This is a genomic window from Arenibaculum sp., assembly GCF_035998295.1.
In the GTDB taxonomy this organism is placed as follows: domain Bacteria; phylum Pseudomonadota; class Alphaproteobacteria; order Azospirillales; family Azospirillaceae; genus DASYHS01.
This window is the reverse complement of record NZ_DASYHS010000083.1, coordinates 1-113315: the sequence shown is the minus strand read 5'-3', so window position 1 is coordinate 113315 and position 113315 is coordinate 1. Positions and strand designations below refer to the sequence as shown.

103 protein-coding genes and 1 other RNA gene (1 of these 104 running past the window's edge) are annotated in these 113315 nt (G+C 71.4%); 52 read left to right on the top strand and 52 right to left on the bottom strand.

Going from position 1 to position 113315, the window contains the following annotated elements:
• Nucleotides 1-2699, bottom strand: partial view of an AsmA family protein gene (locus tag VGO20_RS09650; protein ID WP_327502115.1) — the 5' portion only. Its footprint begins 715 nt before the window's first position; the window shows 2699 of its 3414 coding nt (coding positions 1-2699); the start codon lies at nucleotides 2697-2699; its stop codon lies off the left edge, out of view.
• Between the two features lie 194 nt (nucleotides 2700-2893).
• Between VGO20_RS09650 and VGO20_RS09645 the strand changes: the two genes are divergently transcribed.
• On the top strand, nucleotides 2894-3076 hold the full coding sequence (locus tag VGO20_RS09645) for a DUF4169 family protein (protein WP_327502114.1): 183 nt from the start codon (nucleotides 2894-2896) through the stop codon (nucleotides 3074-3076).
• Between the two features lie 82 nt (nucleotides 3077-3158).
• Entirely contained in the window at nucleotides 3159-3971 is an 813-nt protein-coding gene (locus tag VGO20_RS09640; RefSeq protein ID WP_327502113.1) for a DUF2189 domain-containing protein, read from the top strand.
• 40 nt (nucleotides 3972-4011) lie between these two features.
• Here VGO20_RS09640 and VGO20_RS09635 read toward each other — a convergent pair whose 3' ends face one another.
• From VGO20_RS09635 to VGO20_RS09610, 6 genes are all read right to left on the bottom strand, one after another.
• Nucleotides 4012-4665: a glutathione S-transferase family protein gene (locus tag VGO20_RS09635; protein ID WP_327502112.1), complete on the bottom strand. Its 654-nt coding sequence runs from the start codon at nucleotides 4663-4665 to the stop codon at nucleotides 4012-4014.
• Between the two features lie 66 nt (nucleotides 4666-4731).
• The gene (locus tag VGO20_RS09630) at nucleotides 4732-5646 is read right to left on the bottom strand and encodes an alpha/beta fold hydrolase (protein WP_327502111.1); all 915 of its coding nucleotides are present in this window, start codon (nucleotides 5644-5646) and stop codon (nucleotides 4732-4734) included.
• Between the two features lie 131 nt (nucleotides 5647-5777).
• Nucleotides 5778-6332: a VOC family protein gene (locus VGO20_RS09625; RefSeq protein WP_327502110.1), complete on the bottom strand. Its 555-nt coding sequence runs from the start codon at nucleotides 6330-6332 to the stop codon at nucleotides 5778-5780.
• 150 nt (nucleotides 6333-6482) lie between these two features.
• Nucleotides 6483-7577, bottom strand: coding sequence for a 5-(carboxyamino)imidazole ribonucleotide synthase (locus VGO20_RS09620; protein WP_327502109.1), 1095 nt, complete (start codon nucleotides 7575-7577; stop codon nucleotides 6483-6485).
• On the bottom strand, nucleotides 7574-8038 hold the full coding sequence (gene purE / locus VGO20_RS09615; RefSeq protein ID WP_327502137.1) for a 5-(carboxyamino)imidazole ribonucleotide mutase: 465 nt from the start codon (nucleotides 8036-8038) through the stop codon (nucleotides 7574-7576). The genes VGO20_RS09620 and purE overlap by 4 nt, the downstream gene beginning before the upstream one ends.
• Before the next feature lie 156 nt (nucleotides 8039-8194).
• Nucleotides 8195-8395, bottom strand: a complete 201-nt coding sequence (locus VGO20_RS09610) for a YdcH family protein (RefSeq protein ID WP_327502108.1) — start codon at nucleotides 8393-8395, stop codon at nucleotides 8195-8197.
• 154 nt (nucleotides 8396-8549) lie between these two features.
• Between VGO20_RS09610 and VGO20_RS09605 the strand changes: the two genes are divergently transcribed.
• Nucleotides 8550-9635, top strand: coding sequence for an ATP-dependent 6-phosphofructokinase (locus VGO20_RS09605; protein ID WP_327502107.1), 1086 nt, complete (start codon nucleotides 8550-8552; stop codon nucleotides 9633-9635).
• Between the two features lie 9 nt (nucleotides 9636-9644).
• Nucleotides 9645-10163 (top strand): TIGR02444 family protein, encoded by a 519-nt coding sequence (locus VGO20_RS09600; protein ID WP_327502106.1) that lies wholly within the window; start codon nucleotides 9645-9647, stop codon nucleotides 10161-10163.
• Nucleotides 10164-10170: 7 nt separating this feature from the next.
• Here VGO20_RS09600 and VGO20_RS09595 read toward each other — a convergent pair whose 3' ends face one another.
• Together VGO20_RS09595 and VGO20_RS09590 are read right to left on the bottom strand one after the other, a co-directional pair.
• Nucleotides 10171-12714 carry a PAS domain S-box protein gene (locus tag VGO20_RS09595; RefSeq protein WP_327502105.1) on the bottom strand — a complete coding sequence of 848 codons (2544 nt, stop codon included), beginning with the start codon at nucleotides 12712-12714 and terminating at the stop codon, nucleotides 10171-10173.
• 3 nt (nucleotides 12715-12717) lie between these two features.
• Complete coding sequence (locus VGO20_RS09590; protein ID WP_327502104.1) at nucleotides 12718-12840, bottom strand: hypothetical protein; 123 nt, start codon at nucleotides 12838-12840, stop codon at nucleotides 12718-12720.
• A 52-nt stretch (nucleotides 12841-12892) separates the two neighbouring features.
• Here VGO20_RS09590 and VGO20_RS09585 point away from each other — a divergent pair, with 52 nt between their 5' ends.
• Nucleotides 12893-13081: a YdcH family protein gene (locus VGO20_RS09585; RefSeq protein ID WP_327502103.1), complete on the top strand. Its 189-nt coding sequence runs from the start codon at nucleotides 12893-12895 to the stop codon at nucleotides 13079-13081.
• Nucleotides 13082-13159: 78 nt separating this feature from the next.
• Here VGO20_RS09585 and VGO20_RS09580 read toward each other — a convergent pair whose 3' ends face one another.
• Entirely contained in the window at nucleotides 13160-13738 is a 579-nt protein-coding gene (locus VGO20_RS09580; protein ID WP_327502102.1) for a DUF1013 domain-containing protein, read from the bottom strand.
• A 131-nt stretch (nucleotides 13739-13869) separates the two neighbouring features.
• Nucleotides 13870-14889, bottom strand: a complete 1020-nt coding sequence (locus VGO20_RS09575; RefSeq protein WP_327502101.1) for an NAD(P)H-quinone oxidoreductase — start codon at nucleotides 14887-14889, stop codon at nucleotides 13870-13872.
• 93 nt (nucleotides 14890-14982) lie between these two features.
• Here VGO20_RS09575 and VGO20_RS09570 point away from each other — a divergent pair, with 93 nt between their 5' ends.
• Nucleotides 14983-15168, top strand: a complete 186-nt coding sequence (locus tag VGO20_RS09570; RefSeq protein WP_327502100.1) for a DUF1192 domain-containing protein — start codon at nucleotides 14983-14985, stop codon at nucleotides 15166-15168.
• Between the two features lie 117 nt (nucleotides 15169-15285).
• Here the strand turns inward: VGO20_RS09570 and VGO20_RS09565 are convergent, their stop codons facing one another.
• From VGO20_RS09565 to VGO20_RS09545, 5 genes are all read right to left on the bottom strand, one after another.
• Nucleotides 15286-16938 carry an isovaleryl-CoA dehydrogenase gene (locus VGO20_RS09565; protein WP_327502099.1) on the bottom strand — a complete coding sequence of 551 codons (1653 nt, stop codon included), beginning with the start codon at nucleotides 16936-16938 and terminating at the stop codon, nucleotides 15286-15288.
• Between the two features lie 12 nt (nucleotides 16939-16950).
• A complete protein-coding gene (locus VGO20_RS09560; protein ID WP_327502098.1) occupies nucleotides 16951-17688 on the bottom strand; it encodes a DUF599 domain-containing protein in 738 nt (245 codons plus the stop codon).
• A complete protein-coding gene (locus tag VGO20_RS09555; protein WP_327502097.1) occupies nucleotides 17685-17882 on the bottom strand; it encodes a ribbon-helix-helix domain-containing protein in 198 nt (65 codons plus the stop codon). The genes VGO20_RS09560 and VGO20_RS09555 overlap by 4 nt, the downstream gene beginning before the upstream one ends.
• 65 nt (nucleotides 17883-17947) lie before the next feature.
• Nucleotides 17948-19345, bottom strand: coding sequence for a class II fumarate hydratase (fumC, locus tag VGO20_RS09550; protein WP_327502096.1), 1398 nt, complete (start codon nucleotides 19343-19345; stop codon nucleotides 17948-17950).
• A gap of 143 nt (nucleotides 19346-19488) precedes the next feature.
• Nucleotides 19489-20454, bottom strand: a complete 966-nt coding sequence (locus VGO20_RS09545) for a chlorinating enzyme (protein ID WP_327502095.1) — start codon at nucleotides 20452-20454, stop codon at nucleotides 19489-19491.
• Between the two features lie 327 nt (nucleotides 20455-20781).
• On the opposite strand from VGO20_RS09545, the gene VGO20_RS09540 reads away from it, so the two are divergent.
• Nucleotides 20782-22149 carry a cation:proton antiporter gene (locus VGO20_RS09540; protein WP_327502094.1) on the top strand — a complete coding sequence of 456 codons (1368 nt, stop codon included), beginning with the start codon at nucleotides 20782-20784 and terminating at the stop codon, nucleotides 22147-22149.
• On the opposite strand, the gene VGO20_RS09535 is transcribed toward VGO20_RS09540, so the two are convergent.
• The 9 genes from VGO20_RS09535 to VGO20_RS09495 form a co-directional block, all read right to left on the bottom strand.
• The gene (locus VGO20_RS09535) at nucleotides 22094-23377 is read right to left on the bottom strand and encodes an alpha/beta hydrolase (protein ID WP_327502093.1); all 1284 of its coding nucleotides are present in this window, start codon (nucleotides 23375-23377) and stop codon (nucleotides 22094-22096) included. The two genes, VGO20_RS09540 and VGO20_RS09535, sit on opposite strands and share 56 nt — an antisense overlap.
• Before the next feature lie 86 nt (nucleotides 23378-23463).
• Nucleotides 23464-24438 (bottom strand): chlorinating enzyme, encoded by a 975-nt coding sequence (locus VGO20_RS09530; protein ID WP_327502092.1) that lies wholly within the window; start codon nucleotides 24436-24438, stop codon nucleotides 23464-23466.
• A gap of 53 nt (nucleotides 24439-24491) precedes the next feature.
• The gene (locus VGO20_RS09525; RefSeq protein ID WP_327502091.1) at nucleotides 24492-24776 is read right to left on the bottom strand and encodes a phosphopantetheine-binding protein; all 285 of its coding nucleotides are present in this window, start codon (nucleotides 24774-24776) and stop codon (nucleotides 24492-24494) included.
• Nucleotides 24769-26634: an amino acid adenylation domain-containing protein gene (locus VGO20_RS09520; protein ID WP_327502090.1), complete on the bottom strand. Its 1866-nt coding sequence runs from the start codon at nucleotides 26632-26634 to the stop codon at nucleotides 24769-24771. Before VGO20_RS09520 ends, VGO20_RS09525 begins: the two co-directional genes overlap by 8 nt.
• A gap of 295 nt (nucleotides 26635-26929) precedes the next feature.
• Nucleotides 26930-27538: a GNAT family protein gene (locus VGO20_RS09515; protein WP_327502089.1), complete on the bottom strand. Its 609-nt coding sequence runs from the start codon at nucleotides 27536-27538 to the stop codon at nucleotides 26930-26932.
• Nucleotides 27535-28347: a thioesterase II family protein gene (locus tag VGO20_RS09510; RefSeq protein WP_327502088.1), complete on the bottom strand. Its 813-nt coding sequence runs from the start codon at nucleotides 28345-28347 to the stop codon at nucleotides 27535-27537. Before VGO20_RS09510 ends, VGO20_RS09515 begins: the two co-directional genes overlap by 4 nt.
• A 4-nt stretch (nucleotides 28348-28351) precedes the next feature.
• Nucleotides 28352-28612: an acyl carrier protein gene (locus tag VGO20_RS09505; RefSeq protein WP_327502087.1), complete on the bottom strand. Its 261-nt coding sequence runs from the start codon at nucleotides 28610-28612 to the stop codon at nucleotides 28352-28354.
• Nucleotides 28613-28623: 11 nt separating this feature from the next.
• Nucleotides 28624-29445 carry a hypothetical protein gene (locus VGO20_RS09500; protein WP_327502086.1) on the bottom strand — a complete coding sequence of 274 codons (822 nt, stop codon included), beginning with the start codon at nucleotides 29443-29445 and terminating at the stop codon, nucleotides 28624-28626.
• A 10-nt stretch (nucleotides 29446-29455) separates the two neighbouring features.
• Nucleotides 29456-30928: an amidohydrolase family protein gene (locus VGO20_RS09495; protein ID WP_327502085.1), complete on the bottom strand. Its 1473-nt coding sequence runs from the start codon at nucleotides 30926-30928 to the stop codon at nucleotides 29456-29458.
• 328 nt (nucleotides 30929-31256) lie between these two features.
• On the opposite strand from VGO20_RS09495, the gene VGO20_RS09490 reads away from it, so the two are divergent.
• Complete coding sequence (locus VGO20_RS09490; protein ID WP_327502084.1) at nucleotides 31257-32018, top strand: HpcH/HpaI aldolase family protein; 762 nt, start codon at nucleotides 31257-31259, stop codon at nucleotides 32016-32018.
• Here the strand turns inward: VGO20_RS09490 and VGO20_RS09485 are convergent.
• The 4 genes from VGO20_RS09485 to VGO20_RS09470 all read right to left on the bottom strand — a co-directional run bounded on the left by VGO20_RS09485 (nucleotide 32008) and on the right by VGO20_RS09470 (nucleotide 37840).
• Nucleotides 32008-33417 (bottom strand): FAD-binding oxidoreductase, encoded by a 1410-nt coding sequence (locus VGO20_RS09485; RefSeq protein WP_327502083.1) that lies wholly within the window; start codon nucleotides 33415-33417, stop codon nucleotides 32008-32010. The two genes, VGO20_RS09490 and VGO20_RS09485, sit on opposite strands and share 11 nt — an antisense overlap.
• A gap of 67 nt (nucleotides 33418-33484) precedes the next feature.
• On the bottom strand, nucleotides 33485-33991 hold the full coding sequence (locus VGO20_RS09480; protein WP_327502082.1) for a winged helix DNA-binding protein: 507 nt from the start codon (nucleotides 33989-33991) through the stop codon (nucleotides 33485-33487).
• On the bottom strand, nucleotides 33988-34152 hold the full coding sequence (locus VGO20_RS09475) for a hypothetical protein (RefSeq protein ID WP_327502081.1): 165 nt from the start codon (nucleotides 34150-34152) through the stop codon (nucleotides 33988-33990). The genes VGO20_RS09480 and VGO20_RS09475 overlap by 4 nt, the downstream gene beginning before the upstream one ends.
• Nucleotides 34153-34192: 40 nt before the next feature.
• A complete protein-coding gene (locus VGO20_RS09470; protein WP_327502080.1) occupies nucleotides 34193-37840 on the bottom strand; it encodes a hydantoinase B/oxoprolinase family protein in 3648 nt (1215 codons plus the stop codon).
• A 156-nt stretch (nucleotides 37841-37996) separates the two neighbouring features.
• Between VGO20_RS09470 and VGO20_RS09465 the strand changes: the two genes are divergently transcribed.
• The 32 genes from VGO20_RS09465 (at nucleotide 37997) to ligA (ending at nucleotide 76591) form a co-directional block, all read left to right on the top strand.
• Nucleotides 37997-39229 carry a winged helix-turn-helix domain-containing protein gene (locus tag VGO20_RS09465; protein ID WP_327502079.1) on the top strand — a complete coding sequence of 411 codons (1233 nt, stop codon included), beginning with the start codon at nucleotides 37997-37999 and terminating at the stop codon, nucleotides 39227-39229.
• A gap of 104 nt (nucleotides 39230-39333) precedes the next feature.
• Nucleotides 39334-40113: a DUF3750 domain-containing protein gene (locus VGO20_RS09460; RefSeq protein WP_327502078.1), complete on the top strand. Its 780-nt coding sequence runs from the start codon at nucleotides 39334-39336 to the stop codon at nucleotides 40111-40113.
• A 78-nt stretch (nucleotides 40114-40191) separates the two neighbouring features.
• Entirely contained in the window at nucleotides 40192-40947 is a 756-nt protein-coding gene (locus tag VGO20_RS09455) for a TerB family tellurite resistance protein (protein WP_327502077.1), read from the top strand.
• A 30-nt stretch (nucleotides 40948-40977) separates the two neighbouring features.
• The gene (locus VGO20_RS09450; protein ID WP_327502076.1) at nucleotides 40978-42807 is read left to right on the top strand and encodes an ABC-F family ATP-binding cassette domain-containing protein; all 1830 of its coding nucleotides are present in this window, start codon (nucleotides 40978-40980) and stop codon (nucleotides 42805-42807) included.
• Nucleotides 42804-43682, top strand: coding sequence for a DMT family transporter (locus VGO20_RS09445; RefSeq protein WP_327502075.1), 879 nt, complete (start codon nucleotides 42804-42806; stop codon nucleotides 43680-43682). The genes VGO20_RS09450 and VGO20_RS09445 overlap by 4 nt, the downstream gene beginning before the upstream one ends.
• Nucleotides 43683-43709: 27 nt before the next feature.
• Entirely contained in the window at nucleotides 43710-44393 is a 684-nt protein-coding gene (locus VGO20_RS09440) for an N-acetylmuramoyl-L-alanine amidase (RefSeq protein WP_327502074.1), read from the top strand.
• A 69-nt stretch (nucleotides 44394-44462) separates the two neighbouring features.
• An RNA gene (rnpB, locus tag VGO20_RS09435) (RNase P RNA component class A) lies at nucleotides 44463-44871 on the top strand.
• A gap of 721 nt (nucleotides 44872-45592) precedes the next feature.
• The gene (locus VGO20_RS09430) at nucleotides 45593-45910 is read left to right on the top strand and encodes a division/cell wall cluster transcriptional repressor MraZ (protein WP_327502073.1); all 318 of its coding nucleotides are present in this window, start codon (nucleotides 45593-45595) and stop codon (nucleotides 45908-45910) included.
• 10 nt (nucleotides 45911-45920) lie between these two features.
• Nucleotides 45921-46892, top strand: coding sequence for a 16S rRNA (cytosine(1402)-N(4))-methyltransferase RsmH (gene rsmH / locus VGO20_RS09425; RefSeq protein ID WP_327502072.1), 972 nt, complete (start codon nucleotides 45921-45923; stop codon nucleotides 46890-46892).
• Nucleotides 46889-47422, top strand: coding sequence for a cell division protein FtsL (gene ftsL, locus VGO20_RS09420; RefSeq protein ID WP_327502071.1), 534 nt, complete (start codon nucleotides 46889-46891; stop codon nucleotides 47420-47422). Before rsmH ends, ftsL begins: the two co-directional genes overlap by 4 nt.
• The gene (locus VGO20_RS09415; RefSeq protein ID WP_327502070.1) at nucleotides 47419-49179 is read left to right on the top strand and encodes a peptidoglycan D,D-transpeptidase FtsI family protein; all 1761 of its coding nucleotides are present in this window, start codon (nucleotides 47419-47421) and stop codon (nucleotides 49177-49179) included. The genes ftsL and VGO20_RS09415 overlap by 4 nt, the downstream gene beginning before the upstream one ends.
• Nucleotides 49166-50638, top strand: a complete 1473-nt coding sequence (locus tag VGO20_RS09410; RefSeq protein WP_327502069.1) for a UDP-N-acetylmuramoyl-L-alanyl-D-glutamate--2,6-diaminopimelate ligase — start codon at nucleotides 49166-49168, stop codon at nucleotides 50636-50638. The genes VGO20_RS09415 and VGO20_RS09410 overlap by 14 nt, the downstream gene beginning before the upstream one ends.
• Nucleotides 50635-52098: a Mur ligase family protein gene (locus tag VGO20_RS09405; protein ID WP_327502068.1), complete on the top strand. Its 1464-nt coding sequence runs from the start codon at nucleotides 50635-50637 to the stop codon at nucleotides 52096-52098. Before VGO20_RS09410 ends, VGO20_RS09405 begins: the two co-directional genes overlap by 4 nt.
• A 7-nt stretch (nucleotides 52099-52105) precedes the next feature.
• Entirely contained in the window at nucleotides 52106-53191 is a 1086-nt protein-coding gene (gene mraY, locus VGO20_RS09400; protein WP_327502067.1) for a phospho-N-acetylmuramoyl-pentapeptide-transferase, read from the top strand.
• Nucleotides 53192-53196: 5 nt separating this feature from the next.
• Nucleotides 53197-54591: a UDP-N-acetylmuramoyl-L-alanine--D-glutamate ligase gene (gene murD / locus VGO20_RS09395; RefSeq protein WP_327502066.1), complete on the top strand. Its 1395-nt coding sequence runs from the start codon at nucleotides 53197-53199 to the stop codon at nucleotides 54589-54591.
• Nucleotides 54588-55712 (top strand): putative lipid II flippase FtsW, encoded by a 1125-nt coding sequence (gene ftsW / locus VGO20_RS09390; protein WP_327502065.1) that lies wholly within the window; start codon nucleotides 54588-54590, stop codon nucleotides 55710-55712. Before murD ends, ftsW begins: the two co-directional genes overlap by 4 nt.
• A complete protein-coding gene (gene murG, locus VGO20_RS09385) occupies nucleotides 55709-56839 on the top strand; it encodes an undecaprenyldiphospho-muramoylpentapeptide beta-N-acetylglucosaminyltransferase (RefSeq protein WP_327502064.1) in 1131 nt (376 codons plus the stop codon). The genes ftsW and murG overlap by 4 nt, the downstream gene beginning before the upstream one ends.
• Nucleotides 56836-58254: a UDP-N-acetylmuramate--L-alanine ligase gene (gene murC / locus VGO20_RS09380; RefSeq protein ID WP_327502063.1), complete on the top strand. Its 1419-nt coding sequence runs from the start codon at nucleotides 56836-56838 to the stop codon at nucleotides 58252-58254. The genes murG and murC overlap by 4 nt, the downstream gene beginning before the upstream one ends.
• Entirely contained in the window at nucleotides 58254-59195 is a 942-nt protein-coding gene (murB, locus tag VGO20_RS09375) for a UDP-N-acetylmuramate dehydrogenase (protein ID WP_327502136.1), read from the top strand. The genes murC and murB overlap by 1 nt, the downstream gene beginning before the upstream one ends.
• Complete coding sequence (locus tag VGO20_RS09370; RefSeq protein ID WP_327502062.1) at nucleotides 59192-60091, top strand: cell division protein FtsQ/DivIB; 900 nt, start codon at nucleotides 59192-59194, stop codon at nucleotides 60089-60091. Before murB ends, VGO20_RS09370 begins: the two co-directional genes overlap by 4 nt.
• 120 nt (nucleotides 60092-60211) lie before the next feature.
• Nucleotides 60212-61480: a cell division protein FtsA gene (gene ftsA, locus VGO20_RS09365; protein WP_327502061.1), complete on the top strand. Its 1269-nt coding sequence runs from the start codon at nucleotides 60212-60214 to the stop codon at nucleotides 61478-61480.
• 142 nt (nucleotides 61481-61622) lie between these two features.
• Nucleotides 61623-63314, top strand: coding sequence for a cell division protein FtsZ (gene ftsZ, locus VGO20_RS09360; protein WP_327502060.1), 1692 nt, complete (start codon nucleotides 61623-61625; stop codon nucleotides 63312-63314).
• A 379-nt stretch (nucleotides 63315-63693) separates the two neighbouring features.
• On the top strand, nucleotides 63694-64509 hold the full coding sequence (locus VGO20_RS09355) for a 2OG-Fe dioxygenase family protein (protein WP_327502059.1): 816 nt from the start codon (nucleotides 63694-63696) through the stop codon (nucleotides 64507-64509).
• A gap of 71 nt (nucleotides 64510-64580) precedes the next feature.
• Nucleotides 64581-65954, top strand: a complete 1374-nt coding sequence (locus VGO20_RS09350) for a diaminopimelate decarboxylase family protein (protein ID WP_327502058.1) — start codon at nucleotides 64581-64583, stop codon at nucleotides 65952-65954.
• Nucleotides 65944-67269: a glutamine synthetase family protein gene (locus tag VGO20_RS09345; protein WP_327502057.1), complete on the top strand. Its 1326-nt coding sequence runs from the start codon at nucleotides 65944-65946 to the stop codon at nucleotides 67267-67269. Before VGO20_RS09350 ends, VGO20_RS09345 begins: the two co-directional genes overlap by 11 nt.
• Nucleotides 67253-68071 (top strand): sulfotransferase-like domain-containing protein, encoded by an 819-nt coding sequence (locus VGO20_RS09340; RefSeq protein ID WP_327502056.1) that lies wholly within the window; start codon nucleotides 67253-67255, stop codon nucleotides 68069-68071. Before VGO20_RS09345 ends, VGO20_RS09340 begins: the two co-directional genes overlap by 17 nt.
• Nucleotides 68061-69296, top strand: a complete 1236-nt coding sequence (locus VGO20_RS09335; RefSeq protein ID WP_327502055.1) for an MFS transporter — start codon at nucleotides 68061-68063, stop codon at nucleotides 69294-69296. Before VGO20_RS09340 ends, VGO20_RS09335 begins: the two co-directional genes overlap by 11 nt.
• A 22-nt stretch (nucleotides 69297-69318) precedes the next feature.
• Entirely contained in the window at nucleotides 69319-70602 is a 1284-nt protein-coding gene (locus VGO20_RS09330) for an ATP-grasp domain-containing protein (RefSeq protein WP_327502054.1), read from the top strand.
• A gap of 218 nt (nucleotides 70603-70820) precedes the next feature.
• Nucleotides 70821-71765 carry a UDP-3-O-acyl-N-acetylglucosamine deacetylase gene (lpxC, locus tag VGO20_RS09325; RefSeq protein WP_327502053.1) on the top strand — a complete coding sequence of 315 codons (945 nt, stop codon included), beginning with the start codon at nucleotides 70821-70823 and terminating at the stop codon, nucleotides 71763-71765.
• Nucleotides 71766-71876: 111 nt separating this feature from the next.
• Entirely contained in the window at nucleotides 71877-72713 is an 837-nt protein-coding gene (locus tag VGO20_RS09320; RefSeq protein ID WP_327502052.1) for an outer membrane protein assembly factor BamD, read from the top strand.
• A 7-nt stretch (nucleotides 72714-72720) separates the two neighbouring features.
• Nucleotides 72721-74391, top strand: a complete 1671-nt coding sequence (gene recN / locus VGO20_RS09315; protein ID WP_327502051.1) for a DNA repair protein RecN — start codon at nucleotides 72721-72723, stop codon at nucleotides 74389-74391.
• A gap of 97 nt (nucleotides 74392-74488) precedes the next feature.
• A complete protein-coding gene (ligA, locus tag VGO20_RS09310; protein WP_327502050.1) occupies nucleotides 74489-76591 on the top strand; it encodes an NAD-dependent DNA ligase LigA in 2103 nt (700 codons plus the stop codon).
• Nucleotides 76592-76633: 42 nt separating this feature from the next.
• On the opposite strand, the gene VGO20_RS09305 is transcribed toward ligA, so the two are convergent.
• From VGO20_RS09305 to VGO20_RS09280, 6 genes are all read right to left on the bottom strand, one after another.
• Complete coding sequence (locus tag VGO20_RS09305; protein ID WP_327502049.1) at nucleotides 76634-77404, bottom strand: hypothetical protein; 771 nt, start codon at nucleotides 77402-77404, stop codon at nucleotides 76634-76636.
• 142 nt (nucleotides 77405-77546) lie between these two features.
• Nucleotides 77547-78470 (bottom strand): hypothetical protein, encoded by a 924-nt coding sequence (locus VGO20_RS09300; RefSeq protein ID WP_327502048.1) that lies wholly within the window; start codon nucleotides 78468-78470, stop codon nucleotides 77547-77549.
• 4 nt (nucleotides 78471-78474) lie between these two features.
• Nucleotides 78475-78840, bottom strand: coding sequence for a chemotaxis response regulator CheY (locus VGO20_RS09295; RefSeq protein ID WP_327502047.1), 366 nt, complete (start codon nucleotides 78838-78840; stop codon nucleotides 78475-78477).
• Nucleotides 78841-78980: 140 nt separating this feature from the next.
• Entirely contained in the window at nucleotides 78981-81032 is a 2052-nt protein-coding gene (locus VGO20_RS09290) for an aminopeptidase P family protein (RefSeq protein WP_327502046.1), read from the bottom strand.
• Between the two features lie 215 nt (nucleotides 81033-81247).
• Nucleotides 81248-82135 (bottom strand): 50S ribosomal protein L11 methyltransferase, encoded by an 888-nt coding sequence (locus VGO20_RS09285; RefSeq protein ID WP_327502045.1) that lies wholly within the window; start codon nucleotides 82133-82135, stop codon nucleotides 81248-81250.
• 85 nt (nucleotides 82136-82220) lie between these two features.
• Nucleotides 82221-83441: a hypothetical protein gene (locus tag VGO20_RS09280; RefSeq protein WP_327502044.1), complete on the bottom strand. Its 1221-nt coding sequence runs from the start codon at nucleotides 83439-83441 to the stop codon at nucleotides 82221-82223.
• A 364-nt stretch (nucleotides 83442-83805) separates the two neighbouring features.
• On the opposite strand from VGO20_RS09280, the gene VGO20_RS09275 reads away from it, so the two are divergent.
• The 6 genes from VGO20_RS09275 (at nucleotide 83806) to VGO20_RS09250 (ending at nucleotide 91531) form a co-directional block, all read left to right on the top strand.
• Entirely contained in the window at nucleotides 83806-85197 is a 1392-nt protein-coding gene (locus VGO20_RS09275) for a citrate/2-methylcitrate synthase (protein ID WP_327502043.1), read from the top strand.
• Nucleotides 85194-86783, top strand: a complete 1590-nt coding sequence (locus VGO20_RS09270; protein WP_327502042.1) for an amino acid adenylation domain-containing protein — start codon at nucleotides 85194-85196, stop codon at nucleotides 86781-86783. Before VGO20_RS09275 ends, VGO20_RS09270 begins: the two co-directional genes overlap by 4 nt.
• The gene (locus VGO20_RS09265; protein WP_327502041.1) at nucleotides 86773-88281 is read left to right on the top strand and encodes an FAD/NAD(P)-binding protein; all 1509 of its coding nucleotides are present in this window, start codon (nucleotides 86773-86775) and stop codon (nucleotides 88279-88281) included. The genes VGO20_RS09270 and VGO20_RS09265 overlap by 11 nt, the downstream gene beginning before the upstream one ends.
• Nucleotides 88282-88359: 78 nt before the next feature.
• Nucleotides 88360-89808 carry an L-lactate permease gene (locus tag VGO20_RS09260; RefSeq protein ID WP_327502040.1) on the top strand — a complete coding sequence of 483 codons (1449 nt, stop codon included), beginning with the start codon at nucleotides 88360-88362 and terminating at the stop codon, nucleotides 89806-89808.
• A 72-nt stretch (nucleotides 89809-89880) separates the two neighbouring features.
• A complete protein-coding gene (locus VGO20_RS09255) occupies nucleotides 89881-90609 on the top strand; it encodes an HAD family hydrolase (RefSeq protein ID WP_327502039.1) in 729 nt (242 codons plus the stop codon).
• Between the two features lie 82 nt (nucleotides 90610-90691).
• The gene (locus tag VGO20_RS09250; protein WP_327502038.1) at nucleotides 90692-91531 is read left to right on the top strand and encodes a hypothetical protein; all 840 of its coding nucleotides are present in this window, start codon (nucleotides 90692-90694) and stop codon (nucleotides 91529-91531) included.
• Nucleotides 91532-91543: 12 nt separating this feature from the next.
• Here VGO20_RS09250 and VGO20_RS09245 read toward each other — a convergent pair whose 3' ends face one another.
• The gene (locus VGO20_RS09245) at nucleotides 91544-93880 is read right to left on the bottom strand and encodes an ATP-dependent helicase (protein ID WP_327502037.1); all 2337 of its coding nucleotides are present in this window, start codon (nucleotides 93878-93880) and stop codon (nucleotides 91544-91546) included.
• A 76-nt stretch (nucleotides 93881-93956) separates the two neighbouring features.
• The gene (locus VGO20_RS09240; protein WP_327502036.1) at nucleotides 93957-94733 is read right to left on the bottom strand and encodes an ion transporter; all 777 of its coding nucleotides are present in this window, start codon (nucleotides 94731-94733) and stop codon (nucleotides 93957-93959) included.
• Between the two features lie 141 nt (nucleotides 94734-94874).
• Between VGO20_RS09240 and VGO20_RS09235 the strand changes: the two genes are divergently transcribed.
• On the top strand, nucleotides 94875-95132 hold the full coding sequence (locus tag VGO20_RS09235) for a type II toxin-antitoxin system ParD family antitoxin (RefSeq protein ID WP_327502035.1): 258 nt from the start codon (nucleotides 94875-94877) through the stop codon (nucleotides 95130-95132).
• Nucleotides 95122-95409 (top strand): type II toxin-antitoxin system RelE/ParE family toxin, encoded by a 288-nt coding sequence (locus VGO20_RS09230; protein ID WP_327502034.1) that lies wholly within the window; start codon nucleotides 95122-95124, stop codon nucleotides 95407-95409. Before VGO20_RS09235 ends, VGO20_RS09230 begins: the two co-directional genes overlap by 11 nt.
• Nucleotides 95410-95504: 95 nt before the next feature.
• Here the strand turns inward: VGO20_RS09230 and VGO20_RS09225 are convergent, their stop codons facing one another.
• From VGO20_RS09225 to dctP, 13 genes are all read right to left on the bottom strand, one after another.
• A complete protein-coding gene (locus tag VGO20_RS09225) occupies nucleotides 95505-95633 on the bottom strand; it encodes a hypothetical protein (protein WP_327502033.1) in 129 nt (42 codons plus the stop codon).
• The gene (locus VGO20_RS09220; RefSeq protein WP_327502032.1) at nucleotides 95630-96832 is read right to left on the bottom strand and encodes an MFS transporter; all 1203 of its coding nucleotides are present in this window, start codon (nucleotides 96830-96832) and stop codon (nucleotides 95630-95632) included. Before VGO20_RS09220 ends, VGO20_RS09225 begins: the two co-directional genes overlap by 4 nt.
• Before the next feature lie 67 nt (nucleotides 96833-96899).
• A complete protein-coding gene (locus tag VGO20_RS09215) occupies nucleotides 96900-98195 on the bottom strand; it encodes a glycosyltransferase (protein WP_327502031.1) in 1296 nt (431 codons plus the stop codon).
• A 16-nt stretch (nucleotides 98196-98211) separates the two neighbouring features.
• Nucleotides 98212-99342 carry a zinc-dependent alcohol dehydrogenase family protein gene (locus tag VGO20_RS09210; RefSeq protein ID WP_327502030.1) on the bottom strand — a complete coding sequence of 377 codons (1131 nt, stop codon included), beginning with the start codon at nucleotides 99340-99342 and terminating at the stop codon, nucleotides 98212-98214.
• Nucleotides 99339-100085 carry a histidine phosphatase family protein gene (locus VGO20_RS09205; protein ID WP_327502029.1) on the bottom strand — a complete coding sequence of 249 codons (747 nt, stop codon included), beginning with the start codon at nucleotides 100083-100085 and terminating at the stop codon, nucleotides 99339-99341. The genes VGO20_RS09210 and VGO20_RS09205 overlap by 4 nt, the downstream gene beginning before the upstream one ends.
• Before the next feature lie 22 nt (nucleotides 100086-100107).
• Nucleotides 100108-101292 carry a thiolase family protein gene (locus VGO20_RS09200; RefSeq protein ID WP_327502028.1) on the bottom strand — a complete coding sequence of 395 codons (1185 nt, stop codon included), beginning with the start codon at nucleotides 101290-101292 and terminating at the stop codon, nucleotides 100108-100110.
• Nucleotides 101293-101407: 115 nt separating this feature from the next.
• The gene (locus tag VGO20_RS09195; protein WP_327502027.1) at nucleotides 101408-101842 is read right to left on the bottom strand and encodes an acyl-CoA thioesterase; all 435 of its coding nucleotides are present in this window, start codon (nucleotides 101840-101842) and stop codon (nucleotides 101408-101410) included.
• A gap of 2 nt (nucleotides 101843-101844) precedes the next feature.
• Entirely contained in the window at nucleotides 101845-102309 is a 465-nt protein-coding gene (locus VGO20_RS09190; protein WP_327502026.1) for a MaoC family dehydratase, read from the bottom strand.
• Between the two features lie 13 nt (nucleotides 102310-102322).
• The gene (locus VGO20_RS09185; protein WP_327502025.1) at nucleotides 102323-103531 is read right to left on the bottom strand and encodes an MFS transporter; all 1209 of its coding nucleotides are present in this window, start codon (nucleotides 103529-103531) and stop codon (nucleotides 102323-102325) included.
• Complete coding sequence (locus VGO20_RS09180) at nucleotides 103528-104091, bottom strand: MarR family winged helix-turn-helix transcriptional regulator (RefSeq protein ID WP_327502024.1); 564 nt, start codon at nucleotides 104089-104091, stop codon at nucleotides 103528-103530. The genes VGO20_RS09185 and VGO20_RS09180 overlap by 4 nt, the downstream gene beginning before the upstream one ends.
• Before the next feature lie 7 nt (nucleotides 104092-104098).
• Nucleotides 104099-105421, bottom strand: coding sequence for a TRAP transporter large permease (locus VGO20_RS09175; RefSeq protein ID WP_327502023.1), 1323 nt, complete (start codon nucleotides 105419-105421; stop codon nucleotides 104099-104101).
• A complete protein-coding gene (locus tag VGO20_RS09170) occupies nucleotides 105421-105939 on the bottom strand; it encodes a TRAP transporter small permease (RefSeq protein WP_327502022.1) in 519 nt (172 codons plus the stop codon). Before VGO20_RS09170 ends, VGO20_RS09175 begins: the two co-directional genes overlap by 1 nt.
• Nucleotides 105940-105946: 7 nt before the next feature.
• On the bottom strand, nucleotides 105947-106924 hold the full coding sequence (dctP, locus tag VGO20_RS09165) for a TRAP transporter substrate-binding protein DctP (protein WP_327502021.1): 978 nt from the start codon (nucleotides 106922-106924) through the stop codon (nucleotides 105947-105949).
• Between the two features lie 316 nt (nucleotides 106925-107240).
• On the opposite strand from dctP, the gene VGO20_RS09160 reads away from it, so the two are divergent.
• On the top strand, nucleotides 107241-108875 hold the full coding sequence (locus VGO20_RS09160; RefSeq protein ID WP_327502020.1) for a fumarate hydratase: 1635 nt from the start codon (nucleotides 107241-107243) through the stop codon (nucleotides 108873-108875).
• A gap of 4 nt (nucleotides 108876-108879) precedes the next feature.
• Here VGO20_RS09160 and VGO20_RS09155 read toward each other — a convergent pair whose 3' ends face one another.
• Nucleotides 108880-109779 (bottom strand): DMT family transporter, encoded by a 900-nt coding sequence (locus VGO20_RS09155; RefSeq protein WP_327502019.1) that lies wholly within the window; start codon nucleotides 109777-109779, stop codon nucleotides 108880-108882.
• A 269-nt stretch (nucleotides 109780-110048) separates the two neighbouring features.
• Here VGO20_RS09155 and VGO20_RS09150 point away from each other — a divergent pair, with 269 nt between their 5' ends.
• The 3 genes from VGO20_RS09150 to VGO20_RS09140 all read left to right on the top strand — a co-directional run bounded on the left by VGO20_RS09150 (nucleotide 110049) and on the right by VGO20_RS09140 (nucleotide 113187).
• Nucleotides 110049-111110 carry a TRAP transporter substrate-binding protein gene (locus VGO20_RS09150; protein WP_327502018.1) on the top strand — a complete coding sequence of 354 codons (1062 nt, stop codon included), beginning with the start codon at nucleotides 110049-110051 and terminating at the stop codon, nucleotides 111108-111110.
• 81 nt (nucleotides 111111-111191) lie between these two features.
• Entirely contained in the window at nucleotides 111192-111794 is a 603-nt protein-coding gene (locus tag VGO20_RS09145) for a TRAP transporter small permease subunit (protein ID WP_327502017.1), read from the top strand.
• 13 nt (nucleotides 111795-111807) lie between these two features.
• Nucleotides 111808-113187, top strand: coding sequence for a TRAP transporter large permease (locus VGO20_RS09140; protein ID WP_327502016.1), 1380 nt, complete (start codon nucleotides 111808-111810; stop codon nucleotides 113185-113187).
• Here the strand turns inward: VGO20_RS09140 and VGO20_RS28615 are convergent.
• On the bottom strand, nucleotides 113082-113315 hold a 234-nt coding region (locus VGO20_RS28615), incomplete at its 5' end, for an alpha-hydroxy-acid oxidizing protein (protein ID WP_414639789.1). The two genes, VGO20_RS09140 and VGO20_RS28615, sit on opposite strands and share 106 nt — an antisense overlap.

Here is a 113315-nt window from a genome sequence, read left to right as displayed (position 1 = left end):
CCGTCCAGGGAGCGGACGAGGTCGGCCTCGCTCGCCCCGGCGGCCTGCAGCGCAAGCTCCAGGTCGAGGACGCCGGTGACGTCGACCCTGGCGTCCGCGGCACCGCCGGCGATGCCCTCGTCGATGGAAGCCCCGGCGAGCGCCAGGCGCAGCTCGATGCCGGCCCCGCCGTCCTCGCGCCCGGCCAGGGCGCCGGACAGGCTGAGCCGCCCGCCCTCGTACCCCGCCTCCAGGTCCTCGACCGCGAGCACGCCGTCGGACAGGTCGGCGCGCAGGGCCGCGTCCTCGATCCGCCGGCCGCCATGCTCGACCGAGCGCGCCTCGATCCCGAACCGGCCGTCGAGCGACCGGAGCCATCCGAGCGCGACCGGCTCGTCGGACCATGCCGCCTCCCCGCTCGCGATCGCCTGGGAGATCGGCAGCGGGATCTGCGGCAGCCGCGCGGTCGTCGACGGCGGCAGGAACCGGTCCAGCACGAGGTCGCCGACCTCCAGCTCGGCCATCACCGAGGGCCGCGCGTCCGCGAGGTCGACCGTCGCCTCACCGGCCAGCGACGTGGCGCCGACGCCGCCCTGGATCGCGGACAGGCTCAGCACCGTGTCGGAGCCCTGCACCTCGGCGTAGAGGTCGAAGGTGCCGGGATCGGCCGGGCGCCAGTCCGGGAACAGCGCCCGCGCGAGGTCGCGGGCGTCCTTCCAGGTTCCGCGCACCTTGAGGTCGTAGTTCGGCACCTGCGTCAGGCCCGAGACGGTGCCGCCCGCCTGGACCGTGCCGTTCGCGGCCCGCGTCTCGACCTCGACCGCCAGCCGGTCCGGGTTGCCGGCCACCCGGCCGGCCAGCCCGACCGCGCCGACCAGCTCGGCCGGCAGGACCGGATCGATGTCGAGGCCGCGATAGACCGGCGCCAGCGACGCCGCCGACATGTCGAAGGCGAGGTCGATGCCGTCGAGCTCCGCCAGGTCGGCGACCGAGCCGGAAAGCCCGACCGCCACCCCGGACAGGTCGGTGGCCGACAGCTCGCGCAGGGTCAGCGCGCCCTCGTTCAGCGTCGCGTCGACGCGCAGGCCCCTGGCCGGGACGCCGCCCAGGGTCAGATCCTCGGCCCGGGCGTCGAGATTGGCGTCGAACGCGCCGAGCGCGCCGCCGCGCAGCCCCGCCAGGACCGGCCGGTAGGCGTCGAGGTTCATCCGGTCGACGTCGAGCCTTATGCCGAAGCCGGGCCGGCCGCGGTCGGCATAGGCGACGGCGCCGGTCATCACGGTCGTGTCCACGCGCAGGTCCAGCCCGGAGACCTGGAAGGCGTCCGGCTGCCCCGATACCCGCCCCGCCAGCGAGAACTTGCGCAGCCGGTCCTCCGGCACGGCGCCGACTTCGAAGCGGAGCCATTCCAGGACGGCGCGCAGGTTCTCGGAGTTCGCTTCCGCCTGGAAGTCGAACACCGGCCGCCCGCCGTCTTCGGCGAGCGTCCCGGCCAGCGCCAGGTCGGACGCGCCCGGCAGCAGCGCCGCGGCCCGGTGCACCGTCAGGACGCCGTCGGCGAGGTTCGCCTCGACGCGGCCCTGGCGGATGATCCCGCCGCCGTAGTTGAGGGCGTCGACCGACAGCGCGAGCGTCGCCTCCACGCCCTGCGGCAGCGTCAGCTCGAACGGCCCGCCGCCTTCGGCGGTCGAGGCGGCCACGGCCGCCCAGGCGTCGAGGTCGAACCGGTTGAAGCCCAGCGAGATCTCGGCGCGGTCAGGCTCTCCGGGATGGATGCGGACGGTGCCGGTCCCGTGGGTGTCGCCGACCCGGCCCTCGATCGCGTTCAGCTCGACGAGCTGCATCGAGGCGTTGACGGCGGTGCGCAGGTTGAAGGGCTGGCCGACCAGCGCCGGCATCGCGTCGGCCGGGATCTGGCCGGCCGCCGTCAGCAGGGCGGCGGCCGGGCCGCGCAGGTCCGTCCCCTCCGCCTTGAGGTCGCCCTGCAGCCTGGGCGCCGATCCCGTGGTGACGATCCCCGCGAAGCGCAGCGCCGCGTCGGTGCCGGACAGGCCGACGGTGGTCCGCAGCGGCAAGGCGCCGCCCTCGCCGATCCGTCCGGCCGACATCTCGACCGCGAGCGGCACGCCGCGCGCGCTCAAGGTGCCCTGGATCTGGAACGGGCCGGCCAAGCTGCCGGCGACGACCGTCGCGTCGACGGATTCGAAGCGCTCCAGCGTGCCGGTCACCGCGTTGCGGTAGACGACCGTGCCGTCCTCGATCGAGACGCGGTCGAGGCTGACCGAGTCGAGCAGGCCGCGCTCGGCCATGCGGCGCGGCGCGGCCTCGGGGCCGGTCGCGAAATCCCAGTTGCGCCGCCCGTCCTCGAGCACTTCGAGCACGATCTCGGGCTGGACCAGAGTGATGCTGCGGACCTGGACCGTGCCGGACAGCAGCGGCATCAGCGCGACGCGCACGTCGAGCTGGCGCAGGCGCGCCATCTCGGCCTCCTGCGCGCCGGGGACGTTCGAGATGCGCGCGCCGGTCACCTTCAGGGTCGGCCGCGGCAGCAGCGCCAGGTCGATCTCGCCGTCCAGCGTCAACTGGCGGCCGGTCGCCTCGGTGACCCGCGCCGCGATCTCGTCGCGGTACCGGTTCCAGTCGACCAGGCTGGGCACCACGAGCACGGCGGCGACCGCGGCCACGAGGAGCACCGCCAATCCGATGAACAACTTCTTCACGCGACCTGCCGACTTCCAACCACCATGGTCCGATCCCCGTTCGAGCCGTTTGCGGCCCGGCCCGCCTGCGCTAAGCTAGAGAAGCAGAAAACGTTAATCAAACCACCATTGCTTCCGGCCCTATTTCCGGCGCGGCTGCGGCGAATTTGCGGCAGCGACACCGGCCGGTCGCACGAAAACCTGGAAGAGGCGCCATGGGCGACGTGATCAACCTGAACCGCTTCCGCAAGCAGCGCGCGAAAACCGAGCGCGAGGAGGAGGCCGCGCGCAACCGCGCGCGCTTCGGCCGAACCAAGGAAGAGAAGAAAAAGGAAAAGGATGAGCTCGCCCGGAAGAACCGCGACCTGGAAGGAAAGAAACTAGACGATTCAGTCTAGAGATATCCGGCGGAGCGCGATTTATTTTCAAGAGCGGGGCCTCTATACTGCCGGAACGAAATGCTCCGGCAGGGAGGCACCGATGGACGTTGCAGACGAAGCCGGCATGCCGGCCCGCGCGGGAGCGGGCGTGACGCCGGACGGCCTGCGCCTGGGCCGGGTCGGGCTCGACCGGCCCTGGGCCTGGCTGGCGGCGGGGTGGAAGGATTTCGCCCGCGCGCCGGGGATCAGCCTCGCCTATGGCGCGGCCCTGTCGGCGGCCGGCCTGCTGATGGCGTGGGCCCTGGCGGTGGCGGGGATGTTCTACCTGATCCTGCCGCTCGCCTGCGGCTTCATGCTCGTCGGCCCGCTGGTCGCCGTCGGCCTCTATGAGGTCAGCCGGCGGCTGGAGAACGGGTACCCGGTCTCCCTCGGCGCGGCGCTCGGGGCCTATGGCCGCAACGCGACCCAGATCGCGGCGATCGGGCTGGTGCTGATGCTGTTCCTGATGTTCTGGGTGCGGGTGGCGCTGCTGCTGTTCGCGCTGTTCTTCTCGCAGCAGCCGCCGGCGGACCTGCACATGTTCGTGGAGATGGTGTTCTTCTCCGCCTCCGGTCTGCCCTTCCTCGTCACCGGCACGCTGGTCGGCGCGGGCTTCGCCGCCGTCGCCTTCGCGATCGGCGCGGTGTCCCTGCCGATGCTGCTGGACCGGGACACGAACGTGGTCGAGGCGGTGGCCGTCAGCGTCGCCGCGGTGCTGCGCAACTGGCAGGCCATGGCCGGCTGGACCGGGCTGATCGTGCTGTTCACCGCGGCCGGGCTGGCGACGGGCTTCCTCGGCCTCGCGGTCGCGCTGCCGCTGGTGGCGCATGCCTCCTGGCACGCGTACCGCGACCTCGTGCCCCGGGGGAGCTGAACGGGCCCGGCGCGCCCATCCAGCCCTGGGCGAACCTTCGTCAGCCGGTCGGCTGCCTGCCGGTGAAGACCGCCAGTTGAGCGGCGAAGGCGCGCCTGTAGGCGGGCCGTGCCTCGCCGCGCGCGACATAGGCGCAGAGGGACGGATAGTCCTCGAGTATGCCCGTGCCCTCCAGCCTGCGCAGCACCGTCACCATCAGCAGGTCGGCGGCGCTGAACGCGCCGTCGAGCCAGTCGGCATCGCCGAGGCGGGCGGAGAGATCGTCCAGCCGCACGCGGATGCGCTCGTCGAGGATGGGCAGGCGCTCCTGGTACCAGGCCCTGTCGTTCTCCATCAGCATGGCGGCTTCGAGTTCGACGATCGGCGGCTCCACCGTGTTGAGCGCGGTGAACATCCAGGTGATCGCGCGCGCCCGGGCATTCGCATCGTCCGGCAGCAGGCCGGCGTGGCGCTGCGCGACGTGGAGTATGATCGCCCCCGATTCGAACAGGACGAGATCGCCCTCCTCATAGGTCGGGATCTGCCCGAAGGGATGAAGCGCGCGATGCGCGGGCTCCTTCATCTCCTTGAACGAGACGAGACGGACGTCGTAGCGCTGGCCGACTTCCTCGAACGCCCAGCGGACGCGCATGTCGCGCGCCTGTCCCGTGCCGTGGTCGGGTGACTCTTCGAAGGCGGTGATGGTGGGGATCATCGCAAAGCTCCTGGTGACTGCATGGCGCATCGAGCGCCGCGTCGTTGATTGCCGGTCCCGGCGGACCTACTCGCCCTTCACGGTCTCCGCCCAGCTCTTCGTGCCGCTCTCGCCGTCGAGGAAGGGCAAGGCCGTGCGAAAGACCTCGGGCGCCATGAAGGTCTCGTAGTGGGTCAGATCGGGCAGGATCGCGAGGCGGTTGCGGGACATGTGCTCACGCTGCCAGCCGGCATCCTTCAAGCCGCCGCCGAGCATCCGGTAGAACTCGACGACGTGCTCGGGCCGGACCATGTCGCCGTCGCCGTAGATCAGCATCACCGGCATCGAGAGCTTCCGGACCTGGGCCGAGTAGTCGTAGGGCTCGGCCATCAGCCGGCCCATCTCGTCGAGCAGCCTCGGGAACTCCCCGGGGTCGGGCGCCACGGCCACGTAGGAGCGGTACATCGGCGTGTCCTTCATGAACTCGGCCGCGGCGCCCGAAAGCTGTGCCTGCTGGGGAAGCATCTCGGGAAAGAAGCCGTCGCGGGCATAGGGCATGGAGACCAGCACCAGCCGGCGCACCTTCTCGGGCGCGCCCGCGGCCATGTGGAGCCCGGCCCAGGCACCGAAGGAATATCCCAGCACGTCCACCTGGTCGTAGCCGAGAGCCGCCGTCAACGCGGCCAGGTCGGCGCCGATGTCGGCCATCGCGATCGGGCGGTCGCCGAGCGGCGTGCGCCCGTGGCCGTGGAGGTCGACGGCGATCACCTCGCGGCCCTCGGTCAGCATCGGCAGGACCGGCGCGTACATGCCGGTCGAGCCGAGCCCGCCATGGAGCAGCAGGAGCGGTTCGCCCTCGCCGTGGATCTCGTAGTAGTAGTCGACGCCGCGGATCTCGTGACGGCCGGTCTTCCCGGCCTCGGCCTGCGCGGCGGCCTGCGTGGCGGCGGTCGCGCAAAGCGCGACGGCGGCAAGCGTCGCGCAAAGCATCGATTTCAGCATGGTGTCCCCTCGCCGCTCGCGCGGCTGCGTCGTCTCGTGGCAGGTCGGTCGATCCAAGGACGGTCGGGGATGCGCGCATCCGACCGTGCCTGCGAAAAAATTTCCCGGAGGGACGGCGCGCCGTGCTCCGGCTACCGGGCGGGCGCGGGGTAGCGCTTCCAGAAGCCCGGCCGGGGCTCGATCTGCTGGACGACGTCGACCAGCACTCCCGCCGGGTCGCGCGTCATGAAGCGGCGCTGCCCCCAGGCCTCGTCGGTCAGCCGATGCACCATCGGGGCACCCTCCGCGACGAGGCGGTCGAACATGGCGCGGGCATCGGCCACCTCGACCGTCAGGATCATGCCGCGGCCGTCGAAGGTCTCCGGGCCGGGAGGGTTCGACGGGTGGTCCGGATGCATGAAGGCCAGCGTCGCTCCCCGCGTGTCGCCGTCGGCAGGGCCGGACAGGTAGACGAACCAGCCCGCTTCGAACAGGACCTCGAATCCGAAATGCTTCACGTAGAAGTCGCGCGCCTCGAACAGGGCGGGCGTGGTGATCAGGGGGTAGAGGTCGCGTACGCGCACGCGTTCCTCGCTGCCCGGCGGCGCGGTCGGGTCGGCCGCGAAGGCGCTTGCGGCCGGGACCGCCGCCGAAAGCGACAGGGCGAGGACAAGCCTGCCGAGACGCGGGAAAGGTGAGTCGACCACGAGCTTATCCTCCATCTGCTTGGCGGAACGGGCACGCCGCCTCGGCGCGAACGCTGGCGTCGCGGCCGGGGACGGCGTGGGTTCCGGAAGTGGGGGGACGCTATTGCCGGCGGGCTCCGGCCCGCAACTACCTGGGAGGTAAGGGGTAGGCTAGCGGCCGGCCTGCCCCTTGGGGAACAGCCGGGTGACGTGGCCCATCTTGCGGCCGGGGCGCGCCTGCGCCTTGCCGTAGAGGTGCAGGCAGGCGCCCGGGGAGGCGGCCAGTTCGGGCCAGCGCTCGGCCTCCAGGCCGATCAGGTTGTCCATCACGGCGTCGCTGTGCGCCTCGGGCGCGCCGAGCGGCAGGCCGCAGACCGCGCGCACGAGCTGCTCGAACTGGCTGGTGGCGCAGGCGTCGATGGTCCAATGCCCGGAATTGTGCGGGCGGGGCGCCAGCTCGTTGACGAGGACCCTGCCGCCGCGCGTCACGAACATCTCGACCGCGAGCACGCCGACGAGGTCCAGCGCCTCGACCAGGCGGCGCGCGACCGCCTCCGCCTCGGCGAGGAGCGCCGGATCGAGCGAGGCCGGGGCGAGCGTCCGGGCGAGGATGCCGTCGCGGTGGCGGTTCTCGACGGCGGGATAGGCCGCGAGCGCCCCGTCCTGGCCGCGCGCGACGACGACGGACACCTCGCAGGCGAAGTCGACGAAGCCTTCCAGGACGCAGTCGACCCCGCCCAGCGCCGACCAGGCCGCGGCGACGTCGTCGCCGGGCGCCAGCCTGACCTGGCCCTTGCCGTCATAGCCCAGGCGCGCGGTCTTCAAGATTGCGGGCAGCCCCAGCTCGGACGCGGCGGCGACGGCCTCCGCGGCGCTGCCGGCCGGGCGCCAGGGCGCGGTCGCGACGCCCTGGCGGTTGACGAAGCCCTTCTCCAGCGCCCTGTCCTGGGTGACGGCGAGCACGCCGGCGCCGGGATGGACCGGGACCAGCCCGGCGAGGAAGGCGACGGTGTCGACGGGGATGTTCTCCCATTCCAGGGTGACGACGTCGCAGGCCTGCGCGAAGCGGGCCAGCGCGTCGCGGTCGTCGTAGCCGGCCACGGTCTGCGCCGCCGACACCTGGGCGCAGGGGCTGTCGGCCTCCGGCGTGAAGACATGGGTGCGGTAGCCGAGCCGGGCGGCGGCCATCGCCGTCATCCGGCCGAGCTGGCCGCCGCCGAGCATGCCGATGGTGCCGCCGGAGGCGACGGTGCGCCGCGCGCTCACGGTCCGTCCGCCGGCAGGAGTGCCACGGCGTCGGTCTGGCGCGCCCGCCAGGCATCGAGCCGGGCCGCGAGCGCCTCGTCGCCGAGCGCCAGCACCGCGGCGGCGAGCAGCGCCGCGTTGATCGCGCCCGGCTTGCCGATCGCGAGCGTGCCGACCGGTATCCCGCCCGGCATCTGGACGATCGACAGCAGGCTGTCCATCCCCTTGAGCGCCTTGCTTTCGACCGGGACGCCGAATACCGGCAGCGGCGTCATCGCCGCCGCCATCCCGGGCAGGTGCGCGGCACCGCCGGCGCCGGCGACGATCACCTTCAGGCCGCGCCCGCGGGCCGCGGCCGCGTAGTCGTACAGGCGGTGCGGCGTCCGGTGGGCGGAGACGATGCGCGCCTCGAAGGGGACGGCCAGTTCCGCGAGCACCTCGGCCGCGTGCCGCATGGTCTCCCAGTCGGACTGGCTGCCCATGATGATGCCGACGAGCGGCGATGGGGCGTCGGGGTCGTTGCTGGTAACGGCGCTGGTCACGGCGGGGCACCCGGTCGCGAGGAAAGCGCGGATTATAGGAATCCGCCCGCAGGGTTCAAGATCGGCGTCGGCCCGATTCGGGAATGCCGGCGGCGTTCACGCGATGATGTCCGGGAGCAGGCGGCTCTCGACGCGGGCGATCAGGTCCTTCAGCGCGAGCTTGCGCTTCTTCAGCCGCTGGAGCTGAAGCTGGTCGGATGCCGGCTGGTCGCCGAGCCGGGCGATGACGTCGTCGAGGTCGCGGTGCTCGCTTTTCAGCTCCGCTAGCTTCTGGCGAAGCAGGTCCTGTTCGTTCATTACCTCATGCGTCCTCGAGCACGATCACGGGGACTCGTTACCCGTGCGGGCGGTCTTATATCAGAAAACCGATGGTCCGGTGAGAGATTAGCTGCCCGGTTTCGGCGGGTACGCGTATTTTGGGTAGCGGACCGAAGGCGAACAGGAAGGCATCATGAGTAGCGAGAAGCGCATCGGCATCCTGACCAGCGGCGGCGACTGCGCCGGGCTCAACGCGGTGATCCGGGCCGCGGTGCACCGGGCGACCCTGACCTATGGCTGGCAGGTGGTCGGCATCCGCGAGGGCACGATGGGCCTGCTCGCGCGGCCGGTGCGCTACGACGTCCTCGACCTCGGCATGGTCAGCGGGACGATGATGCGCCTCGGCGGCACGATCCTGGGCACGACCAACAAGGGCGACCCCTTCGCCTTCCCGATGGCCGACGGCACCGTCAGGGACCGCAGCGTCGAGATCATCGGCGGCTACCGCGAGCTGGGCCTGGACGCGCTGATCGGCATCGGCGGCGACGGCAGCTTCGCGATCCTGCGCCGCCTCGCAGCACAGGGCGGCATCAACCTGGTCGGCATCCCCAAGACGATCGACAACGACGTGGGGCTGACGGAGACGGCGATCGGCTTCGACACCGCGGTCGCCGTCGCGACCGAGGCGCTGGACCGCCTGCAGCCGACCGCGGCCAGCCACGCCCGCGTCATGGTGCTGGAGGTGATGGGCCGGGACGCCGGCCACATCGCGGTCGCGGCCGGCATCGCCGGCGGCGCCGACGTGATCCTGATCCCGGAGATCCCGTACCGGATCGAGTCCGTCGCCGACAAGATCCGCCAGGTCCGCCAGCAGGGCCGCAACTTCGCGCTGGTCGTCGTCTCGGAGGCGGTGCGCACGGCCGACGGCAAGGAGCTGCAGCGCGAGTTCACCGGCGGCCAGAAGCGCTTCGGCGGGATCGGCGACTACATCGGCGAGCAGATCGCCGCCGCGACCGGGGCCGAGACCCGGGTCACCGTGCTCGGCCACGTGCAGCGCGGCAGCATGCCGAGCCCGCGCGACCGGCTGATCGCCTCGGCGTTCGGAGTGCATGCCGTCGACCTGATCGCCGCCGGCAAGTTCGACCGCATGGTCGCGTGGCAGAACCGGCAGGTGGTGGACGTGCCGCTGGAGGACGCGATCGCCGACTACAACGAGGTCGAGCTGGACGGCGCGCTGGTCCGCACCGCCCGCGGCCTCGGCATCTGCCTCGGCGACTGAGCCGTCGCGATGGACCGCGCCGGCGCGGATGCGGAGGGGCCCTGGCGCTTCGCGCTCGCGGTCTATGGCCGGCCGGGGGCCGCGCCGGCCTGCCTCGACCTGCAGAACCGCCGCGGCGCCGACGTGGTCCTGGTGCTGTTCGCGCTGTGGGCGGGAGCCGCCTGCGCGACCCGGCTGGACCCGGGCCGGCTCTCGGCGCTGCGGTCGCTGGCCGGGCCCTGGGCGGCCGAGGTGGTCGAGCCGCTGAGGACCGTCCGCCGGCGCCTGAAGGAGGGCCCGCCCCCGGCCCCGGGCGCCGCGAGCGCCGCGCTGCGCCGGCGCCTGCAGGAAATCGAGATCGAGGCCGAGCGGATCGAGCTGGACGCGCTGCACCAGCGCTGTCCGCTGGACCGCGCCGCCCGGCCGGACGGCGACGCCGCCCGCGCCAACCTGGAAGCCCTGTGCGCGCCGCACGCGGACGCGGACCGTGCCGCCATCGACCTGCTGGTCGAGGCGGCGCTCGCCGCGGCGCAGGAAGGTGCTGCCTGAGCCCGGGTCAGCGCCCCTGGTCGGGCTGCCCCTGGTCGGGCTGCCCCTGGTCCAGTTGGAAGAGGGCGCGCGCGAGGTCGTCGTGCTGGAAGGGCTTGCGCAGGATCGGCGTCTGGCCGCTTTCCCAGTCGACCTGGCCGTAGCCGGTCGCGAACAGGAAGGGAATGCCGCGCTCGCGCAGGACCTCGGCGACCGGCTGCACCGACCGGCCGCGCAGGTTGACGTCCAGTATGGCCATGTCGATGTCTTCGGAACTGGCGAGCCGGATCGCGTCGGTGAGCGTCGTCGCGACGCCGACCGGCACGCAGCCGAGATCGGCCAGGATGCGCTCGGCCATCAGGGCCAGCGTCGTCTCGTCCTCGACGACGAGGACCCGCCGGCCGTCGAGCCGCCGGGCGGCGGGCACGGCCGGCCGGGGCTCGGCCGGGGCGACGTCGCGCGGGAAGGTCAGCAGCCGGGCCGGCAGGCGCAGGGTCAGGCGCAGGCCCTCCGGCCGCCACTCGGTCTCGATCCGGCCGCCGAGATGGCGCACGTTGCGCTCCACCAGCGTGCTGCCGAAGCCGTGGCGGGCCGGAGCGGCGCAGTCCGGCCCGCCGCTCTCGTCCCAGGACAGCTCGAGCCCGGAGGTGGTGGGATCGCGCTTCCAGGAGATGCGGACCTTTCCGGTCGCCGCCGCCAGCGCGCCGTACTTGGCCGCGTTGGTCGCGAGCTCGTGGAAGATCATGCCGAGGGGCTGGACCGCGTCCGGCACCAGCCAGGCCGCAGGCCCGTCCAGGGCGACGCTCTCCCGCTCGCCCGAGCCGTAGGGGGCCAGTTCCGTCTCCAGCAGCGAGGTCAGCTCGACCCCGCTCCACTGGGCCTTGGCGAGCAGCGTGTGGGTCCGGGCCAGCGCCGCGACCCGCCCCTCCACCGCGCTCACGAACCCTTCCTGCGTCTCGGCCCGCGTGAGGCGGACCAGTGCCTGCACCACCGCCAGCGCGTTCTTCGCCCTGTGGTCGACCTCGCGCATCAGCAGGCGCTGGCGCTCGTCCGCCGCCCGGCGCTCCGAGACGTCCAGGCAGACCGCGACGATGCCCCTGGGCTCGCCGTCGCCCCCGCGGACGATGGTCACGTTGTTGTGGACCCACACGATCCTGCCGTCCGGCCGGACGTAGCGCTTCTCGATCGCGAAGGGGGCGCCGGTCTCCACCGACCTGGCGATCATCTCCACGTTGCGGGGCACGTCGTCGGGATGGGTGACGTCCTGCACGCCCAGGCCGATCAGCTCCGCGCGCGAGCGGCCCACCAGCTCGCAGTAGCGGTCGTTCACGAGGACGAACCTGCCGTCGAGATCGGTCTGGGCGAGGCCGACCGTCGCCTGCTCGAAGATGGCGGAAAGCTGGGCTTCCCGCTCGCTGAGCGAGCGCTCGGCGCGCTTGCGCTCCGTCACGTCCTCGACGATCGAGATGCGGTGCAGCCCCGCGTCGTTGCCCGCGAGCGACGAGGTCACGCGGATCCAGACCGGGCTGCCGTCCTTGCGCAGGTACCGCTTGTCGATCGCGTAGCTGTCGATCTCGCCCGTCAGCAGGCGCGCCAGCAGCCGGTCCAGCTCGCCGCGGTCGTCGGGATGGGTCAGGTCGCGCGAGGCCCGGCCGATGATCTCGTCCCGCTCGTAGCCCAGCATCGCGCAGAGGCGGCCGTTCGCGTCGATGATCCGGCCGTCGAGCGACAGCCACTCGACGCCGACGGCGGCCTGCTCGAAGACGGCGCGGTAGCGCGCCTCGCTCTTGCGCAGCGCCGCTTCCGAACGCCGGCGCTCGGTCAGGTCGAGGATGACGCAGATGAAGCGCTCGCCCCGGCCGGGGAGCGGCGTGAACGCGATCTGAACCGGGACGACGCTTCCGTCCGCGTGCAGGTACTCCTTCTCGAACGGCCGGCACGCACCCTGCCGCAGCGCGTCGGCGATCGCGGCGTCGTCCCGGTCCAGGAGATGGGGCGGCGTCAGTTCCCGCCAGTTCAGCCGGCCGGCATCCAGGTCGCGGCGGTCGCGGCCGATGAGGGACAGGAACGCCTCGTTCGCTTCGAGGATCCCGCCGGCGGCATCCGAGACCATGATGCCGACGATGTTCGATTCGACCAGCCGGCGCAGGCCGGTCTCGCTGTGGCGCAGGGCCGCCTCGAGCGCCCTGTCGCGGGTCAGGTCGTGGATCACGGCGCCGATGCCGTCGCCCAGCGGGAAGAGGCGCGCGCTCACCCGGATCGAGGGGTCGACGCGCGAGTCGAACTCGATCTCGAGCTCGCGGCGCTCCTGCATGGCCTTGCGGTACTCGCGCTCCAGCTCCCCGTCCAGGACGCCCGGCAGCGCGTCGCGGATGTCGCGGCCCAGCACCTCGGCCCGGCCGACGCCGAAATGGCGCTCGCAGGCGGCGTTGAACGCGACGAAGCGCCAGTTCGCGTCGAGCGCGTAGGCCGCGTCGCGCATCCGGTCGAGCAGCGCCTGCGCGAAGTCGCTGCCGGCCGCCTGGGGGGCTGCCTGCGTTTCCGGCGACAGGATGGAGGAGCCAGTGGTCATGCCTCAGCCTATAGCACCGACGGCCGGAGGGCCACCGTCCGGCCGGCCGCCCGCGCGGATGCGGACGCCGTGGATGGTGCCGGAGGTGCCGCCGATGCCGACCATGAAGCGCCGAGGGTGGCTCATGTCAGAACATCTAGTACGATGGGGGTCCGACGTCCACGCACGGAGGAAGGCTATGCCGTTTGCGGAGCGCATCTTCTCGCTGAAGACCAGGCACGCGGAGCTCGAAAGCGAGCTGAAGGCCGAAGCCCGCCGACCGCAGCCCGATGCGGCCAGCGTCGCCAGGATCAAGCGGGAGAAGCTCCGGCTGAAGGACGAGATCGAGCGTCTCGCCCATCGCGGGCAGGCCGCCGGGCCGCACTGAGCGGCCGTCCCCGGACGCGGCCGAACCGGCTGAGCGGCCGAACCGGGACGGCCTAACCGGCGCCCCGGGCCGCGGACGTCACTCCGCGTTCTCGCCGACCTCCTCGGAGCTGTCCTCGGATGGCCGCGCCGGCATGCGCGACCGGGGCACGCTGGACAGGGCCTCGTCGAGCTCGCGCTGCGTGCACAGGCCGAGCTGGACCGGATGGCGCGGCTTGATGTTCTGCGCGTTCCAATGCGTCTTGTCGCGCACGGCCTGGATGGTCGGCTTGGTCGTCCCGATCAGGCGGCAGACCTGGGCGTCGGAAAGCTCGGGATGGGTCTTCAGCAGCCAGGCGATGGCGTCGGGCTTGTCGCCGCGCTTGGTGACGGGCGTGTAGCGCGGCCCCTTGGAGCGCGGCACCGGCTGCGGCAGGTCCTGGAGGAGGAGGCGCAGGCGCGCGGCCGGGTCCTGCTCGCAGCGCTCGATCTCCTCCTTCGTGAGCTGGCCGTTGGCGACCGGGTCGAGGCCGACCATGCCGACCGCGACCTCGCCATCGGCGATGGCCTGAACCTCGAGCTTGTGCAGCCCGCAGAAGGCGGCGATCTGGTCGAAGCTCAGCGCGGTGTTCTCGACCAGCCACACGGCGGTCGCCTTCGGCATCAATGGCAGTGGCATCGGTCCTCCAACGAACGATAGTTTCCCAGTGCGCGGCGCGCCGGAGCGCGCCCGCCGCAATCGATCCCGACTTCGGCTGTGCGATTCCCCCAAATATATGGGATCACCGACGTATATCGACGATTCTTTGGTCAGAGGCCAGAGGAGAGGACGATTTTCCCGATGTGCCCGCTCGATTCCATCAGCGCGTGCGCCTTCGCCGCGTCGGCGAGCGGGAAGGTCGAATGGACCACCGGGCCGAGCTTTCCCGATTCGAACAGCGGCCAGACCTTCTCGCGCAGCGCCGCCGCGATCGCGCCCTTCTGCTCGACCGAACGCGGCCTGAGCGTCGAGCCGGTCAGCGTCAGGCGCTTGGTCATCAGCGGATAGAGGTTCAGCGTCACCTTGGGGCCGCCGAGGAACGCGATGCTGACGTGCCGGCCCTCGACCGCCATGCAGTCGATGTCGCGCTGGACGTAGTCGCCGCCGACCATGTCGAGCACGACGTCGACGCCCCTGCCCCCGGTCAGCTCCTTCACGACCGCGCCGTAGTCCTCGGTCCGGTAGTCGATCGCGCGCTCGGCGCCGAGCGCCTCGCAGGCGCGGCATTTCTCGGCCGTGCCCGCGGTCGCGAACACGCGCGCGCCGAAGGCGACCGCGAGCTGGATCGCCGTGGTCCCGATGCCGCTCGACCCGCCATGGACCAGGAGGCTTTCGCCCGCGGCGAGGCGGCCGCGCTCGAAGACGTTGGTCCAGACCGTGAAGTAGGTCTCCGGCACGGCGGCGGCGCGCACCATGTCGAAGCCGGCCGGCACCGGCAGGACCTGCGGGACCGGTGCTACGCAGTACTCGGCATAGCCGCCGCCCGCGACCAGCGCGCAGACGCGGTCCCCGAGCGAGACCGAGCCGACGCCCTCGCCCAGCGCCACGACGGTGCCCGCGACCTCGAGGCCCGGCAGGTCGGACGAGCCCGGGGGCGGATCGTACCGCCCCTCGCGCTGCATCACGTCGGGCCGGTTCACGCCCGCGGCCGCGACCCGGATCAGCACCTCGCCCGGGCCCGGCCGGGGCACGGGCCGCGTCGCGGGCCGCAGCACCTCGGGGCCGCCGGGCCGGGCGATCTCGACCGCGGTCATGGTCTCGGGCAGGGTTTCGATTTGCGGTCCGGTCATGCGCGCGCCTCCTTCACGCAAGTTTCTTGCCTTGCACACATAGCCGGAGAGGGGTTCACTTACAAGCCAGCCACCGAGCCGGAGGACCATGCGATGAGCTTCTTCGACGACCCGGAACCCCGCACCCAGAAGCCGAAGCCGAAGGACCTGAGCGGCATGTCGATCGCCGAACTCGGTGATTACGTCGCGGCGCTGAGGGCGGAAATCACGCGGGCCGAGGAGGCGGTCGCCGCGAAGCGCCGCGCAGCCGAGGGGGCGCAGTCGGTCTTCAAGAGCTGAGCGGTGGAGTAAAGCCGTTCTCCGTTACTGGGAGGCCGGCGTCCCTCACCCTTCCCATGCTTCGCATGGGCCCCTTCCCTCTCCCGGAGGGAGAGGGAATATCCGATCGGGTGAGCTTCATGCGCCCAAGGCGCGGGCGATGATGGCGTCGAAGTCGGTGTCGGGGGGCAGCGTGCCGAAGCAGCGGCCCCAGTCGCCGCCCAGGCGCGAGGCGCAGAAGGCGTCGGCGACCGCGGTCGGCGCGTGGCGGACCAGCAGGGACGCCTGGAGCGCCAGGGCCAGGTGCTCGACCAGCAGGCGCGCCCGCACCTCCAGCCCGGCGCGGTCGGCGAGCAGGTCCTTCAGCCGGTGGACCCAGCGGTCCAGCCGGGCATCGGCGCCGCGGGCCGCGTCCAGCTCGTCGAACAGGGCGGCCGTGGCCTCCGGCTCGCGGTCCATGGTCCGCAGGACGTCGAGGCAGATCACGTTGCCCGACCCCTCCCAGATGCCGTTGAGGGGCGCTTCGCGGTAGAGCCTCGGCAGGGGCGACTCCTCGACGTAGCCGGCCCCGCCGTGGCATTCCAGCGCCTCGCAGACGAAGGCCGGGCACCGCTTGTTGAGCCAGTACTTCGCCACGGCCACCGCCAGGCGCGAGAAGGGGGGCGCCTCCCCTTCCCGGCCGAAGGCGCGCGCGACGCGCAGCGACAGCGCGGTCGCGGCTTCCGATTCGATCGCGAGGTCGGCCAGGACGCTGCGCATCAACGGCTGGCGGACCAGGAGCCGGCCGAAGCCGGTACGGTGGCTGGTGTGGTGGAGTGCCTGGGCCAGCGCCATGCGCATCAGCCCGGCGGCGGCGAAGGTGGTACCGAGACGCGTCTCGTGGACCATCTCGATGATGGTGGGGACGCCGCGCCCCTCCTCGCCGACCATCACGGCCCAGGTGTCGTTGTACTCGATCTCCGCCGAGGCGTTGGAGCGGTTGCCGAGCTTGTCCTTCAGGCGCTGGATGAGGAAGGGGTTGCGGCTGCCGTCCGGCTGCCAGCGCGGCACGAGGAAGCAGGACAGGCCGCCGTCGGCCTGGGCGAGCGTCAGGAACGCGTCCGACATCGGCGCGGAGCAGAACCATTTGTGCCCGGTCAGCAGGTATTCCCGCCCGGCGCCGGCGCCGTCGATCGGCCAGGCGCGGGTCGCGTTGGCGCGCAGGTCCGAACCGCCCTGCTTCTCGGTCATCGCCATGCCGAAGGTCGCGCCGGCCTTCTCCTCGGCCGGGACCGCGCGGGGATCGTAGCGGTCCGAGAGCACGCGCGGCAGCCAGGCCTCCAGCTCCGGCTGGCGGCGCAGCACCGGCACCACGGCATGGGTCATCACGACCGGGCACAGGACGCCGGCCTCCGCCTGCGCCAGGAGATAGCCCTTCGCGGCATGGGCGACGTGCCCGCCCGGCCGCCCCGCGGTCCAGGCGACGGAATGGATGCCGTGGCCGACCGCCAGCGACATCAGCTCGTGATAGGCTGGATGGAAGCGCACCTCGTCGACGCGGCGGCCGAAGCGGTCGAAGGCGCGCAGCTCCGGCGGGCAGCGGTTCGCGAGGTCGCCCAGCTCGAGCACCCGCTCGCCGCCGGCCTCCTCGCCGAGCGATGCCAGGTCGTGCTCCGCCCAGCCCGCCCCTTCCCTGTGGACCGCCTCGCGCAGCGCGAGGTCGGTCAGGTACAGGTTGCGCCCGGCGAAGTCCGGGGGCTGGTTGGCCACCTCGTGCGTGGCGAGTTCCACCATGGGGTCGCGGCTGGGCATCGCGGGCTCCCTTCAGGAACGGTCGGCGTCTCCCCGATCCGGTCCCACCAGCATGCCGTGGCGCTTCACGGCATGGAAGAACTTCGACGCGAGCTGGCGGTACAGCAGCAGGCCCACGACCCAGGCCGTGGCCGCCATGAACGCCCAGGGCTGGATGAACCAGGTGAGCGCCGCCAGCGCGAAGTAGTAGGAGCGCAGCCCGCCGTTGAAGGCGCCGATCGACGCCGAGATGGCGTCCGAGAGGGTGCCGGCGACGGCGCGGCGCGTCGCCTCGTCCAGCGGCCCGAGCGGGGCGCTGCCGAGCAGCGCGCAGGTATAGTTGTACTGCCTGAGCGCCCAGGTGAACTTGAAGAACGCGTAGGCGAGGATCGCGACCAGCAGCAGGAGCTTCAGCTCGAAGAACGCCTTCGAGGTCCGCGCCGTGAAGCCCAGATGCATCACGACCTCGTAGGCGGCGTCCACCGCGCCCAGGACGCCGACGATGCCGGCGACGACCAGCATCGTCGTCGAGGCGAAGAAGGTGACGCTGCCGATCGTGTGGCCGAGGAGCTGGCCGTCCATGATGCGGTTGTCGCGGTCGAGGAACCGCTCCATCCAGACCCGGCGCACCAGGGCCATCTGACGGTTCATCACCGGCAGGCGGGACAGGAACCGGTCCATCACGACGTTGTAGGTCCCCCACAGCGCGACGAACCAGACGAAGGCGACGGCGTCGAGGAGGGTCGCGTCGGCGGGGAGCCAGGCGGTCACGGGGCCGGGTCCCGACGGCGCAGCCGCTCCAGGACGAACACGCGGATCGCGCTGGACAGGTTGCCCGTCCGCGCCTCGTCGATGCGCTCCACCATCGCGTTGACCGAGACCCCTTCCCCGGCCGCGACCTCCCTCAGCCCCTCCCAGAACGCCTCCTCCAGCGAGATGCTGGTCTGGTGGCCGGAGACGGTCACCGAGCGCTTGCGGACGGAAGCATTAGAGGGGGCGGGGGCGGGCACGGGCGGTCCGGAACGGGCGTTCAGCGCGGGCCGATCATGTCGCGGGGGCGGACCCACTGGTCGAACTGCTCGCCCGTCAGCAGGCCGAGCGCCACGCCCGCCTCCTTCAGGGTCGTGCCCTCGGCATGGGCCTTCTTCGCGATCTTCGCCGCGGCGTCGTAGCCGATATGGGGGTTGAGGGCGGTCACCAGCATCAGCGATTCCTCCAGGAAACGGGCGATGCGGTCCTCGTTGGCCTCGATGCCGACGACGGCGTTGTCGGCGAAGCTGCGGCAGGCGTCCGCCAGGAGGCGCACCGACTGCAGGAACGCGTTGATGATGACGGGCTTGAAGACGTTCAGCTCCAGATGGCCGGACGCGCCGGCGACCGTGATCGTGGTCTGGTTGCCCAGCACCTGGGCGCAGACCATGGTCATGGCCTCGGACTGGGTCGGGTTGACCTTGCCGGGCATGATCGAGGAGCCGGGCTCGTTCTCGGGCAGCGAGATCTCGCCGATGCCGCAGCGCGGGCCCGAGCCGAGCAGGCGGAGGTCGTTCGCGATCTTCATCAAGGAGGCGGCGACGGTCGCGAGCTGCCCATGCGCCTCGACCAGCGCGTCGTGGGCGGCGAGCGCTTCGAACTTGTTCTCCGCGGTCACGAAGGGCAGGCCCGTCACGTGCTCGGCCTGGCGCGCGAACTCCTCGGCGAAGCCCTTGCGCGCGTTGAGGCCGGTGCCGACCGCCGTTCCGCCCTGTGCTAGCTGCAGGAGGCGGGGCAGCGCCGACTGCACCCGCTGGACCGCGTAGCGGAGCTGGGTCGCGTAGCCGGAGAACTCCTGGCCGAGCGTGAGCGGTGTCGCGTCCTGGAGATGCGTGCGGCCGATCTTCACGATCCCGGCGAACTGGCCGGCCTTCGCCTGCATCGCGGCGTGCAGGTGCTCCAGCGAGGGGACCAGCTCGTGGTGGATCTGCTCGACCGCGGCGATGTGCATGGCGGTGGGGAAGCTGTCGTTCGACGACTGCCCCATGTTGACGTGGTCGTTGGGATGGACCGGCGTCTTGCTGCCCAGCTCGCCGCCGAGGATCTCGATCGCGCGGTTCGCGATCACCTCGTTGGCGTTCATGTTGGTCTGGGTGCCGGAGCCGGTCTGCCAGACCACGAGCGGGAAATGGTCGATCAGGGTGCCGTCGACGACCTCCTCGGCCGCATCGACGATCGCCTGGCCCAGGCGGGGGTCGAGCGCGCCGAGCGCCATGTTGGCCAGGGCGGACGCCTTCTTCTGGATGCCGAGCGCGCGCACGAGGGGTGCGGGCATGCGCTCGGTCCCGATCTTGAAGTTCCGCAGCGAGCGCTGGGTCTGGGCGCCCCAGTAGCGGTCGGCCGGTACGTCGATGGGCCCGAAGGAATCCGTCTCGGTGCGAACGGCGTTGGCGGTCATGGGCGTGATCCCCCGGAAGGAACGGTCCGAACCGCGTTGTACCACAGCACGGCGGGGGAACAAGGCATCCGTGGGCGCATTCCGGGACCGCCGACGGGGGGAACACCTCCTCTCCCGCACACGCGGGAGAGGAGGTGTCCGTGTCAGCGCGGGTTGGCGTTGGAGAAGGGCTTGCCGCGGGTGGTCTCGGTGCGCATGCGGTTGTGGCCGTACTCGTCGCGTCCCGAGACGAGCACCGTGCCGAAATTGTCGAGCGAGAAGCTGCCGCCCAGCTCGGTGACGACGTTGCTCTCCTTCATCGCCTCGTAGACCGTGACCGAGGTCGGGACGTAGCGCGCGGCGAAGCCGAGGCGCATCTCCTTCGACTTGCCGAGATGGGGCAGCGAGGCGTGCATCAGCGTCGACCAGAAGATGATGAACTGGCCCGCCCGGCACGGCACCGACACCGCCTTGGACTCGTCCGGCTCCCAGTTCGGGTCGACCTGGATCTCCCGCCAGTCGTACCCGAAGAAGCCGCGGAGCACGCCGTTCACCTCCTTCTGGTTGACCCGGCTGGGGTCGTAGTGCATGCCCTTGCTCTCGTCGTAGTACATGGTGCGCTGCGTGCCGGGGATGAACTGCATGCAGGCGGTCTCCTCGGTGGCGTCGGTCATCGCCATCCAGATCGTGAGCGCGCCGCCGAAATCCGATCCGTCGGGCCAGACGATGTGGGGCACGCCGTCGCCGCCGCCGAAGGTGTCGGCCTGGTGCCAGTCCGTCCCCTCATCGCCGGGGTATTTCGGGAAGAACTCCGAGCGCCAGCAGATCACGTCGGGGCCGAGGATGCTGGACATCCTGTGCACGATCTCCGGCCGGCAGACGACGTCGGCCAGGAAGCCGTTGTCGAGATGGCGGTCGTAGTCGTAGACGCCGGTGCCCGGCTTGGCGTCGGGATAGGGCACCTTGCTGCGGTCGAAGAGCTGCAGGCGCTCGCGCTTCCAGTTGGCCTTCATCTCCTCGGGCTCGAAGAGCGTGAACGGGCCGAGGAAACCCCGGGTGTGGAAATCGGCCAACTCGTCCCTGGTCAGGAAGAACGAGCCCGGGGATACCTGCTGTGCCTGAATCGTCATTGCACCCTCTTCTGTTTTCCCTGGTTTCAGGAGACCGCCTCCGGCCGGCCGGTGGACGCCGCGTCACGAATACAGAATTGAAATCCGCGCGGTGCCGCGGCGCGAACATCGGTTCAGGGATCGTTCCGCGGCTTGATGGCTAACTTTCAACATTGATGCAGACCTTGCCGACGTGCGTCAAGGCTGTTATCAAACACGAGCAACAGAATGTCGCGTCGTAACGTGTTTATATCCCTAAAGCCCGTATAAAGTTTCCAATTCGGAGCCGTGGGGCGGGACCGTTTCGCGCATGACATGGACGGCCCCGCTCCGGGAGACGACGCGCCGATGACTGGCGGACTGCTCACCAACCCGCTGATGCTGTTCATCGCCCAGGCCGTCGCGATCATCGGGGCGTCGCAGGCGATCGGCCTGCTCACCCGCAGGATCGGCCAGCCGATGGTGATCGCGGAGGTGGTCGCCGGCATCATGCTGGGGCCGTCGCTGCTCGGCGCCGCGTTCCCCGAGGCGCAGGCCGCGCTGTTCCCTTCCGAATCGATGCCGCTGCTGCACCTGTTCAGCCAGATCGGGCTGATCTTCTTCATGTTCCTGATCGGCCTCGAACTCGACCCCGACCTGCTGCGCGGACGGCGCCGGAGCTCCGCCCTGATCAGCGGCTCCAGCATCGTCGTCCCGTTCGCGCTGGGCGCGCTGCTGGCCCTGTACCTGTATCCGCGCCTGTCCGACGGCCGCGTCGGCGAGGGCTCGTTCATGCTGTTCATGGGCGTGGCGATGAGCATCACCGCGTTCCCGGTGCTCGCCCGCATCCTGACCGAGCGCGGGATGCTGCGCTCGAAGATCGGATCCATCACGATCGCCTGCGCCGCCGTCGGCGACGTCGCCGCCTGGTGCATCCTGGCCTTCGTGGTCTCGTTCGTGCGGGTTTCCGGCGTGGCGGACGCGGCCTGGACGACGCTGTTCGCGGGCGTCTTCATCGGCGTGATGGTGCTGGTGGTCAGGCCGGTGCTGGCCCGGCTCGGCCGGCACGCCGCCAGCCATGGCGGGCCGACCCGCGGCGTCGTCGCCTCGGTCTTCCTGCTGGTGCTCGCCTCGGCCTGGACGACGGAGCTGATCGGCATCCACGCGCTGTTCGGGGCCTTCCTGCTCGGCGCCGTCATGCCGCGGGACGGCGGCTGGCCCGAAGCGCTGATCGGCAGGATCGAGGACATGGCGGTGGTGTTCCTGCTGCCGCTGTTCTTCGCCCATAGCGGCCTGCACACGCAGTTCGGGCTGCTCGGCTCGCTCCATGACTGGATCACGTGCGCGCTGATCGTCGCCGTCGCCTGCGCGGCGAAGTTCGGCGCCACGGCCGCCGCGGCCCGCCTCACCGGCCTCACCTGGCGCGAATCCTCGGCCGTCGGCATCCTCATGAACACCCGCGGCCTGATCGAACTGATCGTCCTCAACCTCGGGCTCGACCTCGGCATCATCTCGCCGCTGCTGTTCACGATGATGGTGATCATGGTCCTGGTCACGACCTTCATGACCACGCCGCTGCTCGGCTGGGCCTACCCGCCGAGCGAGGTGGAGAAGGAACGGCGGCGGACGGCCCTCGGCAGGCCCGCGCTCGTCGGCGGCGGCGGCGGGGTCCAGCGCCCGGCTAATCCAGGGCGCGAAACCTCGCGGTCGGCGGAGGCGGCCGCCTCCGATCGATGAAGTGGGACAGGGCGCGGCGCAGGTAGCGGTACTGCAGGTCGTGGATGTCGTGGCCGGCGCCGAGGAGCATGAACCCGGCATGCGGGCGGCCCGCCCGGCCGAGGGTGTCCAGGGTGTTGCGGTTGCTGACGATGTTGTCGTGGCTGCCGAGCACCAGCATCAGCGGGACGGCCAGGGCCGAGAGCCGCTCCAGGGTCGGGTGGGTCTCGTCGCTCGCGACCCGCCGCGCCACGTTGGCCAGCGAGTCCGCCGTCAGGAGGGGCCGGAGCAGGGCCTCGATGTTCCGGCGGTTCGGCAGCCGGAAGATCTCCTCGGCCTTCTTCACGTCGTCGCGCGGGACGCGGCTCCAGTCCATCGGGCTCGCCGTCTCGGCCAGCTTCCTGGTGAACACCGCAGCCATCCGCGGGTCCTTGCGCACGAGGTCCAGGATCATCTGCAGGTCGCGCGCGTAGGGGGTCGGCGCGGCCGGGATGCCGGCGATCCCCTTGAGCATGGGCGTGACCAGCGTCAGCGACGCGGCGCGGCCCGCGAGCAGGCCCACCAGCTCCACCGACAGCCGCGCGCCGTTGCACCATCCGAGCACGTGGACGCCGTCCAGGCCCTCGCCCTCGACGATGGCGGCGATCTCCCCCGCCTCGCGCTGGAGGGTGACGTCGTGCTGGATCCCGCCCGCGAACAGGTCGCCGTGCGGGCGCACCGGCACGATCAGCGCGTAGTCGTGGTCCTCGTCCGCCAGCAGGCCGTGCCAGGTCCCGATCGGCAGCCCGGTCGCGTTGACCAGGATGACCGGGATCGTGCCCGTCCTCCTGACGTAGTAGGCGCCGCCGCCCGGGGCCGTTCGGCGCTCGTACCGGGTCTCCAGCAGGTCGGCGACGGTCTCGGGTGCCCGGGGCGCCGGGCCGGAACCGGGGCCGCCCTGCGCGGCCAGATAGGCGTCGACGAGGACGGCCCCGACCCAGTCCGCGAAGAAGGAGCCCTCCCCCGCGGCCGTGTCGCAGCGCCCGCGCACATGCGCGATGCCCTCGGCGAGGACGGCGGCGGCGGTGCCCGGGTCGACGCCGCAGCGCGACAGCGCCTTCCCGTTCCTGAGGAGGAAGCCGTCGGGCTCGGGCAGCAGGACCGGGAAGCGCTTCAGGTAGTCCGCATCGCGGCTCGGGATCTCGGACAGGCCGTCCTCGACGCCGGCGAGGAATGCCGCCGCGTCCGTTCTCGAAAAGACCGCGTCCACCAGTTCGCCCTCCGAGACGCCCGCAGATGCCGCGAAGCGGCGGGATGCCGGAACGGGTCCCGGCGCCCCGCCGCGGGGAGCGCGGGTCAGCCGGCCAGGCCGACGCCGCGCGGCGCCGGGAACGGCCGGCCCTGCGCCATGGTCGTGGCGACCTTGTTGTGGGGGTTGTGGTTCTCCCCCGACACGACCACGACGCCGTACTGGTCGAGGTCGGCCGTGCCGCCGAACTCGCTGAGCGAGGTGCGGTCGGGATAGACCTTGACCGTCGTCGGCACGTACCGGGCCGCGAAGCCGAGGCGCATGTTGCTGGTCGTCCCGCTGTGCGGATGGGACGCGTGCAGCAGCGTGGACCAGAAGATGATGAACTGGCCGGGGCGCATCACCATCGAGACGGCCTTGCTCTCGTCCGGGCGCCAGTCGGGATCGACCTGGAGCTGCCGGTAGTCGTAGCCGAAGAAGCCGCGCCGCGTGCCGCCCTTGTCCATCTGGTTGATGCGGGAGGCGTCGTATTCCATCTTCTTCGACTCGTCGTAGTAGATGGTGCGGTGGGTCCCGGGGATCACCTGCATGCAGCCGTTCTCGATCGTGGACTCGGTGAAGGCCGTCCACACGGTGATGGTCCCGCGCCCGCCCGAGCCCTCGGGCCACTCGATCTGCGGCTTCTTCGCGCTGTCGACGTTGGCGAAGGTGCCGGCCTGGTGCCAGTCGGTCCCCTCGTCGCCGGGATATTTGGGGAAGAACTCCGTCCGCCAGCACAGGACGTCGGGGCCCAGGATGCTGACGAGGCGGTCGACGATCTCCGGCCGGCCGATGTGGTCGGCCAGGAACGGCACGTCGAAATGCCGGTCGTAGTTCGACAGGTTCGTGACGCCGGAGATCGCGCCGTCGCTCTTGTAGATGGCCTTGCGGGCGTCCAGGAGCTGCAGGCGCAGCCCCTTGAAGGCCCGCTCCATCTCTTCCGGCTCGTAGAGCGTGAAGGGGCCCGCGTAGCCTCGCTCGTGGAAGCCCTGCAATTCCTCCGGGCTCAACGCGAACTGTCCAACCGATTGTGCAAGCTGCATCGACTGTTCTCCCGGGGCAGCGGGTTGCGTGTGAGGGAAGCGGACGGGACGGGTCAGGCGCTGGCCGAGGAAAGCTCTTCCAGGGCGCTGCGCGCCAGCGCGTCGATCGTGGCGCCGTTCACGACGATGCCGGTCGGCAGGTCGGTGCCGAAGCGCTCGGACATCTTGGCGACGACCGTGACGAGCGAGAGGGAGGTCCCGCCGATCTCGAAGAAGTCGTCCTCGAGCCCGATCCGGTCCGGAGCCTCGTCGCCCAGGACGTCCTTCCAGATATCGTGGACGGCATCCTGCGCTTCGGTCAGGCTCATCGCGGTCCCGCCGGCGGCGGTCTTAGCCATGTACGCGTTCATAAGCGTTCTCCTTCGTTGCAGCGTTTGAAAGCTCTCGCCTGAGCGAGTTCACCAGGACCGCGACGGTCGCCGCCGCCGGGTCCGGGACGCCGTCCAGGCGGACCGCGTACCGGTCGCGGATTTTCGCGGCGATTTCCGCCAGCTCCGCGGCACCGCCGCCGGCCTCGGCGACGCCGGCGCCGATCCGGCCGCCGGCGCCCGGGCCCAGCACCTCGGCCCAGATCGCCGCGACCTCCCGCTCGAGGGGTGTGCGCGGCGTGTCGGCGGTGCTCGACGACAGGGGCTTCCACTGCGGGGCCGGCAGCCGGTCGCGGTCGACCTTGCCGTTGGTGGTCAGCGGGATCGCGTCGAGGCAGACGAAGGTCGCTGGGACCATGTAGGCCGGCAGGGCCTTGCGGAGCGCATCGCGCAGCGCGGCCGACCCGGGCAGCTCGCCGCTCGGCCCGACGACGTAGGCGACGAGGCGCTTGTCGCCCCGCCTGTCGTCGATCCCGACGACGACGGCCTGGGCGACCGCCGGCCCGCAGCACGTCAGGAGGGCGGCCTCGATCTCCGCCGGCTCGACCCGGTAGCCGCGGATCTTGAGCTGCCGGTCGGCGCGTCCCAGGAAATAGATGTTGGCGTCCTCGCCGAGGCGGACCAGGTCGCCGGTCCGGTATACCCGCCGGGCCTCGCCGCCCTGGACGATGCTGACGAATTTCCGGGCGGTCAGTTCCGGCGCCCCGATATAGCCGCGCGACACGCCCTCGCCGCCGATATGCAGCTCCCCGACCTCGCCGGGCGGGACCGGGCGCAGCGCCTCGTCCAGGATGTAGGCCTGGGTGTTGGCGATCGGCCGCCCGATCGGCAGCGACGGGCCGCCCAAGCTCTCGCGGGTGACCCTGAAGCAGACGCTGAACGTCGTGCATTCCGTCGGGCCGTAGCCGTTGATGACCTGGCAGCCGGGGTTGAGGTCCATGGCCTTCCTGACATGGCTGACCGAGAGCACGTCGCCGCCGACGAGGAGCTGGCGGACCGGGGCGAACATCGCCGCGGAGGTCTCGACGACCTGGTTGAACAGCCCGGCCGAAAGCCAGAGAACCGAGACGCCGTGCCGGGCGATGATCGCCTCGATGCGGCCGACGTCGACCAGGGGGCGGTCGTACAGGACGAGCTTGCCGCCGTTCAGCAGGGCGCCCCAGATCTCGAAGGTGGAGGCGTCGAAGGCGATGGACGAAAGCTGGAGGAAGACGTCGGCCGGCGAGAGATCGACGTAGTTGGTGTTGAGCACGAGCCGCGACACGTTGGCGTGCTCGACGCCGACCCCCTTGGGGTTGCCGGTCGTGCCCGAGGTGAACATCACATAGGCGAGGTCGGAGGGCCGCCGGCCCGGCACGCGCGCCGCGGCCGGCGCCCCGGCGACGGCGTCGCGCTCCCCGTCCAGGTCCATCAGCGCGCGGCCCGAGGCCGCGAAGGCGGAAAGCTGCCCGGCCCGGCCCAGGATCAGCCGGCAGTCCACGTGGTCGGCCATGTAGAGCAGGCGGTCGACGGGATAGTCCATGTCCAGGGGAAGATAGGCGCCGCCCGCCTTCAGGATCGCCAGGAACGCGACCATCATCTCGGGCGAGCGCTCGATGCAGACGCCGATCACGCCGCCGGCGCCGCCCCGGGCGAGGATGTGGGCCGCGAGGCGGCTGCTCCTCTCGTCCAGCTCGCCGTAGGTGACCTCCTCGTCGCCGTAGGCGAGCGCCACCGCGGCCGGGTCGCGCGCGGCATGGGCGGCGAAGATCTCGTCGAGGCACTTGTCCCGGGGATACGCGCTCCACGTGTCGTTGATCGCATCGGCCAGCGGGATGTCGTCTCGCATGGTGCCTTCCCTGTTTCCGGCCCCTGTTTCCCGGCTTCCTGCCGGCAGGCGGAGCCCGCGACGGCCGGGCACGCCCCGTCAGACCGGGGATCTCGACGGGGCCCGGGCGTCGCGCCGCCGGCCCTCGGCTTCATTCCTGCAACGACGGCCGGGCGCCGCGACGGGCCGAGAGTGCCGTTCCGCTACAGGGATATAATTTTCAACAATGATGCTGGGCTGTTTCATTCTCGTCAAGGAAATTACGAGTATGTTGAAAGGTCCACATTGTATTAACGAGCTTTTTGTTAGATTCCTTTCATGTGGAGGAACCCGGCCGCTGCTCCGCGCGCAACGCGGCCAGGATGCCGAGGAGCCGCGGGAGATCCGCCCGCTCGACGACGTAGGTGTCGGTGACCACCGGGGCCTTGAGGATGGGCAGGTCGAACGTCCCCGTCCCGCGCCGGGCGATGCCCAGCTTCTCCTTGATCCGATTGGCCCCGGCGTTGACCGTCGGGGTCTCGAAGCGGATCTCCCTCAAGGAGAACCGCTCGAAATAGACCTGCATCGCCTTGACGTAGGAGATCATGCCGATCCCCAGGCCGCGGAGCTCCGTGGCCCAGACATGGGCGTGCATCACGGCGGAGCCGTTCCTTTCCAGGCCCGTCAGCTCGTGGACCCCGACCGTCGCGCCGCGATAGGCGATCGAGAGGATGGAAAGCTGGGACGTCTCCAGCGCCTCGTTCCTCTCCACCACCATGGTCAGCATCTCGCGCATCTTGCGCGCGGGGTAGACCTTGGCCCGGTCGACGCCGAGTGCTTCGAGCGCGGCGTTCGCGGGGTCGTGCCAGTACGCGACGTAGGCGTCGAGGTCGCAGAGCCGGAAGTCGCGGACCTCGACGTCGTCGACCGATGCCGCGCGCGTCATGGCGCCGGCCCGCTATGGGTGTCCAGGATGTCCGCGACGACGGCCAGGAGGCGATCGGGCGCGGCGGCGAAATGGAAGTGGCCGCCCTCGAACAGGACCGCGGGGCGCAGGTCGGTCGTATAGGCCCCCCATTGGGCCACGTCGCCGGGCGCGACGAACGGGTCGGCGTCGCCGCACAGGGGATGGATCGGGATCGCGAGCGGGTCCGGCGGCGGCGCGGACCGGGCCGCCAGCGACCACAGCTCCCTGGCCTTGATGTCGGCCCGCAGGGCCGGCTCGATCAGGTCCAGCAGCTTGTCGTTGCGGATGGCGCCGGCCGACAGCCCGTTCATCCGGCCCAGCTCCTGGAAGAACTCGCCGCGGGGAAGCTCGTGCAGCAGGTAGGAGCGCCTGGGCGGAACGTGGGGCGCCGGGCAGCTCGACATCAGCAGGGCCCGCGGGGTGCTGCCCGGCGCCTCGCGGGCCAGCGAGCGCGCCAGCTCGTAGGCGAGGACGCCGCCGAAGCTGTGGCCGAAGAAGACCGACGGCGCGTCGTCCCATCGGCCGATCGCCCTAGACAGGGCCGAGACGATGGCGGCGACGGAATCGAACGGCGCCTCGTGTATCCGCGTCCCCCGGCCGGGGAGGTGGACGCCGACGACCTGGACGTGCCCGGGCAGGCGCCGGCCCCATTCGAAGAAGGTGGCGCCGCCGGCGCCGGCATGGGGAAAGCAGAAGAGGCGCAGGGCGACCGGGTCGCCGGGTTCCCTCGGGGAGGCGACCCAGAACCGGCCGTCCTGGCCGGGATCGGGGAGGTCCGGGCCGTCCATGGGCCTACCGCGTCCCCTCGGCGCGGGACAGGGCCTCGCACAGCCAGTCCGCCATCTCCCGGACGCTGGCCTTCTCGAAGAACGTCCGCATCGCGACCTCGACGCCGAAGGCGGCTTCCAGCTCGGTCGTGATCAGGACCGCCTTGATCGAATCGCCGCCCGCGCCGGCGAAATCGTCCGCGGGGTCGAGCCCGGGGGCGTCGAGCGTCTCGCGGTAGATCCGCAGGCACGTCCCCTCGACCTCGGCCCTTCGAAGCGCGTTCATGGTCGCCATCCTCAATGGAACATCCGCCAGCAGCCGTCATGCCAGATCAGGAAGGCGCCGATCGTGCGCCGCGGCGACGCGCATTGCTCCACCGCGTGCAGCAAGCGGGTATCGAGCACCGTCATCTGCCCTGCCCTCGCCCGGACCGTCACCGAGCGCGCGTCGCGCAGCCTGGCGCCGCCGCCGGGCCCCGAGACCTCGGCCATCAGCGCGTCCAGCTCGGGGCGCGTCCCGGGCTTCAGGTCCCAGAAGACGATGCCGGCGTCGTTCTCCGCCTCGCCGACCGTCAGCACGCTGGAGATCTGGAAGTCCCCTTCGCTGAAGCCGGCCTTGAACGGCCAGTTGGCCTTGTCGCGGCCGAAATGGACGGCGTCGCAATGCGGCGGCACGCTGTAGGGGCCGTCGTGGTTCTTCACGAACTCCCGCCGGGACGCCAGGGGAAGCTCTCCCCAGGCGCCGATCCGAACGGACTCGGCCCCGAGCTCGCGCCGGCACAGCTTCACGAACTCGGACTCGCGCAGCCGCTCGTTCACCCGCGCGGCGTAGGAGAAGTAGTCGATCAGCCCGAGGACGAGGTTCGCGCCCTCCAGCCGCTGCACGCCGCCGATCGCGATGCCGGAGACCGCGGCGGTGGGGAAGTTCCTGTGGCGCACGACGTCGGGGAACGCGTCCCCGGCCCACCAGGCGTCCAGCCCGTCCGGCTCCAGCATGTCGAGGAGGATGGCCGCGGCGCCGCCGTCGCGGATGCGCTCGACCGCCTGCCGGTAGGTCAGCGAGCATTTCACCGGCTGCCCGCCGAACGAGTACACCTCGGCTTCGTAGACCTCGGCCATCCTCCCCTCCCTACGCCGTGAGGGCGCGGCGATCCGTCGAGGCCAGCAGGGCTTCCGCCTGCTTCTCGACCACCGTGCCCTTGAAGAAGTCCGGATTGGCCTCGCCGAAGAAGCGGACCGGGTTGCCGAACAGGAACTCGCCGAAATCCTCCTGCGTGATCAGGCCGTCCTCGACCAGCTCGTAGGCCTCCGGCAGCACCTGGGTGAAGTCGGTGACGTCGAAATGGCCGATGTCGGAGCCGAACAGCGTGTTCAGGCGCGCCTTCATGGGGTTGTGCCGGCGGTTGAACGCCAGGGCGGTCGACCGGTCGTCGGCCTCGCAGCCGAAATAGAAGCTGTCGGCGAAGAGGTTCAGGAAGTCGGTCTTGCGCACGATCTCGCAGCGCGAGAAGTCGTCCAGGTCCGCGATGCCGCCGGTCGAGCCCGACCCTTCGCCGTCGAACCTGCCGTTGGTCTCGCGCAGCGCCGCCACCAGCCGCTCGCTGCCGTATTCGCGGGCGAGCGCGATGACCGTCTCGACGTCGATGTTGTCGGGGTTGACGTCCTCCAGGCCCTCGAGGCTGCGCTTCTCCCAATGCTCGACCAGGTCGGCCAGGAGCTGGCAGGCCCAGGAGACGCCGCCTTCGAGGAAGCCGAACTTGACCGTCGGGAAGCGGCGCGTCACGCCGTTCAGGAACAGGGACTTGCACACCGCCTCGTTGGCGGCGGCGAAATGGCCGACATGGTTGTAGACGAAGTTCGACGGCGACCGGCGCAGGCCGAACCCGCGCGAGCCGCGGTGGAAGGTCGGCGACAGGCCCAGATCCCGGCACCGGGCCCAGACGGGATCGTAGTCGTATTCGCTGTCGAGGCCGAGCGCGTCGTACCAGGTGGCGTAGCGGGCGGCGTCGGGATGGGCGCGCGCCGCGGCCGGGATGGTCCGCGGTATCAGACTGCCCATCTTGATCACCTTCATGCCGAGCTGGCCGGTGACGTAGTCGAGCTCGTCGATCGCCTCGTCGGGCGTGAACATCGGGATGATCGCCGCCGGCGTCATCCTGCGGGAATGGTCGCGGAAATACGTCGCGGTGAAGATGTTGTAGGCGCGGCAGGTCGCCCGGCGCACCTCCGGGTCGGGAAGGCGGTGCAGGCCCAGGCCGATCGTCGGGTAGATGACCGAGAAATCCAGGCCGAGCTCGTCGAGGCGTTCCTCAAGCAGGCGCGGCATCATCGCGGTCGCCCTGTCCCGCGCGTTCTTCGCGGGGAAGGTCCAGAACCCCTGCTGCGCCAGCCCGCGGTCGCGCCGCTCGGCGACCGAGGTGTCGAGGAGCTGCTGGATCGTGGCGCGGACGGACTGGAAGCCTTCGGCGGCCTTGTCGCCGCCGATGCGCCGAAGCTCCTCGTCGATGAAGGGACCGTATTCGAGCCAATGCCCATCCGCGTCGATGACGGGATGCTGCAAGCGGGCATTGATCTCCGGAGCGCTCATGTGACCGTGACTCATGATTTCATCGTCTCCCCGGTGGCGTCCGGACAATTGCTGATCGGCGCTGGCCGGCCGCCGTTGGGCCGCTGTCGGGCCGCCGGGCGGCCGCCGGTTTGCAGCATGTCCACATCGCAATGTCGGCTTCAGGGTCGGTTTCAGACCGGCAACGTCCGGTTCCCTCGGCCGCTCGAACGGTTGCGCACTGCGCGCCAACAATGATGCAAACTGAAGCCAACTGCGTCAAGCTCATTAGCCGGACATTGAAACAGAAGGTCTGTAACTGTTTTCAAAACGATACAAACATGGACCGTAAATTGCCGAAGGGAAGGCGGAGGGCGTGGCTGCGATGAAGAATCCCATGAAGGCGTCGATCGCGGCCGGGCGTGCGGCGCTCGGCTACCTCGCGACGATACCGAGCGTCGGCGCGGTGCAGGCGCTCGCCGGCGCCGGCGCCGACTTCGTCCTGATCGACATGGAGCACGCGCCGATCGGCCCGGAGACGGCGGCGGCGCTGATCGCGGCGACCAACGGCACCGGGACCGCGCCGCTGGTCCGCGTCCCCGGTCCGCGCTCGGGTTTCGTGAAGCCGGCCCTGGACGGCGGCGCCTACGGCATCGCCTTCGCGCAGGTCGCCACCGCCGCGGACGCCGAGGCGGGCGTCGAGGTCAGCCGCTACGCGCCGCGGGGCCGGCGCGGCTACGGCCCCGCCCGCGCCGCCCTGCGCTGGGGCCTCAGCGTGCCGGACTACGTGGCGAGCGCGGATGGCGAACTGCTGAACATCGTGCTGGTCGAGTCGCCCGAAGGCATCGCGGCCCTGGACGACATCCTCCGGGTGGACGGGATCGACGTCGTCGTGGTGGCGCGCAGCGACCTGTCGGCGGCCCTGGGCATCCCCGGCCGGTTCGACGACCCGGGCCTGAGGCGGCTCGTCGCCGAGGCGGAGGCGAAGATCCTCGCCCATGGCGGCGTGGCGCTGGGAGGCAACGCGCGCGACCCGGAGGAGGCCAAGGCGATGATCCGCGCCGGGTACCGGCTGCTCGTGCTCGGCTCGGACGGCGGCCTCGTGCAGCGCACGGCCGCCGCCGAGCTGTCCGCGGTCAGGTCCTGACGATCTTCCCGGGGTTCATGATGTTCCGGGGGTCGAGGGCCCGCTTGATGTCGGCCATCACGTTCCAGCCCTCCCCGTGCTCGACCGCCAGCCACTCCATCTTGCCGTAGCCGACGCCGTGCTCGCCGGTGCAGGTGCCGCCCATCTCCAGCGCGCGTTCGACCAGCCGGCGGTTCAGGGCGTCGGCGCGGGCGAGCTCGGCCGGGTTCTCGGGGTCGAGCACGTAGACGAGGTGGAAGTTGCCGTCGCCGACATGGCCGACCAGCGGCGCCAGGACCCCGGCGGCGGCGATGTCCTCCTTGGTCGCGACGATGCAGTCGGCGAGCCGGGAGATCGGCACGCAGACGTCGGTTGGCCAGCCCTTCGCGCCCGGCCGCAGCGCGATGGCGGCGTAGTAGGCGTCGTGCCGGGCCTGCCACAGCCGCGAGCGGTCCTCCGGCCGCGTCGCCCAGCCGAAGCCCGACCCGCCCTGCTCGCCGGCGATCGCCTCGACCATCTCCGCCTGCTCGACGACGCCGCGCTCGGTGCCGTGGAACTCGAAGAACAGCGTGGGGGCCACCGGGTAGTCCGTCCGGGAGTAGCGGTTGACCGCGTCGATCTGCACCTCGTCGAGCAGCTCGATCCGGGCGACCGGGACGCCGCACTGGATGGTCTGGATCACGGTGTCGACGGCGGCCTTGATCGTGGGGAAGGTGCAGGTGGCGGCGCTGACGGCCTCGGGAATGCCGTAGAGGCGCAGCGTCACCTCCGTCACGATGCCCAGGGTGCCTTCCGAGCCGACGAACAGCCGGGTCAGGTCGTAGCCGGCCGCGCTCTTGCGCGCCCGGCCGCCGGTGTGGATCACCCGCCCGTCGGCCAGCACGACCTTCAGGCCGAGGACGTTGTCGCGCATCGTGCCGTAGCGCACCGCGTTGGTGCCGGACGCCCGCGTCGCCACCATGCCGCCGAGCGAGGCGTCGGCGCCGGGGTCGATCGGGAAGAACAGCCCGGTGTCGCGGATGTACTCGTTGAGCTGCTTGCGGGTGACGCCGGCCTGGACCGTGCAGTCCAGGTCGTCCGCCCCGACCCGGAGCACCTGGTTCATGTTCGACAGGTCGATCGTGATCCCGCCGTTCAGCGCCGCGATCCCGCCCTCCAGCGAGGTCCCCGTCCCGAACGGGATCACCGGCATGTCGTAGCGCGCGCAGACGCGGACGATCGCGGCGACCTCCTCGGTGCTGTGCGCGAAGGCGACGGCGTCGGGCGGGAGCACGGGATGGTAGGACTCGTCCCTGCCGTGCTGCTCGCGCACCGCCGCCGAGGTGCTGAGCCTGTCGCCGAGCATCGCCTTCAGCTCGGCGATGACCGGCGCCGGGTCGTTCCTGCGGGCCGACGAACCGGCGGTGCCGGGCAAGGTCATGGGCGTTTCCTCCTGAAGGGGATCTGGCTGAAGGGGATCTGGCTGAAGGGGATCGGGCCGGGACGGATCACAGCGAGGCGGCGGAGCGCGCGGCTTGGTCGTAGAGCCCGGACAGCGCGCGCAACGCGCGGGCGAGGCCGCCGATCTCCGCGTTGTCGATGCCGCCCAGGGCCGACAGCGCCTCGATCAGGCAGGCCTCCCGCACCTCGCGGTAGCGCCGGCACGCGTCCTGGCCGGCCTCGGTCGCGGCGTAGAACACCTCCTTGCCGCGGCGACGGCGCGAGACGAGGCCCAGGCGCTCGAGCTTCCTCAACGCGTAGCTGACGAGGTGGGTGTCTTCCACGTTCAGGACCAGGCATACGTCGCCGATCCGCTTTTCCCGGTTACGATGGTTGATCGAGTGTAGCACCATCACGTCGAGGGCGGACACGTCAGGAACGCCAGCTGCCGTCATGCAGCGCACGATCCAGCGGCTGAAGGCGCCGTGGGCGATCATCAGCCCGAACTCGAACTCGCTGAGCTCGGCCGCACCTTCGGACACCAGATGCGCGGAGGAGACGATCGGCCGGGTCACGCCGTCCTCCCGCCGCCCAGGACGAGGCGCGCGGCGACCGCGCCGGCCGGCCGGCCGCGGCCGACGCCGTTGGCGAAGCAGAACAGCATGTCCGGCCCCGGCGTCAGGTTGAGCGCCAGCACGGCCACGAGGAACAGGGCGAGGTTGGAAGCGTCCGGCATCGCGGCGGTCCCCGGCGGAGGTGGAGCGCCCCCGGTCCGGTCAGCCGCCTCCCGGGGTCGGTTCACCATAGCCGCCCCCGCCGGGAGTTTCGACGACGAACACGTCGCCCGGCCGCATGTCCGCCCTGTCGGTGGGCCCGAGGGCCTCGACGCGGCCGTCGGCCCGCTCGACCCGGCAGGCGCCGGTCGCCCCGGGGCCACCGCCCTCCAGCCCGAAGGGCGGGACGCGGCGGTGGTTCGACAGGATCGCCGCCGTCATCTCCTCGCGAAAGCGCATGCGCCGGACCGTGCCGTCGCCGCCGCGGTGCCGCCCGACGCCGCCGGACCCCTTGCGTATGCGGAACGATTCCAGCAGGACCGGGAAGCGCCATTCCAGCACCTCCGGGTCGGTGAGGCGGGAGTTGGTCATGTGCGTGTGCACCGCGTCCGTGCCGTCGAAACCGGGCCCGGCGCCCGAGCCGCCGCAGATCGTCTCGTAGTACTGGTGCCGTTCGTTGCCGAAGGTGAAGTTGTTCATGGTGCCCTGCGCCGCCGCCATGACGCCGAGCGCCCCGTACAGCGCGTCGGTGACGCATTGCGACGTCTCGACGTTGCCGGCCACGACCGCCGCGGGCAAGCGCGGCGACAGCATCGAGCCTTCCGGGATCACGATCTCGAGCGGCTTCAGGCAGCCGTCGTTGAGCGGGATGTCGTCGTCCACGAGCGTGCGGAAGACGTAGAGGACGGCGGCGCGGCACACCGCGGCCGGCGCGTTGAAGTTGCTGTCGAGCTGCGGGCTGGTGCCGGTGAAGTCGACGCGCGCGCTGCGGGCGGCCTTGTCGATCGAGATCCGCACCCGGATCGCGGCACCGTTGTCCAGCTCCTGGACGAACTCGCCGTCCTTCAGCACGTCGAGCACGCGGCGCACCTGCTCCTCGGCGTTGTCCTGGACGTGGCGCATGTAGGCCCAGACGGTGTCGAGGCCGAAATGCTCCACCATCCTGCGCAGCTCCCGCACCCCCTTCTCGTTCGCGGCGAGCTGGGCCTTGAGGTCGCCGACGTTCTGGACGGGGTTGCGCGCGGGATGGGGGCCGGAACGCAGCAGCGCCACCACCGCGTCCTCGCGGAACTCCCCATGCTCGACCAGCAGGAAGTTGTCGATCAGGATGCCTTCGTCCCCGATCGTGCGGCTGTCGGGCGGCATGGAGCCCGGCGTAATGCCGCCGATGTCGGCGTGGTGGCCGCGGCTGGCGACGTAGAACAGCACGCGCTCGCCCCGGTCGTCGAAGACCGGGGTGATCACGGTGATGTCCGGCAGGTGCGTGCCGCCGTTGTAGGGATCGTTCAGCATGTAGGCGTCGCCCGGCTTCATCGTGCCGGCGCGGCGCGCGATCACGGCGCGCACGCTCTCGCCCATGCTGCCGAGATGGACGGGCATGTGCGGGGCGTTCGCGATCAGCCCGCCGTCGGCGTCGAACACCGCGCAGGAGAAGTCGAGGCGTTCCTTGATGTTGACGGAATAGGCGGTGTTCTCCAGCGTCACGCCCATCTGCTCGGCGATCGACATGAAGAGGTTGTTGAACACCTCCAGCATCACCGGGTCGACCTCGGTGCCGACCGCGACCCGGGACGGCAGTGCCGCCACCCGGTTCATCACGAGGTGGTTGCGCCCGGTCACCTCGGCCCGCCAGCCGGGCTCGACCACGGTGGTCGCCGTCGCCTCGCGGATGATCGCCGGGCCGTCGACGGCATGGCCGGGCCGCAGCGTGTCGCGGTCGTAGACGGGGGTGTCGCGGGTCTCGCCGGCCATGAACGCGCGGACGCCGGCGATGGGTTCGGCCGGGCCGGACGCGGTCTCGGCCAGCTCGGGGTCGGCGACGCGCTCGGTGTGGCCGACCGCCTCTACCGAGACGGCCTCGACGACCAGCGGCTTGGCCGGCATCGCGAAGCCGTAGCGGCGCCGGTGGGCGTCCTCGAAGCCGGCGACGATCTCCTCCAGGCTGCCGGCGGGCACGACCAGCGCCGTGTCGGTGCCCTCGTACTTCACGTGGACCCGGCCGATCACCTCGACCCCCGCGGGATCGAACCCCTGGCGCGCCAGCTCGCCCCGGCCGTCGTCGGCGAGGCTGGTCAGGTGCGTGTTCACCATCGCCATCGTGTCGGGCGACAGCCGCATCTCCAGCGACAGCTCGCGGATCGCGACGGTGTCGGCCAGGCCCATGCCGTAGGCGGACAGCACGCCGGCGAAGGGATGGATGAACACCCGCGTCATGCCGAGCGCGTCGGCGACCAGGCAGGCGTGCTGGCCGCCGGCGCCGCCGAAGCAGGCCAGGGTGTAGCGGGTGACGTCGTAGCCGCGCTGGACCGAGATCTGCTTGATCGCGTTGGCCATGTTCTCGACCGCGATCCGCAGGAAGCCCTCCGCGATCTCCACCTCGCTGCGCCGGGCGCCGGTCGCGCGCGCCATCTCGTCGGCGAGATCGGCGAAGCGGGCGCGCACCGCGTCGGCGTCGAGCGGCTGGTCCGCGTCGGGGCCGAAGACGTGGGGGAAGAACTCCGGATGGAGCTTGCCGGCCATCACGTTGCAGTCGGTCACGGTGAGCGGGCCGCCGCGCCGGTAGCAGGCAGGGCCGGGATTGGCGCCGGCGCTCTCGGGCCCGACGCGCAGGCGCGCGCCGTCGAAGCTGCAGATCGAGCCGCCGCCGGCCGCGACCGTGTTGATCCGCATCATCGGCGCGCGCATGCGCACGCCGGCGACGACCGTCTCGAAGGTGCGCTCGTACTCGCCGGCGAAATGCGACACGTCGGTGCTGGTGCCGCCCATGTCGAAGCCGATGATGCGGTCGAACCCGGCCATCTCGCTGGTCCGCACCGCGCCGACGATGCCGCCCGCGGGGCCCGAGAGGATCGCGTCCTTGCCCTGGAACAGCCGGGCGTCGGTCAGGCCGCCGTTGGACTGCATGAACATCAGCCGGACGTCGCCAAGCTCGGATGCCACCCGGTCGACGTAGCGCCGGAGGATCGGCGACAGGTAGGCGTCGACGACCGTGGTGTCGCCGCGCCCGACCAGCTTCATCAGGGGGCTGACCTCATGGCTGACGGAGACCTGCGGGAATCCCATGGACCGCGCCAGCGCCGCCACCGCCTTCTCGTGGGCGGGATGGCGGTAGGCGTGGATGAACGCGATCGCGACCGCGCGGATGCCGGCGTCCCAGGCCTCCTGCAGCCCGCGCCGGGCGGCGTCCAGGTCGACCGGGGCCAGTTCCTCCCCCTCGGCGGCGTAGCGCCCGGGGACCTCGACCACGCGGGAATAGAGCAGCTCCGGCAGGACGATGCGCCGGGCGAAGATGTCGGGGCGCGCCTGGTAGCCGATGCGCAGCGCGTCGCCGAACCCCTCGGTGACCAGCAGGACCGTCGGCTCGCCCTTGCGCTCCAGCAGCGCGTTGGTCGCGACCGTCGTCCCCATCTTCACGGCCTCGATCCCTTCGGCGGGGAACGGCTCGCCCTTGCGCAGGCCGAGCAGGTCGCGCATGCCCTGGATCGCGGCGTCGGGGTAGCGCTCGGGGTTCTCCGACAGCAGCTTGTGGGTGACGACCGAGCCGTCGGGCCGACGCGCGACGACGTCGGTGAAGGTGCCGCCGCGATCGATCCAGAACTGCCACCGTCCCGTCGTCCTGCCGGCCTCGCCGGTGCTGCCGTTGACGGACATCCGTCCATTCTCCTCGGGGTTCTGCCGGGGCGATAATGACGATTTATCGACAAATCATCAACGTCGATCGCATCCGCCTCTTCCAACAGGCGGGCAACAGGCGGGATGCGAGAGAGGTCTGCCCGTAGCACCGCGGCTGTGGCATTACTGGGTGCCATGACCACCGCAACGACCCTCTCCGCCGCCGAGGCCCGCCGCATCGCGCTCGCCGCCCAGGGCTTCGCCGACCGTTCCCCCGCCGCCGCCACCGACCAGCGCCATCTCGCGCGCGTGCTCGACCGCGTCGCGGTCTTCCAGATCGACGCCGTCAACGTGCTGGTGCGCTCGCACTACCTGCCGGCCTTCTCCCGCCTCGGCGCCTATTCGCCGGAGCTGCTGGACCGCGCGGCCTGGGGGCCGCGCGCGCGCCGGCGGCTGTTCGAGTACTGGGGCCACGAGGCGTCGCTGATGCCGGTCGCCATCCAGCCGCTGATGCGCTGGCGCATGGCGGACGCGCGGCGCGGCGAGGGCATGTATGGCGGCCTCGCGCGGTTCGGGCGCGAGCGCGCGGACTTCGTCGCCGCGATCCTGCGCGAGGTCGAGCGCCGCGGTCCGCTGGGAGCGGGCGACCTGGAGCAGGCCGGCCCGCGCGGCGGCCCGTGGTGGGGCTGGAGCGACGGCAAGAGCGCGCTGGAATGGCTGTTCTGGGCCGGGCTGGTCACGACCGCCGGCCGGCGCGGGTTCGAGCGGCTCTACGACCTGCCCGAGCGCGTCCTGCCGGCCGAGGTGGCCGCCATGCCGACGCCGGCGCGCGAGGACGCCCAGCGCGCGCTGGTGTCGCTCGCGGCCAAGGCGCACGGCGTCGCGACCGAGCGCGACCTGCGCGACTATTTCCGCCTGAAGCCGGAGGTGACCCGCGCCCGGATCGCGGAACTGGTCGAGGCGGGCGGCCTGCTGCCGGCGAAGGTCGAGGGCTGGTCCCAGGACGCCTACCTGGACCCGCAGGCGCGCGCACCGCGCCGCATCCGCGCCTCGGCCCTGCTGTCGCCCTTCGATTCGCTGATCTGGGAGCGCGACCGGACCGAGCGGCTGTTCGGGTTCCGCTACCGGCTCGCCCTCTACACGCCGGCGGAGAAGCGCGAGCACGGCTACTACGTGCTGCCCTTCCTGTACGGCGACCGGCTGGTCGCGCGGGTCGACCTGAAGTCCGACCGCCAAGCCCGCACCTTGCGGGTGCCGGCGGCGTTCGCGGAGCCGGGCCTGATCGCGCCTGAAGCGGTGGCGGCGCTCGCGGCCGCGCTGCGCATGCTGTCGGGCTGGCTCGGCCTCGGCGAGGTTGCGGTCGGGACGCGCGGCGACCTCGCCGGCCCGCTCGCCGCCGAGCTGGGGCAGGCTGCGCTCGTATCCTAGGAAGGCGGCCCGCGGGAAGCCGCGGACGGAGAACTCCGCCATCTTCCCGCCACGCGGGCGGGCGAGACTGGACGCCCAGTCGCCGCCTTCCCACCGGACGCCCCATGCCAGAGCCATTCCGCATGACCATGACCCTGCTGTTCTCGGTGCTGGTCGTCCTGGCCCTGCTGCTGGCGGGACCGGCCTGGGTCATCGCGTCGGGGACGGTGCTGGTGGGCGGGAACTGGGCGACGGCGCATCGCGGGTCGGCCGGGCTGGCGCCGGACCCGGCCACGACGCCGGAGGCGGTCGTTCAGCTCTACGCGGCGCGCGCCTTCTCCTGGCGCGGCGCCTTCGGCGTGCATACCTGGTTCGCCGCCAAGCCCGAGGGGGCGGACGCCTACACCGTGTACGAGGTGATCGGCTGGCGCGTCCTGCGCGGCATGCCGGCGGTGGCGATCGGCCAGCGCACGCCGGACGGGCACTGGTTCGGCCAGACGCCGGAGATCGTCGCCGAGTTGCGCGGCGCCGAAGCCGCCGCGGCGATCCCGAAGATCGCGGCGGCGGCACGCGCCTACCCGTTCGCGGACACGTACCGCATCTGGCCCGGGCCGAACAGCAACACCTTCGTTGCCTGGGTCGCGCGCGCCGTGCCGGAGCTGCGCGCCGACCTGCCGCCGAACGCGCTGGGCAAGGACTATCTGGGCCCCCGCATCGCGGCACCGGCGCCGAGCGGCACCGGCTGGCAGGTGAACCTGTTCGGCCTGGTCGGCGTCCTGGCCGCGCGGGAGGAAGGGGTCGAGTTCAACCTGCTCGGCCTCACGGTCGGGGTGGACCCGCTCGACTTCGCCTTCAAGCTCCCGGGCCTCGGCCGCATCGGGCCGGAGCGGCTGCCGCCGTCCTGACATGCCCGCCTGCCATCCATGCGCCGGCCGCAGGCATGGCGCATCGACGCGGGTTGGACCCGCGGAACCGGTTTCTCTATGCTCGTTCCCATGAGCTTCTGGGGAACCATCCTGGACCGCGCCGCGAAGCTGGCGCTCGACGGGCCGGTGGGCGCGCTGCTGGGCGCCGTCCGCCGGTCCCGCGGCGCGTCCGCGTCCGCCGACAGGACGGACGCCCAGGAGCTGACGCGGCAGGTCGCGTTCACGATCGGCACGATCGTGCTCGGAGCGAAGCTGGCCAAGGCCGACGGCGTCGTGTCGCGCCACGAGGTCACGGCGTTCAGGCAGGTGTTCCACGTGCCGCCGGAGGAGATGCGCAACGTCGCCTGGCTCTACGACCGGGCCAAGCGCGACAGCACGGGGTTCGAGCCCTACGCCCGCCAGATCGCCAAGCTCCTGCGCGGCCATCCGGCCGTGCTGGAGGAGCTGCTGGACGGGTTGTTCCACATCGCGCGCGCCGACGGCGAGATCAACCGGGCCGAGCTCGCCTATCTGGGGGCGGTCGCCGGGATCTTCGGCTTCGGCGAGGAGGAGTTCCGGCGCATCCGGGCGGGCAACGGCGCCGCGGACGCCGACGATCCGCACGCCGTGCTCGGCCTCGCCCCCGCCGCGACGATGGACGAGGTCAAGGCGGCGCATCGCCGGCTCGTCCGCGAATACCACCCCGACCGCCTGGTGGCCGAAGGCGTGCCGCCGGAATGCGTCCGCATCGCGAACGACAAGCTCGCCGCGATCAACGACGCCTACGACCGCATCCGCCGCGCCCGGACGATGGTCCACGCCGAAGCGCCCTGAGCGCCCCCGACACGACACGAGCAGCAATCCATGGCACCCCCCTCCCCCCTCGTCGCGCTGCGCGGCGCAACGATCACGTTCGGCGGCCGGCCGCTGTTCGAGGGCGTCGACCTCGGCCTCGTGCGCGGCGACAAGGCCTGCCTGGTCGGACGCAACGGCAGCGGCAAGTCGACGCTGATGAAGGTCGTGATCGGCGCCACGGCGCTCGACGGCGGCGAGCGCTTCGTGCAGCCCGGCACGAGGATCGCCTACCTGGCCCAGGAGCCGGACTTCTCCGGCTGCGCCAGCGTCACCGACTTCGTCCTGCGCGGCCTGCCGGCCGAGGAGCGCGACCAGGTCCACCGCGCCGACGCCGTGCTCGACCGGCTGCAGCTCGACGGCGCCGCGGCGCCCGGCGGGCTGTCCGGCGGCGAGGCGCGGCGCGCGGCCCTGGCCCAGGCGCTGGTCGGCGACCCCGACGTGCTGCTGCTGGACGAGCCGACGAACCATCTCGACCTGCCGACGATCGAATGGCTGGAGGGAGAGCTCCAGAGCTACCGGGGCGCGCTGCTGCTGATCAGCCACGACCGGGCGTTCCTCAACGCGCTCGCGCGGCGCACGCTGTGGCTCGACCGCGGCAGCCTGCGCGAGACCGAGCGCCGCTTCTCCGACTTCGAGGCGTGGCAGCAGGAGGTCTTCGCCACCGAGGAGGAGGCGGCGCACAAGCTCGACCGCAAGATCGTCGCCGAGACGAAGTGGCTGCGCGAGGGCATCAGCGCGCGGCGCACGCGCAACATGGGCCGGGTCCGGGCGCTGCAGCAGCTCCGGCGCGACCGGGCCGAGCGGACCAGGGGCGGCCAGCAGGTCCGCATGAGCGTCACGGAAGGCGAGACCAGCGGCCGCCTCGTCGTCGAGGCCGAGCACCTGTCCAAGGCGTTCGACACGCCGGACGGGCCGCGCGTGGTCGTCCGCGACTTCTCCACCCGCATCCTGCGCGGCGACCGCGTCGGCATCCTGGGCCCGAACGGCGCCGGCAAGACGACGCTGCTGCGCATGCTGACCGGACAGGCGGCACCCGACGGCGGGACGGTGCGCCTGGGCGTCAACCTCCAGCCGGTCTATTTCGACCAGCGCCGGGCGAACCTCGACCTGGACGCGACCGTGCAGGGCACGCTGTGCCCGGGCGGCGGCGACACGGTCCAGGTCGGCGGCCAGACCAAGCACGTCGCCAGCTACATGAAGGACTTCCTGTTCGATCCCGCCTACAAGGACAGCCCGGTCCGCAGCCTGTCGGGCGGGGAGCGCAACCGGCTGCTGCTGGCGACCCTGTTCGCCCGGCCGTCGAACCTGATGATCCTGGACGAGCCGACCAACGACCTCGACATGGACACGCTCGACCTGCTGGAAGAGGTGCTCAGCGACTACGACGGCACCTTGCTGCTGGTCAGCCACGACCGCGACTTCCTGGACCGGCTCGTCACCTCGGTGATCGCGGTCGAGGGCGACGGCGACGTCCAGGAATACGCGGGCGGCTATTCCGACTACCTCGTGCAGCGCCGGCCGCGCGCCGCCGAACCGGCGAAGGCCGGCCAGAAGCCCAGGCGGGCCGAAGCCGCCCCCGCGGCGCCGAAGCCGAAGCGCAAGCTGGGCTACCGCGAGCAGCGCGAGCTGGAGGGCCTGCCGGCGCGCATGGACGCACTGGCGGCCGAGATCCGGCGGATCGAGGCGGGGCTCGGCGATCCGGACCTGTTCGCGCGCGCGCCGGAGCGGTTCACGGAACTGGGCGAGCGGCTCACCGGGGCGCAGGCGGAACTCGAGGCGGCGGAGGAGCGCTGGCTGGAGCTGGAGACGCTGCGCGAGGAGCTGGAGAACCCGCAGTGAAGCCGCTCGACATCGCGGCCATCCTCGTCGTCATGGCCATCTGGGGCTGCAACTTCGTGGTCGCCAAGGTGGCGCTGACGGAGTTCTCGCCGATCTTCGTGATGTTCCTGCGCTTCACGCTGGTGGCACTGCTGATCGTTCCCTTCGTCCGCGTCCCACGGGAAAAGATGAAGGGCATCGTGATCTTCTCCTTCCTGCTCGGCACGATCCACTTCCCGCTGATGTTCACGGGTCTTCAGGGGCTCGACGCCGCGACGACGTCGATCGCGGGCCAGCTCTCGGTGCCGTTCTCCTCGCTGCTCGCGGCGTTCTTCTTCAAGGACCGGCTCGGCTGGCGGCGCGCGCTCGGCATGGCGGTCGCCTTCGGCGGCATCGTCGTGATCGCCGGCGAGCCGCGCGTGCTGGCGAGCCTCGGCCATCTCTGGCTCGTCGTCGGCGCCGCCTTCGCCTTCGCGCTCGCCAACATCCACGTCAAGGGCATGGGCGAGGTGGACGGGTTCGCGCTGAACGGCTGGATGGCGCTGTTCGCGGCACCCCAGCTCCTCACGGTGTCGATGCTGGCCGAGGAGAACCAGTGGGCGCAGCTCACCCAGGCGAGCTGGATCGGCTGGGCGTGCATCCTGTACATGGTCGTCATGGTCACGATCGTGTCCTACGGGGTGTGGTATCCGCTGCTGCGGCGCTACGACGTCAACCAGACCATGCCCTGGACCCTGACCGTGCCGGTGTTCGGCGTCGCCTCCGCCGTCCTGTTCCTGGGCGAGCCGCTGACGCCGGCGCTGCTCGCGGGCGGGCTGGTGACGCTGACCGGCGTGGCGGTCGTCGTGATCCGCCGGCCGCGCGCGGCGGCGCCGAGCGCCGGCAACGTCACCTGAGCCGAAACCGCAGGGGAACGGACCGGAATGCCGATCGAGCTGCCCTCGCCCAACCACGGCCCCCGCGCGCCCGGCGCGACGGTGGACCTGCTGATCCTCCACTACACGGGGATGCGGAGCTGCGAGGAGGCGCTGGCGCGCCTCACCGACCCCGCGGCCCAGGTGTCGGCCCACTACGTGGTCGGCGAGGACGGCACGGTGTGGCGCCTCGTCCCGGAGGAACGCCGCGCCTGGCACGCCGGGGTCGGTTCCTGGCAGGGCGAGCGCGAGGTCAACGGCCGCTCGGTCGGCATCGAGCTGGTGAACCCCGGCCACGAATGGGGCTACCGGCCGTTCCCGCCCGCCCAGATGGACGCGCTCGCCGACCTGGCCCGGGCCGTCATGGGACGGCATGGGATCGCGCCCGAGCGCGTGCTCGGCCATTCCGACGTCGCGCCCTCGCGCAAGGAGGACCCGGGCGAGCTGTTCGACTGGCAGGGGCTGGCGCGCATCGGCGTCGGCATCTGGGCGGACGCGCCGGAGTCGCGCGAAGACGACTCGGATTGCGCCGGAATGCTGGGGCGTTACGGATACGAAACGGATGGTCCCGGCGGCGTCCGCGCCGCGCTGACGGCGTTCCAGCGGCATTTCGCGCCGACCTCCCTGGGGCGGGACTGGGACGCCGCCCAGGCCGGCACGCTGCGCGCGCTGCTGGAGCGCGTGGGACGGTGAGCGGAATCGCGGATTTCCCGGCAAAACCGATTGCATTCCCGGGCATCCCCGCATAGGTATGGCGGGTCGCCAGTCGGCCGGATGGCCGCCTTCCGGTTCCGCCGGGGGGAGGAAAGTCCGGGCTCCACGGAAACACGGTGCCGGGTAACGCCCGGCGGGGGCGACCCCAGGGAAAGTGCCACAGAAAGCAAACCGCCGACCCGCCGCAAGGCCGGCCGGCAAGGGTGAAAGGGTGCGGTAAGAGCGCACCGCGCCTCCGGCGACGGAGGCGGCACGGTAAACCCCACCGGGAGCAAGACCGAATAGGGACGGCAGGGTCGGTCCATGACCGGCCGGGTGCGTTTCCGCATCGCCGTCCGGGTTGGTCGCGCGAGGCGTCCGGCAACGGACGTCCCAGATGAATGGCCATCCGCCGGAGTACCTCGACCAGTCGAAAGGACTCCGGCGACAGAACCCGGCTTACAGGCCGGCTGGCGACACTTACCGGCCGGGCCGGCGGCCCAGAGCCGCCGCATCTTCATCAACCCCCACGAGCAGCCCCGCTCCACCCCGCGGCACCCCTCCGCGCGCATGGGACGGCATGGGACGGCCGCTCATGGGCCGGTCGTCAAACCGGGTACGGCGCAAGACGCCATATACCCCTATCGATCGTTCCGGCACCGAATTTTTCCATATTTTCCCATGCGCCTGAGGCACCGGCGCCCCATCCCATGTGTCGCCTAATATGAACAAAAATAGAACGTTCCTCAGAAATGAGTTGAACAAGAAGTAATCGCCTGGAATTTCCGCGAACTCTACGTATCGGCCGACTCGGTCGAAGCGGATAGGCGTCCTAGGCCTGAAATTTCTTGTTTTCCAAGGATTTTTACTGGCATCGGCATTGACGCCCCATGAAATCCCATGATATCCCATAGGCACCCAACACGAAGGTATCCGCCCGAAGTGGGTAGCCGGAAGGTGGGGCGATTTGGTGAAGAGCGGCAAGAGCGGACGCCAGTGTCCGACGCCGACGGGCTCGGGGGCCGATGGCGGTATTCCTGTCCACATACGTGAACAAGGTCGACAGGAAAGGTCGCGTGTCGGTGCCTGCCCAGTTCCGTCAGGTGCTTGCCGAGCAGTCTCCCGCAGGTGCCGCGAGCGGGCTCGTCGTATTCCGTTCGGTCACACTCCCTGCACTCGAAGCGTGTAGCGCCAAGCACATGGAAGATCTCGCCGCGGACCTGGAACTGATGGATCTGAGCGACGAGGAGCGCGAGCACCTCGAGCTGACGATCTTCAGCGCGTCCGTGGCACTCCCGATCGATCCGGAAGGCCGCATGATCCTGCCCGACGACCTGCGCGAGTTCGCCGGGATCGACGACCAGATCGCCTTCGTCGGCAAGTCGAAGACCTTCCAGCTCTGGGAGCCCGGCGCCTTCAACGCCCGCATGGCCGAGGCCCGCGAGAAGAGCCGCGTCCACGGCGTCTCCCTCAGCTCCATCAGCAGCGCCGCCCGGCGCCGCGCGCTGCAGTCGTGAGGAGGCGGGCATGACCGATCCCCTCAGGCACGATCCCCTCAGGCACAGGCCGGTCCTACTCCAGGAAGTCCTGTCGGCGCTGGCGCCGCGCGACGGCGGCGTCTACGTCGACGGCACCTTCGGGCGCGGCGGCTACAGCGCCGCCGTGCTCGACGCGGCCGACTGCCGGGTCTGGGGCATCGACCGCGATCCCGAGGCGGTCGCCGCCGGCCAGGCCCTGTCCGGACGCTACGAAGGCCGCCTCACGGTGGTCGAGGGCCGCTTCGGCGAGATGGACCGCCTGCTCTACGGGCACGGGGTCGAGGCGGTCGACGGCGTCGCCCTCGACGTCGGCGTGTCGTCGCCGCAGATCGACGACGCCTCCAGGGGCTTCTCCTTCCGCGCGGAAGGGCCGCTCGACATGCGCATGGGGCGCGAGGGCCCGACCGCGGCCGACCTCGTCAACTCCCTGCCCGAGCAGGAGCTGTCGCATCTGGTCTGGAGCCTCGGCGAGGAGCGGTACGCGCGCCGCATCGCGCGCGTCATCGTCGAGGCGCGAACCGAGAAGCGGATCGAGAGCACGACGGAGCTGGCCGCGATCGTCCGGCGGGTCGTCCCGAAGAGCAAGGACGGCATCGACCCCGCGACCCGGACCTTCCAGGCGCTGCGCATCCGCGTCAACGACGAGCTGGGCGAGCTGGAGCGCGGCCTGCGCGCGGCCGAAAGGCTGCTGCGGCCGGGCGGGCGGCTCGCGGTCGTCTCGTTCCATTCGCTCGAGGACCGGGTGGTGAAGGACTTCCTGAGACTGCGCAGCGGCCGCGCCGCGGCGCCGTCGCGCCACCTGCCGGCCGCGGCGGCCGGCCCGGAGCCCAGCTTCTCCACCCTGACCCGCAAACCCCTGACACCCGGGGCCGCCGAGCTGGCGGCCAACCCGCGCGCCCGTTCCGCTCGCCTGCGCTCGGCCGAACGCACCGGGGCTGCCCCCTTCGAGGAAGCGGCATGATCGGCAAGACCACCATCATCTGGCTCGTGCTCGCGGCCGTCGCGAGCGTCGTCCTGTTCCACACCAGCTACCGGGTCCAGGAGCTCGACCTCCGGCTCGCGGCGCTCAACCGCGAGATCATCCGCGAGCAGGAGGCGATCCAGGTCCTGAAGGCGGAGTGGAGCTTCCTCAACGACCCGATCCGGATCGAGCGCCTCGCCCGCGACTACACGCCGCTGGGCCCGTCGGGCCCGGCCCAGATCATCGCCTCGGTCGAGCAGATCCCGTTCCGCGCCCCCGAGGCGGAGGGCCCGGCCCTCGTCTCGGCCGCCCCGGTTCCGGGGCGCAAGCCGGCGCCGGCGCTGCCGGAGGCGGGCGAGAGCCGCCTCGCCTCGGCCGAGCCGGATATCGACATGCGGTCGGCGGAACCGAACATCGACATGCGGTCGGCGGAGCCGACTGCCGGCACGCCGGTCGCGCTGCCGTCCAGCCAGGTCGTGGCGCTGCCCCCCGGCGGCATCCTGCTCACCTCGTTCGGACGCCAGCAATGACGGCCCTACGCCTGCACGCCCAGCCCTCTCCGATCGACGCCCCGGCACCCGGCCGGCGCAACCCGCGCAAGGCGGCGGCGGCGCTGGAGCAGGGACGCTCGCGCCTGGTCGTCACCGCGGCCATGTTCGCCTTCGCCTTCGTCGCGGTCGGCGTGGGGCTGGTCGACGCCACGGTGCTGCGCCAGGGCGCCGAGCCGGACATCGCGCAGGCCCAGCCCGCCGGCCTGCTCCAGACCGGCCGCGCGGACATCGTCGACCGCAACGGGGCGGTGCTGGCGACCTCCCTCGCGTCGGCGTCCCTGTACGCGGACCCGCTCCTCGTGATCGACCCGGTCGAGGCGGCGGACAAGCTGACTGCGGCGCTGCCCGACCTCGACTACGACGCCCTCGTGCGCCAGCTCGCCAGCGACAAGCGCTTCGTCTGGATCAAGCGCAAGCTCACCCCGCGCGAGCAGTACGCCGTCAACCGCCTCGGCATCCCCGGCGTCGCCTTCCAGCGGGAGGAGCGGCGGATCTATCCGCTCGGCCCCCTCGCCTCCCACACGGTCGGCTTCACCGGCGTCGACAACGACGGCCTGATGGGCATCGAGCAGAGCTTCGACCAGGCGCTGCGCGGCACGCCCGAGCCGCTGGCGCTCAGCATCGACGCGCGCGTCCAGCACCTGGTGCGCCGCGAGCTCCAGGCGGCGATCGACGAGTTCAGCGGCATCGGCGGCGCCGGCATGGTGATGGACCTGGAGACCGGCGAGCTGCTGGCGCAGGTCTCGCTGCCGGACTTCGACCCGAACGCGCCGATGAACCTCGACGAGAACACGCGGTTCAACCGGACCTCGCTCGGCGTGTACGAGATGGGCTCCACCTTCAAGATCTTCAATTCGGCGCTGGCGTTCGAGTCCGGGAAGATCGGGCTGTCGAGCTCCTTCGACGCGACGCACCCGATCAGAGTCGGCCGCCACACGATCGGCGACTTCCGGGGCAAGAACCGCTGGCTGACGGTGCCCGAGATCTTCATCTACTCCTCCAACATCGGCTCGGTGCGCATGGCGCTCGAGGTTGGGACGGAGGCGCAGAGGGCGCTGATGGCCAAGCTCGGGCTGCTGAGCCGGCCGAGCATCGAGATCCCCGAAGTCGGCATGCCGATGGTCCCGAACCCGTGGCGCGAGATCAACACGATGACGATCTCCTTCGGCCACGGCCTGTCGGTGAGCCCGCTCCAGCTCGTCGCCGCGGCGGGGGCGATCATCAACGGCGGCGTCATGCGCCAGCCGACGCTGCTGCGCCGCGATCCCGGCGAGCCGGTCCTCGGAGAGCGCGTCGTCTCGCCGCAGACCTCGGCGATGATGCGCCGCATGCTCCGCCTGGTCGTCACCGAGGGCTCCGCCACCGCCGCCGCGGCGCCGGGCTACGTCGTCGGCGGCAAGACCGGCACCGCCGAGAAGATCACCGGCCGGGGCTACAACCGGAAATCCCGCATCTCCTCCTTCCTCGGCGCGTTCCCGATCCACGACCCGAAATACCTGGTCCTGGTCATGATCGACGAGCCCAAGGGCACGGCACGCACGCACGGCTTCGCGACGGGCGGCTGGGTCGCGGCCCCCGCGGGCGGCCGGATCATCGCCCAGCTCGGCCCGATGCTGGGCGTGGAGCCGGTCGACGAGAACCGGCCCGACATCCGCCAGGCCGTAGACCTGTTCGCCGCTCCCGCTCCCGCGACCGGGGGCGGCACCACCGGGGGCAGCACCCTTGCGTCTTACTGACCTGCCGGCCGACCGGCCCGCCACGACAGGAGAAGATGGCGCGCAGGCCCGCGATCCCGAGATCGCGGGCCTGACCAGCGATTCGCGCCTGGTGCGGCCGGGCTATCTGTTCGCGGCGCTGCCCGGCGCGAAGGCGGACGGCCGCCGGTTCATCGCCCAGGCGGTCGCGTCCGGCGCGGTCGCGGTCCTGGCGCCCGAGGGAACGGTGCCGCCGCCCGAGGCGCGGGACGTCGCCTTCCTGACCGACCCCGACCCGCGTCGGCGCTTCGCGCTGATGGCCGCGGCCTTCCACGGCCGCCAGCCCGGCACGGCGGTCGCGGTGACCGGCACCAACGGCAAGACCTCCACGGTCCAGTTCGTCCGGCAGATCTGGGAGCGCCTCGGCCACCCGGCGGCGAGCCTGGGCACGCTCGGCGTCACCGCGCCGGGCTTCGAGCCCCGCGGCTCGCTGACCACCCCCGACCCGGCGTCGCTGCACGCGACCCTGGCGGAACTCGCGGCAGCCGGGATCGACCACGTCGCGATGGAGGCGTCGAGCCACGGCCTCGACCAGCGCCGGCTCGACGGGGTTCGACTGATTGCCGCCGGCTTTACCAATTTGTCACGCGATCATCTCGACTACCACGGCACCATGCCGGCCTATCTTGCCGCCAAGGCGATGCTGTTCGGGCGCGTGATGGCGCCGGGCGGCACCGCCGTTCTCAATGCCGACGTCCCCGAGACCGCGTCGCTCGAGGAGCTGTGCGCGGCACGCGGCCATCGCGTGCTCCGCTACGGCTTCGCGGGCCCCGAACTGACCGTTCGGGCGGCCGAGGCGCTGCCCCACGGGCAGCGGCTCGACCTGCGCGTGCTCGGCCGCGACCACCGCGTCCAGCTCCCGCTGGCCGGCAGGTTCCAGGCCTGGAACGCGCTCTGCGCGCTCGGGCTGGCGATCGGCGGCGGGGCGGAGGCCGGCGCCGCGGTGGCGGCGCTGGAACACCTGACGGGGGTCAAGGGCCGGCTGGAGCTGGTCGCGCGCCACCCGGCGGGAGCCGCCGTATACGTCGACTACGCCCATACACCGGATGCCCTGGAGACGATCCTGAACGCCCTGCGACCCCATACCGAAGGCCGGCTGGCCGTGGTGTTCGGATGCGGCGGCGATCGCGACCGGGGCAAGCGTCCGGTCATGGCCTCCATCGCGGCCCGCCTCGCCGACCGCGTCTACGTCACCGACGACAACCCCCGCTCCGAGGAGCCGGCGGCGATCCGCCGCGAGGTGCTGGCCGGCGCCCCCGGCGCGACGGAGATCGGGGACCGCGCCGAGGCGATCGACGCCGCGGTCCGGGATCTCGGCCCGGGCGACGTGCTGGTCGTCGCCGGCAAGGGCCACGAGCAGGGGCAGATCGTCGGGGCCGAGACCCGCCCCTTCGACGACGCCGACGAAGTCCGCCGCGCGGTCCGGGAGACGGCGTCATGACCGGCGCGCCCGCGATCCTCTGGTCCTGCGACGACGCCGCGGCCGCGACCAACGGGCGCGCGCTCGGCCCCGACTGGAACGCGACCGGCCTCGCGACGGACCCCTCGTCCGTGCGGCCCGGCGACCTGTTCGCCCCGCTCGACCCGAACGACGCGCGCAACGCCGCCGACATGACCAGGGCGCTGGCGGCGGGGGCCGCGGCGGCCATCGTCCCGCGCCGGCCCGCCGGCGTGCCGCCGGGCACGCCGCTGCTCCTGGTCGAGGACGTGGCGGCCGCGGTCGAGGATCTGGGCCGCGTCGCCCGCCTGCGCACGGGAGCCCGGATCGCGGTGGTGGCCGGCGCGCTGGGCCGCACCGGCGCCAAGGACGCGCTGGCGGCCTGCCTCGCCCCGTTCGCCCGCACCCATGCCGGCGACGGGCGCGGCGGCCCGTTCGCGGACCTGGCCCGGCTTCCCGCCGCGGCAGGCTTCGCCGTGTTCGAGGCCGATCCCGCCGACCCGCAGCGCGCGGGCAGGCTGCTCCAGCCCGACCTCGCCGTCGTCCTGAACGCCGACCCGCCGCGCCCCGGGCTCTTCGCTTCGGCCGAGGCCGCCGCCAATGCCGGCGCGGCCGTGCTCGCGACGATGTCGGCGAAGGGCACCGCCGTGCTCAACCGCGACGACGGGCAGTTCCCCCGGCTGCTGGCCGCGGCGCGGACCGCCGGCCTGGCACGGGTGCTGACCTTCGGCGTGCGCGACGGCGCCGACGCCCGCGTGCTCGACTGCGCGCTGCATGCGACGTGCAGCACGGTCGCCGCCACCGTCCTGGGAGAGCGCATCCAGTATTGCCTGTCGGTCCCGGGACGCCATCACGTCGCCAACAGCCTGGCCGTGCTCCTGGCGGTCCGAGCACTCGGCGGCGAGCTCGGCACCGCGGCGCGCGCACTCGCCGCGCTGACGCCGGCCGCGGGCCGGGGGCTTCGCCGCCGCGTCGCGCTGGCGCGCGGCTCGTTCACGTTGATCGACGAATCCGGTCATGCGAGCCCGGCCTCGGTGGAGGCGGCGCTGCGCGTCCTCGACGCGAGCATGCCGGGCGCCGGCGGGCGGCGCATCGCCGTGCTCGCCGACATGGCGGGCTTCGACGACCTTCCCATCCCCGCCCAGGCCCAGGCCCAGGCCCAAGCCCAAGCCCAAGCCCAAGCCCACGGCGCCCTGGCCGCCGTCCTGCGGGCGACCGGCATCGATCTCGTCTTCTGCTGCGGACCCAACATGCGTCATCTGTTCGAAAAGCTGCCGGCGGGCCAGCGCGGCGCCCATGCCGACACCGCGGCGGCCCTCGCCGGCCCGGTCGCGGACGCGCTGCGCGCCGGCGACGTCGTCCTGGTCAAGGGCCCGGCCGCCGCGTCCCTGGCCGAGCGCCTGGACGGGACGGCCGGCGCGCCGGCCCCCGGCTTCGCGGCGACCGCCGCCAGGGTGCGGTGAGGCCGCGATGCTCTACCACCTCCTCTTCCCCCTCGCCGACCAGTTCAGCCCGCTGAACCTGTTCCGCTACCTGACCTTCCGGACCGGCGGCGCGATCCTGACCGCGGCCGTGATCAGCTTCGCCTTCTTCCCGTCCTTGATCCGCTGGCTGCGCTCGCGCCAGGGCGACGGCCAGCCGATCCGCTCCGACGGGCCGGAGACCCATTTCAAGAAGCGCGGCACGCCGACGATGGGCGGGCTGATGATCCTGATCAGCGTCACCATCAGCACGCTGCTGTGGACCGACCTGACCAACGGCTACGTCTGGGTGACGCTGCTGGTCACGATCGGCTTCGGCATGATCGGCTTCGGCGACGACTACCTGAAGCTGACCAAGCGCAACCCGAAGGGCCTGCCGGGCAAGGCGAAGCTCGTCGGCCAGGTCGCGATCTCCCTGGCCGCCTCGGTCCTGATCGTCGGCGTCGCGGCGGGGGGCCACGGGACGGCGCTGGCGCTGCCCTTCGTCAAGGATATCGTACTCGACCTCGGCTGGTTCTTCATCGCCGTGTCGGCCTTCGTGATGGTCGGCGCCAGCAACGCCGTCAACCTCACCGACGGGCTGGACGGGCTCGCGATCGTGCCGGTGATGATCGCGGCCTCGTGCTTCGGGCTGATCGCCTACCTCGCCGGCAACGCGATCTTCGCGAACTACCTCCAGATCCACCACGTCGCCGGCACCGGGGAGCTTGCGGTGTTCTGCGGCGCGCTGGTCGGCGCCGGGCTCGGCTTCCTGTGGTTCAACGCCCCGCCCGCGATGGTCTTCATGGGCGACACCGGCTCGCTGTCGGTGGGCGGCGCGCTGGGCGCGATCGCGGTCGCGACCAAGCACGAGATCGTGCTCGCGATCATCGGCGGCCTGTTCGTGCTGGAGACCGTCTCGGTGATCGTCCAGGTCGCCTCGTTCAAGCTGACCGGCCGGCGCGTCTTCCGCATGGCGCCGCTGCACCACCACTTCGAGAAGAAGGGGTGGGCGGAGCCGACGGTCGTGATCCGCTTCTGGATCATCGCCGTGGTCCTGGCCCTGGTCGGCCTGTCGACGCTGAAGCTGCGGTGACCGGCATGATCGACCTTTCCCATCTCGGCGGACGGCACTTCTGGGTCATGGGGCTCGGCAAGTCCGGGCTCGCGACCGCGCAGGCACTGCTCGCGGGCGGCGCCGGAGTGCTGGCCTGGGACGACGGCGAGCCGGCCCGGCGGGCCGCGGCCGCCGCGGGCGTCCCGATCGCCGACCTGGGGCAGGCCGATCCGGCCGGCGTCGAGGCCCTGCTGCTTTCGCCCGGCATTCCGCACACCCACCCCGCCCCGCATCCGGTCGCGGCGCGCGCGCGCGCGGCCGGGCTGCCGATCGTCGGCGACGTCGAGCTGCTGTACCGGGCGCTGCCCCGGGCGCGCTACGTCGGCATCACCGGGACCAACGGCAAGTCGACCACCACCGCGCTGATCGGCCATGTCCTCGCCGGGGCCGGGCGCAAGGTCCAGGTCGGCGGCAATCTCGGCACGCCGGTGCTCACGTTCGAGCCGCTGGGCGAGGACGGGATCTACGTGCTGGAGATGTCGAGCTACCAGCTCGAACTGGCGCCGAGCCTGCGCTTCGACGTGGCGGTCCTGCTCAACGTCACGCCCGACCACCTGGGCCGGCATGGCGGCATGGCGGGCTACGTCGAGGCCAAGCGGCGCATCTTCCAGCACCGCGACCGTGCCCGCACCGCGGTGGTCGCGGTCGACGACGAGCACACGCGCGCGGCGTTCGACGACCTGGAGCGCGCCGGCGACGTCGCCGTGGTCCCGGTCTCGGCCGAGCGCGCGGTGCCGGGGATCCATGTCCTCGACGGGCTGCTGTACGACGGCGGCGCCGCCGCGGTCGCCGACCTGAACGCGATCGAGACCCTGCCCGGCCGCCACAACTGGCAGAACGCGGCGGCCGCCTTCGCGGCCTGCCGGGCCGCCGGGCTGGAGACGGCGGAGATCCTGCGCGGCTTCGCGAGCTTTCCCGGCCTCGCGCATCGCCAGCAGTATCTCGGCGAGGCCGACGGGGTGCGCTGGGTCAACGACAGCAAGGCGACGAACGCCGACGCCGCCGCCAAGGCGCTGGTCTGCTACGACGCGATCTACTGGATCGCCGGCGGCCAGGCCAAGGAGGGCGGGCTCGCCGGGCTCGAGCCGCTGCTGGCGCGCATCCGCCACGCCTTCCTGATCGGTGAGGCCGCACCCGACTTCGGGCAGTGGCTCTCGGCCCGGGGCGTGGCCTCGACTGTGTGCGGCGACCTCGGCCGCGCGGTCCCGGCCGCCGCCGCGCTCGCGCGCGCGGAGAAGGTGCCGGGAGCGACCGTCCTGCTGTCGCCGGCCTGCGCGTCCTGGGACCAGTTCGCCAATTTCGAGCGGCGCGGCGAAGCCTTCGCGGCCCTGGCGCGCGCGGAGATCGACGGCGCGCGGGCGGGGAAGGAGGCGCCGTGATCACCTTCGCCCGCACCGACCATTCGATCCTGGGCCGCTGGTGGTGGACGGTCGACCGCTGGACCCTCGCGGCGCTCGCCGTGCTGATGGGCTTCGGCATCGTCCTGGTCCAGGCCGCCAGCCCCGCGGTCGCGGAGCGGATCGGGCTCGACAACTTCCACTTCGTCCAGCGCCACCTGGTCACGCTGGCGCCGGCGGTCGCGGTGATGATCGCGGTCTCGCTGCTGACGCCGCGCGGCATCCGCCGGCTGGCGCTCGCGGTGTTCGTGGTGTCGCTGATCGCGGTCGCGCTGACGCCCATGATCGGGATGGAGATCAAAGGCGCGCGGCGCTGGATCCACCTGCCCGGCCTGTCGCTGCAGCCGTCGGAGTTCGTGAAGCCCTCCTTCGCGGTGGTCGCCGCCTGGCTGTTCGCGCTGCAGCGCACGACCGACGGGTTCCCCGGCAACGCGATCTCGACCGCCGCCTACGTCCTCGTCGTCGGGCTGCTGATGCTCCAGCCCGACCTCGGCATGACCTTCGTGGTCTCGGCGGTGTGGTTCGGCCAGTTCTTCCTGGCCGGCCTGCCGATCGTCCTGGTCGGCATCATGGCGGCGCTGGGCATGGTCAGCTTCGTCGGCGCCTATCTCGCCTTCCCGCACGTGGCGAGCCGCGTCGACCGGTTCCTCGACCCGTCCGCGGGCGACAACTACCAGGTGTCGCGCTCGCTGGAAGCCTTCGTCAACGGCGGCATGTTCGGCACCGGCCCCGGCCAGGGGACGGTCAAGATGGGCCTGCCGGACGCGCATGCGGACTTCATCTTCTCGGTCGCGGGCGAGGAGCTCGGCCTGCTGTGGTGCCTGGTGCTGGTCGGCCTGTTCGCCTTCATCGTGCTCCGCGGCTTCTTCCGCGTCGTGCGCTACGACAACGTCTTCGTCCTGATCGCGGTCTGCGGGCTGCTGATGCAGTTCGGGCTCCAGGCGCTGATCAACATGGGATCGGCGCTGCACCTGATGCCCACCAAGGGCATGACGCTCCCCTTCATCAGCTACGGCGGTTCCTCGATGCTGGCTCTCGGCTACGGAATGGGCATGGTGCTCGCGCTGACGCGCAAGCGCTTCGGTTCGGGAGAGGCGGCATGAACCGGCCCGACGCCCCCATCCTGCTCGCCGCGGGCGGCACCGGCGGCCACATGTTCCCGGCCGAGGCGCTGGCGCGCGAGCTGATCGCGCGCGGCCACGCGGTGGCGCTCGTCACCGACCGGCGGGGCGGCGCCTTCGGCGACGCGCTCCCCGGGGTCCAGGTCCACCGCATCCGCGCCGCGGCGCCGTCGGGCGGCCTGGTCGGCAAGATGCGCGCCGTCGCGGAACTGGCGCTAGGCACCTTGCAGGCGCAGCGCCTGATGGCGAGCCTGCGCCCGGCCGCGGTGGTCGGGTTCGGGGGCTACCCGTCGGTCCCGGCGGTGATCGCCGCCCAGCGCGCCGCGGTCGCGACCGTGCTGCACGAGCAAAACGCGGTGCTCGGGCGGGCCAACCGCCTGCTCGCCGGCGGCGCGCGCGTGCTCGCGACCTCGTTCCCGCAGGTGGCGATGGTGAAGCCGGGCGACGCGGGCAAGGTGTCGCGCATCGGCAACCCCGTGCGCCCGGCGGTCATCGCCGTGCGCGCGCAGCCCTATCCCGACCTGGTGGACGGGGGGCCGGTCCGGCTGCTCGTGACCGGCGGCAGCCAGGGCGCCAGCGTCTTCGCCTCCGTCATCCCGGAAGCGCTCGGCCTGCTGCCGCCGGAGCTGCGCGGGCGCGTCCGCCTCGCGCTGCAGGCGCGCGCCGAGGACGTCGAGGCGGCCCGCGCGGCGCTGGAGCGCGCCGGCGTGCAGGCCGAGGTGTCCAGCTTCTTCACCGACATGCCCGAGCGCCTCTCGGCCTGCCACCTCGCGATCACGCGCGCCGGCGCGTCCACCGTCGCCGAGCTGACCGTGGCCGGCCGGCCCGCGATCCTCGTGCCCTACCCGCATGCCATGGACGACCACCAGACCGCGAACGCCCAGGCGGTCGCGGATGCCGGCGGCGCCTGGGTCATGCCGCAGCCGTCGCTCACCGCCTCCTCCCTCGCCTCCCGCCTCGAAGCCCTGCTGACCATGCCCGCAATGCTGACCAAAGCCGCCGCCGCCGCGCGCAACTGGGGCGCTCCCGACGCCGCCAGCCGGCTGGCGGACCTCGTCCTCGAAACCACCGGCGGCACCTGCGCCCCGGTCCGGGAGGCCGCGGAATGAGAGCGCTTCCCCTGACCATCGGCACCATCCATTTCGTCGGCATCGGCGGAATCGGCATGAGCGGCATCGCCGAGGTGCTGAAGAACCTCGGCTACTCCGTTCGCGGGTCCGACCTGTCCGACAGCGCCAACGTCAAGCGGCTGCGGGCACTCGGCATCCCGGTCGAGATCGGCCACCGGGCCGAGAACCTGGCCGACGCGGCGGTCGTCGTGATCTCGAGCGCGGTCAAGCGCGACAACCCCGAGGTCCAGGCGGCGCGCGCGGCGATGATCCCGGTCGTCCGCCGGGCCGAGATGCTGGGCGAGTTGATGCGCCTGAAATGGGCGATCGCGATCGGCGGCACCCACGGCAAGACGACGACGACCAGCATGATCGGCACGCTGCTCGACCATGCCGGGCTCGACCCGACGGTGATCAACGGCGGCATCATCAACGCCTACGGCACCAACACCCGGCTCGGCGCCGGGGACTGGATGGTGGTGGAGGCGGACGAGTCCGACGGCACGTTCATCAAGCTGCCGGCCTGCATAACGGTGGTCACCAACATCGATCCCGAGCATCTCGACTTCTACGGGACCTTCGACGGGGTGCGCGCCGCCTTCGACCACTTCGTGCAGAACATCCCGTTCTACGGGTTCGCGGCGCTCTGCGTCGACCACCCCGAGGTCCAGGCCATGATCCCGCGCGTCTCCGACCGCAGGATCGTCACCTACGGCTTCAGCCCGCAGGCCGACGTGCGCGCCCTCGACGTCGTCACCTCGCCGGCAGGGGCGCGCTACTCGGTCCAGCTCGGCGAGCGCGTGACCGGCGAGCCGCGCGTGGTCCGCGACGTCTTCCTGCCGATGTTCGGCCTGCACAACGTCCAGAACTCGCTGGCCGCGATCGCGGTCGGCAACGAGATGGGCATCCCCGACGACGTCCTGCGCGCCGCACTCGCCCGCTTCTCGGGCGTGAAGCGGCGCTTCACCAAGACCGGCGAGAGCGGCGGGGTCACCGTGATCGACGACTACGGCCACCACCCCGTGGAGATCACGGCCGTGCTCAAGGCCGCGCGGACGGCGGGCGACGGGCGGACGATCGCCGTCGTCCAGCCGCACCGCTACAGCCGCCTGCAGAGCCTGTTCGAGGACTTCTGCTCCTGCTTCAACGACGCCGACATGGTGATCGTCGCCGACGTCTACGCGGCCGGCGAGGCGCCGATCGAGGGGGTCGACCGCGACGCGCTGGTCGAGGGGCTGCGGCTGCGGGGCCACAAGCAGGTGCTGCCCCTGCCCTCGCCCGACGACCTGCCCGCCCTGGTGAAGGAGCTGGCGCGGCCGGGCGACCTGGTGGTCTGCCTCGGCGCCGGCAACATCACCGCCTGGGCCAACGCCCTGCCGGGCCAGCTCGACGCGCTGGCGGGAGGTGCGGGATGATGGCCGCGCGCGTCGAGGGACGGCACCTGATCGACCGGCTGCCGGCCGTGCGCGGCAGGCTTTCGGCCGACGCCTCGCTGGCCTCCACGACCTGGTTCCGCGTCGGCGGCCCGGCCGAGGCGCTGTTCCGGCCGGCGGACGAGGAGGATCTGGCGCAGTTCCTGGCCGGCTGCCCCGACGACGTGCCGGTCACCGTGATCGGCGTCGCCTCCAACCTGCTGGTCCGCGACGGCGGCGTCCCCGGCGTCGTGATCCGCCTCGGCCGCGGCTTCGCGGAGGTGGCGGCCGAGGGGCGGCGCGTGACCGCCGGCTCGGGAGCGCTCGACCTCAACGCGGCGCTCGCCGCGCGCGACGCCGGCATCGGCGGGCTGGAGTTCCTGTCGGGCATCCCCGGCACGATCGGCGGCGCGCTGCGCATGAACGCCGGCGCCTACGGGCGCGAGACCGCCGACGTGCTGGTCGAGGCGACGGCGCTCGACCGCGCCGGCACGCGCCACCGGCTGGCGCCGGCCGAGCTCGGCTTCGGCTACCGCCATTGCGGCGTGCCCGCGGACTGGATCTTCACCGGCGCGGTGTTCGAGGGCGAGCCGGCCGAGCCGGCCGGGATCGCCGCGCGCATCGACGACATCGCCCGGGCGCGCGCCGAAAGCCAGCCGGTCCGCGCCCGAACGGGCGGCTCCACCTTCGCCAACCCCGCCGGGCACAAGGCCTGGGAGCTGATCGACCGGGCGGGCTGCCGCGGCCTCGCGATCGGCGGCGCCCAGGTGTCGGAGAAGCACTGCAATTTCCTGATCAATACCGGCGAGGCGAGTGCGGCGGACCTGGAAACGCTGGGCGAGGAGGTGCGCCGCCGCGTCCTCGACATGTCCGGGATCACGCTGGAATGGGAGATCCGCCGCATCGGCGTCGCCCGCCGGCCGGCCGAGGAGACGGCGCCATGACCCGCCGCGGCACCGGCGTCCCCGACGAGCTTCGCGCCCGCACGGCCGAGCGGACCCGCCGCAACGCCCAGCGCGCCGCCCAGAAGGCGAACCGCCGTCGGGCCTGGCCGCGCTGGACCGCCAAGGCGGTCCGGGTCGCCGCCGTGCTGGTGCCGCTGGCCGGCGCCGTCGGCGCCGGGGCCTGGGCCTGGCACGACGGCGCGCATCTGCGCCTCGCCGAGCAGGTCCAGGCGAGCCTGGTGCGCGCGAGCATGGAAGCGGGCCTGGTCGTGCGCGAGGTGATGGTCGAGGGCCGGTCGGAGACCGACGCGGACGCGCTGATGCGCGCGCTCGACGTCGTCCGCGGCAGCCCGATCCTGGTGTTCGACCCGGACCGCGCCCGCGTCGAGATCGAGCGCCTGCCCTGGGTCGCCGCCGCCACGGTCGAGCGGCGCCTGCCCGACACCGTCTTCATCCGCCTGACGGAGCGTCGCCCCATGGCGCTGTGGCAGAGGGAGGGCCGGCTGGCGCTGATCGACGTCGACGGGGTCGTCCTCACCGAACGCGACCTCGGCCGCTATCCCGACTTCCCCATCCTGGTCGGGCCGGACGCGCCGCAGCACGGGCAGGAGCTGATCGCCCTGCTCAAGGCGCAGCCGATGCTCCATCGCCGGGTCGAGGCGGCCGTCAGGGTCGGCGACCGGCGCTGGAACCTGAAGCTGAGGAACGGGATCGAGGTGCGGCTGCCGGAGACCGGCCTCGCGGAGGCGCTGCGCCAGCTCGCCGACCTGGAGGAGAAGCATCCGCTGCTCGAACGCGACGTCGTGGCGATCGACCTACGGCTACCGGATCGACTGATCGTTCAGACTTCAGCGGCGGCAGCGGAGAAAATTCGCCTTCCGGGCGAGAAAATCTGATGCATATGGAGAATATCTCGGAATAAAACTGTTTACGAAACGCTTAAGCTGATGTAATTTATTCTATCGGAACTCATCGATTCTAGATTCGATCGGTGAGTGGGGGGCACGAGTAAAGTCATGGCGTTCAACGGCGGCAAAAAAGCCAAGCGTCCGACCCGCGGCGATCTCATCGCCGCGCTGGATGTCGGCACCACCAAGGTCTGCTGCTTCGTCGCCAAGATCGAGGAGGCGGGCCAGGCCCGGGTCGTGGGCATCGGGCACCAGGTGTCGCGCGGGCTGCGGGCGGGCACGATCGTCGACATGGACGCGGCCTCGCAGGCGATCGCGCACGCCGTGCATGCGGCCGAGCAGATGGCCGGCGGCACGATCCGCGACGTCGTCGCCAACATTTCCGGCGGCCAGCCGATATCCCGCACGGCCAGCGTCGACGTGACGGTCTCGGGCCACGAGGTCGGCGACGGCGACGTCCGGCGCGCGCTGGCCCAGGCGCGCCAGTTCCAGGGAACGCCCGAGCACGAGCTGATCCACACCGTCCCGGTCGGCTACTCGATCGACGGCTCGCGCGGCATCCGCGATCCGCGCGGCATGTTCGGCGACCGGCTGGAAGTGCAGATCCACACCGTCACCGCCCAGGCGAGCGCGGTCCGCAACCTCGCGACCTGCATCGCGCGCTGCCATCTCGACATCGAGAGCTTCGTGGTGTCGCCCTATGCCGCCGGCCTGGCCGCCCTGGTCGAGGACGAGATGGAGCTGGGCTGCACCGTGATCGACATGGGCGGCGGCACGACGACGCTGGCGGTCTTCTGCGAGGGCAACGTCGTCTACACGGACTGCGTGCCGGTCGGCGGCGCCCATGTCACCAACGACATCGCGCGCGGGCTGACGACGCCGGTCGTCCATGCCGAGCGCATGAAGACGCTGTACGGCAGCGCCATGGCATCGGTCGCCGACGAGCGCGAGATCATCGACGTGCCCCAGGTCGGCGAGGACGAGCCCGCGCAGGCGAACCACGTGCCGAAATCATTGCTGGTCGGCATCATCCAGCCCCGGCTCGAGGAGATCTTCGAGCTGGTGCGCGACCGCCTGGAGGCGAGCGGCTATTCCAAGGTCGCCGGCCGGCGCGTCGTGCTGACGGGCGGGGCGAGCCAGCTTCCCGGCACGCGCGAGCTGGCGCAGCTGATCCTGGACAAGCAGGTGCGGCTCGGACGGCCGACGCGGCTCGCCGGGCTCGCCGAGGCGACCGGCGGCCCGGCCTTCGCGACCGCGGCCGGCCTGCTGGCCCATGCCGCGCAAACGACGGCGGCTCTTCCGGCGGCAGGCGCCGAGGCCGATCCGCCCAAGCATCTCTGGGGCCGCGTCGGCCTCTGGCTGAGGGAAAACCTGTGACCCCGCCGGACGACGCGCAGCCCCGGGCAAGGAACCGTCCGCCGCTCCAGGGACCCTGACGGGGGAGCGGCGGGGGGCAACGGCCGGCGGGAACCGGCCGAGGGACACGAGAGAACGAGTTGAAAGGGAACTGGAGGCCGTGATGATCAATCTGAGCATGCCGGAAATCGAGGTCGATCTGCGTCCGCGGATCACGGTGTTCGGGGTCGGCGGTGCCGGCGGCAACGCCGTCAACAACATGATCAAGTCGAACCTCGAGGGCGTCGAGTTCGTCGTCGCCAACACCGACGCGCAGGCCCTCAAGGGCAGCCACGCGGAAAAGCGCATCCAGCTCGGCACGACGATCACCCGCGGCCTCGGCGCGGGATCGCGGCCCGACGTCGGACGCGCCGCCGCCGAGGAGCAGCTCGAGGAGATCATGGGGCACCTGCACGGCGCCAACATGGCCTTCATCACCGCCGGCATGGGCGGCGGCACCGGCACCGGCGCCGCCCCGGTGATCGCGCGGGCCGCGCGCGAGCAGGGCATCCTGACGGTCGGCGTCGTGACGAAGCCCTTCCACTTCGAGGGCGCGCACCGCATGCGCCTCGCCGAGGCGGGCATCCAGGAGCTGCAGCAGTACGTCGACACGCTGATCATCATCCCGAACCAGAACCTGTTCAGGATCGCCAACGAGAAGACGACCTTCGCGGACGCCTTCAAGATGGCGGACGACGTCCTGCATTCGGGCGTGCGCGGCGTCACCGACCTGATGATCATGCCCGGCCTGATCAACCTCGACTTCGCCGACATCCGGTCGGTGATGACCGAGATGGGCAAGGCGATGATGGGCACGGGCGAGGCGACCGGCGACCGGCGCGCGGTCGAGGCCGCCGAGGCGGCGATCAGCAACCCGCTGCTCGACGACGTGTCGATGAAGGGGGCCAAGGGCGTCCTGATCAACATCACCGGCGGCATGGACATGACGCTGTTCGAGGTCGACGAGGCGGCCAACCGCATCCGCGACGAGGTCGATCCCGACGCCAACATCATCTTCGGCTCGACCTTCGACCAGAACCTCGAAGGCGTGATGCGGGTCTCGGTCGTCGCGACCGGCATCGACCACGAGCGCGCGGTCCAGCCGCGCCCGGCGGCGGCGACGCTCCACGTCGTCGGCGGCACGCGCAAACCCGCGGCCGGCCCGGTCGGCGCCGTGGTCCACGGCCGCCAGGAGGCGGTGCGCTCCGGGCTCGACTACCACCACACGCTGGCTCCTGCCCCGCTCCACCCGAGCCACGCGACGGTCGGCGCGACCGCGCAGAAGCTCGACCTCGCCCAGCACGAGCCGGCGCCCCAGTATGAGCCGCAGCCGGAAGCCGTCCACCCGGCTCCCCAGCCGATGCCGCAGCCGGCCCCGCAGTCGGCCCTGCAGCCGACCGCGTATTCCGAGCCGGCCAGGGCGCAGCAGCCCGCCTCCGGCGGCCCGCTGCGCGGCGAGCGCCGCGACGGCGCGTTCATCGCCCCGCGTCCGGCCGACGCCGGCCCCCGCGCGACGATGCCCGCCCCGGCCGCGGCACCGGACTCCTTCGGTCCGGCCCCGTCGTCCGAGCCCCGGGCCCGCCGCTCGTCGCTGTTCGAGCGCGTGACCGGCCTCGGCCGCCGCATCATGGAAGGCTCCGAGCCCGGCGACCCGGCGGTCCGCCAGCAGGCCCAGACGTCGGCCCCGCGCAGCGCCGCTCCGGCACCCCAGCCGCAGCAGCGCCTCGCCGCCGACCCGATGGAACGTCCCCGCATGAGCTCGCCGGAGGAGGACCTGCTCGACATCCCCGCGTTCCTGCGCCGCCAGGCCAACTGAGCGTCCACCGGTTCCCCCGTCCGGGGGCGGCCGCGACGTCCCGCCCGTCCCAAAGGGACGCGGCCGCCCCCCAGCCTTCCACCCCGGTCCGCAAGGACCGGGGTTTTCCTTTTCGGCCCGGGCGGAGCGCGGCCGGCCCTTCCGGTTCGGCGGGCGGCATCGCCTTCCCATGTATTCGACACATGAGAATGGTCGACAGATTGCAATATTCCGGAATTTTCGTTCAATAAATCAAAATACAGTTAATCTTTATATCTCTACCGACTTGACTCCCGACATTTCGAAACTCATGATCGGGTTCAGGAAGGCACGAGGCGCAAACTCCAGACGCAATTTCCCCGCCGGCCCGTGCCCGATCCCACATCTTCGGGAGATCTCCATGCGCAGCATCGAAGAGATCGTCAGGGACGACGACGTCAACGACCTGACCAACCTTGGCCCCCGGCGCTACCGCGTCGCCGATTTCGAGATCACGTCCAGGCGGACGATCGAGGCGTTCGACAACCTGGTCCTGGACCCCTATTGCGGCCAGGGACGGGGAGCGCTGTCCGGCGGCCGGCACCGCTACCGCCGCTACGACGATTTCAGGATGACGTTCCGGGACGGCCGGTGGCATTGCGAGCTGCAGCCCCACAGGCCGTTCATCCAGTCGCCCCGGTTCAACCGGGCCGTCGGCGGCCTTCCCAGGCACCTGGAGCCGCTGGAGATCGATCCGAGCCCGGAGATGGACAGGCTGTTCAAGGCGTTCGGCTTCGACACGTCGCGCGAGTTCCACGCCAAGATCCACCAGATCCGCGTGATCACCAGCAGCGACATCCACGGCGTCGCCGTCGTCGAAGGGCCGCACCGGGACGGCCAGGAATGGCAGATCGTCGCGGTGTTCCAGCGCCACGACATCGTCGGCGGCGAAAGCCAGTTCCTGCCGAACGGCGGCGGCAAGCCCTTCTTCGCGCAGGTGCTCCAGCCCGGCCAGGCGGTGTGCAACGAGGACGCGGCGATGTGGCACAACGCGACCGACATCGCCCCCGCCGAGCCCGGCGGGACCGGCTACCGCGACATCTGGATCATCGCGACGAACCGGTGGGAGCACCGGCGCTACGGCGACGAGTTCGAGGCCGCGTCGCTCGGCGAAGGCAAGGCCGACTGGACGGCGTCCAGGCCCGAGGAGTCGCCGCAGGTGACGCCGCTGCGCTGACCCCGCGAAACGGCGCCGCCGAAAAGATGGCCGCCGAGAAGATGCCCGTCGAAACGATGCAAGGCACCCCCATGAGCATCCCGTCCGCAACCGCCGAGGAGGCCGGAACGATCCCGTCCGCGACATATGCCGCGGTCGCCGAGCGCTTCGGCACGCCGACCCACGTCCTGGACCTCGCCCGCATCGAGCGGAACTACCGGAACCTTCGCGGCGCCTTCGACGCGGCCGGGCTGCGCATGGACGTCCTGTACTCGGTCAAGACGAACTACATGCCGATCGTGCTGGGGCAGCTCAAGGCGCTCGGCGCCGGCATGGACGTGGTGTCGGGGTTCGAGCTGGACCTGGCGCTGCGCCTCGGCTTCGACGGCGCGGCCATCGTGTTCAACGGCCCGCACAAGACCGACGCCGAGATCGAGCGCGCGATGGAGGCCGGGGTGACGATCAACCTCGACGCGCCGGCCGAGGCGATGCGGGTCAACGCCGTCGCCCGCCGCCTCGGCCGGCGCGTGCCGGTCGGCCTGAGGGTCAATCCCGGGATCGGCATCTACCTGAGCGCCGATCCCAGCTACAACGCCCAGGCCGCGCAGGCGGCGCGCGAGTCGAAGTTCGGCCTCAGCCTCGCCGACGGCGCCGCGGCGGCCGCGGCCGAGCTGATCGCGTCGTGCGAGCACCTGTCCCTGGTCGGCCTGCATTGCCATGTCGGCTCGCAGATCACCGACGAGGCGGCGCTCGCATCGGCCATCGACGCGGTGCTGGCCTTCGGCGCGTCGCTGCGTCCCCGGCATCCGATCGCGGTGGTCAACATCGGCGGCGGCTTCGGCGTGCCCGGCATCCGGCGAACGCGGCGCGGCCTGCTCGGGCAGATGCTGGCGCTCCACGGCAGCGACGCGCTCGACGGCCAGAAGGACGGCTTCGACCTCGCGCTGTTCGCGCGCGCGCTGCGCGACGCCGTCGGCAGGCACGGCCTGGAGGACATCCGGCTGTGCTGCGAGCCGGGGCGGGCCATCGTCTCGGACGCGATGACGCTGCTATCGAGGGTCAGCAGCGTCAAGCGGAGCGGCGGCCTGGACTGGGTGATCGTGGACGCGGGGCTGAACCTGATGCCGACGATCGCCATGAACGAGGAGCACGCGATCCGCAGCCTGGTGCCGGACGGCGGCGCGATGAAGCCGTTCCGCGTCGCCGGGCCGATGTGCTACGAGGCCGACATCCTCGGCGCCTCCAGGATGCTGCCGGAAGCGACCGCCGAAGGCGACCTGGTCCTGATCGAGGATTCCGGCGCGTACACGGTGTCGCGATCGACCAACTTCATCCGGCCCCGCGCCCCGGTCGTCGCCATCGGGAACGGCGGGATGGAGCTGTGCTGGCGCCGCGAGGAGTTCGACGACATCTTCGCGTTCCACACGCCAACCTCCTTCTTCCCGGAGGCCCTGCATGGACGCTGACGCCGCGCGGGAGTTCCTGGCCCGGAACGGGGTGCGCTCGGTCTACGTCGCCTACAGCGACATCCACGGCGTGGTGCGCGGCAAGCGCTTTCCGCTCGCGGGCTTCGCCCGGATCGTCCGGGACGGCATGCGCAACTGCTGCGGCGTCTTCTCCAAGGACGCGACCGGCACTCCGGTCGAGGCGACCGGCATCCTGTGGGAGAACGGCGCCGACGACAACCAGATGCGGCCCTGCCTGGAGACGCTGGCGCTGGCGCCCTGGAGCCCGGACGCGGCGATCGTGCTGGCCGACGTGTTCGACGCCGACGGCTCCCCCCTGCCCCAGGCGCCGCGCCACGTCCTGCGCCGCGTCGTCGAGCGGTTCCGCGCGGCGACCGGCGCCGAGCCCGTCGTGGGGTGCGAGCTGGAGTTCACGGTGCAGCGCGCCGACGGCGTGCCGCCGTCGGCGGGGACCCAAGCCTACAGCCTGCAGCAGATGACGCTGGGAGGGCCGTTCCTGGACACGCTCGCCGCGGCGCTGGAGACCGCCGGCATCCCCGTCGGCAGCATCGCCGCCGAGAACTCCGACGGCCAGTTCGAGATCGGCCTCGACCACTGCGGCGCGCTGGCCCAGGCAGACCGCATGTTCCTGGCGAAGCACCTGGTGAAGGCGGTGGCGGCGGGCCATGGCTGGCGCGCCACCTTCATGGGCATGCCCGCGACCGGCGCCTCGCCCAACGGCCTGCACGTCAACCTGAGCCTGCGCGCGCATGGGGCCGACGGACCCGGCCGCACCCTCTTCGAGATGGCCGGGGGGCGCCCGAACCGGGCCATGGCCGGCGCGATCGCGGGGCTGCTCGCCCATTCCGACGACGCGCTCTCGCTGCTGCTGCCGACCTTGAACTCGTTCAAGGCCCCCTACGCCGACACCTTCTTCCCGCGCCAGGCGAGCTGGGGCCTCGACAACCGGAGCACGCTGGTGCGGGTGCCGGAGACCGAGGGGGAGGGCTGCCGGATCGAGTACCGCCTGCCGACCGCCGACGCGAACCCCTACCTCGCCGTGGCCACGGTGCTCGGCATGGTCGAGCGGGGACTGGCCGACGGCCGGGAGCTGCCCGCCGCCGTCGCCGGCAACGGCTTCGCAAGAACCGACCTGCCGCAGCTCGACTTCCACTTCGATCGCGCCCTCGACCGGCTGGCGGCGCGGGAATGGCTGCACGACCTTCTCGGCGCGGCGTTCACGCGCACCTTCCTGACGGTGAAGCGGGCCGAGAGCGAGAGGCTGCAGGCCGTCGTCACCGACTGGGAGAGGTCGACCTATGGCACCTTCCTTTGATACTTCGGCCGTCGAGGCCTCGGCCGCCGACGCCCCCGACGCCGGGGCGGGCGCGCCGGCCGAAGCGCTGGCGCCGACGATCATCCTGTGGGCCGTGCCGCGCAGCGTCTCGACGGCGTTCGAGCGGACCTTCGCGGCCCGCGGCGACTGCCGCGTCGTCCACGAGCCGTTCACGAGGTCCTACTATTTCAGCCGCCGCAGACGCTCGGCACGCTACGGCGACCAGCCGCACCTGGCGGCCCATGACGGGCACGAAGAGATCGGGGACGCGGCCCGGCAAGGCGGCGGCTCGGCCGTCTTCGTGAAGGAGCTCGCCTTCCAGGCGGCCCCCTACGCGTCGGACGCGCTGCTGCGCCGGGCCCGGCATTCCTTCATCATCCGGCACCCCTTCAACGTGCTGGCGTCCCTGCTGCCGCTCAAGCCGGACGCGAGCGAGGACGAGTTCGGGTTCGGGCCGCTGATGGAGATATGGGAGCGGGTCGCGGCGCTCTCCCCCGGGCAGGCGCCGCCCGTGGTCGACGGGGACCGCTTCCGCCGCGACCCGGCCGGCACGCTCGAGCGCTATTGCGAACGGCTCGGCCTGAGCTTCGAGCAGGGCTGCCTGTCCTGGCGGACCGGCCGGCTGCGGACCTGGAACGCGGACGAAGCGGAATCGCAGGCGAAATGGCACGCGACGCTGGAGGGAAGCACCGGCATCCTGCCGCCCGGCGAGACGCCTCGCGCCGAGATACCGGAGGCCTGGCGGCCCGCCTACGACCGGGCGCTCGCGGTGTACGAGAAGCTCGCCGCCCATGCCATCTGACCGGGATGGCGCGGCCCGGGACGCGTCGGGACGCGGCAACCCGCTCCGCACCCCGGCGTTCCATGTGCTCTGGGGGGCGATGTTCCTCAGCCAGACCGGCACGGCGCTGCTGCTGATCGGGCTGTCGACCGGGATCTACGAGGCGACCGGCTCCGCCCTGGCCGCGTCCATGGTGTTCGCGGCCCTGTGGCTGCTGCCGGTCCTGCTCGCCCCGGTGACCGCGCGCATCTGCGCCCGCCATCCGCCGCGCCGGGTCCTGATCGCGACGGAGGTCGCGGCGGCCCTGCTGTGCGCGCCGATCGGCATCGCCGCCGGCCTGAGCCTCGCGCCGGTCTTCGTCCTGCTGCTGGCGCGCGGCTTCTGCGAGGCGCAGATGAAGGCGGCGCGCGGCGTCGCGCTGAAGCTGTACATCGAGGACGACGCGATCGAGCAGGCGGCCTCGCTGAACACGACGGCGATGATCCTCGGCGCCGGCTTCGGAGCGCTGCTGTCGGCGCTGGTGGCGGCGGACTGGCCGTTGTGGCTCGTCGCCGGCACGACCTCCGGCCTGTATGCGGCATCCGCCGGCACCTATGTGCTGCTCGGCCCCAGCGGGCCGCCGACGAGCCGCGCGCCCGCCCGCGGCTGGGGCTTCTGGCGGGAGGTCGGCGAGCTTCTCGGCGCGACGCCGGCGCTGCGGCTGCCGTTCTGGTCGCTGCTGATCACCACGGCGGCCTACCAGGGCTACCATACGATCGCCCGGACGGCCTTCCCGCTCGGCCATCTCGAGGCCGACCGGTCGGCGGTCGCGGCGATGCAGGTCGGCACGATCGCCGCCACGGCGCTGGGCGCGGTGGCGGCGACGGCGTGGATCGCGTGGCGCCTGCGCCGGCCGGCCCCGTGGATGCTGTTCGCCGCGACGTCGGCCTGCCTGCTGCTGCCGTGGCAGGTCGGCCGGGGGCCGTCGGCCTTCCTGGCCTATTGGGCGTTCATGGCCGTCTTCGAGCTGTCCTTCTCGCTGTTCCAGGCCAGGCTGATGAAGGCCTGCCCGCGCGATGCGATCGCCACCGTGTCGACCGCGAGCGGGATGGCCGGGCTCGCGGCCATGGCGTCGGTCGTCGTGGCCGGCAGCATGGGGGCGGACGCCGCCGGGCTGGAGGCGACGGCATGGGGCATCGCGGTCGCGGCGCTCGTGCTGGGTGCCGGCATCCAGTGCCGGGCAAGGCCGTCCGTGCAGCCGGGCTGACGAAGCGCAGGAGACCGAAGCCATGGCCGCGCGCCGCCACATCGTCCTGGTCGACGCCAACTACTGGGGTTTGAACCTGATACCGGCCGCCAAGCGGCTCGGCTACCGCGTCACCTTCGTGCGCTCCCGGGACGACAGCAAGTACCCGGAAGATTTGGCCGGAAGCCTGATCCCGCTCGCCGACGCCGTGATCGAGGTGCCCGTCACGGCCGAGGAGGAGGCGCTGGAGGGCGCACTGCGCGACGCCGGGAAGGCGCAGCCCGTCGACGGCGCGGTGACGTTCCTCGACGTCGCGCTCGAGCCGCTCGCGACCGTCGCGGAGCGCCTGGGCATCCCCTTCACGGCGCGGGGCGCCGTGGCGACGGTCCGGCGCAAGGACCATGCCCGGGCGGCGCTGGAGCGGGCCGGCATCGCGGGCACCGCCTACGGCACGGCCAGCGACCTCGCGACCGCGCGCGAGGTCGCGGCGCGCGTCGGCTACCCGCTGTTCCTGAAGCCGGCCGCCGGCACCAGCAGCCTGATGGCGGCGCGCGTCGACGACGAGGCGGCGCTGGAGCGGGCCTTCGCGGCGGTGGAGGCCGGACGGGCGCATCTCGGCCCGCTCGACCGCCTGCTTGACACCCGCACGCTGCTGCTGGAGCGGCGCCTGGAAGGCCCGCTGGTCTCGGTCGAGCTCGGGGTCGCAGGGGGGCGGTCCCTGCCCTTCATGGTCTCCGGCCGCAAGCGCGCGCAGTACGACGAAGCGATGGAACTGGGCGCGACGATGCCAGCGCAGATCGACGAGGCGACTCGCCGCGATGTCGTGGACCACGCGCGGACGGCCGTCGAGGCGCTGGGGCTGGACCTCGGCCTGTTCCATGTCGAGGTCATCGTGACGCCCGAGGGGCCGCGCCTGCTCGAGGCGAACGCGCGCCTGATGGGGGCGCTGATGCCGCTGCTGTACCGGAACCTCACCGGCGCCGACATCTACGAGAGCGCGGCCCGCATCCATGTCGGCGACCCCGCCGACCCGCCCGCCCCGCCCCCCGGCATGGCCGCCGTGTCCCGCTGCATCGCCAGCCGCCACGACGCGGTGGTCGCACGCGCGCCGGACCTGGCGTGGCTCGACGACCATCGCGAGCATCTGCGGCTGTTCCGGCTCAAGGCGGAGCCGGGGCAGGTCGTCCGCGCCTATGCCGGCAGCCAGAAGCAGCAGATCTTCGGCTTCCTCCAGGTCGCCGGCGAGGGCGGCGCGCGCATGGAGGCCCTGGCGGACGCGATCGTCGCCCGCCTGTCCGAGGAACTCGGGATCGAACTCGCGACCTGACCACGTGTTTCCATGAGACGGCCGTGACGGCCGACACTGCGCGCCGCTGCCGCCCGGCCTATGCCTTGCGCGTCCCGGCCTCGCCAAAGGGCGTAACAAACCGTAACAAAAGGTGATTTGTTGGTGCGGCTCCGACTTGTTAGCTAGTACGTGTGTCTCGGGTTCGCCTCTATCCGAGCACGGCGCCGACAAATTTCTCCCATTACCGAAGGTCGCCCGTGTCCACTCTCAGCCAGATGTCACAGATGCCGGTCCAGCACACCCTCAAGTCCGCTATTCACTGCACGGGTGTCGGCCTGCACAGCGGCGCGAAGGTGTCGATGACGCTGGCGCCGGCGGATGCCGACACCGGCATCACCTTCGTGCGCACGGATCTGCCGCGGGACCGGGCCGTCGTGCCGGCCCGGTGGGACGCGGTGATCGACACCCGGCTGTGCACCGTCGTCGGCAACGAGGCGGGCACCACGATCGGGACGGTCGAGCACCTGATGGCGGCGCTGCGCGGCTGCGGCGTGGACAACGCCGTGATCGAGCTGGACGGCGCCGAGGTCCCGATCATGGACGGCAGCGCCGGCCCTTTCGTGTTCCTGATCGAATGCGCGGGCCTGCTCGCGCAGTCCTCCACCCGGCGCTTCGTGCGCGTGCTGAAGGAAGTGACCGTCGGCGACGGGGAGAAGCACGCCACGCTCAGCCCCTCGCCCGGCAGCACCTTCAGCTTCGAGATCGACTTCTCGAGCGCCGCCGTGGCCCGGCAGGAAGGCTTCGTCGAGCTCGACCGGACCACGTTCAAGAACGACGTCGCGCGGGCCCGCACCTTCGGCTTCCTCCACGAGGTCGACCACATGCGCCGCATGGGGCTGGCGCGCGGCGGTTCGCTCGACAACGCGATCGTCATCAGCGGCGACCGCATCCTGAACGAGGGCGGCCTGCGCTTCCCGGACGAGTTCGTGCGCCACAAGATCCTCGACGGCATCGGCGACCTGTACCTCGCCGGCGCGCCCATCCTCGGCCATTTCCACGGCCGCCGCTCCGGCCACGCGCTCAACAACCTGGTCCTGCGCGCGCTCTTCGCCGACAGCTCGGCCTGGACGCTCGCGCAGGCCGAGGACGAGGACACGCTGTCCGGGGCCTGGAGCTCGTCCAAGGTCGCCGCCTGCGCCTGAACCGTCCGGGCCCGCCCGGGCCCGAACCGGCGACGCCGCGCCAAAGCTTGTTCCCGCCAGGGCGGGGCGTGCTATATAGGCCGCACCGTCAGCAGCCGTCATGACTCCGAAATGATCAATTCCCGTGCCGCGCTCCGCCTCGTCGCCGGCCCCTGGCTCGCAGTCGCGCTGACCGCCGGACTGGCGGCATGCTCCTCGACCGACGAGGAGGAGCCGTATGTCGAGCGGCCGGTGGAGCGCATCTACGAAGACGCCACGACAGCCATCGACCAGGAGGACTTCGGCGACGCCGCCCGGCTGTTCGACGAGGTCGAACGCCAGCACCCGTACTCCCAGTGGGCGACGCGCGCCCAGGTGATGGCGGCCTTCTCGCACTACCAGGCGCTCGAGTACGACGACGCGATCATCGCGCTCGACCGGTTCATCCAGCTCCATCCCGGCAGCGAGCTGACGCCCTACGCCTATTACCTGAAGGCGCTTTCCTACTACGAGCAGATCACCGACGTCCGCAGGGACCAGCGGATCACCGAGCTCGCCCTCAGCGCGCTGGGCGAGGTGGTCCGGCGCTTCCCCGACACGCCCTACGCGCGCGACGCGAGCCTGAAGATCGACCTGACGAACGACCATCTCGCCGGCAAGGAGATGGAGATCGGGCGCTACTATCTCGGGCAGGGCCACTACAACGCCGCGATCGGGCGGTTCCGGACCGTGGTCGAGCGGTACCAGACCACGAGCCACGTCCCCGAGGCGCTGCACCGCCTGACCGAGGCCTATCTGGCGCTGGGCATCGTCGACGAGGCGAAGGCCGCCGCCGCCGTCCTCGGGCACAACTTCCCCGGCAGCGAGTGGTACATCGACAGCTACGCCCTGCTCGTCGACGCCAATGTCCGGCCGGAACGGCCGGGCAGCGGCTCCTGGCTGAGCAGGGCGTGGAACTTCGTGTTCTGACGGCATCATGCTCGTCGCCCTCTCGATCCGGGACGTCGTCCTGATCGAACGCCTCGGCCTGTCGCCGAGGCCCGGCCTGTGCGTCCTGACCGGCGAGACCGGCGCCGGCAAGTCGATCCTGCTCGACTCGCTGGGCCTGGCGCTGGGTGCCCGCGCCGACAGCGGTCTGGTGCGCCACGGCGCCGACCAGGCCTCCGTCACGGCGGAGTTCGACCTGGCTCCCGGCCATGGCGCCGTCGACATCCTGCGCGAGCAGGGGCTCGACGTCGAGGACACGCTGGTCCTGCGCCGCGTGCTGACCGCGGACGGCCGCTCGCGCGCCTTCGTCAACGACCAGGCGGTCGGCGTCGGGCTGCTGCGCCGCATCGGCGAGACGCTGGTCGAGGTGCACGGGCAGTTCGAGACGCACGGCCTGCTCAACGCCCAGACGCACAGGGGCGTGCTCGACGCCTATGCCGGCCTGGCACTCGACGCCGAGCGGGTCGCCGCGGCGTGGCGGGCCTGGCGCCAGGTGGAGGCCGCGCGCGAGCAGGCGGCCGCCGACGCGGCCCGGGCGCGGGCGGAGGAGGAGTATCTCCGCCATGCCGTCGCCGAGCTGGACGCCCTCGACCCCCGGGAGGGGGAGGAGGAAGAGCTCGCCCAGACCCGGACCGTGCTGATGCACCGCGAGAAGGTGGTCGAGGCGATGAGCGCGGCGCATGCCGAGCTTGCGGGCGAACGCGGCGCCGAGCGCGCGGTCGCGGGCGCGATGCGCATGCTCGGCCGCATCGCCGACAAGGCCGGCGGCCGGCTCGACCCGGTGGTGGCAGCGCTCGACCGCGCGGGTGCCGAGCTGGCCGAGGCGACGGCCGCCCTCGAGGCCGCGTCGAGCGACGTCGATCTCGACCCGCGCGCGCTGGAGAAGCTGGAGGAGCGGCTGTTCGCGCTGCGCGCGGCCGCGCGCAAGCACCAGACCGACGCCGACACCCTGCCCGGCCTGCGCGAGGACATGGGCCGCCGGCTGGCCCTGATCGAGGACCAGGGCGGCCAGCTCGGCCAGCTCGCCCGCAAGGCGGAGCTGACGCGCGCCGAGTACCTGGGCGCGGCCGAGGCCCTGATGGGGCGGCGGCGCGACGCCGCGGCCGGCCTGGACGCCGCCGTCGCCGCCGAGCTGCCGCCGCTCAAGCTCGACAAGGCCCGCTTCTCGACCCAGGTCGAGCGGATCGCCGACGAGGGCGGATGGGGCCCCGACGGCATCGACCGGGTGCAGTTCCAGGTCGCGACCAATCCGGGCTCGCCCCCCGGCCCGCTGAACCGGATCGCGTCCGGCGGCGAGCTCGCGCGCTTCATGCTGGCGCTCAAGGTCGTGCTGGCCCAGGTCGGCACCGTGCCGACCCTGGTCTTCGACGAGGTCGACACCGGCATCGGCGGCGCCGTCGCCGACGCAGTGGGCGAGCGCCTGGCGCGGCTGGGCCGCGACCTGCAGGTGCTGGTCGTGACCCACAGCCCGCAGGTCGCCGCCCGCGGGGCGCATCACTGGCGCGTGCAGAAGGCGGCGCAGGGCGACCGAGTCGCGACCACGGTCGTCCAGCTCTCCGAGGAGGAGCGGCGGGAGGAGATCGCCCGCATGCTGTCGGGCGCCAGCATCACCCAGGCGGCGCGCGCCGCCGCCGACAGCCTGATCGCCGGCCGCGGCTGAACGCCGCGAAACCGTTGCGGGCGCGGCGTCGCCCGCTATCCTGCTGCTGCGCGCCCCGCTTCGGCGGTACCGCTTTCGTCCCAGACCCGAGACCGACATGGCAGACGTGACGCTTCGCGACATCCCGGTGGAAGACCTGAGCCCGGATCAGGCCGCGGCGGAGCTGGAGGCGCTGGCCGCCGAGATCGCGCGTCACGACAGCCTGTACCACCAGCAGGACGCGCCGGCGATCACCGACGCCGCCTACGACGCGCTGCGCCGGCGCAGCGACACGATCGAGCTGCGCTTCCCCGAGCTGCGCCGCGACGACAGCCCGTCCCTGAAGGTCGGGGCGGCCCCGGCCGCCGGGTTCCGCAAGGTTCCCCATGCGGTGCCGATGCTGTCGCTGGCGAACGCCTTCGACCCCGACGAGGCGGCGGAGTTCGTGGCCCGCATCCAGCGCTTCTTGAACCTGAAGGAGGACGAGGACGTCGAGCTGGTCGCGGAGCCGAAGATCGACGGCCTGTCCTGCTCGCTGCGCTACGAGGGCGGGCGGCTCGTGCTCGCCGCCACCCGGGGCGACGGCACCGAGGGCGAGGACGTCACCAACAACGTGCGCACCATCGCGGACGTGCCCCAGACCCTCGCCGCCCCGTTCCCGGCGGTGCTGGAGGTCCGGGGCGAGGTCTACATGGACCGCGACGAGTTCATGCGCCTCAACGAGCGCCGGCTCGCCAAGGGCGAACCGATCTTCGCCAACCCCCGCAACGCCGCCGCCGGCAGCCTGCGCCAGCTCGACCCGCGGATCACGGCCGAGCGGCCGCTGGGGTTCTTCGGCTATTCCTGGGGCGACACGTCGGAACGCCTCGCCCCGACCCAATGGGAGGCGCGCCAGCGGCTGCATGCCCTGGGCTTCCGGCTCAACGAGCCGAGCCGGCTATGCCGCGGCACGGCCGAGCTGCTCGCCTATTACGAGGAGATCCAGGCCGCGCGCCCCGCGCTGCCCTTCGACATCGACGGCGTCGTCTACAAGGTGAACCGGTTCGACTGGCAGGACCGCCTCGGCTTCGTCAGCCGCGCCCCGCGCTGGGCGACCGCGCACAAGTTCCCGGCCGAGCAGGCGCAGACCCGCCTGAAGGCGATCACGATCCAGGTCGGGCGGACCGGCGCGCTGACGCCGGTCGCCGACCTGGAGCCGGTGACGGTCGGCGGCGTCGTCGTCAGCCGCGCGACGCTGCACAACGAGGACGAGATCGCCCGCAAGGACGTCCGGGTCGGCGACCAGGTCGTCGTGCAGCGCGCGGGCGACGTCATCCCGCAGATCGTGCGCGTCGTCGAGGACCTGCGGCCCGACGGCAGCGAGCCCTACGTCTTCCCCGACGCCTGCCCGGTATGCGGCAGCGCCGCGGTGCGCGAGGAGGGCGAGGTGGTCCGGCGCTGCACCGGCGGCCTCGTCTGCGGCGCGCAGGCGGTGGAGCGGCTGCGCCACTTCGTCTCGCGCGACGCCTTCGACATCGAGGGGCTGGGCGACAAGATCATCCGCCAGTTCTGGGACGAGAGCATGGTCCGGCGCCCCGGCGACCTGTTCCGCCTGCGCGAGCGCGACCGGGGCAGCCTGACCCGGCTGAAGAACCGCGACGGCTGGGGCGAACGCTCCGCCGCGAAGCTGTTCGACAGCATCGACGCGCGCCGGGAGATCCCGCTGGACCGGTTCGTCTTCGCGCTCGGCATCCGCCAGGTCGGGCAGGCGACGGCGAAGCTGCTGGCGCGGCACTACCATTCCCTCGACCATCTGCGCGAGTGCCTGGAGCAGGCGCAGGTCCACGGCTCGGAGGCGTATGGCGACCTGATCAACATCGAGGGCATCGGCCCGTCGGTCGCGGCCGACCTCCTCGCCTTCTTCGGCGAGCCGCACAACAAGGAGGTCCTGGACGACCTGCTGGCGGCGGGCGTGCGGGTCCAGGACTACGTCCCGCCCAAGGCCGTCGCCTCGCCGATCGCCGGCAAGACCGTCGTCTTCACCGGCACGCTGGAGACCGTGACGCGCAGCGAGGCGAAGGCGCGGGCGGAATCGCTGGGCGCCAAGGTCGCCGGCTCGGTCTCCGCCAAGACCGACTACGTCGTCGTTGGGGCCGATGCCGGCAGCAAGGCGGCCAAGGCCCGCGAGCTCGGCGTCGAGACGCTGAGCGAGCAGGAGTGGCTGGCCCTGGTCGGCGGGTAACGGGTCGGCGGGTAACGGGTCGGCGGGTGAAGCTGGGCGGTATCAGCCGAACAGGGCGTCGATCTCGGCCTGGCTGATCATGCCCTTCTCGGGCTCGGCCTCGTGGGGGCCGTGCAGGTCCAGCTCGCCGTCCTTCTTCGCGAGGCCCGGCGGCAGGGGCATCAGCTCGAATTCCTTGCGGTTCCAGACGCCCATCATCGCCTCGACCCGCTCCTCGATGAAGGAGAGCGCGCGGACGACCTTGTTGATCCGCTGGCCGGTCAGGTCCTGGAAATTGCAGGCCTCGTAGATGCGGACGATCAGGTCGTTCATGTCGTTGACGCGCGAGGACTGGTAGCCCTCCGGCAACTGGGCGCGGAGTTCCTGGACGATCTCGTCCATCTCCTCGGCGCATTGCATGATCGCGTTGGTGGCCCCTTCCGTCGCGGAGACCACCGCCGTCAGCTCCTCCGAGGCCTGCTGGAACTTGTCCTCGTTGGCGAGCGGATGGCGCAGCGCCGCCATCTCGGCCTTGGTCGCCTTGATGCGGCCCGCGATGTCGGAGATCTCGATCTGGATCTTTTCGATCTCGGTGTGGTCGGCGGCGATGAAGCGGTCGAACTTGCCGCTGAGCTGGGCGATCGCGTCGAGCACCGCCGAGTGGTCGACGGCCAAGGCCGCCGGCAGCGCGGCGTCCCGCCCCGCGTCCATGGCGGCCGGCGCGGCGGCCCCGCCCGCCTGGGCGCCCGCATGGACGCCGGCCTGGGCCCGCTTGAGCTGCAGCTCCGCCATGAACGGCTTGCGGCGGGACTGTCCGTTGGTGGAACCGCTCATGCCTTCGACCTTCGCCGCGAGATCATCGTCCGCCCCGGGCTCGGCGGCGGTTCGTAAGCTCAGGATAGGTTCGGCCCGTTACCATTTTACTAAATGCCGAGGCAGTACGGGCCGATGCACCCGGGCCGATACACCTGGGAGATCAGCCGAACAGCGCGTCGATGGCCGACTGGTCCAGGGGCTGCGGGTTCGCCTGCGCGGGCTCGGGGGTCGGCGCCTTCGGCTGGGGCGCCGCCGCCTTCGGCTTGGCCGCCTTCGGCTGAGCCGGGGGCGGCGGGGGCGGCGCGGCCGCGACCGGTTCGTCCTCGGGTTCCGGCTCGGCCTCCACCTCTTCGGGAGCGGCGTCGAGGCCGGCGAAGAGTGCATCGACGTCGGCTTGGCTGACGCCCTGCCCCGGCAGCGCCGGGCCGGACAGCAGATGGGCGTCCGGCCGGCCGTCGCGCAGCTCGCCGTCGGCCGCGTCCGCGGTCAGGGAGATCCCCTCGATGCCCCAGATCTGGATCATCGCGCTGATCCGGTGCTCGATGTAGCGGAGCGCGTTGATCACCTTGCTGGTGCGCTGGCCGGTCAGGTCCTGGAACGAGCAGGCGGTGAAGATGCTGGTGATCTCCGCCTCCATGTCGCCGCATAGCTGCTCGTCCGCGCCGGAGCGGCGCAGGCGCGTGGTCAGCTCCATCAGGCGTTCGGCCGAGTTGAGGATGTCGAACGACGCCCGCTCGGTCGAGGTCACGATCGCATCCAGCTCGTTGGTCGCGGTCAGGATCTTGTTGTTGCCGTTGTCGGGCGGCTTGAGGGCCGCGACTTCGCGCCGGGCCTTCTCGATCGAACCCGCCATCTCGAGCAGCTCGCGCCGCAGGACGGCCAGGTGCTGCGCGGTGGACGCGACGCCCTGCTGGTTCGTCAGGATGCTCCGGAGCCCGCCGAGCACCTCGCGGATCTCCTCCGTCGCGGCACCCTGCGCACGCCGCGCGAAACGCCGGAGAAACGCCCGTCCCTTGGCGGAGCGGGATATCGTCTCCTCGATGTCGTCGAATTCCTCGTCGGTCAGGTGGACGGCCCGCTCCAATGCCTCACCCTCCGAGAACGGCTTGGATCTTCATCTTCAACGTCTCTGCGTTGAAGGGCTTCACGATGTAGTTGTTGACCCCGGCCTCCTTGGCGGCGACGACGTTCTCGGTCTTGCTCTCGGCGGTCACCATGATGAAGGGCGTGCCGTTCAGCTTGTTGTCGGCGCGGATCTCCTTCAGGAGCTGGAGGCCGGTCATGGGGTCCATGTTCCAGTCCGAGATCACGAGGCCGAACTTGCTCTCGCGCAGCTTCTGGAGGGCCGTGACGCCGTCGCCCGCCTCGTCCACGTCGGTGTAGCCGATCTGTGTCAGAAGGTTGCGGACGATCCGCCGCATCGTTGCATAGTCGTCGACCACGAGGATCTTCATAGCGTGCTCCAATAGAATTCGTCCGTACCGGCGACGGGCGGCCCGGCGGACCGGGACCGCAGCGGATCAACCATGCGCATACCCCGTAAATTTTGGGTTACCGCGGCGCCCCGTCGTTTTCTGGAAATGCCATACGGCCGTCACGCGACGATCGGGGCCGTCGCGGCCGTGAGCCAGTCGGCGGCCTCGCGGTCGAGGTCCGGCAGGACCGCCTCGCGCACGCGGGCATGGTAGGCGTTGAGCCAGGCGATCTCCCCCGCGGTCATCAGCCCGGGCTCGACCAGGGCCAGGTCGATCGGCACCAGGGTCAGCGTCTCGAAGGACAGCATCGGCCGCCCGGCCCCGGGCAGCTCGGCGCAGGGCTCGACCGCGATCAGGTTCTCGATCCGGATGCCGTAGGCGCCGGTCTCGTAGTAGCCGGGCTCGTTGGAGAGGATCATCCCCGGCTCCAGGGCCACGGCGTTGGGCACCTTGGAGATGCGCTGCGGCCCTTCGTGGACGCCGAGATAGCTGCCGACGCCGTGGCCGGTGCCGTGGTCGAAGTCGAGGCCGGCCTGCCACAGGTACTGGCGCGCGAGCACGTCGAGCTGGGAGCCGGTCGTGCCCCTGGGGAAGCGCACGGTCGCGAGCGCGATGTGGCCCTTGAGCACGCGGGTGAACCGGTCGCGCATGTCCGGCGTCGGCTGGCCGACCGCGACCGTGCGGGTGACGTCGGTCGTGCCGTCGTCGTACTGGCCGCCGCTGTCGATGAGGTAAAGGGTGCCGGGCTCGATCCTGCGCTCGGTCGCGGGCGTGACGTGGTAGTGGACGACGGCGCCGTTGGGGCCGGCGCCGGAGATGGTGACGAAGCTGTCGCCGCGGAACCGCTCGCCGGCGCTGCGGAACGCGTGCAGCCGCTCCGCCGCCCCGATCTCGCCGATGCGGCCGGACGGCGCCTCGCGGGCGAGCCAGGCGAGGAAGCGGGCCATCGCGACCGCGTCGCGCCGATGGGCGGCGCGCGTGCCTTCCAGCTCCACCTCGTTCTTGCGCGCCTTGGGCAGCACGCAGGGATCGGTGCCGCGGACCACCTGGGCGCCGGCGGCCGATAGCCTCTCGACCGTCCAGGCGGTGGCGCTCGCGGGATCGACCAGGACCTTGCGGCCCTCGCGGCCGAGGCCGTCGAGCGCGTCGCCCAGCCCGGCGGGGTCGCGCAGGCTGACCCGGTTGCCGAGATGGCTCTCCAGCCCGGGCACCAGCTTGCGCCGGTCGACGAACAGGTCGACATGGGCGTCGGCGTGCAGGACCGCGAAGGAGAGCGGCAGCGGCGTGTGGGGAACGTCGGTGCCGCGGATGTTCAGCAGCCAGGCGATGCTGTCCGGCTGGTTCAGCACCGCCGCGGCGACGCCGTCGCGCGCGATTGCGGCCGCCACGTCCCGCATCTTGTCCTCGGCGCCGCGGCCGGCGAAGCGGACGTCGTGCGGCACGACGGGGGCGATCGGCGCGGACGGCTGGTCGCCCCAGATCGCGTCGACGGGATTGTCCGTCACCGGCACCAGCTCGCCGCCGGCCTTCGCCGCGGCCTGGCGCGCGCGCTCGACCCAGCCGACCGTGTGCAGCCACGGATCGTAGCCGAGCCGCCCGCCCGCGGGCAGGTTCGCGGCGATCCAGTCGACATGCGGCTCGTCGACGAGGTGGCGGTACTCCAGCAGACCGGCGGGCAGCTGCTGGCGGACCTGGAGCGTATAGCGGCCGTCGACGAAGATGGCGCCGGCATCGCGCAGCACGACCGCGACGCCGGCCGAGCCGGTGAAGCCGGTGAGCCAGGCGAGCCGTTCCGCGCGGGCCGGAAGGTATTCCCCCTGGTGCTCGTCGGCGCGGGGCACCACGAAGCCCGCGAGGCCGCGCCGGTCCAGTTCCGCGCGCAGGGCCGCGATTCGCCCGACGGGGTCCGGCCCGCCCCCGCCGACACCGTCGCCGGCGGCCATGTCGTCCTTCAGGGCCCGGAGTTGCGCGCGCAAAGTGTCGGGCAGCGTCGCCGGATCGGCGCCGAGAAGGATCATCCAGCCGTCGGGGTCCTGGCCCGGCGGCGCGGCGTTCACGCCGGCGACGAGGCCGCGCAGATCCTCGACCGTGATGCGAATCCCGGCACTCGACAGGAGGCCGGCGAGCGCGTCGTCCCCCCGGTAAGCCGTCCGGCCCGTGGCCATGCCCATCGTTCCTCCCTCTCCCGCTGCATCGGCGCGCCGGCTGAAGCTAGAGCCGGGGCCGCCCGCAGGCAAGCGGGATGCGAGGGGTTCCAGGGGCCTCGCGAGGGAATGTGATTCGCGGAAATCCTGGATGCCTGTCGATAAGACATGCTGAATATTCCCTCTCCCACAGGGCCCACAGGGAGAGGGTCAGTTTTGCTTGGTCCTGGCATGGGCCTTAGTCACCCCCGGCGGCGCAGCACCAGCGTCGACCAGTCACCGATCCGCAGACGGGCGGCGAGGTGCAGGCCCTGGGCCCGGTGGGCGTGGAGCACGCGGTTCTCCTGGCGGATCAGCAGGCCGGACAGGACCGCGTGGCCGCCGGGCGCCAGATGGCGCCTGAGGTCGGGCGCCATGCGGGCGAGCGGGCGGGCCAGGATGTTGGCGGCGATCAGGTCGTAGGGGCCCATACGGCCGACATCCGCCACCTGGTAGCCGTTCCCCGCCCTCGCGCGGACGAGGCCCGGGACCTGGTTCCGGCGCGCGTTCAGGCGCGCCACGCGCACCGATTCCTCGTCGATGTCGACCGCGAGCACGCGCCGGCGCCACAGCTTCGCGATCGCGAGCGCCAGGATGCCCGAGCCGCACCCCATGTCGAGCGCGCGGCCGAGCCCGATCCGCCGGCGCAGGCGGTCGATCGCCAGCAGGCACCCCTTGGTCGTCGCATGCTCGCCCGACCCGAACGCGGTCGCGGCGTCCACCAGCAGGCCCACGGCGCCGGGCGGCACCTCCCCCTCGTAGTGGGAGCCGTAGATGAAGCAGCGGCCGGCCCGGATCGGCGGAAAGCTCTGGTACGAGCGCGTCAGCCAGTCGAGCCGGGGCAGCGGCTCGACGGTCAGTTCCGGCTCGGGCAGGCCCAGGGCCTCGGCCAGCACCGCGACGCGCGCGATCAGCCGGGCGCGGTCCGGCTCGCCGTGGGTCGTCGCCTCGATCAGCCAAGCCCCCCGCTCTCCCTCCTCGATCTCGAAGGTGGACAGGGCGGCGGCGAAGTCGCCGACCGCGTCGGCGAACGGGGCCACATGGGTCTGCGGGACGGTGAGCGCTACGCGCCAGAGTTCTGAGTCGGACATGATGCGGGGCCGGTGGCGGACGGAGGCCGTCGTTATGGGGCATCCCGCCCGCGATTACCAGCCGTGACGCCGCCCGCGGCCGGCCTCAGGCGCCGGGCGGGGGCCAGCGCGACGGCAGCTGCTCGGCCGCGTCGACCAGGCCCATGCCGCGCAGCATGCTCTGGCGCAGGCGCAGCCGGCGCCGGGACAGGGCCGCCTCGGTCGCCGCGCCGCCGAGCAGGGCGCCGGCGTCGTCCGTCAGCCGCTCCACGAGCCGGTCGAGCAGTGCCGCCTCGGCGTCGGCATTGCGCTTGTCGAGGGGGTTGTCCCGCCCGAGCTCGGCGACCAGGCGGTCGAGCAGCACCGCCCGGCAGGCGTCGGCCCGCCCGGCCGCAGCCAGGCGCCCGATCCGGGCCAGGGCCGTATTGGGGCTCGGGGCCGGGCCGGCGGGTTGCGCCCTGCCGTTCAGGAAGTCGGCCAGCGCGCCCAGCGACGCCCCCAGGCTCGTCTGCGGCCCGAGCAGTTCCTTCACGGCCTCGGCGGTGCCGAGCGTGTCGGCGACCACCCCTTCCAGCAGCGCCGAGAGGCCGGGGTCGAGGTCGTCCGCGATCATCGCCAGCACCATTTCCTGGCGCCCCGCGATCGACCCGGCCTGCATCAGGTGGAGCGAGAGCATGGCGAGGAAGGTGAAGTCGTGCTCCTCCGGCCCGACCTCGGCACGGATGCGCCGGCTGACATGGCCGAGTTCGGCCGGCTCGAAACGCGGCAGGCGCCGGCGCTCGGCCGCGAAGTCGCGGGCACGCGCCATCGCCGCCGCGACCAGCCCCTCGATCTCGCCCAGCCGCTCGCGCACGGGACGGCCGGACGCCTCCGCCTGCAGTGAGGCGACGTGATGGCTGGCGCTGGACAGCAGCGTCCCCGTGTCGGCCAGGCGGCGTGCCCAGGACCAGTTGTGCAGCACCTCGGTCGGCGTGACGCGGTACTTGTCGAGGAACTGCCGGAACAGCCGGTTCATCGCCTGGCGGCTGGGCAGCCCGTACAGGTCCGCGCGCGTGCCGCAGGCCGGCGCCGTATTCAGGCGGGCGCCGAGGACGATGGGCTTGTCCCGGACCTCGGGGCGGCGCTCGTGCAGGATCGCGCTGTTGGTCGAGAAGCCGCCGAACATGCTGCGCTGCCTGGTGACCTTGACCTCCTCCGCCCCGCCGGTGGCGAGCAGGCCCCGTGCGGTCCGAAGGGCCGCCGCCTCGTCGTCGAAGACGGCCTCGATCGTCCAGCGGCCCTCGCGGCACACCGTCACTTCGAAGCTCAAGGACCGGTTCTTGAGCACGCCACCTCCCCATGCGCGTCGGACCGACGGCAATCCGGACCGATCTTCGGGAGATTTGATTGAAATTTCGCTAATCGCGGGCGCGCGAACGGCGGCGGCGGGACTCTCCCGAGGAGATCCGGCCTTCTCTCAACCAAGCATTTTATCTAAATGCCAAGAACGGAATTTCATTTCTTTACATAGATATAACATTGCTAATCACACGAAACATGATAACTTGATAAAAGAACATTAACTGCAACATAGCATGGAATGCGGTATGTAAAATCCCTCCGGATTGTCAGGGCAGATTTTCTGCAATTGCCGTAAATTCCGAAAGGTTATCGCCATGACCTTGCGAACGACGGGTACATCCTCACCTCTGGTGAAGATCGACACCTATCCTCCGCCCCTCGAAGAGATCATTTCGTCGGTCCTCGGCATCTCCTCCCGGACCGTGACCGATGACCTGGCGTATCGGGACATCGCGGAATGGGACTCGCTGGCGCATGTCCGCCTCATGCTCAAGATAAAGAGCACCTACGACGTCGAGATTACGAACGAACTCGTCTCCAGCCTCACGACCGTGGGCTCCATCCGGGCATTCCTCGACGGCGGCGCGGCCCCGGAAGGCGGCTCCCGGAAACCGTCGGGCGATGGGGATGGAACGACCGCGAGCACCAAGGTCCATCGTGGTCTCGCGGGCATCAACTTCGACCGAACAGCCATCACCAATGTCGACGCGGCGGGCAATACCCTGCGCTACCGGGGGTATTCCGTCGATGAACTCGCGACGCGATCGAACTTCGAGGAAACGGCGTACCTGTTGATGCGGGGGCACCTGCCCCGCGCAGACGAGATGGGTGAATTCTCCAGAAAACTCCGGGCGTCGCGCCCGATCCCGGCGCCTGCCGCCGAAGTCCTGAGGGCCCTGGCCGGCGCGCCGCCGTTCCTCGCCCTGCAGGCTGCCGTGGCCGCGCTTGGAGCGGCCCGGAGCCAGGACGCCGACCCGGACATGACAGCCGTCGCACAGCTTCCGACGCTGGTCGGCGCTCTTCACCGGCTCCGGTCGGGCGAGGCGCCGGTCGAGCCGGACCCCGGCCTCGGACACGCGGCCAATCTCCTCGCCATGATCAGGGGCGTCCCCCCCGACCCGGAGGAAGCCGCGACCCTAGAGGAAGCCCTGGTGATACTGGCCGATCACGGGTCCAGCGCCTCGACGTTCACCGCACGCGTCGCCGTCAGCACGAACGCCGGCATGCATGCGGCGCTTGCCTCGGCCATCGGCGCATTCTCCGGCGCCCTGCACGGCGGCGCCGTCGATCAGGTCATAGCCATGGCCGAAGAGATCGGAACGCCATCGGCCGCCGCGCGCTTCGTCCAGCGCCGGCTTGAGCGCAAGGACGTCGTCTACGGATTCGGCCACCGCGTCTACCGTACGGCCGACCCGCGCAGCCGGCGCCTTCGCTTTCTCGCCCAAAAACTGAGCGCGAACGGCGGGGACAAGCGCATCCTCGACGTCCTCGAAGCAATTCCCCCGGCGCTCCGCGAGCACGCCAGCGTGGGACTCGACGTCAACGTGGACTTCTATGCGAGCGCGGTCTTCGAGGCGCTGCGTCTTCCGCGCGATCTCTTCGGTCCCGTTTTCTTCGCCGCCCGAACGGCGGGCCTCGTGGCGCATTGCCGCGAACAGCGCGCCAACAACGTCCTGATACGTCCGCAGCTCCTGTATCAGGGCGCTGCGGCGCGAGCCTATGAGGAGCGCGCACCGGCATGATCGGCGATCGAACCCTTCAACGCCACGCCCGACTGCACGAGGGCTTTCTTAGGAGCGCGACGCGCTGGCCGGACCGAACGGCGTTGCGGATAGGCGCGGAGAGCTGGACCTATTCCGACGTCGGGCAACTCGCCGGGAACATCGCGGAAGGCCTGCGGGCGGCAGCACATGCACCCCGCCGGGTCGGGATCTGCGCGCGCCGCTCCATCGGTTCCTATGCGGGCACCCTCGGCGCCCTACTCGCCGGCGCCGCCTTCGTGCCGCTCAACCCGACGCTGCCGGCAGCCCGCCTGCGCAGCATCGTCGACATCGCCGACCTGGACGCGATCCTGTGCGACGGCCAGACCGCGGGGTCGATGCGCGACCTTCTGGCGGACCATCCCGCCCCTCCCCCAATCGTCGAGACCGACGGCGGGAGCGTCGACGTCGTGCGTTCCGGCAAGGGCCGCGCCACCGACGAGCGGGCGGGAGACATCGCCTATATCCTGTTCACCTCGGGCAGCACCGGCACGCCTAAGGGAGTGCCGATTTCCCACGGCAACGTGACGTCCTTCCTGAAGACGAACCTGGACCGCTACGGCGTGACGGAGAACGACGTCCTGTCCCAGACCTTCGAGCAGAGCTTCGATCTCTCGATCTTCGACATCTTCATGGCCTGGAGCGCCGGTGCAACGTTGTGCGGCTTCACCCCTGCCGAGCTGCTGGCACCGCTCGGCGTCGCGCGCGCCCGCCAACTGACGGTCTGGTTCTCGGTGCCGTCGATGGTCGCGATGCAGATGAAGCTCGGCCTGCTCACCCCGGACTCCCTGCCATCCCTTCGCCTGAGCCTGTTCTGCGGCGAACCCCTGCCGCAGGAATACGCCGAAGCCTGGCAGCGAGCCGCACCCGGCTCGGTCATCGAGAACCTTTACGGCCCTACCGAACTGACCATCGCCTGCGCCGCGCACCGCTGGGAACCGCGAACGTCTCCCGCACTATGCGCGAACGGGATCGTTCCCATCGGCCGCCCCTATGACGGGCTCTCCTTCGAGATCGTCGACGAGGATCTGGTGCCGGCCGGCAGGGGCCAGGTCGGCGAACTCGCCGTGGCCGGACCGCAAACATTCTCGGGCTACTGGCGGAACCCCGAAGCGGACGCGGCGGCCTTCTACGAAAAGGAAGCCTCCACCGGAGAGCGGCGCCGCTACTACCGGACCGGCGATCTGGTCCGCGAGCTGCCGGGCGGCGACATCACCTTCGTGGGGCGCCGCGATCATCAGGTGAAGATCAACGGGCACCGCATCGAGCTCGGAGAGGTCGAAGCGGCCTTGCGCGACCAGGACGGGGTCGTGGAGGCGGTCGCGTTCGCGTGGCCGCCGAGCCCTGCCGTCGCCGAGCGGATCGTCGCCGCGGTCTCCGGCAACGGCATCGACGGCGACGCGCTGCGCACCCGGCTTCGATCGACCCTGCCGGGCTACATGCTTCCGGCGCTCGTCGAAGTGATCGAGGCGATGCCGCGGACGAGCAGCGGAAAACTGGATCGACGCGCGGTGAAGGATCTGCTGGTCCGATGCGTCGGCGCGAAAGGTGCGGCCCATGCGGTATGAACATCCCCATCGAACCGAGACGCGTTTCGGCAGGACGCATCTTCCCGACCCCGGAGAGGACTGCGCCACCATCGCCGTGATAGGAGGCGGATTCTCCGCGATCTGCCTGGCGGCCCATCTTCATCGGAGCCCCAGGGGCCGCGCGAAAGTCTTCGTGTTCGAGCGGGGCCGCCCCGGCAACGGCGTCGCCTTCGGAACCCGGGAGGCCGCGCACCTCCTCAACGGGCCTGCGGGCAATCTGAGCGCCTTCGACGACGCACGGGACGACTTCGTCGACTTCCTGCGAACGGACCCCCATGCGCATGACTTCCTCGACCCGGCGATACCCCTGCCGGAGCAGTTCGTCCCGAGGATGCTCTACACCCGCTACCTCGAGCATCTCATGTCGCAGCTGGAGCACCCGTCGGCCTCCGGCACGACGGTCCACTTCGTGAAGGCGGAGGTCCGCGACGTCGCCGAGGCGCGCGGCCGCCTCGACGTGATCCTGGACGATGGGAGCACGGTGGGCGTTTCCGCCGCCGTCCTCGCCATCGGCCATCCCCCGCCGCGGTCGATCGGGTCGCGGATCGACGAACGGTTCGTCATCGACGATCCGTGGAACGCCGCCGCCATCCGGGCACTGCGCAAGGACGTCCCCGTGGCGATCGTCGGCAGCGGCCAGACCGCAACCGACATCATGCTGAGCCTCCTGTCCAACGGCCACCGATCGGACATCACGCTGATATCGCGCCGGGGATGCATCGCGCAGCCATACATCCACGTCAGGACGCCCCACGCCGTCGAGCGGGACGACCTGCCGAGCCGTCTCCTGCCGCTCATGCGGTGGATCAGATCGGAGTCGCAACGCGTCGTCGAGGCCGGGGGAGACTGGCGGGCGGTCGTCAACGCGCTGCGGCCGCACACGCAGCCGATCTGGGCCGGCTTCTCCCAGGCGGAGAAAAGAGCTTTTCTGGAGCACGTCTCGCCCTTCTGGCACATGCACCGGACGCGGCTTCCTCCGAAGACGGCGGTGACATTCTCGGAGCTGATGGACAGTGGACGGGTCAGGGTCATCGCGGGCCGCATCACGGCCAGCGAAGCCAAGGGCGATCTGATCACCCTGCACGTACGGCGGCGGAGCGCCGAACGGATCGAGAAGGTGGTCGTCGGGGCGGCCATCAACTGCACCGGTCCGTCCTGGAACAATGAGAAGCCGCAGAACCCGCTGCTGTCGAGCCTGCTGCGATCCGGCATGGTGCGATGGGACGAGGTCGGGTACGGGATCGAGGCGACGGCGGAAGGCACCCTCTTCGATGCCGAGGGGCATCCCCTGAAACGACTGTTCGCGGTCGGCCCGGTCTGCCGCGGGAGCTTGCTGGAAATCATCGCGATACGCGACATCCGGACCCAGTGCGCCACCCTGGCGTCCCGCCTCCTCGGCGGAACGGAAGCCGTGGAGCAGTTCGTCCCGGGATCGGCCGAAGCCCTGCACGCGGACCTGCCGGAACCGTCCGGCTGAGGACGGCAGCAGGACCCGCCGAGAGCGGACGGTCGAAGCCCCCTTCACCGACAAGCAACCGAACCCGATCGTGCACCGATGCATCTCGTCTGGTCGCTCCCCCTGCTGGCGGTCGCCGTCCTCATCGCCAGCGGCCGGACGGGCCCGATCGGGGCGGGGCTGTGCGGCGTCGCGATCACGGTCGCCGTCGCGTCGACCACGGCACCGGCATCGATGGAGATGGCCGACGTCCTGACGGCGAGCATGAAGGGGCTGTGGCTCGCCTGGTTCGTCGGCGCCGTCATCCTCGGCGGACTGTTCTTCCGCGAGGTCCTCTCGTCGACGGGCGTCGAGGGCGAGGGAGCCGAGCCGGCCTCGGCCTGGCTCAATCGCCGGCGCACGTTCGCCGCGTGCTTTCTCATCGGTCCGTTCGCCGAAGCGGCGACGGGGTTCGGCGTGGGCCAGGTCACGACGATCGCGATCCTGCTCCGCACCGGCATCTCGCCCCTCAACGTCGTGACGCTGGGACTGTTCAGCCAGGTGCTCGTACCCTGGGGGGCCATGGCGAACGGAACGATCGTGGGCGCCGCCTTCGCCGGGATCACGCCTCGCGAACTCGGCGTCGAGAGCGCGATCCTGAGCGTCCCCCTGCTGTCGGCCTGGCTCGTCCTTTTCTGGCGCATGGCCGCCGCCGCCGGACTGGAGAACAACGTCCGGCACATGCTGGCGGACCTGGCGTGGATGGCGGCGGCATTGCTGCTGCTGATCGCGGCCAACCAGCGGCTGGGCCCGGAGATCGCCGGCATGGCCGCCCTGGGCCCACTGGTCGCGCTGCAATTCTGGCGCGATGAGCGGCCGGACGAAGGCCGGTGGAAGTCGGCGCTGGGAGTGGCGCTGCCCTACACCGCGCTGATCGCCGGCCTCGCCGCCAGCCGAGCCGTTCCCGCCCTGAACGCGTGGCTCGCACAGGTCGCGGCGATACAACCCTTCACCGACGCCACGACGTGGTATCCGGCGCTGCATCCCGGCTCCTGGCTCGTCGCCGTCGGATTGATCGCCGCCTGCGTGTCGGGCCGCATCGGCGCGATTGCCGGCGCGGCCCGAACGACGTGGTCGCGCGGCCGCAAGGCGATCCTGACGATCGCCATCTATCTGGTGATGGCACGGATCATGGCCGACTCGGGGATGGCCGGAGCGCTTGCGGCCGGGCTCGGCCAGGCCCTCGGACCCTATGCGGTGGTATCGACCCCCTGGCTTGCCGGAGCCTTCGGGTTCCTGGCCGGCAGCGGCAACGCTTCGAACGGACTGCTCATGGCCGCGCAGGCGGGCATCGCAGCGCAAAGCGGGCTTCCGCTCGTCCAGGTCGCGGCGATCCAGAACACCGCGGCCGCCGCGCTGACGATGCTGTCGCCGGTCCGGGTCGCGATGGGCTGCGCGCTGGCCCGGCAGACCGACCTGGAACATGCCGTCTACCGGCGTGCGTGGCCGCTTGGCGCCGCGCCGCTTCTGCTGCTTTCTATGGTCGCCGCGCTCCTCGTCCTGGGGTAATCATTCCCCTTTCGCCGTCGCATGGCCGGCCCGGTGGCGCTACCATCGCCCGACCGACCGAGGAGACACTCCATGAGCCTTGCCGACTACCGGGTCCTGACCTTCGACACCTTCGGCACCGTCATCGACTGGGAGACCGGGATCCTCCGCGCCCTGGCGCCGCTGCTGGCGAGGCTGGACGATCCGCCGGGAGCCGAGCGCGTGCTCGAGCTGTTCGCCCGGGCCGAATCCGCGCAGCAGGCCGAAGCGCCGGACATGCTCTACCGCGACCTGCTGTCGGCGGTGTACCGGACGCTCGCGAAGGACTGGGGCATCGCGGCGGGCGAGGAGGAGGCCGCGCGCTTCGGCGCCTCGGTCGGCGACTGGCCGGCCTTCGACGACTCGGCGGCGGCGCTGCGCTACCTGAAGGAACACTACACGCTGATCACGCTGACCAATTGCGACCGCGAGAGCTACAGCGGCGCGTCCAGGCGCCTGGGCGACCCGTGGGACGCGATCTACACCGCCCAGGACGTGGGCTCGTACAAGCCCTCGCCCCGGAACTTCGAATACCTGATCGACCACGTGAAGCGGGAGTTCGGGTTCGAGAAGACCGACATCCTGCACACCGCGCAGAGCCTGTTCCACGACCACGTGCCGGCGACGGCGCACGGCCTGGCCACCGCCTGGATCGACCGCCGGCGGGGGGCCGACGGCTTCGGGGCGACCCCGCCGCCGCCGGGGGACTACCGGATCGATTTCCACTTCGCCACCCTCGGGGACATGGTCCGCGCCCACCGGGAGGAACTGCGCGCGCAGTAGGAGGGTGCTGCCGGCCCGTTCCTTTTGACGGCGCGCGGGGGCGGCTCTAGACTGCAGCCCTTCCGCGAACAGGTGAACGGGCATGATCTCTTTCCGCGCAGCCACGACCGACGCATACCAGTCCACGCGCTTCTCGCTGATCTCCACGGCGGAGGGCGTGCAGATGGCGCCCTATCTCGACATCCGCGGCATCGCGACGATCGGGATCGGGTTCAACATCTCGACCTTCGGCACGCCGGTCGGCCGGGCCGTCCTGGCCGCGATGGGGATCGACCCCGAAGCCGCGCAGGAGAAGCCCTGGATCGACCGGCTCGGCGCGGCCGTCGCCGCGGCCAAGACCAATGCCGCGCTGCAATCCGGCCTGGATGCGGTGATGGCGGAGCGCGCCACCGCCGGCGTCCCGGGCCTTCGGACGCGGTTCGCCTTCGCGAGCGCCCTGGAGGCACGCGGCCCCTTCGACGCCTGCAGCGCGACCTACGAGTCGCAGATCGACGGCTGGCTCGCCGGGGTTCCGCCCTCGCCGGAGCGCGCGGTCCTCTTCTCGCTCGCCTATAACGGCCTGCTCGCGCACAGCCCCAGCCTGCACGCCGCCGTGCAGGCCGGCGACCGGGCCGAAGCCTGGTTCCAGATCCGCTACGACAGCAACGGCGGCGCGTCGCGCTCGCTGGGCATCGCCCAGCGCCGCTGCTACGAGAGCGAGCTGTTCGCGATCCAGGACGACCCCGCGGGCAACCCCACCGCCGCCGAGGCCGCGGCGATGGCCCGCATGAACGCCGCCCGAATGGACGCGATGGCACAGGTGGAGGCGGCCTTCCCGACCGCGGTCGAGAAGGCGAACCAGAATTTCGACCTGACGCAGCTCGCGACCCGGAAGGTCAGGACGCGCGAGGAGACGCTGGCCCCGGCGCTCGCCGTAGCCTGACGGGAACGATCCTCAGCCGGCTTGCGTGGCCGGGACGACGAAGCTGTCCATCACCTTCTTCGTCCCGGCCTGGTCGAAGGCGATCTCCAGCTTGTCGGCATCGACCGAAATGACGGTCCCGTAGCCGAACTTCTGGTGGAAGATCCGGTCGCCGGCGTCGAAGGCCTTGGCGGGCCGCGGCCGCGCCTGGACCTCGCGGGCCGAGCCGTCGATCACGAGGTTGCGGCCCGGGGGCTGGCGCGGCGGGGTCTTCGCCCAGCCGCCGAAGCCCCCGCCGCCGAAGCCGCCGCCGCCGAACCCTGCGCCGCCGAAACCGCCCCCGAAGCCCGCACCCTCGCCGAAGCCGCCGCCGTGCAGGCCGGTCGCGGCCTCGGCCTCGACATGGTCCGCGGGAAGCTCGTCGATGAAGCGCGAGGGCAGCGTGCTGGCCCAGGAGCCGTGGATGCGCCGGTTCGCGGCGTGGCTGACATAGGCCCGGCGCCGCGCGCGGGTGAGGCCGACATAGGCCAGTCTGCGCTCCTCCTCCAGCCCGGCGATGCCGGTTTCGTCGAGCGCGCGCTGGTTCGGGAAGACGCCCTCCTCCCAGCCCGGCAGGAAGACGTAGTCGAACTCCAGCCCCTTGGCGCCGTGCAGCGTCATCAAGGTCACCATCTCGCCCGACGAGGCGTCGTTCTGGTCCATCACGAGGCTGACATGCTCGAGAAAGCCGGACAGGCTCTCGAACTCGCCCATGGCCGCGACCAGCTCCTTCAGGTTCTCCAGGCGCCCCGGGGCCTCGGGGGACTTGTCGGCCTGCCACATCGCCGTGTAGCCGCTCTCGTCGAGGACGAGCTGCGCCAGGTCGTTGTGGGCCATCGTCGCCGACAGGCCCTTCCAGCGGAAGAAGTCGTCGAGCACGCCCCGGAGCGTCGAGCGCACCTTCGGCTTCAGCTCGTCGGTCCCGCACAGCCGCCACGCCGCCTCGGTCATCGCGACCCCGGCGGCGCGGGCGATCTGGTTGACCTGCTGCAGCGTCGCCGGGCCGATCCCGCGCTTGGGCAGGTTGACGATGCGCTCGAAGGCGAGGTCGTCGGCGGGCGACTGGATCACCCGCAGATAGGCGATCGCGTCGCGGATCTCCTGCCGCTCGTAGAAGCGCAGGCCCCCGACAACCCGGTAGGGCAGCCCGAGCGTCAGGAAGCGCTCCTCGAACTCGCGGGTCTGGAAGCCGGCGCGGACCAGCACGGCGATGCTGTCGAGCCCGACCTTCTGGCGCTGCAGCGCCTCGACCTCGTCGCCGACCCAGCGCGCCTCCTCCTCGCCGTCCCAGATCGCGCGCACGCGGACCTTCTCGCCGAGGTCGGACTGCGTCCACAAGGTCTTGCCGAGCCGCCCCTTGTTGTGGGCGATGACGCCCGAGGCGGCGGCGAGGATGTGGCCGGTCGAGCGGTAGTTCTGTTCGAGCCGGATCACGCGCGCGCCGGGGAAGTCGTGCTCGAAGCGCAGGATGTTGCCGACCTCCGCGCCGCGCCAGCCGTAGATGGACTGGTCGTCGTCGCCGACGCAGCAGATGTTCTTGTGCCCCTGGGCCAGCAGCCTGAGCCAGAGATACTGCGCGACGTTGGTGTCCTGGTACTCGTCGACGAGCAGGTAGCGGAAGCGCCGGTGATACTCCGCCAGCACGTCGGGATGCTGCTGGAAGAGCGTCAGGTTGTGCAGCAGGAGGTCGCCGAAATCGCAGGCGTTCAGCGTCCGCAGCCGGTCCTGGTAGGCGCGGTAGAGCGCCAGGATGCGCCCGCCGGCGACGTCGCCGGCGTCCTCCTGCTTGAGGCGGTCGGGCGTCAGGCCGCGGTCCTTCCAGCGCTCGATCACGCCGAGCAGCGCGCGGGCCGGCCATTTCTTGTCGTCGATGTTCTCGGCCGCGAGCAGCTGCTTGACCAGCCTGATCTGATCGTCTGTGTCCAAGATCGTGAAGCTCGGCTGCAAACCGATCAGCTCGGCGTGGCGGCGCAGGATGCGGGCCGCCAGCGCGTGGAAGGTGCCGAGCCACCAGCCTTCCGCGGGCTGGCCGATCAGCGCCTCGACGCGCGCGCGCATCTCGCGCGCGGCCTTGTTGGTGAAGGTGACGGCCAGGATCTGGAACGGCGAGGCCCTGCGCGTCATCAGCAGATGGCCGAGCCGGGTCGTCAGCACCCGGGTCTTGCCGGTGCCGGCACCGGCCAGCACCAGGACCGGCCCGTCCAGCGCCTCGACCGCCTCGCGCTGGACCGCGTTCAGCGTCTCCAGGTACCGGAACGACGGGCGCGCCGGCGGTGCCGGTTCGGCCGAGGCGTGGCCGAGCGGGTCGTCGTAGCTGAACGGATCTGACATGCCCTGTCCTCGGGTCACGGTGCCGACGCGGGAACCTAGCATGAACGATCCGAATGCTGGAACCCCGGCCGGAAGGTCATCGCCTGCGCAAGTCCTCCCGGAGCGCGCGGATCTCGGCGTGGAGCGCTTCGATGCGGCGGCGGCCGACGACCTCGCCCTTGACGCTCGCCGCGTCGCGGTCGACGAACAGGCTGGCGAGCGCCGCCGTCACGTAGCCGAAGGTGGCGTAGCCGTAGAGCGCCAGCACCAGGGCGAGCAGGCGTCCCTCGGGGGTCTGCGGCCAGAACTCCGGCCCGACCGTCATCACGATCCTCGCGGTCCACCAGAGCGAGGTCGCGTAGCTGTCGAAGCCCCCGCCCGCGGCGGCCAGCCCGCGCTCGAGCGCGAACAGCCCCGCCGAGCCCCCCACGACCACCAGGACGCTGGCGAGCAGCACGTAGCCGAGGCCGCGCCGCCGCGTCGCCCGGCGCACGGAGGCGAGGCCGCGGTTCAGCGTGCCCAGCACGCGGACGAGGCGCAGCCCGCGCGCCGCCCCCGCCAGCCGAAGGACCCGCAAGGTCCGGAAGGCCGGAAGGGCGAGCGAGACCACCGTCAGCACGTTGCGCCGGAGAAAGGCGAGCTTGTTCGGGGCCAGGATGAAGCGCAGGGCGAAGTCGAACAGGAACGCGATCCAGATCAGCGTCCCGATATCGCGCAGGAACCGGCTCAGCCCCGAGGTCAGCTCCACCACCAGCAGCGCCAGCCATACGAGGCCGAGCACCATCATCGGCCCTTCGAGCCATCCCTCGATCAGCCTGAGCGTGCGCCACCGCTCCCGCTCGACCGCCCGCGCCTCGCTGCCCCCGTCCGCCATGCCCGCCCTCCGCATCGTGTCGGAAGGTCAACGCATGGGAGCCGCATCGGGGCGACCCACCTAGCAAATCAAGGGTCTCGAGCGGCCCTTGCCTTGACAAACTTTGGCATTATCTGTCGAATTTTGATGTGGGAGGTGCCTATGGCAACGATGAACGTATCCCTGCCTGATCCGATGAAGGATTGGGTCGAGGCCCAGACCCGGACCGGCCGTTACAGCAATGCCAGCGATTACGTTCGGGATCTGATCCGGCGTGACCAGGAACGCGCAGCCAAGCTTACCGAGTTGCAAGGGCTGATCGACGAGGGGCTTGCCAGCGGGGTCAGCAGCCGGACTACAGCGGACATTTTGCGGGAAGCGCGCCGCCGGGCCGATACGGCCACGAAGAATGAAATTTAAGACAACCGAGCAGGCCGACGAGGATATCATCGGCATTTACTTGTACGGCGCACAACATTTTGGAATAGAACAGGCCGAGCAGTATCACACCGGCATCATTGAGAGTTTCGAATTTCTTGCCGAGCATCCTTTTTCCGCGCGCGAGAGAACTGAATTCACGCCGCCCGTTCGATTCTATTTTTATAGCACGCATGTCATCGTCTACCTTATCAGAGACGACTACATTTTGATCGTCCGCGTGCTGCATGGGCGGCAGGATTGGGAGCGTCATCTCTGAACGGCTCAAGACAGTCCGGTACCGACGCCGAGAGCCATGGAGAGCCGCCCTTCGTCTTCAGATCGTGATTTTCCCGAGGTCTGAAGCAAATTCTGTTAGCGGACGAGGCAGAGCCAGGCGCCGTCGGACATCGCGACCGCGAGGCCGTAGTCGCGCCACAGCACCAGGCCGCCCGCGACCAGCAGCACCGCCACCGCCCAGGAGGCCGCCCGGGCGTGCATCACGGCACCGCCGGCTGCGGCGCGCGCACCGCCGGCCGGTCGTCGATCGGCAGGTGGATCAGGCCGGCGAACAGGGCGAGCACGATGGAGGCGTACCAGATGGCGTCGTAGCTGCCGAGCAGGTCGTAGGCGAGGCCGCCGCCCCAGGCGCCCAGGAAGGCGCCGACCTGGTGGGAGGCGAAGACGACGCCGTAGAGCGTCGACAGGTAGCGCACGCCGAACATCTGGGCGACCAGGCCGCTCGTCAGCGGCACGGTGCTGAGCCACAGGAACCCGATCCCCGCGCCGAACGCGATCGCCGTGAACGGCGTGACCGGCAGCACCACGAACAGCGATATGACGACCGCGCGCGCGAGATAGATGCCCGCCAGGACGTTCTTCTGGCGGTAGCGGCTGCCGGCCATCCCGGCCAGGTAGCTGCCGAAGATGTTGAACAGGCCGATCATCGCCAGCGACCAGGCCGTGACGTCGAGCGGCAGGCCGCGGTCGGACAGGAAGGCGGGCAGATGCGTCGCGACGAAGGCGACGTGGAACCCGCACACGAAGAAGCCCGCGATCAGCAGGAGGTAGCCGGAGTGCTCGCGCGCCTCGCGGATGGCGGCCCCCATGCCCGGCCCGCCGGCCTTGGGCGCGATCATGCGGTCGCTGCCCCGAAAGCCCAGGGACAGCGGCACCAGCAGGCTGATGCCGATCGCCATCAGCACGAAGGCGTCCTTCCAGCCGAAGCTGTCGAGCAACGCCTGGGCGCCGGGGACGACGGCGAACATGCCGAAGCTGCCGGCCGCGGTGCAGATGCCGAACGCCATGCTGCGCCGCTCCGGCGGGACGACGCGCCCGACCGCGCCCAGCACCGTGACGTAGGTGGTGCCGGTGAGCGCCATGCCGACCACGACGCCGAGCGTCAGCGTCAGGCCCAGCGGATCGGCCGCCAGCGTCGCGAGCCCGAGGCCGACCGCGTACAGCAGGGCCGAGGCCATCGTCACCCGCATCGCGCCGTAGCGGTCCGCGATCGCGCCGATCACCGGCTGGGCGAGCCCCCACAGCAACTGCTGCACCGCGATCGCCAGCCCGAAGGCCTGCCGCCCGATCTCGAGGTCGACGGCGATCGGCGTCAGGAAGATGCCGAACGACTGGCGTATGCCCATCGCCAGGATCAACGAGGCCACTCCCGCCGCGATCACCAGCCCCGCACCAGCACCCATGACCGCCCCCGCCCCTCTTCGAATCGGATGCGATCGTAAGGTGCGAACCCTCCCGATCCCAACTGATTTACGGCAGGTGCGGCATGGCCCCGGCGCATGGCGGGTCCGCCACGGCGGCCTCCACCACCGCGACCGCCGCCGCGGTCCCCTGCTCCGAGCGCACCGCGCGGCCGATCGTCTCGGCCGCGCGGCGCAGGGCCGGGCGGTCGAGGACGGCGTCCAGCGCCGCGCACAGCCGGTCCGCGGTCAGCCGGCGCGCGGGAAGCGGCGGCGGCGCGGCCCCGACGCGGTGCAGGCGGTCCCCCCAGAACGGCTGGTCGCCGAGGAAGGGGACGACGACCGAGGGCAGGCCCGCACGCGCCACCGCGGCCGTCGTGCCGGCGCCGCCGTGATGGACCGCGGCCGCCATCATTGGAAGCAGGCGGTCGTGCGGCGCCGCCTCGATCGGGTGCAACGGGGCGCCGGCGGCGCGCGCCTCCTCCAGCACCGCGCGGTCGAGGCCGCCCCAACCCGTCGCGACGACGGCGCGGCAGCCGGTCGTGCGCAACGCCTGCACGACCTCGCGGGTGAAGGTCGCCGCGTCGGGCTGCATCATGCTGCCGAAGCCGACATAGACTGGCGGCACGTCCGCCTCGAGGAAGGCTTCCAGGCCGGGGTCCGGCCGCCAGTCGGGATCGTCGAGGAACAGGAAGCCGGTCAACGCCGCGCGTGCCGGCCAGTCGGCAGGGCGCGGCACCAGCGCCGGGCTGACCGCGCAGAAGCTGGGCGCCTGCTCGACCGCGGCCCATGCCCGGCTTCCGGTCACCTCCGGCAGGCCGAGATGCCGGCGCATCTCGCCCACCGGCCCCGCCATGCCGGCCCAGATCAAGCGCTGCATCAGGGAATGGGTCCAGCGCGCGGGGCCGCCCCACACCGGCAGCGGCCGCATCACCGGGGTCGTGAACTCCGCGGTCGGCACCACCGGCTGCAGCCATCCCTGCACCATCGGCAGGTCGAGCCGCTCGGCGAGGGAGCCCGCCAGGAAGACCGCGCCGCCGCCCGACACCACCGCGTCCGCGCCCTCGCACCCGGCCAAGCCGTCGCGCGCCCATACCGGCGCCAGCTCCCGGCCGAGGCGGCGCATCAGGCGGACCAGCCGCACGGGATCGTTGGTGACGCCCGCGAGCCCCCGTTCCTCGGCGAGGCGCCGGCGCAGGTCGCCCTCGATCGGCGCGTGCTCCAGGCCCGCCGCCTCGACCATCTGCCGGAACCCGGCGTCGGTGACGACGCGCACGCGATGGCCGGCCGCCACCAGCCCGCGGCCGAGCGCCACGAAGGGCCTGACGTCGCCCTGCGAGCCGTAGCCGAGGATCGCGATCAGCACCGCGGCGCTCCCGGCCTCAGTCCGGAAACACGACGACTTGCCGGATCGCCTCGCCGTCGGCAAGGCGGTCGAAGGCATGGTTGATGTCGTCCAGCTCGATCCGGTCGGTCAGCAGCCGGTCGACCTTCAGCCGGCCCTGGCGGTACAGCGCCATCAGGCGCGGCACGTCGCGCACGGGGATGCAGCTGCCGACGTAGCTGCCCTTCAGCGTGCGCTCCTCGGCGACGAGGCTCACCTGCTGGATCGACATCCGGCGCTCCGGGTTCGCGAGCCCGGCCGTCACCGTCGTGCCGCCGCGCCGGGTCACGGCGTAGGCGAGTTCCAGCGCCGGGACCGAGCCGGCCATCTCGAAGGCGAAGTCGACGCCGCCGGACGTGGCCTCACGGATGGCGCGCGCGCAGTCCTCCGCCGCGGCGTCGAAGGTGTCGGTCGCGCCGAGCTCGCGGGCGAGGTCGAGCTTCGGCGCCAGCAGGTCGACCGCGACGATGCGCGAGGCGCCGGCCGCGACCGCGCCCAGCAGCGCGTTGAGCCCGACCCCGCCCAGGCCGATCACCGCGACCGTCGCCCCGACCGGCACCCTGGCCGTGTTCGCGACCGCGCCGACGCCGGTCAGGACGGCGCAGCCGAACAGCGCCGCCTCCTCCAGCGGCACGGCGGGATCGATCCTGACCAGGGAGTTGCGCGAGACCACGGCGCGCTCGGCGAACGCGGAGACGCCGAGATGGTGGTTCACGTTCTCTCCCGCGCGGTGCAGGCGCCGGCCGCCGCCCAGCATCTCGCCGCGGCCGTTGGCGGCGTTGCCGGGCTCGCACAGGGCCGGGCGCCCCTCGGCGCAGGGCGGGCAGTGCCCACAGCTCGGCACGAAGACCAGCACCACGTGGTCGCCCGGCGCGAGGTCCGTCACTCCCGGCCCGACCTCCTCGACGATGCCGGCCGCCTCGTGGCCGAGCGCCATCGGCACCGGCCGCGGCCGGTCGCCGTTGATGACGGAGAGGTCGGAGTGACACAGGCCGGCCGCCTTGATGCGGACCAGCACCTCGCCCTGGCCGGGCGGGTCCAGCTCCAGGGTCTCGATCGAGAGCGGCCGGCTCTCGGCATAGGGCCGGGGCAGGCCGGTGCGGTTGAGCACCGCGGCGCGGATCTTCATGGGGTCGCTCCGTCCTCGCTGGTCGCGGGCGCCGGCGGGTGCAGCACCCGGAACGTGCGCGCCAGCCGCTCCAGCGCGGTCAGGTGCAGCCCGTTCTTCGTGGGATCGTAGGGGGTCAGGTTGACCGTCCGCAGCAGGCGCCGGACGATCAATCCGTCCGCGACGTCGAAATCGACGACGTTGATGCAGGCCATGTCCTGGTCGAACGCGCCGAGCCCGGCGAGGCCGGCGCCGGCCGCCCAGGCGAGCGCCATGCGGTTGACGCCCTCATGGGCGACGACGAGCGCGTCGCGCCAGCCCGGTTCCGCGAGCAGCGCCTCCAGCGCCCCGACGACGCGGCGCTCGAACTCGGCGAAGGCCTCGCCGCCGGCGAACCGGGCGCCGGGGGTGGCGGCGGCCTCGAAGCCGTAGACGAACTCGGCGTCGAAGCGTTCGGGCGGGACGTCCGAGAGGCGGCCGCTGCGGATCTCGATCAGGTCCGGCCGGTCCTCGACCGCGAGGCCGCGGCCCGCGGCCACCAGCCCGGCCGTGCGGCGCGTGCGCGGCAGGCCGGAGCAGACGACGCGGTCGAGCGGCGTCGCGGCCAGTGCTGCGCGCGCCGCCTCGGCCTGGCGCTCGCCCTCGGCGGTCAGATCGACCGTGCGCGGGTCGCGCAGGCGGCGCGTCACCGGGTCGACGTAGCTGACCTCGGCATGGCGCATCAGGTAGACGCGCCGGCGCCCGTGCGGCCGTTCCTCGCTCATCGTCCCTCCCGGCCCATGCGGCTCAGCGCTTCAGGTTCTCGATCAGCACGGCCATGCCCTGCCCCGCCCCCATGCACATGCTGACGACGGCGTGGCGCGCGCCGGTTTCGGCGAGGTGCCGCATCGCCACCAGCATCATGCGCACGCCGGTCGCGCCGGGCGGATGGCCGATGGAGATGCCGCCGCCGTAGAGGTTGGTCCGCGCGCGGGGAATCCCCAGCTCGCGCTCGGCATGCAGGTTCACCGCCGCGAACGCCTCGTTGATCTCCCAGTAGTCGACGTCGCCGACGGTCATCGAGCGGCATTCGAGCAGGGCGCGGATCGCCGGCACCGGGCCGCAGCCCATGATGCGCGGCGGCACGCCCACGATCGCCCAGTCGACGAGGCGCGCGACCGGCTCCACGCCGAGCGCCTCGGCCCGGGCGCGCTCGGCGACGACGACGAAGGCGGCGCCGTCGGTCACGCCGCTGGAGTTGCCGGGCGTGACCCGCCCGCCCTCGCGGAAGACCGGCTTCAGCGCGGCGAGCTTCGCGGCCGTCACCTGCGGGCGCGGGAACTCGTCCTGCTCCATCACGCGCGTGCCGCGGCCGTCCGGCACCGCGATCGGGGCGATCTGGCGGGCGAGGAAGCCGTCCTCCATGGCCCGGCCGGCGCGCTGCTGGCTCATCAGCGCCCATTCGTCCATGGCCTCGCGCCCGTAGCCGAAATCGTCCGACAGGTTCTCCGCCGTCTCGCCCATCAGCTCCCGGCTGAACGGGTCGCGGTACGCCCAGTCGAGGGTGTCGACCATCGTTTCCGGCCCGCGCTTGGCGCCCCAGCGCAGGGAGGTCGAGACATAGGGCCCGCGCGAGAAATTCTCCCCGCCGCCCGCGAGCGCCACCTGCCCGTGGCCGGACAGGATCTGCTCCGCCGCGGTCAGGATCGCCTGGGTGCCCGACCCGCAGGCGCGCGAGACGTTGAGGGCCGCGCTCTCGACCGGCATGCCGACGCCGAGCGCGATCGCGCGGCTCGCGAAATAGCCGTCATGGTCGACCGGCAGCACGTTGCCCCAGACCAGATGGTCGACATGCGCGGGGGCGAGTGCCGCCTTCTCCAGGCAGGCGCGCGCCGCATGCGTGCCGAGGGCGGTCAGCGGCACGTCCTTCAGCGACTTGCCGAAATCCCCGAAAGGCGTGCGCATGCCGCCGGCGAGAACGATCTCCATCATGGCCTCCCTCTTCTCCGCCATTCCCGCGGCGGGCCGCAACTGTACGGCGGCCATACGCCACCGTCAAAAAGTCGCGGCCCAAAACGTCGCGACCCGAAACGTCGCGGCCAGGACGTCACGGCGAGGCGACGAGGATGCGCTCCAGCGCGGCGCGCAGCGGCGCCGGCACCGGGACGGGGCGCCGGGTCGCGCGGTCGACGAAGACGTGGACGAAATGGGCCGAGGCGGCCGCCCTCTCCTCGCCGCCGCGGAACACGGCGACCTCGTAGCGCACGCTGGACGTGCCGATCCGCCCGACCCTGAGGGCGCCTTCCAGCACGTCGGGGAAGGCGACGGGCGCGTGATAGGTGCAGTGGCTCTCGACCACGATGCCGATCACGGGGCCGGCGTGGATGTCGAGGCCGCCGGCCTCGACCAGGTACTGGTTCACGATCGTGTCGACGTAGGAGTAGTAGACGACGTTGTTGACGTGGCCGTAGACGTCGTTGTCCATCCAGCGCGTCGGGACGGCGAGGAAATGCCGGTATCCGGCCCGGGTCGGGGCTTCCATGGTCAGGCCCCGCCGTCCGGCCGGCGGCCGATGATCAGCACCGCCACCATCGTCATCACCGTTTCGCCCCGCTGATTGCCCAGCTCGCCGGTGAAGCGGATCGTGCCGCGGTCGGCGCGCGTGCGCGAGGGGGCGACCTCCTCGACCCGGAGCGTGGCCGACAGCTCGTCCCCGGGCCGGACCGGGCGCAGCCAGCGCAGGTCCTGCACGCCCGGCGAGCCCATCGAGGCGGTCCGCCGGAGCAGCCCGTCCACCAGCAGCCGCATGAAGAGGCCGGCGGTCTGCCAGCCGCTCGCGATCAGGCCCCCGAACGCCGACCGCGCGGCCTCCTCCTCGTCGAGGTGGAAGGGCTGCGGGTCGTAGTCGCGGGCGAAGGCGACGATGTCGTCCCGGCCGATGCCGCGCGTGCCGAGCCGGTAGACCTGGCCCGGCGAGAAATCCTCGAGGAACGTGTCCGTCCGCTGCATCCTTCCTCCTTGCTCACGCGGTCGCCGGCCGTTCGAAGCCCCGCAGCGCGGCGGCGATCGCGAGACCGCCCGCCGCCGCCGCCCCGATCAGCCAAGCCCCGGCCTCCCAGCTTCCGGCGGCCGTGACCAGGGTCGCGAGGGCCGGCGGCCCGACGAGCTGGCCGATGGTGGAGCCCTGGACGAACAGGCCGCTCGTGCTCGCCACGAGGTCGGGGCGCGCCGCGGCGTCGGCGGCCGAGCCCATCACGGTCGCGGGCAGCAGGCCGCCCACGGCCGAGAACAGCAGGCACAGGGCGTAGCGCGCCCCGGCGTCCAGCGCCGGCGCGAAGATGCCGAAGGAGGCGATGCCCATGACGAGGCAGGCGGAGGCGAGCAGCGTCCAGCGCGGCACGCCCCGCTGGGCCAGCCAGCCGGCGGCGAGGTTGCCGCCGACATTCGCCGCGACGGCCAGCGCCGTCAGCAGGGCGGCCGTCCCGGTGCTCCAGCCCTGTTCCTCGACCAGGAAGCTCGGCAGGAAGCCGAACACCGTCATGAAGGACATGCTGTAGAGGCAGAAGCTTCCCGCCAGCAGCCAAGCGCGGCGCGAGCGCGCCGTCAGCAGCAGCGCGCGGCCCAGCGGCAGGGCCGTGCCCGCGCGCCCGGCCGGCCGCCTCGGGACGACGCGGGCCAGCGCCGCGGCCACCGCGGCCGTCAGCATGGCGGCGGCGATCCACGTCCCCCGCCAGCCGACCGTCGCCAGCAGCGGCGGCGAGGCCGCCATCATGGCGGCGGTCCCGGCCGGCATGTAGCCGCCCCAGATGCCGAAGGCGAGGCGCATGTCGGCCGGCCGCGCGGCCGCGAGGATCAGGCCGGGGGCCGAGACGACCGTCATGATCAGCCCGCCCCCTTCCAGGGTGCGCGACGCCAGCAGCATGCCGCCGCCGCCGCTCAGCGCGCCGAGCGCGCTGCCGGCGGCGAGGCAGAGCAGCCCGGCCAGGATCGTCCTGCGATGCCCGGCGCGGTCGGCGAACCAGCCGACCGTCGTGCCGGTCGCCGCACCGATCGGGTGGAGCAGCGCCAGGACCCAGCCCGCGAGCACGAGCCCGAGGCCCAGCTCCGCGCGCAGCTCCGGCAGGGCGGGCGGCACCTTGCCGACATGGAAGGCCGCGACGGTGCCCGCGGCCGCGGTGAGGAGGATGGTCGGCCAGTGGGTGGCGGGTGCCGGGACGTCCCGGGTCGTCACGGCCTCCCGGCCTCGGCGCCGCGAAGGCCGCTGGCGCCCGAGCCGCGCCCGGTGACCGGCGGGCGCCGGCCCCGCGCGCCGATCTGGTCGATCCGGTCCAGCCCGATATTCTCCATGACCCGGTGCAGGGCCGCCGCGAGGCCGGCCTGGGTCTCGGCGTCGAGCCCGGCCAGGGCGCGGGCACTCTCGTCGGCGGCGAGCGGCAGGATGTCGGCGTGGATGTCCCGGCCCTCGGGCGTCAGCCAGATCTCGACCAGGCGCGAGTCGAACGGGGCCGTCCGCCGCTCGACCATGCGGTCGCGCTCCATGCGGTCCAGCAGGCGCGACAGCGTCGAATGCGGGATCACCGCGCAATCGGCCAGCTCGGCGATGTTGCGGCCGTCGGCGGCCGCGAGCACCGCCAGCACGCGCCAGTGCTGGAAGCTGAGCCCGCGGCGGCGCAGCCTGACCTCGAGGTTGCGGTTCAGCCTGCTGACGATCCGGTTCATCAGGTACGGCAGCAGGTCGTCGATGGTACGCACCGCGGGGTCCTTCTGGGCGGGATCCTTCTGGGATGTCATGGGACGCTTACTCCAGCATCACGGACGGCAACCACGTGACGACCGACGGCAGGGCGACGATCAGCAGTAGCAACAGGAACCCGAGGATAACGTACGGTGATGCGGCAGCATAGATCTGCCCCATCGCGATCCCGGGAGGCGCCACCCCCTTCATCGTGAACAGCAACAGCCCGAAAGGCGGCGTCAGCAGGCCGAGCTGCATGCACATCAGGTAGACGACGCCGAGCCAGACCGGGTCGATGCCCGCCGCCTGCGCCACCGGGAGCACGAAGGGCAGCGTGATCATCATCATGCTGACCTGGTCGATGAAGCAGCCCAGCACCAGCAGAACGCCGGCGATCGCCAGCACCAGGGCGACGGCGCCCAGGTCCCATCCTGTCACGAGGCCGACGAAGCCGGTCGTCGCGCCGGAGAAGGCCATCAGCTGGGAGAAGGTCGTCGAGCCGACGATGATGAACAGGATCATGCCCGAGATGGTGACCGTCTCGAGCAGCGCCTTGACCAGCGAGGCGACCGAGAGCATGCGGTACAGGCCGGCGACCGCGATCGCCGCCGCGGCCCCGAGTGCGGCCGACTCGGTCGGCGTCGCCCAGCCCGCAGCCATGCTGCCGACCACGAAGACGAAGATCGCCGCCAGCGGCAGGACGTAGCGCACGAAGGGGCCGACCCGCTGCCACAGGCCCATGGGCGCGACGTCGCCCTCGGGGGCGAGCCGGGGGTCGAGGCGGCAGCGGATCACGATGTAGCCCACGAACGCGGCGCTCAGCAGCACGCCCGGGACGATCCCCGCGATCAGCAGCTTCGAGATCGAGATTCCGGCGAGGCTGCCGAGCAGCACCGCGAGGGCCGACGGCGGTATCAGGATGTCGACGCCGCCGATCCCCATGATCGGCCCCATGGCCATGCGGGGCTCGTAGCCGCGCCGGAGCATCTGGGGCAGCAGCAGCGTGCCCAGCAGCGCCGTCGTCGCGATCGTGGAACCGGAGATGGCGGAGAAGATGGTGCCGGCGCCGATCGCGACGACGGCGAGCCGGCCGGGAACGCGGACGATCAGTCGGTCCACGGCATCGATCGCCCGCAGCGCCACCCCGGTGTGGAACATCACCGCGCCCATCAGGACGAAGAACAGGATCGGGGTCAGGGAGAAGCTGGCGACCGAACCGACGGCGTTGCGAACGAGCTGCCCGAGCCCGGCCTCGCCGCCCAGGAAGACGACCGCGCCCAGCAGGTTGACGGCCAGGAAGGCGAAGGCGACGGGCAGGCCCAGCAGCATCATCGCCATCAGCCCGCCCAGCAGGAGGGCTGCGGCCGACGTCCACTCCATTCCCATCACAGCACTCCCGCGGTGCCCGAGCGGCCGGCGGCGGGGCCCCCCGCGAACTGCCCGTGGATGCGGAAGACGAACTCGACCGCGAGCAGCAGGAACGCGGCCGGAAGCGCCACCAGAAGCCACCATTCCGGGAAGAACAGCGTCTTCATCGTCATGGCGCCCATGGCCCGGGCGTCGAGAGCCGATCCGAAGCCGTAGCGGACCAGCGCCAGCGAGACCGCGAGGCCGAGCAGGTTCGCGGCCAGATCGGCGCCGAAGGCCACGCGCCGGGGCAGCACGCCGAGCAGGACGTCGACCCGGACATGGGCGCCCCGGCGCAGCAGCCACGGCGCCGACAGCAGCGTGACGGCGTAGAGGCCGTACTCGGAGACCTCCTCCGTCCAGATCGGGCCCCGCAGCCCGGCGTTGCGCATCAGGATGTTGACGCAGATCAGCGCCACCAGCGCCAGCACCGTCCCGGCGGCGACCAGCGCCAGGCCATCCAGCAGCCGGCCGAAGAGGTGCGCGGCCCTGTGCATGGGCCGCTCAGCGGTCGAGCAGCTCGCGCAACCGCGGCCCGTGCTCGGGACTGCGCTCGATCACGGCGTTCCAGCCGATCTCGCGCGCCTTCTCGGCGAAGGCCTCGGCCTCCTGGGCCGGCACGGTGATGGTCTGGATGCCGGCCTCGGCCTGCCGCTTCTTCTCCGCCTCGTTCTCCTCCGCGTTGCCGGCGTCGAGCCCCTCGACCCAGAGTGCCGCCTCCTGGAGGACGCGCCGCTGGTCGTCGTCGAGCCGGTTCCAGGCGTCCAGGTTGACCAGGATGTTGACCTCGACCGAGTAGAAGCCGGGATCGAGCCGGGCGCCCGTGACCTCCTGCCAGCCCAGGTCGAAGATGCCCTGGACGGGCCAGCCGTAACCGTCGACGACGCCCCGCTCCATCGCCGTGAAGACCTCCCCGGGCGCGGTCGTCACGGGAACGCCGCCCAGCGCCGCGACGACGTCGCGGGTGACCGGGGTCACGCGGACGCGCAGGCCGTCGAAGTCGAAGCCGTTGTCGACGGGCTCGCGGAAGAAGAAATGGAAGGGTATGCCGGTGCCGGTCCGCGCGAGGTACTGGACGTTCATCCGCTCGTTGTGGATGCGGTTGACGAGTTCCCAGCCGCCGTTCTCGCGCTGCTCCGCCATCGGGCGGGTCGCGAGCTTCAGCGCGTCGGCTTCCGGCACGAGGTTGACGTAGTAGGCACCCGGGACGTTCGCGATGTCGACGACCCCGGTGCGTACCGCGTTGCCCTGCTCCATCGGCGGGACGGCGCCCGGGCCGCCGACGAGCTGGATCTGGACGACGCCCTTGCCGTCCTCGTTGACCTTGTCGACGAACTTCTCGAACTGCGCCGAGAACCGCGTGCCCGGCTGGAAGCCGGTCACGGCGCGCAGCCTCGCCTCCTCCGCCGCGGCGGCGCCCGCCGCGGTCATCAACGCGACGGCCAGAGCCGCCGCCGCCGCCAGCCTCTCGAACTCGCCCATGGTCGCACTCCCTGGGAAATCGCCGGTTTGCCGAGGTCCGGGCCCGCGCCGTGCCTGCCGGCAATATGCACATGCATGGAACAATGGATCCGGGAGAGGCGTCAACCCGGCATTCCGTTGCGCACCGCAGCATCGAAACCCGACATGCGGGACGACGGCGCCGATGCGCATTGTGCCGGGCGGCGTCCGGGGTATAACGGTGCCGAACGCCGCTGCGCGGCAGTGCCGAACGCCGCTGCGCGGCAGTGCCAAACGCCGCCCCGGCGGCAGTACCAACGCCGCTCCCGCGGCGGCCGATCGTGAGGAATGCGAGACCATGCCCGACGACATCAGCCTCGGCTCCGGCCATACGCCGCTCTTTGCGCTGGGAGAAGACACGACGTCGTACCGCAAGCTGTCCTCGGACCATGTCTCGGTGGCGGAGTTCGAGGGCGAGCAGATCCTGAAGGTGGAGCCGGAAGGCCTGCGGCTGCTGGCCGAGCAGGCGTTCATCGACATCAACCACCTGCTGAGGCCGGGCCATCTCGGGCAGCTCCGCGCGATCCTGGACGATCCGGAAGCCTCTCCCAACGACCGCTTCGTGGCGCTCGACCTCCTGAAGAACGCGAACATCGCGGCCAGCGGCGTGCTGCCGATGTGCCAGGACACCGGCACCGCGATCGTGATGGCGAAGAAGGGGCGGCGAGTCTGGACGCGCGGCGGCGACGAGGCCGCGCTGAGCGCGGGTGCCCGCGACGCCTACCTGAAGCGGAACCTGCGCTACAGCCAGGTGGCGCCGCTGTCGATGTACGAGGAGAAGAACACCCGCAACAACCTCCCGGCCCAGATCGACATCTACGAGGAGGGCGAGGACGCCTACAAGTTCCTGTTCATGGCGAAGGGCGGCGGCTCGGCCAACAAGACCTTCCTGTTCCAGGCCACGCCGTCCGTGCTGTCGCCGGACCGGCTGCTGAAGTTCCTGGAGGACAAGATCCGCTCGCTCGGCACGTCGGCATGCCCGCCCTACCACCTCGCCGTCGTGATCGGCGGCACGAGCGCCGAGACGACGCTGAAGGCGGTGAAGCTGGCGAGTGCGCGCTACCTCGACGCGCTGCCGACCACCGGGTCCGAAGCCGGCCACGCGTTCCGCGACCTGGAGATGGAGGCGGCCGTCCACGAGCTGACGCGGATCATGGGGATCGGCGCCCAGTTCGGCGGCAAGTATTTCTGCCATGACGTGCGCGTCGTCCGCCTGCCGCGCCACGGGGCGAGCCTGCCGATCGGCATCGGCGTCTCGTGCTCGGCCGACCGCCAGGCCCAGGCCAAGATCACCCGCGACGGCATCTACCTGGAGCAGCTCGAGACCGACCCGGCGCGCTTCCTGCCGGAGATCGGCGCCGAGCAGCTTTCCGAGGAGGTCGTGCGCATCGACCTGAACCGCCCGATGGCCGAGATCCTGGCGACGCTGTCCCGGCATCCGATCCGCACCCGCGTCTCGCTGAGCGGGCCGCTGATCGTCGCGCGCGACGCAGCCCATGCCAAGCTGCGCGCCCGGCTCGACGCCGGGGAGGGGTTGCCGGACTATTTCAGGAACCACCCCGTCTACTACGCCGGCCCGGCCAAGACCCCCGACGGCTATGCGTCGGGCTCGTTCGGCCCGACCACCGCCGGGCGCATGGACGGCTTCGTGAAGCAGTTCCAGGCCGCCGGCGGCTCGATGGTGATGCTGGCCAAGGGCAACCGCAGCCCGGAGGTGCGCGAGGCCTGCAAGGCCCATGGCGGCTTCTACCTGGGCTCGATCGGCGGTGCGGCGGCGCGCCTCGCGCAGGACTGCATCCGCAAGGTCGAGTGCATCGAGTACCCGGAACTCGGCATGGAGGCGATCTGGCGCATCGAGGTCGAGGACTTCCCCGCCTTCATCGTCACCGACGACAAGGGGAACGACTTCTTCCAGGAGCTGAAGCTGGGCTGAGGGGTCAGTCGGCGACGGCCGCGGGGGCGGGGCGGCGCATCGGCAGGACCTGCACCACGAGGATGCAGGCGAGGATCACGGCGCATCCCGCAAGCTCGATCGGACCCGGCCGCTCCGCCAGGAACACCGCCCCCGCGAGTGCCGCGAACACGGCCTCGGAGCTGAGCAGGATCGCCGCGTCCGACGCGGCGGTCCAGCGCTGGCCGACCGCCTGGAAGGTATAGGCGAGCCCGACCGAGAACAGGCCGGCATAGCCGATCTCCCACCACGCCGCCGCCAGGGCGGCGGGCGTCGTCGTCTCCATCTCCGTCGCGGCGGCCGCCGCTGCGGCCAGCAGCGCGCAGACGAAGAACTGGACCGCCGCGACCAGCACGGGCGCGCCGGTCCGCATGCCGACCGCGCCGATCAGGATCACGTGCAGGGCCCAGAACAGCGCGCCCGCGATCACCCACAGGTCACCGTCCGACGGCACGACCGCCGCAGCACCGGTCAGCATCCAGGTCCCCGCCAGGCATCCCGCCGCGGCCGGCCAGACCACGGGATGAGGAACCTCGCGCAGGAACAGCAGCGCCAGCAACGGGACGAGCGGCACGTACAGGCCGGTGAGGAAGCCGGCATTCGTCACGGTGGTCAGCCCGATGCCGATCTGCTGGAGGGCGGAACCGGCGAACAGCGCGCCGCCGGTCGCCGCCATCGCGAGCCAGGTCCCCGGCCCGGGCCCCCTCCCCTCGCGCGCGAGCCGGCGCAGGTCGCGCAGCGCCATCGGCAGGACCACGAGCCCGCCGAGAAGGAAGCGCGCCGCGGTGAAGGCCATCGGCCCGAGATGGTCCAGCACCGTCTGCTGCACGACGAAGGTGGAGCCCCAGATCGCCGCGGTCAGCAGCAGCAGGAGGTTGGCGGACATACGCGACATCGGGGGCTCGCTGGTCGGGCTCGGAAACGCGCGCATGATGGGGCGGCACGGCAGCTAAATCCAGCGCGGCATCCGAATGCGGCGTCCGAGTGCGGGATTGGCGGCCAAGAGTTTCAAAAGAAATTAAGTTATTATTGCACTATGTGGACCATATTTTAGGTTTAACATAAAGTTGACCGTTATCTGAAACATTCGTACGATGATTCCTCCAAGGGCCTCTTTATTCCCGGCCCAAACAAAATCAGCGAACGGGAGGAAGCATGATGAGGGACACCGTACTCGGCACCGCGCTTTGCATCGGGCTCGCCGTCACCCCCGCCCTGACGGCGACCATGCCTTCCACCGCCGCCGCCGCGGACGTGAAGTGGGACATGCAGTCCACTTATCCCAGCTCGCTGCCGCAGCTGGGAGCGCTCGGCAAGCGCGTCGCCGAACAGATCGGAACGATCACCGGCGGCACCATCGAGGTGAAGTTCCAGGAGCCCGGCGCGATCGTGCCGTCGCTGGAGACCTTCGACGCCGTCTCCTCCGGGGCGGTGCAGGCCGCCTGGTCCTCTCCCGGCTTCTGGACCGGCAAGGATGTCGGATTTGCAATGTTCGCCTCGGTGCCCTTCGGCCCGGCCGCTCCGGAATACCTGGCCTGGATGAAGTTCGGCGGCGGCGAAGAGCTGATGCGCAAGCTGTATGCGAACTACAACATCCACAGCATCCCCTGCACCATGATCGCCCCCGAGGCCGCCGGCTGGTTCCGCAAGGAAATCAACACGGTGGACGACCTCAAAGGGCTGAAGATGCGCTTCTTCGGCCTGGGTGCGCGCGTGATGGAGAAGCTCGGCGTCTCCACGCAGCTCCTCGGGCCGGGGGACATCTATCCCGCCCTCGAGCGCGGCGCGATCGACGCCACGGAGTTCTCGATGCCGGCGATCGACCTGGGCCTCGGCTTCCACAACGTCGCCAAGTACTACTATTTCCCGGGCTGGCACCAGCAATCGACGTTCCTGGACCTCGCGATCAACATCGACGCCTGGAACGAGCTGACCGACACGCAGAAGGCGCAGATCGAATCGGTCTGCGACGCGGCCATCGTCTACGGCCTCGCCGAAGGCGAGACGATCCAGTTCGAAGCGCTGCAGAAGCTCCAGGCCGAGGGCGTCGAGATCAAGACCTGGTCGCCCGAGATCCTGGAGGCGATGGAGGCCGGCTGGAACGAGGTGGTGGCGGAAGAGAAGCAGAAGAGCCCCGCCTTCGCCGAAGCCTGGGATTCCCTGGCGGCCTTCCGCGAGAACTACGGGGTCTGGCGCGACATCGCCACCCTGCGCTGACGGCGGCCGCGGACGGCCGGGGCCGCGAGGCCCCCGGCCGTCCGCCCGGCATCTTCCTGCCCCCTCCCGCGAGAGGCGACGATGCGCATCCTGGCCCTACTCTCCCGCGGGATCGACCGGGTCGTCCTGGCGGCCGGCACGATCGCCTCCCTGCTGTTCGTGCCGCTGACGCTGGTCATCGTCTACGACGTGATCCAGCGCAAGGCGATCGGCTACGACAACAGGTTCATCGACACGCCCCTCTACCTGTCGTCGACCGTGCTCCAGGAACTGGAGTGGCACCTGCACGGGGCGCTGTTCCTGCTGGCGCTGGGCTACGCCTACGTCAAGGACGCGCATGTCCGCATCGAGCTGCTGCGCGAACGGTTCCCCTGGCGACGCAAGGTCGGGTTCGAGGCCGCGGGCATCCTGCTGCTGCTGCTGCCCTATTGCTGGTTCGTCATCAACTACGGCTGGGGGTTCGCCGAACGCTCGCTCCTGACGAACGAGGGTTCGGCGACGAACGGCATTCCCAGCCGCTGGGTCATCAAGGCCTTCGTGCCGCTCGGCTTCGTGCTGCTGGGCCTCGCCGGGGTGTCGGTGCTGCTGAAATGCATCGTCCGGCTGAGCGGCTCCGGCGAGAACGTCGGCGACGAGGGGCCGCTGGGCACGCCGCCCTCCCCTTCCGGCCCGTCCACCAGATAAGAGGCGCCGGCCGATGACGCTCGCCGAGTCCCTGCCGCTCCTGATGTTCCTCGCGCTGGGAGTGCTGTTGTTCTCCGGGCTGCCCGTCGCCTTCGTGCTCGGCGGGGTGGGGCTCGCCTTCGCCTATGTCGGCGACTGGCTCGGCGTCTTCAACGCGGCGCGCCTCGTGATCATCCCGAACCGCATCTTCGGCGGCTCGGTGGAGAACCTCGTCCTGGTCGCGATCCCGATGTTCACCTTCATGGGGACGATGCTGGAGAAGTCGGGCGTGGCGCGGGACCTGCTGCGCTGCCTGCAGCTCCTGACGTGGCGCATCCCGGGCGGGCTCGCCCTGTCGGTCGTCCTGATGGGGACGATCCTCGCCGCGACGACCGGGATCATCGGCGCCTCGGTGGTGATGATCTCGATGATGGCGCTGCCGGTGATGGTGAGCCAGGGCTACGACCAGCGCCTCGCGACCGGGACCATCGCGGCCTCGGGCACGCTCGGCATCCTGATCCCGCCGTCGATCATGCTGATCATCATGGCCGACCTGATGACGCTTCCGGTGGGAACGGTCTTCATGGCCGCGGTCGTGCCGGGCCTGATGCTCTCAGCACTCTACCTGGCCTACGTCGTCGGCTTCTCCGCGCTGTATCCCGAACGCGCGCCGCCGCTGCCGGCCGAGGCGCGCCCGGACTCCGCGGCCGCGCTGGGCCACCTGATGGTGCGCAGCTTCCTGCCGCCGACCTTCCTGATCGTTCTGGTGCTGGGCTCGATCTTCGCCGGCTGGGCGACGCCGACCGAGGCCTCGGGGGTCGGCGCGTTCGGCGCCACGCTGCTGGCCCTCTACAACCGCTCGCTCAACTGGGCCGTCCTCAAGGAGGTCTGCGCGCGCTCGGCGCTCACGACCGCGATGCTGTTCGGCATCTTCGTCGGCGCCACCTGCTACGCGGTCGTGTTCCGCTTCCTCGGCGGCGAGGAGATGATCGACAACTTCATCCTGGCCATGGGGGTCGGGCCCTGGGGCGTCCTGTTCGTCATCATGGCGATGGTGTTCATCCTGGGCTTCTTCTTCGACTGGATCGAGATCACGCTGATCGTGCTGCCGGTCTTCGGCCCCATCATCGCGAACCTCGATTTCGGCGACCATGTCGGCGTCTGGGCCGGCGTCGACGCGGCACCGCTGGTGTGGTTCACGATCCTGCTGTCGGTCAACCTGCAGACCTCGTTCCTGACCCCGCCCTTCGGCTTCGCGCTGTTCTACATGAAGGGCGTGGCCCCGCCGGAGGTGACGATCCAGGCGATCTATCGCGGCATCATCCCGTTCGTGGCGCTGCAGCTGATCGGGCTCGGCCTGTGCGTCGCCTTCCCGGCGCTGGTCCTGGGGCTGCCGAGCTGGCTGTCGTCGTAGCCGGTGCGCCCGGCCGGGCGCAGATGATCGCGGCCGAGGGCGGCGACCGTGTCGACGCCGAGCAGCGCCATCGCGGTGTCGATCTCGTCGGCGAGGATGCGCAGCGTGCGCGCGACCCCGGCCTGCCC

Bases quoted from the DNA above. Each gene is read 5' to 3' on its own strand.
- VGO20_RS09645 (WP_327502114.1), top strand. From the start codon at position 2,894: ATGGGCGACGTGATCAACCTGAACCGCTTCCGCAAGCAGCGCGCGAAA.
- VGO20_RS09640 (WP_327502113.1), top strand. From the start codon at position 3,159: ATGGACGTTGCAGACGAAGCCGGCATGCCGGCCCGCGCGGGAGCGGGC.
- VGO20_RS09635 (WP_327502112.1), bottom strand. From the start codon at position 4,665: ATGATCCCCACCATCACCGCCTTCGAAGAGTCACCCGACCACGGCACG.
- VGO20_RS09630 (WP_327502111.1), bottom strand. From the start codon at position 5,646: ATGCTGAAATCGATGCTTTGCGCGACGCTTGCCGCCGTCGCGCTTTGC.
- purE (WP_327502137.1), bottom strand. From the start codon at position 8,038: ATGGGCAGCCAGTCCGACTGGGAGACCATGCGGCACGCGGCCGAGGTG.
- VGO20_RS09610 (WP_327502108.1), bottom strand. From the start codon at position 8,395: ATGAACGAACAGGACCTGCTTCGCCAGAAGCTAGCGGAGCTGAAAAGC.
- VGO20_RS09605 (WP_327502107.1), top strand. From the start codon at position 8,550: ATGAGTAGCGAGAAGCGCATCGGCATCCTGACCAGCGGCGGCGACTGC.
- VGO20_RS09600 (WP_327502106.1), top strand. From the start codon at position 9,645: ATGGACCGCGCCGGCGCGGATGCGGAGGGGCCCTGGCGCTTCGCGCTC.
- VGO20_RS09595 (WP_327502105.1), bottom strand. From the start codon at position 12,714: ATGACCACTGGCTCCTCCATCCTGTCGCCGGAAACGCAGGCAGCCCCC.
- VGO20_RS09590 (WP_327502104.1), bottom strand. From the start codon at position 12,840: ATGAGCCACCCTCGGCGCTTCATGGTCGGCATCGGCGGCACCTCCGGC.
- VGO20_RS09585 (WP_327502103.1), top strand. From the start codon at position 12,893: ATGCCGTTTGCGGAGCGCATCTTCTCGCTGAAGACCAGGCACGCGGAG.
- VGO20_RS09580 (WP_327502102.1), bottom strand. From the start codon at position 13,738: ATGCCACTGCCATTGATGCCGAAGGCGACCGCCGTGTGGCTGGTCGAG.
- VGO20_RS09575 (WP_327502101.1), bottom strand. From the start codon at position 14,889: ATGACCGGACCGCAAATCGAAACCCTGCCCGAGACCATGACCGCGGTC.
- VGO20_RS09570 (WP_327502100.1), top strand. From the start codon at position 14,983: ATGAGCTTCTTCGACGACCCGGAACCCCGCACCCAGAAGCCGAAGCCG.
- VGO20_RS09565 (WP_327502099.1), bottom strand. From the start codon at position 16,938: ATGCCCAGCCGCGACCCCATGGTGGAACTCGCCACGCACGAGGTGGCC.
- fumC (WP_327502096.1), bottom strand. From the start codon at position 19,345: ATGACCGCCAACGCCGTTCGCACCGAGACGGATTCCTTCGGGCCCATC.
- VGO20_RS09545 (WP_327502095.1), bottom strand. From the start codon at position 20,454: ATGACGATTCAGGCACAGCAGGTATCCCCGGGCTCGTTCTTCCTGACC.
- VGO20_RS09540 (WP_327502094.1), top strand. From the start codon at position 20,782: ATGACTGGCGGACTGCTCACCAACCCGCTGATGCTGTTCATCGCCCAG.
- VGO20_RS09530 (WP_327502092.1), bottom strand. From the start codon at position 24,438: ATGCAGCTTGCACAATCGGTTGGACAGTTCGCGTTGAGCCCGGAGGAA.
- VGO20_RS09525 (WP_327502091.1), bottom strand. From the start codon at position 24,776: ATGGCTAAGACCGCCGCCGGCGGGACCGCGATGAGCCTGACCGAAGCG.
- VGO20_RS09520 (WP_327502090.1), bottom strand. From the start codon at position 26,634: ATGCGAGACGACATCCCGCTGGCCGATGCGATCAACGACACGTGGAGC.
- VGO20_RS09515 (WP_327502089.1), bottom strand. From the start codon at position 27,538: ATGACGCGCGCGGCATCGGTCGACGACGTCGAGGTCCGCGACTTCCGG.
- VGO20_RS09510 (WP_327502088.1), bottom strand. From the start codon at position 28,347: ATGGACGGCCCGGACCTCCCCGATCCCGGCCAGGACGGCCGGTTCTGG.
- VGO20_RS09505 (WP_327502087.1), bottom strand. From the start codon at position 28,612: ATGAACGCGCTTCGAAGGGCCGAGGTCGAGGGGACGTGCCTGCGGATC.
- VGO20_RS09500 (WP_327502086.1), bottom strand. From the start codon at position 29,445: ATGGCCGAGGTCTACGAAGCCGAGGTGTACTCGTTCGGCGGGCAGCCG.
- VGO20_RS09495 (WP_327502085.1), bottom strand. From the start codon at position 30,928: ATGAGTCACGGTCACATGAGCGCTCCGGAGATCAATGCCCGCTTGCAG.
- VGO20_RS09490 (WP_327502084.1), top strand. From the start codon at position 31,257: ATGAAGAATCCCATGAAGGCGTCGATCGCGGCCGGGCGTGCGGCGCTC.
- VGO20_RS09485 (WP_327502083.1), bottom strand. From the start codon at position 33,417: ATGACCTTGCCCGGCACCGCCGGTTCGTCGGCCCGCAGGAACGACCCG.
- VGO20_RS09475 (WP_327502081.1), bottom strand. From the start codon at position 34,152: ATGCCGGACGCTTCCAACCTCGCCCTGTTCCTCGTGGCCGTGCTGGCG.
- VGO20_RS09470 (WP_327502080.1), bottom strand. From the start codon at position 37,840: ATGTCCGTCAACGGCAGCACCGGCGAGGCCGGCAGGACGACGGGACGG.
- VGO20_RS09465 (WP_327502079.1), top strand. From the start codon at position 37,997: ATGACCACCGCAACGACCCTCTCCGCCGCCGAGGCCCGCCGCATCGCG.
- VGO20_RS09460 (WP_327502078.1), top strand. From the start codon at position 39,334: ATGCCAGAGCCATTCCGCATGACCATGACCCTGCTGTTCTCGGTGCTG.
- VGO20_RS09455 (WP_327502077.1), top strand. From the start codon at position 40,192: ATGCTCGTTCCCATGAGCTTCTGGGGAACCATCCTGGACCGCGCCGCG.
- VGO20_RS09450 (WP_327502076.1), top strand. From the start codon at position 40,978: ATGGCACCCCCCTCCCCCCTCGTCGCGCTGCGCGGCGCAACGATCACG.
- VGO20_RS09440 (WP_327502074.1), top strand. From the start codon at position 43,710: ATGCCGATCGAGCTGCCCTCGCCCAACCACGGCCCCCGCGCGCCCGGC.
- VGO20_RS09430 (WP_327502073.1), top strand. From the start codon at position 45,593: ATGGAAGATCTCGCCGCGGACCTGGAACTGATGGATCTGAGCGACGAG.
- rsmH (WP_327502072.1), top strand. From the start codon at position 45,921: ATGACCGATCCCCTCAGGCACGATCCCCTCAGGCACAGGCCGGTCCTA.
- ftsL (WP_327502071.1), top strand. From the start codon at position 46,889: ATGATCGGCAAGACCACCATCATCTGGCTCGTGCTCGCGGCCGTCGCG.
- VGO20_RS09415 (WP_327502070.1), top strand. From the start codon at position 47,419: ATGACGGCCCTACGCCTGCACGCCCAGCCCTCTCCGATCGACGCCCCG.
- VGO20_RS09405 (WP_327502068.1), top strand. From the start codon at position 50,635: ATGACCGGCGCGCCCGCGATCCTCTGGTCCTGCGACGACGCCGCGGCC.
- mraY (WP_327502067.1), top strand. From the start codon at position 52,106: ATGCTCTACCACCTCCTCTTCCCCCTCGCCGACCAGTTCAGCCCGCTG.
- murD (WP_327502066.1), top strand. From the start codon at position 53,197: ATGATCGACCTTTCCCATCTCGGCGGACGGCACTTCTGGGTCATGGGG.
- murG (WP_327502064.1), top strand. From the start codon at position 55,709: ATGAACCGGCCCGACGCCCCCATCCTGCTCGCCGCGGGCGGCACCGGC.
- murC (WP_327502063.1), top strand. From the start codon at position 56,836: ATGAGAGCGCTTCCCCTGACCATCGGCACCATCCATTTCGTCGGCATC.
- murB (WP_327502136.1), top strand. From the start codon at position 58,254: ATGGCCGCGCGCGTCGAGGGACGGCACCTGATCGACCGGCTGCCGGCC.
- VGO20_RS09370 (WP_327502062.1), top strand. From the start codon at position 59,192: ATGACCCGCCGCGGCACCGGCGTCCCCGACGAGCTTCGCGCCCGCACG.
- ftsA (WP_327502061.1), top strand. From the start codon at position 60,212: ATGGCGTTCAACGGCGGCAAAAAAGCCAAGCGTCCGACCCGCGGCGAT.
- ftsZ (WP_327502060.1), top strand. From the start codon at position 61,623: ATGATCAATCTGAGCATGCCGGAAATCGAGGTCGATCTGCGTCCGCGG.
- VGO20_RS09355 (WP_327502059.1), top strand. From the start codon at position 63,694: ATGCGCAGCATCGAAGAGATCGTCAGGGACGACGACGTCAACGACCTG.
- VGO20_RS09350 (WP_327502058.1), top strand. From the start codon at position 64,581: ATGAGCATCCCGTCCGCAACCGCCGAGGAGGCCGGAACGATCCCGTCC.
- VGO20_RS09345 (WP_327502057.1), top strand. From the start codon at position 65,944: ATGGACGCTGACGCCGCGCGGGAGTTCCTGGCCCGGAACGGGGTGCGC.
- VGO20_RS09340 (WP_327502056.1), top strand. From the start codon at position 67,253: ATGGCACCTTCCTTTGATACTTCGGCCGTCGAGGCCTCGGCCGCCGAC.
- VGO20_RS09335 (WP_327502055.1), top strand. From the start codon at position 68,061: ATGCCATCTGACCGGGATGGCGCGGCCCGGGACGCGTCGGGACGCGGC.
- VGO20_RS09330 (WP_327502054.1), top strand. From the start codon at position 69,319: ATGGCCGCGCGCCGCCACATCGTCCTGGTCGACGCCAACTACTGGGGT.
- VGO20_RS09320 (WP_327502052.1), top strand. From the start codon at position 71,877: ATGATCAATTCCCGTGCCGCGCTCCGCCTCGTCGCCGGCCCCTGGCTC.
- recN (WP_327502051.1), top strand. From the start codon at position 72,721: ATGCTCGTCGCCCTCTCGATCCGGGACGTCGTCCTGATCGAACGCCTC.
- ligA (WP_327502050.1), top strand. From the start codon at position 74,489: ATGGCAGACGTGACGCTTCGCGACATCCCGGTGGAAGACCTGAGCCCG.
- VGO20_RS09305 (WP_327502049.1), bottom strand. From the start codon at position 77,404: ATGAGCGGTTCCACCAACGGACAGTCCCGCCGCAAGCCGTTCATGGCG.
- VGO20_RS09295 (WP_327502047.1), bottom strand. From the start codon at position 78,840: ATGAAGATCCTCGTGGTCGACGACTATGCAACGATGCGGCGGATCGTC.
- VGO20_RS09290 (WP_327502046.1), bottom strand. From the start codon at position 81,032: ATGGGCATGGCCACGGGCCGGACGGCTTACCGGGGGGACGACGCGCTC.
- VGO20_RS09285 (WP_327502045.1), bottom strand. From the start codon at position 82,135: ATGTCCGACTCAGAACTCTGGCGCGTAGCGCTCACCGTCCCGCAGACC.
- VGO20_RS09270 (WP_327502042.1), top strand. From the start codon at position 85,194: ATGATCGGCGATCGAACCCTTCAACGCCACGCCCGACTGCACGAGGGC.
- VGO20_RS09265 (WP_327502041.1), top strand. From the start codon at position 86,773: ATGCGGTATGAACATCCCCATCGAACCGAGACGCGTTTCGGCAGGACG.
- VGO20_RS09260 (WP_327502040.1), top strand. From the start codon at position 88,360: ATGCATCTCGTCTGGTCGCTCCCCCTGCTGGCGGTCGCCGTCCTCATC.
- VGO20_RS09255 (WP_327502039.1), top strand. From the start codon at position 89,881: ATGAGCCTTGCCGACTACCGGGTCCTGACCTTCGACACCTTCGGCACC.
- VGO20_RS09250 (WP_327502038.1), top strand. From the start codon at position 90,692: ATGATCTCTTTCCGCGCAGCCACGACCGACGCATACCAGTCCACGCGC.
- VGO20_RS09245 (WP_327502037.1), bottom strand. From the start codon at position 93,880: ATGTCAGATCCGTTCAGCTACGACGACCCGCTCGGCCACGCCTCGGCC.
- VGO20_RS09240 (WP_327502036.1), bottom strand. From the start codon at position 94,733: ATGGCGGACGGGGGCAGCGAGGCGCGGGCGGTCGAGCGGGAGCGGTGG.
- VGO20_RS09235 (WP_327502035.1), top strand. From the start codon at position 94,875: ATGGCAACGATGAACGTATCCCTGCCTGATCCGATGAAGGATTGGGTC.
- VGO20_RS09230 (WP_327502034.1), top strand. From the start codon at position 95,122: ATGAAATTTAAGACAACCGAGCAGGCCGACGAGGATATCATCGGCATT.
- VGO20_RS09220 (WP_327502032.1), bottom strand. From the start codon at position 96,832: ATGGGTGCTGGTGCGGGGCTGGTGATCGCGGCGGGAGTGGCCTCGTTG.
- VGO20_RS09210 (WP_327502030.1), bottom strand. From the start codon at position 99,342: ATGAAGATCCGCGCCGCGGTGCTCAACCGCACCGGCCTGCCCCGGCCC.
- VGO20_RS09205 (WP_327502029.1), bottom strand. From the start codon at position 100,085: ATGAGCGAGGAACGGCCGCACGGGCGCCGGCGCGTCTACCTGATGCGC.
- VGO20_RS09200 (WP_327502028.1), bottom strand. From the start codon at position 101,292: ATGATGGAGATCGTTCTCGCCGGCGGCATGCGCACGCCTTTCGGGGAT.
- VGO20_RS09195 (WP_327502027.1), bottom strand. From the start codon at position 101,842: ATGGAAGCCCCGACCCGGGCCGGATACCGGCATTTCCTCGCCGTCCCG.
- VGO20_RS09190 (WP_327502026.1), bottom strand. From the start codon at position 102,309: ATGCAGCGGACGGACACGTTCCTCGAGGATTTCTCGCCGGGCCAGGTC.
- VGO20_RS09180 (WP_327502024.1), bottom strand. From the start codon at position 104,091: ATGACATCCCAGAAGGATCCCGCCCAGAAGGACCCCGCGGTGCGTACC.
- VGO20_RS09175 (WP_327502023.1), bottom strand. From the start codon at position 105,421: ATGGGAATGGAGTGGACGTCGGCCGCAGCCCTCCTGCTGGGCGGGCTG.
- VGO20_RS09170 (WP_327502022.1), bottom strand. From the start codon at position 105,939: ATGCACAGGGCCGCGCACCTCTTCGGCCGGCTGCTGGATGGCCTGGCG.
- dctP (WP_327502021.1), bottom strand. From the start codon at position 106,924: ATGGGCGAGTTCGAGAGGCTGGCGGCGGCGGCGGCTCTGGCCGTCGCG.
- VGO20_RS09160 (WP_327502020.1), top strand. From the start codon at position 107,241: ATGCCCGACGACATCAGCCTCGGCTCCGGCCATACGCCGCTCTTTGCG.
- VGO20_RS09155 (WP_327502019.1), bottom strand. From the start codon at position 109,779: ATGTCCGCCAACCTCCTGCTGCTGCTGACCGCGGCGATCTGGGGCTCC.
- VGO20_RS09150 (WP_327502018.1), top strand. From the start codon at position 110,049: ATGATGAGGGACACCGTACTCGGCACCGCGCTTTGCATCGGGCTCGCC.
- VGO20_RS09145 (WP_327502017.1), top strand. From the start codon at position 111,192: ATGCGCATCCTGGCCCTACTCTCCCGCGGGATCGACCGGGTCGTCCTG.
- VGO20_RS09140 (WP_327502016.1), top strand. From the start codon at position 111,808: ATGACGCTCGCCGAGTCCCTGCCGCTCCTGATGTTCCTCGCGCTGGGA.